This is a genomic window from Hymenobacter aranciens (assembly GCF_030580865.1).
GTDB lineage: Bacteria > Bacteroidota > Bacteroidia > Cytophagales > Hymenobacteraceae > Hymenobacter > Hymenobacter aranciens.
Genome location: NZ_JAUQSY010000013.1, coordinates 1 through 115,343 on the forward strand (window position 1 = coordinate 1; position 115,343 = coordinate 115,343).

Sequence of the window (115,343 nt, forward strand, 5' to 3'; positions counted from 1 at the left end):
TCATTTGTCAGTCGTCAGGTAGTGAAAGTTACGGCTTTCTCTACTTACAACTGGCTCATTCCTTAGGGAAGCGTACAAACCGACCAATCCTACAAGCATGGAATCTATTTGATAGGCTGGCATTACGGAGCCTATGATAAAAGGCCGCCTAGTAAAGAGGATTTGCCAGCATTACATAAACTATTGAGCAGTCAGACTCAATCAGTAGCTAGTAGTTATGACATTCGCACGGTTATCCTAGACATCCGATTACCAGCAGATGCTGCTAGAATTGCTGATGATAAAAGCCTCTTTGAGGTGATTTGAACTCTAAGTAACAAGCCTAGCCCCTAGTTTAAGTGAGTTGGTTTATTACGTATCATTCACCTCATCTGCCAGCTACACCAACTGCCGCATGGTTGACTTAATACTGGAGCAGGCGGAGCGACTGGCAGATGTTATTAGTAATACTGATACGGATGTGTAAAAAACAAGGGCCCGCGCCTCCCGGCCCGGACCCTTGCAACCGCTAACCCATCAAGTGGCGCACGGCAGCCGCCAGGGCTGCCCGTATTGCCTCTTGCATAAGCCAGAGCCGGCAACCCTTTTTCGGTTTCTGGAGGTTTACGAAACACGGATTTCCTCCGTAGCTTCACCGCACGAACCGTTCTCATCTTGGCAGGGAGTTAAGGTGTACGACCACCTACTTCCCGAAGCCCTTGGTATTCCTGTACCGAGGGCTTCACCTTTTCAGGGGCAGCCGTGTGGTGAGGTGGAATAACCGTGCGGTGAGACAAAAGTAGCTCACCGGGCTTTACTCTCTCATTCCACCCTCCACCTCCACCCACTGCCGAATGAGCCCCACCCGCTCCCGCACATAGCGCGGGCTGAAAAAGCTATTCGACCAGTCCTCGAAATGCTCGGCGGCGTAGGCCAGGAAGAACAGCCACCAGCGGAAGCCCAGCGCCGGGATGGCCGCCAGCTCGGCGTCCGTCAGTGGGCGGATTTCGCGGTAGGCGGCCACGAAGAGCTGGCGGGCCTGCGCGGCCTCGGCGGCGGGGATGCGCCGGGTGAGGGTGTGCAGGAAGTAGTGGGCGAAGAAGGTCATCACGTCGTAGGCCAGGTAGCCGGTACCCGCGAAATCGAAGTCGAAAAACGTGGGCTGGTCGTGGGTGTCGAAGTGGAAGTTCTTGGGCAGGAAATCGAAGTGGCAGTAGCCGGTGCTGAAGCTGGCGGGCGCCAGGGCGGCCAGCTGGGCTTCGGTGCGGGCGGCGGTTGCCACGAGCCAGGCGTGGCCCTCGGGGTAGCCCTGGGCCGCAAACACCGGGGCCAGCTGCTGCAGGGGCTGCTCGATGGTGCGGGCCGCATCGTAGACGGGGCGCGGGTGGGTGAGCGCGAGGCCGGCCGTGCGCTGGTGCAGGCGGGCCATCTCGTGGGCGGTGGCCCGGATTTGCGCGTCGCTCAGGTCAAACACGTTCTGGCCGGGGGCGAAGGCAAACAGCACGCCGAAGCGCGGGCCCTCGGCGGCCTCGAAGCGCTGGAGGTAGTGGCCGTGGCGGTCGGGCAGGGGCGGGGCCACCCGGCTGCCGCCGGCCTGCAGGTGCCGCAGCAGCTCCACTTCGCCGCGGATTTCGGCCTCCGAGCGGTGAGCGGCGCGGTACACTTTAAGGATGTAGGGCGTGGCGGGGCTGTCGAGGCGGTAGGTGTCGCTGACGCCGTGCAGCAGCAGGCGGCCGGTGGTCAGCGGCAAGGCGTAGTGCTCGGCGACGTGGGCAGTAAGGGCGGCGGCCGCGAGGACGGAGTATTGCGTGGGGAAGATGGGCATGGCAGTAGCGCGAACTTTGTAGTTCGCGTCCCCGCGCCGGTTCAACGATTCGAATGGCGCAGGGACGCGAATTACAAAGTTCGCGCTGCTGCGTGCTACCGTATTATTCCTGCGGATGCGCCCGATTCCCCTCGCGCTGGTCGTAGCCCTTCGCCGGGTTCACGAAGAAGAAGCCCCACACGATGAGCAGCACCACCACGGCCCCCGCCAGCACGGCCAGCGTGGTGCCGCTACGTAGCAGGGTAGGGAGGCTCACGGGCACGATGCCCCAGATGCGCAGCACCAGTAAGGTAGTAAGGGCCAGGCCCAGCAGCACGATGGCCGCTCCGAGTAGTTGTTTCATGGCGGCTTAGAGCTGGTCGAGCCAGGGCTTTTTCTTGGTGTCGAATTCTTCCTGCGTGATGATGCCCTCGGTGAGCAGCAGCTTGAGCTTCTGGAGCTGCTGCACGGGGTCGGCCCCGGCGGCGGGGGCGGCCAGCTGCTGGTCTTTCTCGCTGGCGAAGACGCGGCCCAGCTCGGCGCCGGCGCCCAGGGCCAGGCCCGCGCCCGCCAGGCCGCCCTCGTTGCGGGCGGCGTCGCGCAGGGCTTTGAGGCGCTCCAGCTCGGGATAGGCGAGGCCCCCGGCGGCGGCGGCCTGGGTGTCGGCTATCACGTCGGACACGCGGCCGATGCGCTGCTGGGTGGCCGCGTCGAACACGGTGCCGCTGATGCGGAAGTCGGTCAGCTCGATGCCCAGTTGGGCAAAATCGGGCGCCAGCAGCTCGCGCAATTCGGCCGAGAGCGAGCCGAGCTGGGCGTCAATCTGCTGGTAAGAGAACTGCGCCACGGCCAGCTGCGTGGCCAGCACCTGCGGCAGGCGGCTTTGCAGCAAGGCCTTGGCCTGCGGGGTGGTGTACTCGTCCTGCTGCCCGGCTATCTCGCGGAAAAACAGCCCGGCATCGGCCAGCCGGAACGAGAAGTTGCCGTTGGCCCCCAGCTCCACCGGAATCTGGTACACCGGGTCGAGGTACTTGATGGGCATGGGCGTGCCCCAGGCCTGGTTCACCACCTCGGCACGGCGGAAGAAGTACACCCGCACCTTGTGCTCGCTCTCGAAGCCCGTGCGCAGCTTCAGCAGCGTGGTGACGAAGGGAATGTTGGCGGTGTCGAGATTGTAGATTCCCTCCTCGGTCAGCTCGTCGGTCACGCGGCCCTCGTACACCAGGATGGCGCCCTGGCCGGGACCGATGATGAGCTTGCTGGCATCCTTGAGCTCGTCGTGCTCGGAGGGGAACTTGTGCAGCAGCACGCCCGGCTGCGGGTTGGCCCACTCGATGACGGAAGCCAGCTGGTTGCGAAAGAAGTTGAAAGGCATGGGATGGGGAGCTTAGGTTGTCGTTCTGGCGGGGGGTGAGGTTACCCGTTACACCGGCTTCGGATTCTTCGTCAGCTTGCCGTCCAGGCTGATGGTGTACGTCTCATCCCCATCGTGCAGCGCGAAGCCACCGGGGTAGCGCACGGCATCGTCGGGGCTGTTGCCTTCCTCCAGCGGCTGGGTGAAGACGATGGCGCCCGTATCGGCCCGCAGGCACTGCACCGCGGGCCGGGCGCTGGGCGCGGCTGTGGGCTTGAAGCTAATCAGCACGTACTCTTTATCCGAGTACAGCAGGTGGGGCTCGAAGTAGAGGCGGCCGGGCGTGAAGTCGGCGTACGACAGCAGGCGGGCACCTTTTTTCTCGTAGGGCGTGATGAGGCGCTTGACGTGCGGGTCGGCGTCGGTGAAGATGCCCGAGCCGCCATAGTCGTCGCTCCACTCGAAGTGGGGGAGGCTCTGGGCCCCGCCCAGGTTGTGGCGGTACTGGTACTTGATGAGCTGGATTTTATCTTCCGGGTACGAGGTGCTGCGGCGGCTGAAGATAAAGCCGGTGGCGGTGGGGCTGTTGGGCTGCAGGTTGTTGAAGCCGTAGCGGGCGTCGTAGAAATTGTCCTTGGAATAGACCTTGTTGATGAGCGGGAAGAACATCATGTTGCGCCCATCATTGGTGAACACGCTGAAGTAGTCGCCGTAGTCGTTGTCGCCGGCCTCCACGGTGGCCACGCCGCTGGCTAGCTCCGACTGCCCCTGGAACAGCGTTTTGGTGACATCCTTGAAGGAATAATTGGCCTTGTCGACCCGGTACACCGCCATTTTGTTGGCCACCAGGTACAGCTCGCCGTTGTAGAAGTGCTTGAGGTCGAAATCGGGGAAGGAGCTGGTGCCGGGGGGCACGTTGAGCGGCACGCTTTTCAGCACCGTGCCCGTCGTCGCATCCCGAAACACGGCGTAGGCGCTGTCCTTGGTCACGCGGTAGTAGTTGCGGGTGCCGATTTGCAGCAGCACGGGCTTTTGCGAGGGGGCCAGGTATAGCAGCGTCTCGCGCGAGGAGAAGTTGAATTTCTTCGTGTAATCCTCTTCCTCGTCGGCCGTGGTCACGGAGTAGCTGCCCGGCGTGGGCGAAGAGCTGGAGCTGAACAGCAGCCGCAACAGCACGAACCCGAACATGACTACCGCCGCCAGCCCGGCCACTATTACGGCCCGCTTGACAGGCGGCTGGCCGGGCGTGCCCAGGGGCTCCTGCCGCACGGTGTAGTTGACGTTGATGTCGTCGTTGTCGAGGAAGTACTCGGTGCCGCAGCCCTCGCAGCGGAAGACGTCGGGGCGCACTTCGGTTTTCTGCGTGCTGCCGCAGTGCGGGCACTTGATTGCCTTGATTGATTTGGCCATGATGAGAGAGCGGGCGACGGCGGCGAAAGAGGCCGGACCGGCTCCGTTTGTACGTACCGCTGGCTCAACCGTTGGCAGCGCCTGCGGGCGGATAAAATCACCTGCCCGCCCGCGCCGGCAACCACCTGACTGGAAGCCCGCCTACAGGCTCGGCCCGCCCGCCGCGACAGATAAATTCCCCCGGCCCGCAACCAAAACCCCGCCGGCGCCGCTATTTTGCGCAGCATGACTGAACCCTCTACCCGCCGCGCCGTCGTTATCGGGGCCGGCTTTGCCGGACTGGCGGCCGCCACCACGCTGGCCCAGGCCGGCTGGCGCGTCACGATTCTCGAAAAAAACGACGGCCCCGGCGGCCGGGCGCGGGTGTTCCGCGCCCAGGGCTTCACCTTCGACATGGGCCCGAGCTGGTACTGGATGCCCGACGTGTTCGACAAATACTTCGCCCGCTTCGGCAAGAAAGTCAGCGACTACTACGACCTTATCCGCCTCGACCCCTCGTACCAGGTCATCTTCAAAGGCCCCGAAGCGGTGGACATCCCCGCCAGCATGGCCGGCCTGCGGGCGCTGTTCGAGCGCTACGAGCCCGGCAGCGCCGCCCGGCTCGACGAGTTTCTGCGGCAGGCGGCCTATAAGTACGAAGTCGGCATCAACCGCCTGGTGTACGCCCCCAGCCGCTCGCTGCTGGAGTTTGCCGAGCCCAAATTATTGCTCGACATGCTGCGCATGGACGTGCTGCAAAGCATGCACAAGCATGTGCGCCGCTTTTTCAAGGATTCGCGCCTGCTGGAATTGGTGGAGTTTCCCATCCTATTTCTCGGTGCCACTTCCGAAAACACCCCCGCCCTCTACTCCCTGATGAACTACGCCGACCTGGCGCTGGGCACCTGGTACCCCCGGGGCGGCATGCACAAAATCGTGGAAGGCATGGTGAGCCTGGCCGAAGAGCTGGGCGTGGAAATCAAGTACAGCCAGGAAGTAACCGAGATTGTAGTCGAGCACGGCCGCAGCACCGGCGTGCGCACCGCCGCCGGCTTCTGGCCGGCCGCGGCCGTGGTGGCCGGGGCCGACTACCACCACATCGAGCAGCAGGTGCTCCAGCCCGAGCACCGCCACTACTCGCCCGCGTACTGGGATTCGCGCACCATGGCCCCGTCGTCGCTGCTATTTTACCTGGGCGTCAATAAAAAGCTCGACAAGCTGCGCCACCACAATCTGTTCTTCGACGAGGACTTCGCCCGCCACGCCCACGAGATTTACGAGCAGCCGCAGTGGCCCACGCGCCCGCTGTTCTATGCCTCCGTGCCGAGCAAAACCGACTCCAGCGTCGCCCCCGAAGGCCAGGAAAACCTCTTCCTGCTCATCCCGGTAGCCCCCGACCTCACGGACGACGAAGCCACCCGCGAGCGCTACTACAACATGCTGATGGACCGCCTCGAAAAGCACTGCGGCCACTCCATCCGCGACGCGGTGGTGTTCAAGCGCAGCTACGCCCACCGCGATTTCGTGGCCGACTACCACAGCTTCAAGGGCAACGCCTACGGCCTGGCCAACACCCTGCGCCAAACGGCCATCCTCAAGCCCACCCTGAAAAGCAAAAAGCTCAACAATTTGTACTTTACCGGCCAATTGACTGTGCCCGGCCCCGGCGTGCCGCCCTCACTCATCTCGGGGCAGGTGGTGGCAGGGGAGGTACTGAAAGAGTTATGAGTTTTGAGTTATGAATTATGAGTGGGCATTATTTGCGCCGCTCTACCCAATTCATAACTTAAAACCCATAATTCAAAACTCATAATTCACTCCGTGGACCACGAACAACTATTCACCGATACCAGCCTGGCCTGTAGCAAGCTCATCACCAGTCGCTACAGTACCTCGTTCACGCTCGGCATTCGCACGCTGGAGCCGCGGCTGCACCTGCCGGTGTACGCCGTGTATGGCTTCGTGCGCTGGGCCGATGAAATCGTGGACACCTTCCACCAGCACGACAAAGCCGCCCTGCTGGCCGATTTCCGTCGCCAGACCTACGAGGCCATCGACCTCGGCCTCAGCCTGAATCCTGTGCTGCACGCCTTCCAGCAGGTAGTGCGCGAATACGGTATCGACCGCGAATTCATCGATGCCTTCCTGCACAGCATGGAGCTGGACTTAGAAGACCATAACTACCACGCCGACTTATACAAAGAGTACATCTACGGCTCGGCCGAAGTAGTGGGCCTGATGTGCCTGCGCATCTTCTGCCACGGCGACGCAGCGCTGTTCGAGCGGCTGCGCGAGCCCGCCTGCCGGCTGGGCGCGGCCTTCCAGAAAGTGAATTTCCTGCGCGACATCCGCTCCGACTATGAGGAGCGGGGCCGGGTGTACTTCCCCGGCGTCGTTTACCAGCGCTTCAATGATGCCACGAAGCAGGAAATCGAAGCCGATATCAAGGCCGATTTTGAGGCGGCCTACGCGGGCATTCAGCAGCTGCCGCGCTCGGCGAAGCTCGGCGTGTACCTGGCCTATGTGTATTATCTGAAGCTGTTTTACAAGATTAAAAAGCTGTCGGCCAGCCGCATTCTGGGCGAGCGGGTGCGGGTGCCGAATAACACCAAGCTGCTGCTGCTGCTGGGTTCGTATTTCCGGTACCGGCTGGCGAGTATTTAGAACGTGTAGCCCGAATTGAAAATTCGGGCTACACGTTCTGTAGCTTTGTCCGTAATGGTTGGTATGAAGAGCCTGCTTTCGCTTTCCTTATTACTGTGTGCCGACGCGCTGCCGGAAGTATCCGAGAACCGCGCCCGCACCATTTCCCCCCTGCCCATCTCCGTGGATTCTCATTTCAACCCCGCCGCCCTGCGCCAGCAGTTCGCCAAAGCCTCCTCCGACAAAGCCGCCGCCGAAAAGCTCTACAAGCAGCTGGCCGACTACAAGGGCCACGATGCCGTGGTAATGGCCTACAAAGGTGCTGCCGAAGCCATTCGCGCCCGCGACGCGTCGATGTTTGACAAGCTGACGTTCATCCAGCAGGCCAACCGCTCCTTCGAGCAGGCCGTGAGCCTGGCGCCTGATAATGCGGAAGTTCGCTTCCTGCGCTTCTCGGTCGAGAGCAATCTGCCATCCTTCCTGGGCATGAGCAAGCACGTCGAAGAAGACAAGGCCCTGCTGCTGCGGGCGGCCCTGGAGCACCCCGCCTCGGGGCTCGATGCGGAGGCGTTCAACTTCGTGCGGCGCTACCTGGTGGAGCGCGGCCACGTGAGCGAGGCTGAGGCGCAGCAGCTCAACAAAGTGGCCGGCTAGGCCGCGAAGTCAAAATTATTTCCGATTTTACACGCCGTAAAGCGCCAGGCAGGTTCTACGCGTAACCTTCCTAGCTAAACTGTAGTTAATGTGGTCGTATGGCTTCCCTGGCACTCAGCGTTCGAATCGACCCTAACTCCGGCTTCTGCTTTGGCGTGATTTACGCCATCCAGATGGCCGAAGACCTGCTCGACGAGCAGGGCTACCTCTACTGCCTGGGCGATATCGTGCACAACGACGAGGAAGTGCAGCGCCTCGAAGCCCGGGGCTTGCGCATCATCTGCCACGAGCGGCTGGCCGAGCTGCGCGACGAGGCCGTACTCATCCGGGCCCACGGCGAGCCGCCCGCCACCTACCAGATGGCCCTGGCCAACAACCTAACCCTCATCGACGCCAGCTGCCCGGTGGTGCTCAAGCTGCAAAACCGCATCAAGGCCAGCTTCGACCGCAAGGATAAAATCTACATCTACGGCAAGCACGGCCACGCCGAAGTAGTGGGCCTGCTGGGCCAGACCGGCGGCGAGGCCGTCGTCTTCGAAAACCTCGATGAGCTGCTGCGCCACGAGCTGCCCGAAAACATCACCCTCTACAGCCAGACCACCAAGAGCACCGACAGCTTCTACAATATTAAGAATGAGCTGCAAACCCGCGGCCACCAGGTAAACGCCAACGACACCATCTGCCGCCAGGTGAGCAACCGCGACAAGGATTTGCGCCGCTTCGCCACCCAGTACGACCAGATACTGTTCGTGTCGGGCACCAAAAGCTCCAACGGCCGGGTGCTCTACCAGGTGTGCAAAGCCACCAACCCGCAAACGCACTTTGTTTCCAACGTAGATGAAATTCAGCGTGAGTGGTTTGCGCCCGGGCAGTCGGTGGGTATCTGCGGAGCCACCAGCACCCCCATGTGGCTGATGGAACAAGTGCGCGACCGGTTGTTGTCTTTTTAAAACTAGCGGTTAGCTAATAGCTGCCAGCCATTAGCTTTTGAGTGCTGAAATTTTGAACGTCGCTACTGCCAGCCCCCGCATAAAACCGCAGCCGCTCAACGGCAAAGGGGTAGCCGTTGCGCTGCTGGTGATTGGCGCCTGGGCGGGCCTGCTAACGTTTCTGCTGGCTTTCTACGAGCCCAACTGGCGCAGCCCCGCGCCCTACCTGCTGGCGCTGGGCCAGATGCATCTTTACACCGGCCTCTACATCACCGCCCACGACGCTATGCACGGCGTGGTGAGCCCCCATAAGCGCCTCAACAATGCCATCGGTACCGTGGCGGCGCTGTTGTTTGCCTACAACTGGTTTCCCGGGCAGGTGGCCAAGCACCACGCCCACCACCGCCACGTCGGCACCGCCGACGACCCCGATTTTCACGATGGGGAGCACCAGAGCTTCTTGCTGTGGTTTCTGCGCTTCGCCTGGCACTACGTGACGTGGTGGCAGGTGCTGCTGATGGCCGTGACCTACAATGTCCTCAAGCTGTGCTTTCCGCAGGCCAACGTCATTGCTTTCTGGATGATACCGGCCGTGCTGGCCACGCTGCAGCTGTTTTTCTTCGGCACTTACCTGCCGCACCGGGGCGAGCACGCGGCCGACAACCCGCACAAGTCGCGCAGCCAGCTGCGGCACCACGTGTGGGCCTTTGTGAGCTGCTATTTTTTTGGCTACCACTACGAACACCACGACCAGCCCTACCTGCCCTGGTGGCGGCTGTGGCAGACAAAGGCTTGACGAATGAAAAAGGCCACCCATCGGGTGGCCTTTTTCATTCGTCAAGCCTTTGCACTTAGTGCACTTTGTTGGTTTTCTTGCAGCACTCTGGTAGCCGGTCGTAAGCCTTGGCTTCGGCCGTGGCTTCGTCGGCGTCGTAGCCGGTCTTTTGCACGGCGGCGCGTAGGGCGGCCACATCAGTTTTAGCCGGCGAGTAATTGACGGTCAGCACCTGCGAGGCCACGTCGAGCGAGGAGCTTTGCACGCCTTTGGTATAGGCCATGCTTTTTTCAATGCGCGTCTTGCACATATCGCACACGGCCGAGGTTTTGAATTTCACCGTTTCGGTGCCGGGCTTGGTTTGGGCCTGGGCCACGAGCGCGAAGAAGGAGAGGAGGGAAGCGAGGAGGAATTTCATGGTTGAGGTTGATTTTGGAAGTGAATTAACAAAAATGTGGCCGGAAAAATTAGGTGTTAGGTATTTGTTTTGGTATTGGGGCTCGTATGTTACCTAACACCTAACACCTAACACCTAACACCTAACACCTAACACCTAACACCTACTCAATCCGATAGCGCAGCCCGGCATACGTCAGCCGGCCATACACCGGCCCCCACACCATGGCCGCATCGAAAGTCTGGCCGAACGGCGCGGCCGCTCCGTCAATGGGATTAGGCTGGCGGTAGTCGGTCAGATTCTCCACGCCCGCGTACACCTCCAGCCGTCGGAAGGCGCGGGTAGCCTGTAGGTTGAGCAGCGCGAAGCGGGGCGTGGTAGCCGGCACGTATTCCTGGCCGCTGCCGTGCTGGTGCGGATGGTCGATGTGCGCCACTGGCCGCTGCCCGAACCACTGCACCGTCAGGTCGCCCCGCCACTTGTCGAAAGCCGTGGCGTAGCCCAGGTTCAGGAAGGCGCGGTGGTTGGGGGTGAGGGGCCTGGGGAGCAGCTGGTTTTCGTAGGTCGTGCGCACGTCGAGGTATTTGTAGGCGGCTTTCACGTGCAGGCCTTTCAGCGGCTCGGCCTGCAGCTCGGTTTGCAGGCTGCGGGCAAAGGAGCGGCCGCCCGCCGGCAGGTTGTCAATCATGAGCGTGGTGGGCGCGGTGTACATGTCTACCACCACCTGGTTGTCGAACTCAGTGTGGTAGTAGTCAACCACGAACGTGGCCGAGTGCCCCAGCAGTGTAAAGTATTGCGTGGCGCTGCCGCCCAGGTTCCAGGCGCGCTCGGGCTGCAGGTTATTGCCAATGAGAAACTCCCGGGCACTCACCAGCAGCGAGGCGTTATCGGCAATCGGGTTGGCCACGCGGAAGCCGCGCCCGGCCGACACCCGCAATACCGTATTCTTGGCCGGGTCAAACTTCACGTTGAGCCGGGGCGTGTACTGCCAGCCGTAGAGGTTGTGGCGGTCGGCCCGGAAGCCGGCTACCACGGTCAGGTTGTGGCTGTTCTGGTAAGTATATTCGGCAAAAGCCCCGGGCACCCGCTCCTGGCGGTTGCGGTGCAGGCGGGCGGCCAAGTCGGTCGGACTTTCGGTAGTGTAGCGGCGGCCGTCGTCGAAAACCTCCCGGTAATCATCATACAGAAAGCTCAGCCCGGCGCGGTACACGTGCGCCGTATTGCCCAGCACGCTCTGAAAGAGCAACGTGCCGAGGCCGGTGCGCTGCGTGCCATCGTAGCGGCGCACGGTGCGCAGCCGGTCGGGCGTGCCGTAGGAATAGGCCGAGGTGAAGTCGTGGTCGGTGCCGCTCAGCAGCAAGCCCAGGCTCTGGAAGGGGCGGGTGGGCCAGGTGTAGGAAGTTTTGGCGTAACCGGTGTAGCGGGTGGTCGTCTGCGTAGTACCGTAGCTGGTGGCGAAGGCGTTGGCCTCGCTCTCGCGGAAATTCATTTGCCCGCCCTGCCGGGTTTCGCGCAGCGCTCCCAGGCCCACTTCGCTCACGATGCCGCGGGTGGATTTGTACTTCCACTTATTAAAGGCATTGTACTGCGTAGCGAGCGGCAAGTCGAGAAAGCCGTCCTGGTTGCGGTCCACCCGGCGGCCCAGGTGGTCGGTGTGCAGCAGCAGCACGGTGCTCCATTTCGGGCTGATGCGCGCCGAGCTGTTGAGGTTCACGTCGAATTTGCCGAGGTCGTTGCCGTAGGCGTTAAACAGCAGCTGGTCGGTATTCTCGGGTTCTTTCAGCTTCACGTTCACCTGGCCCGAAATGGCCTCGTAGCCATTCACCACCGAGCCCGTGCCCTTGATAATTTCGATGCCCTCAATCCAGGGCCCGGCCAGGTAGCCGAGGCGGTAGGGCGCGGCCAGCCCGCGCAGGGCCGGCTGGTTGTCCACGGTCAGCAGCGAGTAGGAGCCGTCGAGGCCCAGCAGCTGAATCTGCTTGGCACCCGACACGGCGTCGGAGGTCGTCACCTCTACGGCGGCGTTGGTTTCGAAGCTCTCGGCCAGGTTGCAGCAGGCCGATTTGGTGAGGTCGCGGGCCGTGATGAGCTGGGTATTGGTGGGCGTGAGCGAGGAATAAGCGGGCGCCCGGTCCGTCACCACCACTTCATTCAGCTCACTACCCGCACGCAAAGCCACCCGCAGGTAGGGTGCGCCGGAGGGAGCCACGGCCAGCGTATCGGCCCGGTAGCCCAGGGCCTGCACCACCAGCCGCGAGGCCGCCCGCGCCGGGCGCGGCAGCACGAAGCCGCCGCTGGCGTCGGTGGTGGCCACGGGGCCCGCGTTATCAGTGGCAGCATCGGGCAGCCAGCGCACGATGGCGCCGGGCAGGGGCGAGGTTTTGCCCGCCTCGGTCACGAGGCCCCGCACGGGCTCGATGAGGCTGCTCTGGGCTTGGCCCAGCAGCGGCAGGATGCTCAGCAGCAGTATAAAAGGCAGCGGGCGAGGCCCGCGCAAAAAGTCCATAGTATTGGTAAGTTAGGCATACTGTCAGAAATGCCAGCGGGCTACCCGCCCACTCGGCCCGGCAGCGCGTGCGGCTGCCTTCTCTGCCAGAAAAACCTAGACTACCAGGGTACAAGCCCAGGTGAGCAGGGCCCGTCCGCCCAGGGGCGGCGGCGACGAGTCGGCCGCAAACCAGCGCTCGGCCGCCACGCCGGGGAGCTTAGCAGCATTGGCCGGGCGCGGCCAGGCCAGCGCCGGCAGCCACGCGGCCAGCAGCGGCGGCGGCAGCACTTTGGCGCTTACTACGTCGTGCGCCGGGGCGCTCAGCTTGTGGTGGTGCTTGCTGAAGTCGCAGCAGTCACTCTTCACCCGCGTGGGCAGCTCGCCCGCGCAACCGGTCAGCGCCCGTGCTGCGCCCGGCAGCCCCACGCTCACCTTGCTGCGCCCGCTGATGCGGCAGGTGTGTCGCTGCACCGTGAGGCCCACCGAGGCGGCGAGCACCAGCGCGGCCAGGCACAAGCTGAGCAGACGGTGGGAGAGGGGGCGTTTCATCACTGCAAAGGTACGGACAAGGCCAGCAGCTGTGCGTACAGCAGCTGGCTTTAAACGTACAAAGTCCGGGCGGAGCGGGGCCGGCAGCAAGGCAACCGACCACCCAAAAGCAAAGTGCCGGGAGTGTTGTTTTTTGTGAATCAGCGGCGGTTTATTATTCAACAATGAGGCGCAACAGGCGGGAAACCTGCCCCGGATTCGTTACCCGAACGGTGTAAAAGCCGGCGGCCAAGCCCTGCACCGGCAGCCGCGCCTGCCGCTCGGGGGCGGCGGCGGCCGGCAGGGTTTGCTGGCTAACCACCTGCCCCAGCGAATTCAGAAGCTGCAGCGTAACCGGCTGGCCGACCGTGACCTGGCCGCGCCACGTCACGGCACTGCGAGCCGGGTTAGGGTACAGCACATCGGCTGGCGCGCCAGTGGCCGGCGCAGCGGTAGCCGTCGGCAGGCGGGCCTCATTCCGAGCGGTGATGAGGATATCGGCGGGCCAGCTCGCCATGGCGCTCAGGTCGAGGTCGGCATCGCCATCCAGGTCGGTGAGCTGCAGGGAAGAGAGGTCCAGGCCCGGGGCCAGGCGAAACAGCTGCTGCGAAAAGCCAGCGGCCCCGCCGTTGAGCAGCACCAGGCAGTTGGGCAGGCGCTGCGAGGAAGCCATCAGCACCACGATATCAAGCAGGCCGTCGGCATTGACGTCGCCCACCACGGCCGTGCTCGGTGCCACGGGCAAGGTTGAGCGGATGACAGTGAAGCTGCTGCGCTGGTTGCGCCACAGGGCCAGCTGGCCGGTTGCTGCGCCGAAGCTGGCCGTCCCCAACTGCACCACATCCAGCAGGCCGTCGTTGTCAAAATCGGCCAGCAGCGTTGTAATGAGCTGGCTGGGGCCGGCCAGCTGCTGGCCGGGGCTGAAATTGGCCGCGCCATCGTTCAGGTACAGGCGCGAGCCACCCGTGAAATCACTACCTACCAGGTCCAGGTCGCCGTCGTTGTCCAGGTCGCCCAGGGCCACTCCTTTCATGGAGCCCGGCACCGGCCGGAAGGCCAGCCGCGCTACCCGGCCCTGGCCGTTGGTGAAGCCAATGGCAATGGAATCGTTGTTCCAGCCGCCCACGAAGTCGAGGTAGCCGTCCGCGTTGAGGTCGCCTACTTGCAGCGTGCCCGGCCAGCTGCGGCACTCCAGGGTGTCGCGCTGCGCAAAGTTGCCCGTTCCATCGTTGTAGTTCAAACCGATAGCAGAGCGCTGCTGGCCGTAAACCGAGTAGGAGGGCTTCGATTTGGTGATAACATCCAGGTCGCCGTCGCCGTCCAGGTCGGCCGCCAGTATCTCACTCACCGTGCGGGGCTCCAGCGCCCGGGAGGCCGCGGCAGCCATGTCAAACCAGCCCGTGGGCGTACCGCGCCGCAGGCGCGCGCTGTTGCCGCTGCCCGTCACGGCCAGCAAATCGGGGTAAGAATCGTTGTCGAAGTCGGCCACCAGCGACGTGCCCAGCGTCGGGAGGTTGTTGGGTAGCATCAGGCTGTCGTGCGCCACGAAGAAGCCGCGGCCGGTGCCGCCGGTGGCCGTTCGAAACTGCTGCACCTGGCCCCGCACGGGGTCGCTGTTCTGGTCGAATAAGGGCGCGGGCGTGCTCACGTTTATCAGCTCGCCGGGGGCAAAGTCCAACGTGGGGTCGAAGCGCAGGGTGGTTGTGCCGGCGCCCGTCACCGTGCCCGTGCGCCGGCCCTGGCGGAGGGCGCTGAATACGCGGGGGCCATCGGGCAGCGTGGCTCCCAGGGCTGCCGAGAAGTTGAATTGCAGATTGGTCCCCACGGGCACCTGGTTGGCGTTGTAGCCCGGCTGGGCGCTGGTCACCATCGTCGAGGGCCGGACGTGGAAGCTGTCGACCGAGGTAGCCAACCCGCTGGGTGTTATCACCGTCAGGCGGCCGGTGGTGGCATTGCCGGGCACCACGGCCTGCACCTCGGTGGCCGAAACTACCGTGAAGCTGCTGGCCGCCACTCCGTTGAACTGCACCTGCGTGGCCCCGCCCAGGTAAGTGCCCTGAAGGGTGACCAGCCGGCCGGGCGCCCCCGCCGGCGGCGTGAAGCCCGCCAGGGTGGGGCCGGGCAGCTGCAGCTGACCCGGGGCCGTGGCACTGCCGCCCGGGGTGATTACCTGCACCGTGCCCGTGCTGGCCAGCGCGGGCACCACCACCGTCAGCTGCGTAGCCGATACCACCACGAACGTGGCCGCCACTCCGCCAATCAGCACGCTGCTGGTGCTGCCGAAGTTGGTGCCCGTCAGGGTAATGGTACTGCCCGCGACGGCCGTAGCCGGGCTGAAGGCGGTGAGCGTGGGCGCCGCGGGCCGGTTAAGTATCGTGAACAGCCCGGCCGTTACCTGGCTGTCGCCGTTGTAGCTGGCCAGCAGGTCGAGGCTGCCGTCGCCGTCGAAGTCGGCCGTGGCCAGGGCCCAGCCCTGCAGCGCGAACGTCAGGCTGTTTGCCGGCGAGATGATGCCGTTCGTATTCAGGTACCAGCGCATGGCGATGGGCAGCCCCGATGACCAGTTGTTGTGCGTCGTGAGGATGTCGAGGTCGCCATCGCCGTCCACGTCGCCCATTTTCAGGAGCTTTGTTTCCGGGGCCACCGTAAAGTTGGTGAGAGGCGTGCGGCCAAAATCGCCAGTGCCGTCGTTGTAAATGAGGGATATGGCGTTAAAAGAAGTTGTATCCCAATAGCCCAGCAGGTCGAGGTCGCCATCCTGGTCGAAGTCCGTCAGGGTCAGGTCCGTCAGGCTGCCCCCGCCCCTGAACACCCGGGCCGGGCTGAAATTAGCGGCACCATCGTTCAAGAACGTGTATATCCCCGCCAGATAAGGCTCGGCGGCGACGATATCTAGGTCGCCATCGCCGTCGATATCCCCGATTACCACGGTATTCAGGTAGAACGTACTGTTGCCTGGGTTCGGCAGCAGGCGCGCGTGGTTTTTGAAGTTGCCGTGGCCGTCGTTCAGGCGCACGTTCGTCGAGTCGCGCAGGTTCGTCGGCAGCACCATGTCGAGGTCGCCGTCATTGTCCAAATCGGCCAGGGCGACGCCGCCGATGCCGCCGAGCTGCTGCTGCAGGGAGCTGGCGGCCGTCAGCCGGCCATTGCCATCATTGGTATAGCTAAACATCCCCCCGTCGAAGCCACCGCCCGTGATGAAATCCCGGTAGGTAGAAATCACGTCCAAGTCAGAGTCATTGTCAATGTCGGCCAGCTGGATAGCGCTGGGCGTGTGCGTAAACGGCAGGGTTTGCACCAGCACCATGCCCGCCGCCCCGCGGTTTTCATACGTGCGCAACTCAGTGCTGCTCAGGCTCACAAAGTCCAGGTCGCCATCGCCGTCGAGGTCGCCCGGCGCGGCATACGGCGCCTGCCGGGAATTGCCGATGCGCGTGGGCGGCCCAAAGTTGGCCGCAGTGCCCGGGCCCGGGGCGGCTGCCCGAAAGCTGTTGCCCTGCGGCAGCACCTGGCCCGCCAGCGGCCCGCTCGGCGTGGCAATGCCGCTGCCCAGCGACACACTCACCTGCTCATTGGGCGCGAAAGGCTGCGTGGGGGTGAAGGTGAGCGTCGGGCTGCCGTTGCCGCTGAGCGTGCCGGTGCGCAGTCCCTGGCGCAGGTCGCCAAACACGCGGATGTCGGCGGCGGCTGCCGTCACCGGCTGGCTGAACGTCAGGCTGAGGCTGCTGCCGGTGGGGGCATTTACGGCCATCGCGGCAGGCGTCTGGCGCACAATGGTTACCGTAGGCGTCACGACGAAAGCCGTGGCCGAAGTGCCCCGGCCCATGGGCGTCGTAACGTCGACCAGCCCAGTAGTGGCGCCCACGGGCACCGTCACCCGCAGCAGCGAGTCGCTGACTACCTGAAACGACGGGGCGACCGTGCCGTTGAACCGCACTTCCGAGGCCTGGCTGAAATACCGCCCCGCTACCAGTATCAGGCGGCCCACCGGCGCCAAGGCCGGCATAAAGGCCGTGAAGAGCGGGCGGGGGCGGGGGCTGTTCCAGCACAGGTAATCCTGCCCGTTCGTGGCATCCGATACCAGCGCATCCAAGTCGAGGTCGCCGTCGAAGTCGGCCAGCAGCAGGTGGGGCGAGGTGCTGAGGGCTCCCACGGCATACGGCGTGTTGGGCGAAGGCTGAAACTGCCCCTGGCCATTATTCAGCAACACTGCAATGCCTCCTTTGCCCGCAACGCTCTGGCCAGTCAGCAAGTCGAGGTCGCCGTCGCCGTCCACATCGGCCACGCTTACGGTAGTAGGTGGCGAGGCTGCACTCATGCCCGAGGGCGGAATGGTGACGGTGCTGGTGCTGACACCGTTGCTATTCAGCGAGCCGCTACCGTCGTTGAGGACTACGGTCAGGCTACTTGCCGGGTCGGCAATGACGATGTCGAGGTCACCATCGTTGTCGAAGTCGCCCAACGCCAAGCTTTGGATGGCACCCAGGCGCAACAGCCCCTGGCCGAGAGAGTCAAACTGCCCCTGTCCGTCGCCAAGTAATATCCTCAGGTAACGATTCTGACTGAATGTATTGCCGAGCAGCACCACATCCAGCTTCCCATCATTGTTGCAGTCGCCGAGGGCAAACGACGGCGTGGTAGCCAGGCCGGTTGGGCCGGCATCGGTAGGCGTTGCCAAAGTGCCCGTGCCCAGGTTGCGGCACAGCTTCAGATAGTAGTAGCCGGCACTTCTGGCTAGCAGGTCCAGGTCGCCGTCGGCATCCACGTCGCCCAGTGCCATCGGGGCTACCTGCGTCAGGGTCTGGGTGAGGATTAGGGAGCCGTTGATGTTGATAAACAGATAGGTGTACGGATTGAGCGGGTCGCGGGCCCCCGCCACCACGTCGAGGTCAGCGTCTCCGTCGAGGTCGCCCACCAGTAGCGTGCCCGTGCCGCCCGCCAGGCTCACGCTCACACCCGGCCCAAAGCCGTTGGTGCCCTGGCCGGGGCGCACCGTCAGGCCCGTGGCGGTGCTGGTAATCAGGTCCAGGTTGTCATCGCCGTCAAGGTCGGCGGTAATGGTTTGACTCATGGTGGCTACGCCCGGCATACTGCGGGTGGTGGCGGGGCCAAAAAAGCCTTCGCCCGTGCCCCCGGTAGCCGTAATAAACTGCATCGTCTGCCCGTTCAGCACCGCGCCGCTGGTGCCGCGCAGGTTGGCGCGCGTGCTCACGCTCACCCATTCGCCCACCCCAAAGGGCTGAGTTGGCTGGAAGGCCAGCGTGGCGGTGCCCCCACCGGTGAGGGTGCCCGGGCGCCGGCCCTGCCGCAGCGCCGAAAACACGGCCAGCCCGCCCGTGGCAGTGGCCGAAGCCGCCTCAATGGGCGCGCTGCACGTCACCTGCACCGCGCTGGTGCGGTTCACGGTGGGGGCATTGCGGGCGGGCTGCCAGGCCGTCACCGTCAGCGGAGGCACCACCTGAAACGCGGTAGCCGAGGTGACGGACCCACCCTGGGTAGTCACCACCACCGGCCCGGAAGTGGCGCCAGCGGGCACCACGGCCGTCAGCTGCGTCGCCGATACCACCGTGAAGCTGGTGGCCGGTACGCCATTGAAACTCACGTTCAGGGTGGTCCCAAGATGGCTGCCCGTGATGGTGACAGTGGCCCCGATAACGCCTGCCGCGGGCGTGAAGCCCGCCAGTGTGGGCATGGCGGGCGTGGCGCCATTGCGCACCAGCACTACACTGTTGCTAAGATGATTGGCCGTTATCAGGTCGAGGTCGCCGTCGCCGTCCACGTCGCCCAGCGTCACGCCCATGGCTTCGGATGCCGTGGGCCAGCCGGGCGTTACCAGCTGCACCGAGCCTACCTGCGCGGTAAACGTGCCGGCTGCGTTGTTGAGGTAGGTCAGCACCTGGCCGCCGGTGCCTTGGGCAATTACTACATCAAGGTCGCCATCGGCATCTACGTCGGCGGCCGCCAGGCCGGTGGGCGTGCTGCCCGTGGGCAGGCTTACAGTGGTGCCAGTGCTGGAAAAAACGCCCGCCGCAATGTTGCGGCGGATACTCCACGACCCGCCGCTGCCGTTGGCCGTCAGCAGGTCGGGTAGCCGGTCGTTGTTGATGTCGGCCACCACCAGCTCGGTTGGGCCCGCTCCCACACTCACCGTGGAGCCCCCGCTAAACTGGCCGCTACCCGAGTTCAGCCGCACGGTTACGGAGTTGCTGCCTTCGTTCGACACGAGCAGGTCGAGGTCGCCGTCGCCGTCCACATCGCTCAGGGCCACTGCGCTGGGCCGGGTGCCCACTGCTACGTCCACGCTGGCTAGAAAATAGCCCGCTCCGTTGTTCAGGCGCACGCTGGCCGAGTTGCCGTCGCGGTTGGCCGTCACCACGTCGAGGTCGCCATCAGCATCCACGTCGCCCACGGTCACGCTCACCGGGCGCAGCCCCACGGGCAGAATCTGTCCGCCCAGGCCCAGCACCCCAAACCGTCCGGTTCCGTCGTTGAGGCAAATGGAGATGGCCGCATTGTCGGCATCGCCCGCCACAATGTCCAGGTAGCCGTCCTGGTTGAAATCGCCGACGGCCAGGCCGCCCGGCGCACTGCCTACCACCGAGTTAATGTAAAACGAAAACCGCCCGGTACCGTCGTTGCGGTACGTGACGGCCCCAAACAGGCCGCCGGTCGTCAGTAGGTCCAGGTCGCCATCGTTGTCGACATCAGCCAGTACCTGGTCGCGCGAATTGGTAACGCCCACCACCGTCGAATCGATGAAGAAGCCGCGGCCGGTGCCGCTGGCAGCCGTCCGAAACTGGTACACCTGCGGCCGGATACCCACGCCGCTGGCGTTCGTGAGCGTCGCCGGCAGGCTGACGCTCACCAGCTCACCGCTGCCAAAGCTCCGGGTGGGCGTAAAGGTCAACAGCGTCGAGCCGCCGCCCGTCAGACTGCCGGCCCGCACGCCCCCCAGCTGGTTGCCATACACGCGCAGCGTAGCGGCCGAAGCCGCCGTTATCGCCTGCGAAAAGCCGGGTCTGACCACACTGCTAACGGCTACGGCCGTTGAATTGCGCGGCGGAGTTACCGACGTCACAGTGGGAGCCTGCGCCCGGGCGGGAGCCGTTGCGCTCAGCAAAAGCCCGGCCAGCAGCCCGCGCACTGCCGCAGCCGTGCCGAAGATATTCCGGCCGCCGGCCAGTGGCAAAGAGAAAGGTACCGGTAAAGGCATAAAATCGTCAGTAATACAGTGCGCTCAGACGGAGTAAAGATGCTGCAAAAAAAACGATTGTACCTCGCTCACCCTTTCGTCTTTGCCTGCCAGCCAGCGGCCCGCTAGGTCGTGCCAACACCTGCAAAAAAGCCAATTTTAAGTTTGTGGTAGAAAATGGTAAATCGTGGTTGCTTTTCGAAAAGCAAGCTGTACTTTTGTTATAGCCCCTCGAAAATCCCCCTTCACCATGCACCTGCTCTCCGGCGAATACGAATGCAAGCTCGACCCGAAAGGGCGGCTCGTACTGCCGTCGAAGGTGAAGGGAAACCTGCCCGAAGAATCGGGTAATCAGCTGGTTTTGGTGCGGGGCTTCGAGCCCTGCCTGGTGCTCTACCCGCAGTCGGCCTGGCGCGTGATTCACGAGAAAGTGATGGCGCTGGACGAGTTTAACGAGGAATACCGGCAGTTTCAGCGCAACTTCTTCCGGGGCATGACCGAGGTGGAGCTCGACAGCATTGGGCGCTTCATGCTGCCGCGCACCATGCTGCGCTACGCCGGCATCGAAAAGGAAGCCATCATCGTGGGCCTTGGCAACCGCTGCGAAGTGTGGGACCCGGCCCGCTACGACGAGTTCCTCATCAAAGACCAGCAGAGCTTCTCGAAGCTGGCACAGAAGTTTTTATCCGTCGAAACGCCGCTCAGCGGCCTGGCCGCATGAGCGAGTACCTCAACGATACCGCCTACCACCGCCCGGTGATGCTGGCCGAATGCCTCGCCGCGCTCGACCTGAAGCCCGGTGGCCGCTACGTGGATGTCACCTTCGGCGGCGGCGGCCACTCGGCCCGCATCCTCGAAAAGCTGACCGATGGCCATCTCTACAGCTTCGACCAGGATGCTGATGCCGAGGCCGAAGCCGACAAGCTGGCCCGCCCGCAGTTCACCTTCATTCGGGCTAATTTTCGCGACTTAGTCGCTGAGCTACAGCAGCGCGCCGCCCTGCCCGTGGACGGCCTGCTGGCCGACCTCGGCGTGAGCTCGCACCAGTTCGACACGCCCGAGCGCGGCTTCAGCACCCGCTTCGACGGCCCGCTCGACATGCGCATGGACCCCGCTGGCGACCTCACCGCCGCCGACGTGCTCAACGACTACTCCGACAAAGACCTGCACCGCATCTTCGGCATGTACGGCGAAGTGACCAACGCCCGCACCCTGGCTCAAACCGTAGTAGCCGCCCGCCGGGGCCGCCCGCTGGCTACCATCGCCGAGCTCAAAAAAGCCATCGAGCCCTGCACCCCGCGCGGCAAAGAAAATAAATACCTGGCGCAAGTGTTTCAGGCGCTGCGTATTGAGGTAAACCAGGAAATGCAGGCCCTGCAGGAAATGCTGCTGCAAACGGCCGACGTGCTCCGCCCCGGCGGCCGCCTGGTGGTGATGAGCTACCACTCGCTCGAAGACCGGCTGGTGAAGAATTTCATTGGCAAGGGCAAGTTTTTCGGCGAGGTGGAAAAGGACTTTTTTGGCAATGAAACCAAGCCGTTTGAGGCCCTCAACCGCAAGCCGGAAGAGGCCTCGGCTGAGGAAATTGCCCTGAACAGCCGCGCCCGCAGTGCTAAATTGCGGGTTGCGGTGAGGAATTAAGCGAGTTAAAAGTGACAAGTTAAAGGTTGAAATAACTTCAGCATCGTTGGTTTTAACATCTTGTATCACAACCCCCCCCCCAACTTTACCACTCAAGCCGATAGTCAGGCCGCAGTCTTTTAACTCCCAACTTTTAACTTTTACCTGAAGAATGGCCGCTAACACTTTCCGTCCGAACGGTGCACCGCGCCGGGCCAACGTGCCCCGACCGGTGAGCGCGCCGGAGCCGGAGGTGGCGCCCGCGCCCATTGTCGTGCCCGAGCCGGAGCCGCTGGCTGTGAAGGAAAAGAAGCACAAAAAGGAGCGTCCGACCCCGGTAGAGGTTGAGGAACAGCCTGAACGCGCGCCTCGTAGCAGTTGGAGCATCTTCTCGCTGCTCGACCGGCTGACGAGCGTGGATGGCCTTTTCCGGGAGGGTTTGCCGGTGCATTACCTGCCACACCTGCTGTTCGTGATGCTGCTGACCCTGCTCTACATCGGCAACACGCACTATGGCAACCGCATGAACCGCAATATCATGCGCCTGAAGCAGGAAACGGAAGACCTGCGGGCCGACTACACGACGCTGAAATCGGACTACATGGAGGCCAGCAAGCAAAGCGAGGTAGCCCGCAAAGTAGCAGCCTTCGGGCTGGTCGAAAGCTCGTCGCCACCCTTCCGCATCACCGTGCCCGCTGGCCACCTCGATGCGGCCGAGCTGGAGCTCATGCCGGTGCTCACGGCTGATACGCTGTCGGCCCGCGCCGCTCGTGATTCCATCGCCGCGCACATTGCCGACTCGCTGGCGGGGCGACAACGCCGTTTGGCCGCTGGCGATGAGGATGATGGCCCGGAAATCATCGGCGCCCCGCCACAGGAGCTGGACGGCGACACCGCCGCCGTAGCAGCGCGCAGCAACGCGGTGCGGCGGGCCTTGGCTACGGGCCGGTCGAGCAAGGCGGTTGGCGACAAGGCTAAATCGACCAAAAAGAAAGCGGTAAGCAAGCCGAAAAACAGCGCGAAAGCCAGCAGCAAGAAAAAGCCCGACAGCAAGAAATCGGCACAAAAAGGTACAGTCGGGAGTACAAAACAGCACAAGGCTAAAAGTACTGACAGCCAGCGCAGTAAGCATACTACACGATGAAAGGCAGCGTCAAACAGTCAATTGTCACCCGGGTGCGACTGGCTTTTCTGGGAGTGGCCTTGTTTTCCTGCGCCATTTTCTGGAAAGCTACCCGCATTCAGTTTCAGGAGGGCGCCAAGTGGCGGGCCCTGGAGCAGGAACGGCGTATCACCTCGCAACCGGTACCGGCTACGCGGGGCAATATCTACTCCGACAACGAGAGCATCATGGCCACCTCGCTGCCCTTCTACCGGGTGGCTTGGGACCCGGGCGTGGTGGAAGCCGACAAGTTTCGGGCGGGCATCGACTCGCTGGCCTGGCACCTGTCAAACTTCTTTGGCGACCGGACGATGCAGGAGTATAAGCGCCGACTTACCAACGCCTACCGGGCCAAAGACCCGGTGGTGCGCTACATCCGCCTGAACTCGCGGCAGATTAACTTCCAGGAAAAGAAGATGCTGGCTAAATGGCCCATCTTCCGCGAGAAGCGTAACCGGGGCGGGGCCATTTTCGAGAAGGTGGACAAGCGGTTCCGGCCCTTTGGCGGGCTGGCGCAGCGCACCGTGGGCTTCATCAACGAAGACAAGAACGGCGCGGGCCTGGAGTACACCTTCCAAAAGGATTTGGCCGGCAAGGCGGGTGAGGCACTGTTTGAGCGCGTGCCGGGCGGCATGAAACCGGTGTACGACGGCACCGAGGTGAAGCCCCTGCCGGGCTACGACGTGAAAACGACGCTCGACATCAACCTGCAGGACGTGGCCGAGAATGCCCTGTACAAGTCATTGGTAAACAACAACGCTGAATACGGTTGCGTGATTCTGATGGAGGTAGCCACCGGCGAAATCAAGGCCGTGGCCAACCTGGGCAAGGCCGACGACGACACCTACAAGGAGGATTACAACTACGCCTTTGCCGACCAGGGCCGCACCGAGCCAGGCTCGACCTTCAAACTGGCCTCGATGATGGCGCTGTTTGAGGCCCGGCCCAACATCACGCTCGATGACGTGGTGGAAACCGGCAACGGCCGGATGCTGGTGGGCGGGGCCGTGAAGTCGGACTCGCACGGCTACGGGCGCATCACGGTGCAGCAGGTGTTCGAGAAGTCGTCGAATATCGGCGTGGCGCGGCTGATTCAGGAGAATTTTTCGGGCAACCCCAACGAATACACCAACTACCTGAAAAAATTTGGACTCGACAAGCCGCTGGGTTTCCAGATGACGGGCGAGGCCAAGCCCTACGTGAAAGACCCGCAGGACAAGAGCTGGAGCCGCACCTCGCTGTCGACAATGAGCATCGGCTACGAGCTGAAGCTGGCGCCGCTGCAAACGCTGGCCTTTTACAACGCCGTGGCAAATGGCGGGGTGAAAATCCAGCCCATCATCGTGAAGGAAATCAAGCAGGCCGACCAGGTTATTCAACGCAACGAGGCCAAGGTGCTGAACCCCAAAATCTGCTCGGAGGAAACGCTGCGCAAGGTGAAATCGATGATGGAAGGCGTGGTGATGGTGGGCACCGCCCGCAGCATCCGGCCGAAGGATTACACCATTGCGGGCAAAACCGGCACGGCCTGGAAATTCAAGAACGGGCAATACACTAAGACGTATTCCACCAGTTTCTGCGGCTATTTCCCGGCCGATAAGCCGAAGTATTCGTGCATCGTGGTGGTCGATTCGCCCAGCAAGGGCCGCATCTACGGGGCCGACGTGGCCGCGCCGGTGTTCCGCGAGGTAGCCGACAAGTGCATGGCCCGCGACCTGCTGAGCCAGCGCCCGCTGCTGGCCAAAGCCCGCCTCAACAAAAGCCACGTGCCGCTGGTGCGCGCCGGCATGCACGAGGAAATCGCGCTGGTGTGCGACAAGCTGGGCTTGTCGGGCAAAACCCTGGCTACCGGCGGCGAGGAATGGGTGCGCGGCGCTTCCGATACCGCTTTTCACGCCCGCACGGTGTCGCTGGTAGTGAACCCGGTGCGCGCCGGCCGGGTGCCCAACGTGCGCGGGCTGACGCTGCGCGATGCCCTGTTTCTGCTCGAAAACCGGGGGCTGAAGGTGCGCGCCATTGGTACGGGCCGGGTGCGTCAGCAGTCGCTGGCCGTGAATTCGCCTATTAATAAAGGTGAGGTCATTGGGCTGGTGCTGGCCGAGAGTGGTCCGCGCCTGGAAGCGCCCAAGGCCCTGCCGGAGCCGGAGCATACCGACCTGGAAGAGAATAAGCTGCTGGTGCCGATGGATGGCGAAGCCTTGCGGCGCTCGGCGACGAAAGCGGCGGCTGGCGGGGCGAAAGCTAGTTCGGCCACTAAGCCAGCAGCCTCGGCCGGCAAGCCTGATTCCAAAGCTAAAACGACGGCAAAGGCGAAATCGACGGAGAAGGCGAGTGCCGAAAAGCCTTCGGATAAAGCCAAAACGGACAAGCCGAAAACGGATAAAAAGAAAGCTAAAAAGCCCGCCGAGTCGGACAAGACTCCGGCGACGGAGAAGCCCCCGGTTCGCCGGGCTTAGTTTGCAAAAGATTAGCCTAAAATAGAACGTCATGCTGACGAAGGAAGCATCCTGTCACGTCAGCATAATCACGTAATCAAGTGTGACGTGCTTACCTGATAAGATGCTTCCTTCGTCAGCATGACGTTCTGGTAGAATAAAATATGATTTCCCTGCCTCTCTTTTCCTTACTTACCGACGTGGACGTGCTCACCCAGCACGGGCCGACCGACGTGGCCATCACCGGCCTCACGCTCGACTCGCGCGAGGCGGCGCCGGGCCTGGCCTTCTGCGCCCTGCGCGGCACGGCTACCGATGGGCACAAGTTCATCGCCAAAGCCGTGGAGCAGGGCGCGGCGGCCATCATCTGCGAAGAGCTGCCGGCCGAGCTGAACCCGGCCACGGCCTACGTGCAGGTGGCCGACAGTGCCGCCGCGCTGGCCCACATGGCAGCGGCCTTCCACGGCCATCCCTCGCGCCAGCTCACGCTCATCGGCGTGACCGGCACCAACGGCAAAACCACCTGCGCCACGCTGCTGCACAAGCTGCTGCGCGAGCTAGGCTACCACGCCGGCCTGCTCAGCACGGTGCAGAATCAGATTGACGAAGAGATAATTCCGAGCACGCACACCACGCCCGACGCCATCCGGCTGAATGCGCTGCTGGCCCGCATGGTGGCCGCCGGCTGCACCCACGCCTGCATGGAGGTGAGCAGCCACGCCGTGGCCCAGCACCGCATCACCGGGCTGCGCTTCGCGGGCGGCATCTTCACCAATCTCACCCACGACCACCTCGACTACCACGGCACCTTCGACAACTACCTGAAGGCCAAAAAAGGCTTCTTCGACGCGCTGCCCAAAACCGCCTTCGCCCTCACCAACGCCGACGACAAGCGCGGCCCGGTGATGCTGCAAAACACCGCCGCCCGCCGCGAAACCTACTCGCTGCGCGGGGCCGCCACCTTCCGCGCCCGCCTCATCGACAACGAAGTGCACGGCCTGCACCTCGACATCGATGGCCACGAGGTGCAGTTTCGCCTCATCGGCATCTTCAACGCCTACAATCTGTTGGCCGTGTACGGCGCAGCCGTGCTGCTGGGCGAGGAGCCGCTGGAAGTTCTCACTATCCTCTCGGGCCTCAACACCGCGCCCGGCCGCTTCGAGCCCGTGGTGGCCCCCGGTGCCGTACATCTCACCGGCATCGTAGACTACGCCCACACGCCCGACGCGCTGGAAAACGTGCTCCAGACCATCCACGACATCCGCCGGCCCGAGCAACAGCTCATCACCGTGGTAGGCTGCGGCGGCAACCGCGACGCCGCCAAGCGGCCCGTGATGGCCAACCTGGCCGCCCGCATGTCCGACGCCGTCATCCTGACGTCCGACAATCCGCGCTTCGAAGACCCACTGGAAATTCTGGCCCAAATGCAGGCCGGCGTGAGCGCTGCCGATAAGGGTAAGGTGCAGACTGTGACCGAGCGCCGCGCCGCCATCCGGGCCGCCGTAGCAATGGCCGAGCCCGATGCTATTATCCTGGTGGCAGGCAAGGGCCACGAAACCTACCAGGAAATTCAGGGCGTGAAAACTCCTTTCGACGACCGGCGCGTGCTGGCCGAAATTTTTGCTGAACCAGGCAAATAAGAACCTATCGAATGCTTTATTACCTCTTCCGTTACCTCCACGAACACTTTCATATCCCGGGCCTGGGCGTGTTTCAGTACACGACCTTTCGGGCGGCGCTGGCCATCGTGGTGTCGCTGCTCATCGCCCAGACGTTTGGGCACCGGCTCATCCGCATCCTGCAACGCAAGCAGGTAGGGGAGGACATCCGCGACCTCGGCCTGCAAGGGCAGCTTGATAAAAAAGGTACGCCCACGATGGGCGGGCTCATTATTCTGCTGGCCATTCTGGTGCCAGTGCTGCTGTTTGCCCGCCTGCGTAATATATACATCATTCTCATGATTTTGAGCACGGTGTGGCTGGGGCTGATTGGCTTCCTGGACGATTACATCAAGGTGTTCCGCAAGAACAAGGAAGGCCTGAGCGGGCGCTTCAAAATTCTGGGGCAGGTGGGCTTGGGCATCACGGTGGGCTGGGTACTGTTTTTTAGCAACGAAATCACCATCCGTCAATACCTGCTGCCCGATAATACCTGGTCGGAGATTGACGCCAGCAAAATATACCGCGATGTGCATCTGATGATTACGACAGTGCCGTTCATGAAAAACAACGAGTTGAACTACGGCGACCTCTTCGCCACGGCCGGCGACATGTTCAACGGCCTCTACAGCGTGCTCTACATTCCCATCGTCATTTTCCTCATCACAGCCATCTCCAATGGCGCCAACCTCACCGACGGCCTCGATGGGCTGGCGGCGGGCACCTCGGCCATTATCGGCGTCACGCTGGCCATTTTCGCCTTCGTGAGTGGCAATGCCTTGCTGGCTGATTATCTGGATGTCATGTTCATTCCCGACTCCGGCGAGCTGGTCATTTTCTGTACTGCGTTCGTAGGAGCCTGCATCGGGTTTCTGTGGTATAATTCCTTCCCGGCGCAGGTTTTCATGGGCGACACGGGCTCGCTGGCGTTGGGCGGCATTATCACGGTGCTGGCCCTCATCGTGCGCAAGGAACTGCTGATTCCGATTCTGTGCGGCGTGTTCATTATTGAAAACCTGTCGGTTGTGGTGCAGGTGACTTGGTTTAAGTACACCAAGCGCAAGTACGGCGAAGGGCGGCGCCTGCTGCGGATGTCGCCGCTGCACCACCACTACCAGAAGCTGGGCTACCACGAATCCAAAATCGTGTCGCGGTTTTGGATTGTAGGGATTATGCTGGCGGTTATTACTTTGGTTACCTTGAAGCTGCGTTAAATTTATTCACCGCAGAAGACGCAGAGGTTTTCGCAGAAGGGCCGCTGAGCTCTGCGCTTCTTCTGCGAAAACCTCTGCGTCCTCTGCGGTTACGGAATACTATGAACATTGTCATCTTAGGAGCAGCCGAAAGCGGCGTCGGAGCCGCGCTACTGGCACAAGCCAAAGGCCACGCCGTGTTCGTGTCCGACCGTGGCCCCATCCAGGACGCTTATAAGGAAAAGCTCACCCGCGCCGGCATCGAATTCGAAGAAAATCAGCACACGGCGGATAAAATCCTGCAAGCCGACGAGGTCGTCAAAAGCCCTGGCATCCCCGAAAAAGCGCCCATCATCCAGCAGCTGTGGGCACAAGGCACGCCAATTATATCCGAAATCGAGTTTGCCGGGCGTTACACGAAGGCTAAAAGCATCTGCATCACCGGCACCAACGGCAAGACGACCACCACGCTGCTCACTTACCACCTGCTGAAAAGCGCCGGCCTCAACGTGGGCCTGGCCGGCAACGTGGGCTACTCGCTGGCCGAGCAGGTAATCGAAGATAAGTTCGACTACTACGTGCTGGAGTTGAGTTCCTTCCAGCTCGATGACACCCACGACTTCCAGCCCTGGATAGCCGTGCTGCTCAACATCACCCCTGACCATCTCGACCGCTACGACTACTCGCTGGCGAAATACGCCGAAGCCAAGCTGCGCATCGCCCGCAACCTCGACAGCGACGGCCACTTCATCTACAACGCCGACGATGCCGTGACCGGCCGCTACTTCCAGTCGGCCTTCCTGGAAACCAACCAGCTGCCCTTCAGCCTGCATCGGCACGCCGACAGCTTCCGGGCTGCCTACTTCACCACCGAAACCCGCCTCTGCACCACGCTCGCCCCCGACCTGGAGCAGGACAATTCAGTGGAAATCGACACCGCACAATCACCGCTTATCGGCCAGCACAACAAGCAGAATACCCTGGCCGCCGTGCTCGCCGCCCGCCTTGCCGGCCTCAGCGCCCGGCAGATTGAAGCCGGCCTCGCCACTTTCCAAAACGCTGACCACCGCCTGCGGCTGGTGGCCGAAATCAACGGCGTCAAGTTCATCAACGATAGCAAGGCCACCAACGTGGAAGCCGCTTGGTTTGCCCTCGACGGCATCCGTCAGCCCATCGTCTGGATTGCCGGCGGCGCTGATAAAGGCAACGACTACAGCAGCTTGCTGCACCTGGCCGAGACGCGGGTGAAAGCCTTAGTGTGCCTGGGCGTCGACAACGAAAAGCTCAAAACTACCTTCAGCCCGCTCGTGCCTCAACTGGAAGAAACCCGTAGCATGGCCGCCGCCGTGCAGCGCGCCGCCGCCCTCGCCGCCCCCGGCGACGTGGTGCTGCTCTCGCCCTGCTGCGCCAGCTTCGACCTGTTCAAAAACTACGAAGACCGCGGCCGCCAATTTGCTGCCGAAGTCCAAGCATTACAACAGTAATTCCCGTCTCAAAAAAGCCAGCCCGCGTAGCGGTTGCATCTGTTAAATCTGTTTAAATCTGCGGTCTATGGAAAATGTAAAAATCTGGCTGCAACGCAACCTCAAAGGTGACCCCATCCTGTGGGCCATTGTGCTGCTGTTCTCATTTATCAGCATTGCGGTGGTGTATTCGGCCACGGGCACGCTAGCTTACAAGAAGATGAACGGCAATACGGAAGCGCTGCTGTTCAAGCACTCCGGGCTGATTTTCATGGGTTTGGTATGTATGTGGCTGGCCCACCGAATCGACTACCGGCAGTATTCACGGCTGTCGCTGTACGCCCTGCTGTTGTCGGTGCCGATGCTGTTATTCACTTTCTTCATGGGCGGCGACATTAACGGGGCCTCCCGCTGGATGACAATTCCCGTTATCAATCAGACCTTTCAACCCTCCGACCTGGCCAAGCTGGCCTTGATTTCGCACTTGGCCAGCATGCTCAGCCGCCGCCAGCAGTACCTGAACGATTTCAAGTCGACCCTGCTACCGGTAATGATTTGGGTGGGTGTTATTTGCGGATTAATTATTCTAAGTAACGCCTCCACGGCGCTGCTGCTGTTCGCCACCTGTATGCTGCTGATGTTCATTGGTCGGGTGCCGCTACGGCATATGCTGCTGATGGTGGGCATTTTCGTGGTGCTGGGTGGTGGGGCACTGGCCGCCGGGCAGCGCATGGGCACCTTCGTTTCTCGCATTACCAATTTCACTGACAAAACCAAGAAAACACCCTTTCAGCTGGAACACAGCTACATCGCCATTGCCACCGGCGGCGTGGCCGGCAAAGGCCCCGGCAAGAGCACCGAGCGCAACATTCTGCCTCACCCGTATTCCGACTTTATCTACGCCATTATCATTGAGGAATACGGTCTTATCGGCGGCCTCACGGTGCTGCTACTGTACCTAGCCTTTCTCTATCGCGGCCTGAAAACGGTGATGAACAGCCACGGGGCATTCGGCGGTTTGCTGTCGGCGGGGCTGAGTTTCAGCCTGGTCCTGCAGGCTTTGGTGAATATGGGCGTGTCCGTCGGGCTCGGGCCCATCACCGGTTTGCCGCTGCCGTTGCTGAGCATGGGCGGCACTTCACTCATTTTCACCGGTATCAGCATCGGTATTATCCTGGCCGTGAGTCGGGGCGAGCGGGAAGTGCGCCCCATGACGGGTGAGCCGGCCGATACGGCCCGCATCCCGAGCAAGCGCACGGCGTATGCTTAATAGCTGATTTTATGCAACCCAAACCTCTACGTTTCATCATCTCTGGCGGCGGCACGGGCGGGCACATCTTCCCGGCCGTGGCCATTGCCAACGAACTGCGCCGCCGCCTGCCCGACGCCGAAATCCTCTTCGTGGGGGCCAACGGCCGCATGGAAATGACCCGCGTGCCCGAGGCCGGCTACAAAATCGTGGGCCTCGACATCACCGGACTGCAACGTCGCCTGACGCCCAAAAACCTGCTCTTCCCGGTGCGGGTGTTTCGCTCGGTGCGCATGGCCGGCAAGCTCATCCAGGAATTCCGGCCCGATGCCGTGGTGGGTGTAGGCGGCTACGCCTCCGCCCCGGTGCTGCTGGCCGCCACTTCGCGCGCCATCCCTTCGCTCATTCAGGAACAAAATTCATACGCTGGCCTGGTAAACAAGTTGCTGGCAAAGCGCGTCAGCAAAATCTGCGTGGCCTACGATGGCATGGAGAAGTTCTTCCCCAAGGCCAAGCTCGTGCTTACCGGCAACCCCGTGCGCACCGAAATTGCCCACGGCAACCGCGCCGAGGCCCTGGCCTTCTTCGGCCTGAACCCGGATAAGCCGGTGCTGCTCGTCATCGGGGGCAGCCTGGGCGCCCGCACTCTCAACCAGGCCACCGCCGCCGCTCTGCCGCGCCTGCGCGAAGCCGGCGTGCAGCTGCTCTGGCAAACCGGCAAGCTCTACTTCCCCGAAGCCCGGCAGCAAACCGCCGCCTACGCCGCCGATGGCCTCCACGCCCTCGAATTCATCCAGCGCATGGACCTGGCCTACGCCGCCGCCGACGTAGTCGTGAGCCGCGCCGGCGCCCTCTCCGTGTCGGAGCTCTGCCTCACCGGCAAGGCCAGCATCCTGGTGCCCTCGCCCAACGTAGCCGAAGACCACCAAACCAAAAACGCCCTCGCCCTGGTCGGCAAAGGCGCCGCCGTGCTCATCACCGACGAACACGCGCCCACCCGCCTCTACGACGAAACTCTGCGCCTGCTGGCCGACCCACAGCGTCAGCAGCAGCTCAGCCAGCGCGTGCGCGAGCTGGCCAAACCGGATGCTACAACTACCATTGTGGACGAACTGTTGGGATTAATTAAAAATTAAATTAGAACGTCATACTGACGAAGGAAGCATCTTATCAGGTTAGCACTGCCCGACAGGTTCCGGCGTGATAAGATGCTTCCTTCGTCAGCATGACAGTTAGTTATGAACCAGTTCCCCTACGTTTTCTTTCTCGGCATCGGCGGCATCGGCATGTCGGCCCTGGCCCGCTGGTTTCAGGCCAACGGCCACCAGGTGAGCGGCTACGATAAAACCGAAACGCCCCTCACGCTGGCGCTGCAGGCCGAAGGTATCGCCGTGCACTACGCCGATGCCGTGGAGAACATCCCCACCGCCGTCCGCGAAAACCGCAGCCAAACGCTGGTCGTGCTCACGCCCGCCATCCCGGCCGAGAGCTTGGAGTGGGCCTGGCTGCGCGAGCAGGGCTACGACATTCGCAAGCGCAGCCAGGTGCTGGGGGTGCTCACGCAGGGCCGCTACACCATCGCCGTAGCCGGCACCCACGGTAAGACGACCACCAGCAGCATGGTAGCCCACCTGCTGCACCACGCGGGCCTTGACTGCGGCGCTTTCCTGGGCGGTATTGCCGTCAACCTGGGCAGCAACCTGCTGCTGCCAGCCACCCCCGAGGCCCCCATCGTCGTCGAAGCCGACGAATACGACCGCAGCTTCCTCACCCTGCACCCCGACATCGCCATCGTTACCAGTACCGACGCCGACCATCTCGACATCTACGGCGACCAATCGGCCCTGGTAGAGTCGTTCCGCCAGTTCGTAGCCCAAATCAAGCCCGGAGGCACCCTGTTGCTAAACCACACCGCCCACCCCAGCGTGGCCGCAGCCGTGCCCGTCGGCACGCGCGTCATTCGCTACGGCCTTAGCCCCGACCAGGGCCCTGAGCTGTACGCCGCCAACATCAGCGCCGAGGGCCACCGCTTTCACTTCGACCTGCACGGCCCGCAGGGCATCGTAGCCGATTTGCAACTGGCCGTGCCCGGCTACCACAACGTCGAAAACATGCTGGCCGCCGCCGCTGTGGCGCAGCTACAAGGTGTGGCGCCCGAAAAACTTAGTGCCGCCGTCGCCGCTTATCGGGGCGTAAAGCGTCGTTTCGAGTTCATCGTCACGGCTGACGACAAGGTGTATCTGGACGATTACGCCCACCATCCCCGCGAAATCGAAGCCTTCCTGCGCTCCGTGCGCAAGCTCTATCCAAACAAGCGGCTGCGCGTGGTGTTCCAGCCGCACCTCTTCACGCGTACCCGCGACTTTGCCGCCGGCTTTTCGGAGAGCTTAAGTATTGCGGATGAGGTAATTTTGTTGGATATTTACCCCGCCCGCGAAAAGCCCTTACCGGGTGTGACTTCCGACATGCTGCTGGCGGATATTACCGCACCTCATAAATCCATTCAAACTAAAGAACAGGTGCTGGCTGGCGCACAGAATGACGATTTCGACGTGCTGGCTACCGTTGGCGCGGGCGACATTGATACGCTGGTTCCGCAATTGAAACAGCTCCTCACTGCACGGTGGTCCTAACTGTCCGCACGACAGTTAAAAAAATCACTATTTCACCATCTCACTCATTCCCCGAATGGACCGTACCATCCGTAATCTTCTCGTCGCTTTCGTCTGCCTGCTCGTGCTGGGCAGCCTGGGCGTGTTTGCGGCCGTGCGGCAGGCCAGCCGGCCGGTAGGGGAGGTGACGGTGAACATTGCCAACGACATCGACAATTACTTCATCAGCGAGCGCGGCGTGACGGCCCTGCTCACCAAGGGCGGCAAGGAGCCCGTGCTCGGCACCCGCCCCGAAGGCCCGCGCCTGCGCGAGCTCGAAGCCCGGCTCAAGGCCCATCCCTTCGTGCGCGAAGCCCAGGTGTACCGCGACCTCGCCGGCAACCTCCACGCCGACGTGCGCCAGAACCGGCCCATCGCCCGCCTCGTACATCCCGATACCCGATTGGATAATTACGTCGATGCCGAAGGCCGCTCGCTGCCGCTTTCGCCGCTCTACACCGCTCGTGTAGCCACCGTTTCGCGGCCCGGCGGCGGCAGCCTGCCAAATGGATTTTTCCGGGATAGCCTCGGCCGGCGGTATCTTGATTTTCTGCGCTACGTAGATGAACATCCCTTCTGGCGGGCCCAGGTTTCGGAGGTGTTTATTGAGCCCAGCGGCAGGCTTTCCTTCACCCAGCAAGTGGGCGACCAACGGGTCGAATTTGGGCAGCCCGAAAATATTTCTGAGAAATTTGCCAAGCTTATGGTATTTTACCGTCAAATTCCGTCTGTCCTGGGTTGGGATACCTACCACCGCGTGAACGTGGAATACCAAAATCAAATAATTTGCGAGTAACAACTTGCTGGCTAATAACCAATTGGTTTTTTAGCAATATACTAAAAATTTACGCTTCCCCCTTTCGCTCGCCAGCACCGTCATCATGCAACAAGACAAAATCGTCGTCGGGCTCGACATCGGCACCACAAAAATTTGCGCCCTCGTGGGTCGCAAAAACGAATTCGGTAAATTGGAAATTCTCGGCATGGGCAAAGCCGTGTCGGAAGGCGTCTCCCGGGGCATCGTACTGAACATCGACAAGACTGTTGACGCCATCAAACGTGCCATCCGGCAGGCCGAGGAGCAGTCCGGTATCAGCATTGGCGTGGTGAACGTGGGCATTGCCGGCCAGCACATCAAGAGCCTGCAGCACAACGGCAGCATCACCCGCAACTCGGCCGATACCATCGGCCCGGACGACGTGAACCGCCTCACGCAGGATATGTACCGCCTTGTAACCCAGCCCGGTTCGCAGATTATTCACGTGATGCCGCAGGACTACAAAGTGGACTACGAGGGCGGCATTGTCGACCCCGTAGGCTACGAAGGCGTGCGCCTGGAAGGCAACTTCCATATCATCACGGCGCAGAGCACGGCCATCAACAACATCAACAAATGCGTGACCAAGGCCGGGCTCGAAATTGCCGACCTCATCCTGGAACCGCTGGCTAGCAGCATGTCTATCCTCTCCGACGAGGAGAAGGAGGCCGGCGTGGCGTTGATTGACATCGGCGGCGGTACCACCGATTTAGCAGTTTTCAAAGATGGCATCATCCGCCACGCGGCGGTGCTGCCCTTCGGCGGCAACATCATCACGCAGGACATCCGCCAGGGCTGCAACGTCGCGCCTGGCCAGGCCGAACAGCTCAAAGTGAAGTTCGGCAAGGCCATTGCCGAGGAAGCCAGCGACTACGAAATCGTGAGCATCCCCGGCCTGCCCAACCGTCCGCCCAAGGAGGTGTCGCTGAAAAACCTCGCCTATATCATTGAGGCCCGCATGTCGGAAATCATGGAGCTGGTGTACGCCGAAATCTACCGCATGGGCCTGCACGACAAGCTGTCGGCGGGCATTGTGCTCACCGGCGGCGGCTCGCAGCTCCAGAACCTGGAGCAGCTCACTGAGTACATCACCGGCCTCGACACGCGCATCGGCTACCCCAACCAGCACCTTGGCAAGAGCCGCATCGAAGCGGTGAAATCGCCGATGTACGCCACCACCGTAGGCCTCGTGCTGACGGGCTACCACTCGCTCGACGAGCGCACCGCCCGCCCCAGCTACGAGGAAGAGGTGTATCCGGCCTACCAGCCGGCCGCCGCTTACCAGCAGCCCGCCTACCAGGCGCCGGTGGCCCCCGCCATCCCCACGCCGGTAGCCGAAAGCCGTCCCGCTACCACGCCCGCTCCGGCCCCCGAGCCGGCCAAGCCCAAACAGCCGAGCAAAGCCGGTGAGTTTTTCAAGAATATCCTCAGCCGTACCAAGGGACTGCTGATTGACGATTACGACGATAAATCCTACTAGTGATTAGTTATGAATTATGAATTATGAGTTATGAGAAGCTGGCCTTAAATTTAGGTGCCGACTAAACTCACAACTCATAGTTCATAACTCATAATTCATAGCTCCCCTTTATGAATTACAAATTCGAAGTTCCAGCGCAGAATAAATCCATCATCAAGGTGATTGGCGTGGGCGGCGGCGGCTCCAATGCCGTGAAGCACATGTACAAGCAGGGTATCAAGGATGTAGAGTTTATTATCTGCAACACTGACCACCAGGCTCTGCAAAGCTCCACCGTACCCAACAAGCTCCAGATTGGGGTGGACCTGACGGAAGGCCTCGGCGCGGGCGCCAAGCCTGAGCGCGGTCGGCAGGCTGCCCTTGAGAGCAAGGAGCAAATTCGCGAGTTGCTCAACCAGGGCACCAAGATGCTGTTTATCACCGCCGGGATGGGCGGTGGTACCGGTACCGGTGCGGCCCCCGTTATTGCGCAAGTGGCTCAGGAATTGGGTATTCTGACGGTCGGCATTGTAACCGCCCCCTTCATGTTTGAAGGCAAGAAGAAGCGCGAGCAGGCCCAGACTGGCATCAAGGAACTGAGCGAGTATTGCGACACCATCCTGGTGATTCTCAATGATAAGCTGCCGCAGATTTACGGTAACCTGACGATGGGCGCGGCCTTCGCTAAGGCTGACACCGTGCTGACAACGGCGGCCAAGTCCATTGCCGAAATCATTACCGTGACCAGCGACGTGAACGTGGACTTTGAGGACGTGAAAACGACCATGAAAGACTCGGGCGCCGCCGTAATGGGCAGCAGCATCACTGATGGCGAAAACCGCGCCCGCCGCGCCGCCGAGGAAGCGCTGAATTCGCCGCTGCTCAACAACACCGACATCCACGGCGCCCAGCGCATTCTGCTGAGCATCATGTCGGGCACCGAGCATGAGCTGGAAATGGATGAGCTGACGGAAATTACCGAGTACATCCAGGAAAAAGCCGGGCAGGACGCCGAGATGATTTTCGGCCACGGCGTGGACGACTCGCTGGGCCAGAGCATCCGCGTGACGGTAATTGCCACCGGCTTCGCCCGCGACGCGCACTCCATTGCCACGCCTAAAGGCAGCACTGCTACCGAGCCCATTGTTACGGCCGCACCCGCCGCCACGGCCCCGGAAACCCAGGCTGCTCCAGCTTCCAATAACCCTAACGCTCCCTTCGTGCCCAGCTTCGGCACACCGGAACCCGCCCGCGTCACATTCAGCCTCGACGGCCCGGCTGCCAACACGGCTCCGCCGCTGGCCGGTATTCCCGCCGGGGCGCCCGGCGAGCCGGTGCTGGTGACCGGTAGCCCGGCCGCTACGCCTGAGCCTCGCCCTCGCCCGGGCCTCGATGCTCACGCGATGGAGCGCCGCCGCCGCTTGCAGGAGCTCAGTCACGGCCTGCCACCGGAGGCTGTTAGCCAGTATGACACGCCGGCTTACCTGCGCCGCCAGGTGAAGCTGGATACGGTGGTGCCCAGCTCGGCACAAAATATTTCCCGGTTTAACTTATCAGATGATAATGAGTTGCTGGGGGATAACCGGTTTCTGCATGACAATGTAGATTAAGTAAAATCCAACTGCCAATTAAAAGGGCGCTGCTGAAGTATTCAGCAGCGCCCTTTTAATTGATGTAGTGCTTATAATGTAGCTCTATGTTTTTCTTGAATAGACAAGTCGGGCTTTGTCTTTGGTAGGCGTAACCTGGAAATACCATCTATTTCCTTCGCCTCTAACCTTTTTAGGTTTGAACCTTTTTTCTGCAAGAATTTCTTTCCAGTTGTATTTCCAAATGCTTTCTATCGAGTACTTGGTGTCGAAGTGGATAAAAAGCAAAAAGTCTGGGCAATCTCCCCCCTCTATTTTGCTGATGGCACTTGTGATATTCCATCCCTTATTTTTCCCCTTTCTTGCTTTAACAGCATACTTTTCATCGCTGGTCGGTACAATAAAGTCATGCTCATGGCTTTCATCTACAAGTGTACCATTGAACAATATTTTTGCAAAGATTTCTCCGAGCCAGCCAGTTAATTCATCGCCTTTAAGATTTTTGCCATCAGAGAAATGCAACAGCGAATCCTTGATTTTGCACTGAGAATTCAGAAGAGCATCTAAATCGGTAGCAATGGAATTAGTTGCCTTTTCTATTTTAGTAATATCCAGTACCATTTTGCCGTTCGGTGAGTTGTTAATACTACGCTAAACTACGCATAATCTTTGAAAGGAACTTTGTATATCAGTTCCTAATGGTCTACAGAATGTGAAGGTAGCTTTGGCGGCCGCAGCCAGCGCCCCAGTGGCTCCTCCACCAGCCGGTACATCACCAGCGACACCACCTGCACCGCCAGCAGCCGCAGCGGCCAGGAATCCGGCAACCGCTCGTATACCCAGAACGACAGTGGCCCGGCGTGTAGCAGGTAAAAGGCGTAGGAATTGCGCCCTAAGTGCTGTATTATCCTGCTGCTGAGTAGCCGCCGCAGCGTAGTGTTTTCGCTGAGTAAGCCCGCAAAAAATAGACCGCCTGCCAGCGGGAGTGCCACCAGGTTCAGCAACAAAACCAGCGGCTGCTCAGAGGAGCGGGGCAGGAAAGCCTGCCCCGCTGCCAGGGCTACGGTGGTGGCTATCCAGGCCACCACACCGCCAATCGTGCGCCCAGAGCCGTTTTGTTCAGCTAAGCGCCCGGCACGATAACGGCTTGCCAGCCATACACCCACAAAGAATTCCAAGCTATGCCCCAGAAAGGTGTAAGACAGCATGAACGGCACCGAGCCGAACAAGCCGTGCCAACCTAGCGGGGCCAGCAATACCACCAGCCCCAGGCCCAATACCAGCAGTAGCAGCGGTTGCACCCACAGTGGTAGGCCTCGGGCGCGCAAACCCAGTAGAAGCGGGGCGACCAGATAGAAGCATTCGAGCAGCGTAAGCGACCAAGCCGGGCCAATGCCGATGAATAAAAAGTCGCTAAAAAAGCTACGCAACAAGCTCAAATTGAGGAGCAGCACGCCAGGCGTGGCGTAAGGCGAGTGCCAGTGCCGCAGCAGTACGAAAGTAGCCAGCGTCAGTAGCGCGAAGAGCGGGTAGATACGGGCGAAGCGGTTTTGCAAATAGTGCCGCCAGCCGCCTTGCGGCCGGAAGCTGCCGGTGCCGACATCGTAGCGCAGGGCAATGAGAAAGCCGCTGAGTAGCAGCAGCAGCGGCAGCCCATGAAACTCGCTTACGATGTAACGCAGGGCACGGGCCGGGCCGGCCGTGGGTAAGGCTCCGAAAGGGTAATGATGGAAAAACACCAGCCACGCCGCCAGCGCCCGCAGGCCGGTGAGGGCGGGGAAATATTGGCGCTGGAGTGGGGCTGGTGAAGAAGGAGACACGTGATACTTTCTACCAAGCGAGGAGAGCAGAACTGGCAACAAGGTTAAGCAACACCCTCAAACACAACGACCGGACGCAGGCAGCATCCGGTCGTTGTGTTGAAGAAGCAATTGGCAGCTTAGCCCATCGTGTGGTACACGGCCTGCACGTCTTCGTCTTCCTCGAATTTCTCGATGAGCTTTTCGACCTCCTCGGCCTGCTCGTCGGTAAGGGCGACGGTGGTATTTGGCACGCGCTGCAGGGTGGCGCTCACTACATTCAGGCCCTTGGCTTCGATGGCTTTCTGAAGCTGGCCGAAATCGGAGAAGCCGCCTTCGACCACGATGTATTTGTGCTCAGCACCGTGCTCGTCTTCTTCCTGGGTTTCGTACACGTCTTCGGCGCCGAAGTCGATGAGTTCCAGCTCCAGCTCGTCGCGGTCGAGGCCCTCGGCGGCGAGCTTGAACACGCCTTTGCGGGTGAAAGTGTAGTCGCTGCTGCCGGCGGTGCCCAGGGCGCCGTTGCCGCGGTTGAAGTACATGCGCACGTTCGAAACGGTGCGGGTGGGGTTGTCGGTGGCGGTTTCGACCACGATGGCGATGCCGTGGGGACCGTAGCCTTCGTAAACTACTTCGGCGTAGTCTTTTTCGTCTTTGCCGGTGGCGCGCTTGATGGCGGCTTCCACGCGGTCTTTGGGCATGTTTACGCCTTTGGCGTTTTGCATGGCCGTGCGCAGGCGGGAGTTGGCATCGGGGTTCGAGCCGCCTTCTTTCACGGCCATCACAATTTCTTTGCCGATGCGGGTGAAGTCTTTCGACATTCTATCCCAGCGCTTCATTTTGCGGCCTTTACGGAATTCAAACGCGCGTCCCATAGGGAATTCAATTAACAGTTAACAATTAGCAATGAGCCATTTCGGCGGCCGGGGTGGGAGAGTGACGCCGAAACGGGCTGCAAGTTAGCGAGCAGCGGCGGGGGCGGCAAAATATGCGCTACTGTCCTACTCCTTCGCTGGCTGCGTCGTCAACTCATACACACCCTTATTGCCCGCCGGATAGCCGGAAATGGTGATGGTAAGCATCTGCCGCTGCGGGTCGAACTGATAAGTGCCAAGCTGCACATCGGCGCCCTTTTTATCGGTAAAAGCGAAGCGGATGCTGTCGCCTTTGATGGTGAATTTGCCGTCCTGATTGAAGCTCATGCTGCCACTGGTGCGGCTGATGGTGAGACGCTTCTCGTAGCTACCATCGGGGCGGAAGGTGAGCGAGCCGCCCACACCCTGTACCTGGGTGGGCGGCTCGTCGGTGGTGAGGTCGTACACGGTGTAGGCTGTGTAGCGGTAGATGTTGTAGAAGGCTTTGAGCTGGTTGGCTTCGAAGTATTCCGGCTTGGCCGCTACGGTGGCGGGGCGCGTCTGAGCGGGCGTTGGGGCCGAAGCTGTAACGCAGGCTTGCAGACTGAATATGCCAGCCGTAGCGGCTAACAGGACGAAAAAGCGGGTTTTCACGAATAGCAAAGCGGCCGACAGAGCCGCCAGGCAAAGGTCGGAAAGTTCGCGCTACTAATCACCCACCCCGCGCCGTGTGTAATCTGGCACTTTCGGCGTCGTGCCGCGCGCAAACGACGGCTTACGCTTGCCGCCGAGCAGAAACCACGCCGCTCCGGCCACCAGCAGCCCCGCGCCAATGGCGGCCGCCTGCACCGGGAGCTTGTCGGGTGGCGGTGGGGGCAAAAACTCCACGCCGCTGGCGTCGGTACGGGCGGGCTCGGTCACGTAGCGGCCGTGCTCAGGGATGGGGTAATTATCGGCCAGTTGGCGCAACTGCTCGGTGGCAGCGGGGCCGCGCATTACTGGCCCATGCCCGCAGCCGATGTTTTCGGGCTGCAGGTCAGCCAGGCGGCGCACCGAGTCACGACTGGCTTCCCAGTCGTAATTAAAGGGCGTGCCGGCGCGGCTGATTTTCGGAATGGCCAGCAGAATGGCCGGCACCGAGTCGTGGTGGCAGGTGGCGAAGGCGTCGGCGCCGATGAGCGTTTTATCCGACTCGCGGAAGAAAGCCAGCTGGCCGGGTGCGTGGCCGGGCACGTGCAACCAGCGCCAGCCGGGCAGGTAGGGCACGCTGTCATCATCCGTCGAAATGGCCTGAGCAGCCTCGCGCAGATTGGGCAACTCCTTGGGAAAGAAGCGCGCCATAAACGCCAGCGAACCGCCCACGGTGGGGTCGCGGGGCGGATACTGCGCCTGCCCGGTCACGTAGGGCAGCTCCAGCGGATGCACCAGCACGGGCACCTGCCAGCGCAAAGCCAGTTCCTTAGCCGAGCCCACATGGTCGAGGTGGCCGTGGGTGAGGATAATGGCCTTGGGGCGGCTGTCGTCGCCAAACTTCTCGGCCGCCGCCGCGCCGATGGTGCGGGCGCTGCCGGGCAGGCCGGTGTCGATGAGTACCCATTCGCCGGGCTGGCCGGTTTCAATGAAATAGACGTTCACAAAGCGCTGAATGCGCAATTGGGTGACGCCGGGGGCTACTTGGTCCATAGTGGTGGGATTGGTGGTTTGTTTATCCTGTCATGCTGACGAAGGAAGCATTCTCTCACGCCGAAACGACGCAGTAAATCAATCGTTTCACCGAGGGAAATGCTTTGCTGTCTTTAGCATGACGTTCTTTTTGGCTTTGTAGACGTGATAGGATGCTTCCTTCGTCAGCATGACAGACGGGCGCAAGACGGGCGACTCAACACCCGCAGCTAAAGTCCGGGTACTCCTTATACTGCGGCGCAATCTTCTCATCCAGCCGCATAATGCGGTCCAGCCGCGCTTCCTCGCCGTTGCTGAGCTGCGCATACTCCGCCTTGTCACGGATTCCAAGGTCGCGGATAACTACCGACTCCACCCGCAATTCGTGCAAGTCGCTGAAATATTGCAGCAACACGTGCCGCCGCAGCGTCGCCGCCGCTTCCAGCTCGTCGTGAAAGCCGCAGTCGATGGGTTTATAATCAGTCGCCATAAAAGGGAAAGAAAAAGTCAGTCTATACCATACCGCCCCACCCCGCCCAAGGTTACCTTTCCCGGCTGTGCGCTAACTTGCCATCCCACCCAATCCTAACTATTTTTCATGTCCCTCCCGAACGAAATCGCCACTCCCGAACTCAACCTCGAAGCCACGTCCTTATCGTCAGGCTCCCCCTCCCCGCAGGAGAGGGGGCCGGGGGGTGAGGTTGAACGCCAGGCCGACGGCAAACGGCCCATGTACTACGAGTACAAGCCCGCCGAAACCGTGAAAGCCGCCCACGGCACCACCCTGCGCTGCAAAACCTGGGAGGCCGAAGCCGCCCTGCGCATGCTCGAAAACAACCTCGACCCCGCCGTGTCGCTGGTCTACGACGAGCTCATCGTGTACGGCGGCGCCGGCCGCGCCGCCCGCAACTGGAAGGAATTCCAAACCATCGTCAAAAGCCTCAAGGAGCTCGAAGCCGACGAAACCCTGCTCGTGCAATCGGGCAAGGCCGTGGGCGTGCTCCGCACCTGGCCCCACGCCCCGCGCGTACTCATCGCCAATTCCAACCTCGTGCCCGCCTGGAGCACCCAGGAATACTTTGACGAGCTCGACCGCAAAGGCCTGATGATGTACGGCCAGATGACCGCCGGCTCCTGGATTTACATCGCCACCCAGGGCATCCTGCAGGGCACCTACGAAACCTTCGGGGCCATGGCCACCCAGCACTTCGGCGGCACCCTGAAACACACCGTCACCGTCACGGCCGGCCTCGGCGGCATGAGCGGCGCCCAGCCCCTGGCCGTCACCATGAACGACGGCGTCTGCCTCGTCATCGAGCCCATCGACGAGCGCGTGAAGCAGAAAGTGCGCGAAGGCTACGTCGACGAGCAGGCCCGCGACCTCGACCACGCCCTGGAGCTCTGCGAGCAGGCCAAAGCCGAAGGCCGGGCCTGGTCCATCGGCCTCACCGGCAACGCCGCCACCGTGCTGCCCCAGTTGCTGGAACGCAATTTCAAAGCCGACATCGTGACCGACCAAACCTCGGCCCACGACCTGATGGACTACCTCCCCGAAGGCGACATCAATGAAGTATTAGCCCTGCGCGCCGCCAACCCCGAGGAGTTTAAAAAGCAGGCTCTGGCGTCCATCGTCAAGCACTGCCAGGCCATGCTCGACATGCAGGAGCGCGGCACCATCGCCGTCGACTACGGCAACAACCTGCGCGGCCAGGCCGAAAAAGGTGGCCTCCAGGTGCGCGACGAAAACGGCCAGTTCCTCTACCCCGGCTTCGTGCCCGGCTATATCCGCCCGCTGTTCTGCGAGGGCAAGGGCCCCTTCCGCTGGGCCGCCCTCAGCGGCGACCCCCAGGACATCCTGCGCATCGACCGCGCCCTGCTCGAAACTTTCCCCGAGGATAAGCTCCTGGCCCGCTGGATTGAAAAAGCCCAGGCCAAAGTTCCATTCATCGGCCTGCCCGCCCGCGTGTGCTGGCTCGGCTACGGCGAGCGCGAGAAGTTCAGCCTCGTCATCAACGACCTCGTGGCCCGCGGCGAAGTCTCGGCCCCCATCGTCATCGGCCGCGACCACCTCGACTGCGGCTCCGTGGCCAGCCCCAACCGCGAAACCGAAGGCATGAAGGACGGCTCCGATGCCGTGGCCGACTGGCCCCTGCTCAACGCCCTGGCCAACTGCGCCAGCGGTGCCGACTGGGTGAGCCTGCACAACGGCGGCGGCGTGGGCATCGGCAACTCCACCCACTCCGGCATGGTCATCGTCGCCACTGGCACCCCCGAAAAAGCCGAGCGCCTCCGCCGCGTCCTCACCACCGACCCCGGCATGGGCATCTTCCGCCACGCCGACGCAGGCTACGAGCTGGCCCAGGACGTGGCGCGGGAGCGCGGGGCGAATATTCCGAGCCTGAACGTCTAGAAACTTAATATGGCCAGAAGAACCGCACAAGTCTTTATACCATGTTTACATTTGGCAGAGAGCATGAGAAGGCTTGTGCAGTTCAGTATGTCATAGGGGAAAAAATGTCGCGCTGGCTGAAAAGCTAACGGATGCTATCCATGACCTGTTAGAACAGAGAATTGCATTGATAGAGTTGCGCGCGGTCATTTCAGAAGTGTTTGAAGCAGGCGGTTCAGGCGTGTGGGAGCAGGCGGCAAACTGGTTACGAAGGCTGAGCAAAGACCATCCGGATTTGCTCAGCCTTTGGCTTGAGTTCAGCCAGCATCGTTCCGCTAATGTGCGCTTTCGGACTGCCTGCTGCTTACCCGATATGGCAGGAGAAGTAGCGAAGCATGTTTCTTCCCGATTGTTGGTAGACCCAGCAAAAAAAGTGAAAGAAATGGCAAGCAGTAAAGTCCAACTCTGATTACTGTAAGCACTGTTTCGGCACCAATTCCGCTATCCCACCTGTTACTTGCCTATCTTAGAGTAATAAAACCACTACTATCATGTCGCCTATCCTCGTTGAACCCCTGAGTGAGCAAGCCTACGAGTTGTTGCGGCAACTAGAGGCCCTGCATATTCTGCGCGTCCTGTCGAATACTGAAATAGCCGCCCCGCGCAAAACTTCCATTGCCAGCCTAATCGGTACGCTCTCGCCCAAAACGAGCGAGCGGATGCTGAAGGAGGTAGCCGAAATGCGTAACGAATGGGAGCGGGAGTTTTAATTGACACGAATGCTGTCATCGATTTCCAACGGGGTTCATTACCTCCGTTGAGCTTACAATGGCTGGTGCATCTGGTTGATAGCGGCTATGGGTATTTATCCGTCATCAACCGCATCGAATTATTGATACGGCCGGGTAGCGCAACAGAAGCAGCCGCGCTACAGCAGTTTATCGACAGCTGCATAGAACTGCCACTAGCCGAGCCCGTCATCCAACAAACTATTCGCCTGCGTCAACAGCATCGCGTGAAGCTGCCAGATGCTATTATCGCCGCCACCGCGCTGGCGCACGGGTTGCCTCTGCTTACCCGCAACGTTGGAGACTTTCGAAGTGTAGCAGGATTGGTGGTGCTGGACCCATATGATGTGACACAACTGCCCTAATTAATTTATTGTCTCATGTTTTTCCTTTCCTCCATCGCAAAAGGCACCCCGCTTTAGGTACCAACCTAAAGCCCCATGAAACGAGTTAAACAACTTGAAAAAGCCTTTGGCCACGAAGCAAATGAAGCATTCGTGGCCTTTCCGCCTAAAGTCTCGAATGTCCAGCTGGCACGTACAGTTTCGTGCAAGAAGGAGTGTTCCTTCTGCTTCCCGCATGGCTTTGAAACCAGCAATTCCACTATCATGAATCGGCAGCGTAATTGGAAAAGATTCCGCGCCACCCAGTGGAAAAACTGAAAAATAAGATAAGGCCCCGCTGTACCCCGCAGCGGGGCCCTTCCTTTTACCAAAAAAACCAAACCCCCGCCCCCCACTGTTTACCTCCCCACGGCAGCACGTCGCCGCCGCACGGAACCAGTTAAACATGAAAATAGGAATCATCGGCGCCGGCCACATCGGCAGCGCCCTCGCCGGGCGGCTCACCCGCCTCGGCCACACGGTGTACATCGCCAACTCCCGCGGCCCCGAAACCCTCACCGACCTCGCCCAGAAAACCGGCGCCACCCCCGTGACGGCCGCCGAAGCCGCCCGCCACGGCGAGCTCATCGTCGTTACTATCCCCCTGAAAAACATCCCCGACCTACCCCGCGACCTGTTTGCCAACGTCGCCGCCGACGTGCCCGTCATCGACACCAGCAACTACTACCCGCTGCTGCGCGACGGCCAAATCCCCGAACTCGAAACCGGCGACCTCACCGAAAGCGAGTGGGTGCAGCAGCACCTGGGCCGCCCCGTGGTCAAAGCTTTCAACAACATCCTCGCCGACCACCTCGCCGCCCCCGGCCAGCCCGCCGGCACCCCCGGCCGCGTGGCCCTGCCCATCGCCGCCGACGATGCCGCCGCCAAGCAGCAAGTAAGCGTCCTCGTCGAAGCCCTCGGCTTCGACGCCGTCGACGGCGGCAGCCTGCGCGAGTCGTGGCGGCAGCAGCCCGGTGGCCCCATCTACTGCAACGACCTGCCCGCCGACCAGCTCCGCGCCCACCTCACCCGCCTGGGCACCACGCGCACCGAAGCCCAGCACGCCGAATACCTCGCCAACCAGGCCAAACAGGAGCAGGCAATGGCCGCCCAAGGCGTCAAGCTGTAGGGAATGTAGAGACGCAATATTTTGCGTCTCGTCGTCCGCGCCGAAATAATAATTCGCGCACCGATAATAATAAATAGAAACGGCCCCGCTGCAACTCGCAGCGAGGCCGTTTCTATTTATTTCCAGGAATTAATTAATCCAAGTAGCGGAACAGCCGCGAAGCGGCGACATGTTGGTAGCTCGAACCGGTTTTAGCAACCAGAGCCGCAAAGCGGCGGCACTTCCGTCCGTTGCAATGTGCCGCCGCTTTGCGGCTCTGGGTATAGCAGCTACCGATATAAACTACCAACGTGCCGCCGCTTTGCGGCTACTCCGCCACTTGGGCTAACTAATTATTCCTCCCCACCATCTCCGCCACCATTCCCCTGCTCGCGCCGAATCCGCTTCATCAGCGTGGCCAGTGTAAACGTGCGCGCCTTCTTCGGCTGGCTCTCCTTATACAGCAGCCGCCCGGTCTCCAGCACCTCCGCCACGTATTCCCACAGCGCATTACCCGCCTTGATGTTGTCCTCCGTCAGCTCCAGGGCCGAGTTTTGGTTGCTGTTCTGGGCCGTATTGAAGTCCCGCACCTGCTGGCGCGCATCAATAAACGCCTGCGTATCCGTGTCCGTGTGGCCTTGGGCCGTGAGCACCGTCAGGTTTTGCGGCGTTTGTAGCATTTGAATCAGATATTTCAGCGCCCCATCCAAGCCCTCCATGTCGGAAGTCGTGATTTCGTTCCGCACCTCCACCACGCCGAATTTATCCACTGCCACCGTCAGCGACTTATCCTTCGCCACCCGGTTTAGTCGGATGTTCAGGAAGTTCAGCGGTTCGCGCAGGCTCTTAGCCACCGTCGTCATGGCCGCCGTCACCTCCGTGTCGGTCGCCCGGCGGGCCGTCGTCGGCACCAGCTTCTCAAAAGCCTCCTGCTTCTCATCCCAACCCTTGAGAAAATCCGGGTCGGCATAATCGGGCGACGCCTTGGCATAATCCGCCTTGTTGGTCATAAACATGGCCCGCACCATCTGGTCCAGCGGCCCCAATTCCTCAATCCGGCACCGAAACTGGCGCACCGGCAACTTGGCAGTACTCATAATCCATTCATTACTACCCGCCGCACCATTGCAGACGGGTGCCAAATGTAGATAATAATCCGGCAACCTCAACCAGCACTCCGCGAAACAACCCCTGATACCCGCGCCGCCCCGCATGGGCCCCGCGAAGCGCTCCAGGGAAGGTGCGCAGCCCAAAAGGGAGGTGCGCAGCTCCGCATGGTACCCGCGCAGCCGCCCAGGGTACCCGCGCAGCGCAAAAGGGGGGTGCGCAGTCCCGCAAGGTACCCGCGCAGCCTCCAAGGGAGGTGCGCAGCGCCACATGGTACCCGCGAATCGCTCCAGGGAGGGTGCGCAGGCCAAAAGGGGGGTGCGCAGGCCAAAAGGGGGGTGCGCAGGCCAAAAGGGGGGTGCGCAGGCCAAAAGGGGGTGCGCACAGCTCGGGGCAGGTGCGCAGCCCCGCCCACCCGTCCCCCGTATAGCCCCCGCCATGCCCTACAAACTCCTCCTCATCCCCCTCGCTCCGTTCCTCTTCGTCGGCTTCTGGTGCCTTATCTGCCAGCTCATTGCCCGGCAGGCCTGGCGCCAGCTCGCCACCCATTATCTGGCCACCACGCACCCACCCGGCCAGTCGTTCGGGCTGGGGCAGGCCACTGTGGGCGGCGTGCGCTACAAAAATGCCGTGCGCGCCAGCGTGTCGCCGCAGGGGCTGGGGCTGGCGGTGCTGTTTTTCTTCCGGGCCGGGCATCCGCCGGTGCTCATTCCCTGGGCCGCTTTGGGCCCGCTCCGCGCCGAAACCTCCCTGTGGGCCACCTTCTACACCACCACCATCCAGCTGCCCACCGGCGAGCTGATACCCCTGCAATTCAGCGCCGACGCGCTGGCCGCCGCCCTGCGCCCCCAGCTGCCCCCGGCCTGAAAACAACCTCAACCACAGCCCGCCGCCGGTAAGTTTTTTCCGGCGAAATCACCTCCCGCCCCGTAAGCCCCGGTAGTTCTTCCTTTCCACTTCCCCATCCCAACCTATGGACCCCTACCAAACCTCCCGCGCCGCCGCCGACCACTACGCCCGCAACACCCAGCCCGCCCGCTACGCCCGCCGCTCCGGCACCCTCGGCGGCCTGCTCGGCGGCATCGGCAAAGCCAGCACCGTCCAGAAAGTAGTGGGCGGCGCCCTGCTCGCCTTCGGCGTCGGCCTGCTGCTCAGCCGCAAAGCCAAAACCCTGGGCACCGCCACCCCCAGCGCCCCCGCCGAAGCCCTGCACGAGCTCCTGCTCTTCGTCAACGACCGCGTGGCCGGCTACGAGCGCGCCGTCGAGCACAGCCAGGACGCCGAGCTGCGCGGCTACTACAAGCAGCTTGTCAGCCAGAGCCAGCAGTTTGCCGGCCAGCTCAATACCTACCTTACCCAGGCCGGCAGCGAGCGCGAAACCAGCACCACCGTCAAGGGCAAGCTCTACCGCGCCTTCATGGACGCCGGGGCCACCCTCACCGGCCACGACGATGCCGCCATCCTCGCCGCCAACATCCACGGCGAAACCTGGGCCTTCAAAGCCTACACCGAAGCCCTCGCCGACCCCACCCTCACCGGCGCCGCCCGCCTCGAAGTAGCCCGCCAGCACGGCCTCTCGCAGGAAACCCTCAAGCGCCTCGAAAAGCTGGCCGAGAAGGCCGAATAGCACGGGGTAGAGCCGCAGCATGTTGCGTCTCTACAACCTGAAAAGCCCCGCCAGATGCTCGCAAAGGAGCCTCCGGCGGGGCTTTTTTACTCCCTAAAGTCGCTACAGCTTCCGCGCCGCCACGCCCTCGTTGGTAATCTTCACCGGCCGAATCAGCCCCGCCTTGTCAAATTCCAGCCGGTCGATGCACGTCACCCGGTGGTCGCGGCCCTTGTTATCCAACGGCCGCCGGTGGTACACAATATACCAGTCCTCCGTGCCTGGCACCTGTATCACCGAGTGATGCCCCGCCCCGGTAGCCACCGCCGCGTCCTGCTGCAGCACCTTGCCCACCCGCCGGAACGGCCCCAGCGGCGAATCGGCCACGGCATACGCCACCGAGTAGTCCGGCTTGCCCCAGTCGCCCTCCGACCACATGAAGTAATACCGTCCCCCGCGCCGGAACATCGTCGGCCCCTCCACATAGTGCTCGGGCGTGATTTCCTTAAAAGTCGAGCCGTCCGGAAAGGGCAGCAGCCCCGTAAAATCCGGCTTCAGCCGCGCCACGTTGCAGTGCGACCACCCCCCATAAAACAGGTAGTACTGCCCGTCCTTATCCTGAAACACATACTGGTCAATCGGCTGCGCCCCGTTCTCAATCGTGCCCACCAGCGGCTTCCCCAGGTAGTCCTTGAAAGGCCCCTCCGGCCGCGCCGCCACCGCCACCCCGATGCCGCCCACCTCGCCCTTGTGCACATCATTGGCCCCGAAAAACAGGTAGTATTTCCCATCCTTCCGCACCACGGCCGGCGCCCACAGTGCCCGCCGCGCCCACTTCACGCTGGCCGTGTCCACAATGCGCGGGTGCTTCGTCCAGTGCACCAAGTCGGGCGACGAAAACGCATCGAAGTACACCTGCTCGTCAAACGCCGCCGAATAAGTCGGGTAAATCCAGTACGTCTTGTCGAAGATAACGGCCTCCGGGTCGGCATACCAGCCCGGGAAAACCGGGTTGCCCGCCCGGGCCGGGGCGGTTGGTTTAACCGAAGTCTTTTGCGCAAAAGCCGTCAGCGGCAGCGCCGCAGCCAGCAGGCCGGTCAGAAGCAGGTGTTTCATGCCTGCATAAATACAACTAAAAGTTATGAGTTAAGAATTATGAGTTTTGAGTCGGGTTCTAAAATGCAGCCCCAGCCGCTTTAACCCCAACTCAAAACTCATAATTCTTAATTCATAACTCATAACTCAAGCCAGTACCTCCCGCACCGTCGTCCATCGGATGCCCGGGTACCGGTCATTGTCCAGTGGCTCCCGCAGCTTGGCCTGCCCGCTCAGCATGTTGTGCAGGTATTGCATCCCCTGCCACGGCGGAAACACCTCGTCGTGGGCCGGCATCAGGGCCCGCGTCACCTTAATCATGCCGCCCAGCAGCCCCAGGCCGCCCACCCGCAGCAGCTTGTAGTCCTGTCCCGTAGCCTCGCTGGCCGCCCGCCGCAGGTCCCGAATGGTAGCCACCTCGCCCGCAATGCGCAGGGTGCGCGGCGTATCCGCATCCAGCGCCGCGGCCGCCGTGTACTCGGCCGTGTTGCGCATAGTCGTAAAGTCCAGCGGCTGGTCGGCGTCGCCCCAATACACCACGCGGCGCGGCCCACTCAGCACCACTGGCGCCTGCCCCGTCAGCAAGTCCGTAAACATGCCATTAAGAATCGAAGTCGCCCGAATCGGCGCCGCATCCAGCCGCTCCTGAAACTCCCGCCGCAAGTCAAAGTTCCGGTTCGCGCCCTCCGGCAAATCCGCAAACTCGGCCGAAAAATCCGACGGAATAAAGCGCGGTACGCCCGCCGCCACGGCCGCTTCCAGCAACCGCGTCTGCGCCTCCACGATAATCCCGCGCAGCCCCGACAAGGCCGACACCACGCAGCCAGCGCCCGCGCAGGCCCGCGTCAGCTCGCTCACGTTGTCCAAGTCAACCTCCACAATTTCCACCCCTTGCAGCCGCAGCGACTCGGCTTCGGCCCTGTGGGCGCTTTCGGGGCGTACCAAGGCGCGCACCGTGCCCCCGCGCTGGCGCAGGTAGTGGGCAATGAGCAAACCCAGGGCGCCGGTTGCGCCGGCCAGTGCGATAGGAGCGGGAGAGGAAATAGGGGAGGAGGGAGTCATCAGGAAAAAGAAATTGCCGGGTAATAGGCTGACGCGCCTGTTACCCGGCAATCGCCCGAAAGGTTATCCGGACAGACGCGCGGAATTGGTATTCCGCGCGTCCAAACGTCTTTACTCGCGGAATACCAATTCCGCACTACTACCCGCCAAACACCTTGCGCAGCAGCGCCGTCGTCCGCGCCACCGGATTCTCCCGAATGTTGGCCTCCTCCTGCGCCACCAGCACAAATAGTCCATCGATGGCCTTGCCGGTAGCGTATTTATTAAGGTCCGTTTCCACGGGCGTCACCAGCGGAATCATATTGTAGCGGGTGCTCAAATCGGAGTAGTAGCGCGTGGCGCCTACCTTATCAAGGCTCTGCTGGATGATGGGCTGGAAGGCCGTAGTAAGCTGCGCCGTAGTGGTGCGCTTGAGGTACTGCGTGGCGGCGTCCTTCTGTCCCGTCAGGATATTCCACACGTCCGAAAACGTCAGGCTCTTAACCGCCGACAGGAAAATCGGCTTCGCTTTCTGGGCCGCATCCTCGGCCCCGCGGTTCAGCGACAGCTCAAACTTATCGACTTGGCTGCCCAGCCCAATGCGGCGCAAAGTCGTGGCCACCTTCTGCGCATCGGGCGGAAAAGGAATGCGAATCAGGCTATTCAGATTAAAGCCGTCTACTTTCGACGCCTGGTCGGCGCCCTTGGTGATGCCCTGAATAAGCGCCTCCTTGAGCCCGCTGGCCGCCTCGGTACTGCTTACTTTCGAGGTCGTGGTCGTCGTGGTTTTCCTGGTGGTCTTGATGGTCGTGGGCAGTGAGAAGCCCCCGATTTTGGGCAGGCTAAACTGGGCCGAAGCACTCGAAACAGTGCCGAAAAACGCTATTGCAAGTAGGAGCAGGGAAGGAGTTTTCATCGGATAAAGGAGTAGAAAGTGAAGCAGCCGGCCCAGCCTGAATGCAAGTCCGGTGCCTGATAACTGCCCGGCCCCGCGCCGTATTCCCGGCGCTCTACCAAGAGCTGCCTTTCACCGACCAAGCCCCGCATTCAGCCGCCCGAAAGCCGGGGGCCTAACCTTGCCGTTTGCTCATCCGTTGAACCGCTACTTACCCATTTCCCCATGAAAAAACTTCTTCCCTTCGCTCTCACGGCCACCCTCGCGCTGGGTAGCGCCCCCGCCACCCAGGCCCAAAAAGCCCCCTCGCCTTACAAAACCAGCTTTGCCGTCGACGGCTCCATTATCCTCGGCGAGGGCCTACTCAGCGGTCTGGGCCTCTACCTAGTGCAGCAGAAGAGTGGCCTGAATGAGGCCGGGCAAGCCCTGCTCAACAAAAACGACGTGCCGAAAATCGACCGATGGTCGGCCGGCTGGTACAGCGACGACTGGCAGCTGGCCAGCGACCTGGGCTGCTATCCCACGCTGGTAATTGCCCCCGCCCTGCTGGCCCTCAACGATAACGTGCGCGGCCGCTACGGCCAGATGCTGGGCCTCTACGTGCAAACCGTGCTGGGCGCCGATGCCCTCTTCACGATGAGCGTGGGCACCACCACCCGCTACCGGCCTTACCTCTACGGCACGGAGGGCGGCAGTGGCCGCGGCGGCAAAATTGCCACCAACTCGTTCTTTGCCGGCCACACGGCCCACACCGCCGCCGCCACCTTCTTCGCCGCCAAGGCCATGCACGACTTCAACCCCGGCTACCAGGGCGAGGCCTTCGTGTGGACGGCCGCGGCCGCCGTGCCGGCCTTTGTGGCTTATTCGCGCATCAAGGCCGGCAAGCACTTCCTCACCGACAACCTCGTGGGCTACACCGTGGGTGCCGGCCTGGGCATCCTGGTGCCCCAGCTCCACAAAACCGGTGAGAAAATGGGCGCCTCGCTCGTGCCCATCCAGGGCGTCAACGCCAACGGCTACGCCTACAGCGGCCTGCTGCTGACGAAGAAACTGTAAAGAGTTATGAGTTACGAATTATGAGTTTTGAGTTGAGCGTTCAATCAACTCAAAACTCATAATTCGTAACTCATAACTCATTTTCACGCTTCCCGCACGAAGCGAATCAGCTCGCGCACCTGGTTAAGGAAGCGGGCATCTTCGGAGAGCTTGGCGATTTCGGTAGTGGTCTGACGGGTCAGGGCCTCGTGCTCGCGGGCGTTGCGGCGGGTAAGCTCGTCGAGTTGGTTGTCGAGTTGGGTAAGGCGGTTTTGCAGGGCGTTGAGCAGGCGCTGCCGGGCGGCGGCCTGCGAGTCCTCGTTGCTTTCGTCGAGCGCGTAGCATAGGGACTCCGTTTGGCTTTCGAGCTCCTGCACGCGGGTGCGCAGCTCCATCACATCTTCGCGGGGGTACTGAAACTGCTGGACCATGTTGCGCAAACGGCTGCTGAGGTGCTCGTAGGCCCGCTGGGCCGGGCGGGCGAAGGTGAGGGCCAGCGCCGCGATGGCCGCCGGGTAGCCCACCGCCACCAGCTGTAGCCGTGCCAGCACAAACAGCAGCAGCGCCGTACCCAGGTGCAGCGCAATGGCCAGCCACTTGAAGCGCGAGGCCAGCCGCCGGGCGTAGGCCACCGATTCTTCGGGCACGGCAATGCCGTTTTCGCGGGAGATGCGGGCCTCCTCCAGCACGTCGAGGGCGGCGAAGTGCGTGTTCCAGGGCAAAATGGTCACCACGGCTAGCCACCACACAATAGCCACGCCCACCAGCCAGTCAATCAAGCTGCCGACGCCAACGTGCAGCCACTGCAGGCCAAAAAACGTGAGAAGCACCAGCACCACCAAGGCCACCAGCGAAACGATAAAGCCACCAAACGACATAAGAGAGGAAGGAGTAAGGGTAAGAGAAAGTAGGGGCGCCAGCCGGCCCCGGTTGCCCAACCGAAAAAAAACCAGGGCCAGCTAACAATAAATGTACTGGCTGCCGCCGTTATGGCCGGGCCGTCGGGGCATTCGTCCCGCCGGCTTCTCGCATGAAACTCCTGTTTTCGCTCAGTTTGCTGCTGATGACCAGCCTGCGCGGTTGCCTCGCCCAGACACCGCCCGCCGAGGCCCCCGCCAACCCGCCGCTGACGCCCGCGCCGTACTCGGCCCCGGTGTACCGGGCCACGCTGCACCACTTTGAGGCGCGGCGGCAGCGGCTGGCGGCGCGCTACAAGCGGGCCACCACACCCGCCGCCCGGGCCGCCCGGCTGGCCGAGGCGCGCACGCTATTCCTGACGGCGCTGGACAGCACCATCTTCCCGGCCTGGGAGGGCACCGCCTGGGAGTTCTACGGCCAGACCTGGGAGCCGCGCCAGGGAAGCATTGCCTGCGGCTACTTCGTTACCACCACTTTGCACCACGCCGGCCTGCGCCTGCAGCGCACCCTGCTGGCCAAGCAAACCTCCGAAACCATCATCAAAAACCTGTGCACTGAAACCCACATCCACCGCTACCGGGGCCTGAGCCGGACGGACTTTGTGCAGCAGGTGCGGCAGCAGGGCCCGGGCCTCTACGTGGTGGGGCTCGATTTCCACGTGGCCTTCCTGCGGGTGCGCGAGGGCGGCGCCGTGCAGATGGTGCATTCCACTTACCTCGACCCCGGGACCGTGGTGCGCGAAGCGGCTGAGGGCAGCGAGGCGCTGGTATCGAACTACCGGGTGCTGGGCAAAATATCGGCCGACGATGCACTGCTGCGCAACTGGTTGCTGGGCCGGGCGCTGGTGGCACGCGGGGCCACGGTAAAAGCTGAGTGAGTTATGAGTTTTGAATTACGAGTTATGAGTTTTTAACAGGGCAACTCATAACTCATAATTCAAAACTCATAACTTATTTCACCGGCAGGCTCTGCACCATGCCGTTCACCTTATCCACCTCGAAGCGGGCGCGGTTGGGCATGCGCTTGGCCCAGTCGGTGCGGGGCACCAGCACCTGCCAGTGCGTGTCCACATCCACCACGCGGGCCGAGTCGACGACGTAGAGCTGGGCGTCGGGCTGGCCCTGGAGGTAGCGGGCCACGGCGGCGCGGGCTGCGGCGTGGTCGGTCACGGCTGTGGAGGGGGCGGCGGCTGGCGGCGCGGCTTCCGTGGTGGGGTTGTCGGTGGTGGTTTCGGTGGCGGCGGGCTGGCAGGCGGCAAACGTGGCGGCCAGCGCCAGCAGCGGCAGGAGGGAGGAGGTACGCATAAGTGCAAAGCTAGAAACAGTGGGCGTGTACGAGAAGACCAAACAGCCGTTTCTTTGTTTAGCCGCTTACCAATCTGTTTCTATGACTGCTGAACCCGTTTTGACGCCCGCCCGGCTGGCCGCGGCCTATTCCTACGCCACCTACCGCCAACTTATTGATAACCTGTTGGCCGAAGGCCGCACCACCGGCCCCAATCAGTCAGAGTCCCTCACGCACTACACCCAGCTGAACGTGCAGCGCATGGAGCGCCTCGACAAAACTACCAAGCTGCTGCCGGAGCTGGCCACGGCAGCGGCCCAGGTGCCCGGCCACTACGAGTGGCTCGTCATCACCGAGGGCTGGTGCGGTGATGCGGCCCAAATAGTGCCCGTGCTGGAGGCTGTGGCCCGGGCCAGCGGCGGCCGCATTCGCACGCACTACCTGCTGCGCGATGAGAACCCCGACCTCATGGACCGCTACCTTACGCGGGGCGGTCGGGCCATCCCGAAGCTGGTGGTGCTGGCGGCGGATACGTTGATTGAAGTTGCCGAATGGGGCCCCCGCCCGGTTATTGCCCAAACGCTGTATTGGGAGCTCAAAAACCAGCACCTGCCTTACGAAGACCTCGCCACGGCCCTGCACACCTGGTATGCCAAAGACAAAACCCGCAGCACCCAGCAGGAGCTGCTGGCGCTACTGCGCAGGCTCCATTCGCCAGCGGCGGCGTAACTTGAGGCACGTTTTACCACCCAATATTTCTTTAGTGAAACACTCCTACTTCCGGGGCTGGCTGCTGTTGCTGCTGGCCACTGCCTTCACCGCCCAGGCCCAGCTGGAGCCGGCGGCGCAGTACACCACCCTCACGCCCGCCCAGCTGATGGCCTGGACGAGCACCGGCGCCACCGCCCTGCCCGCTAACGTGAGCACCGTGCCCCTGGCCACCCGCCAGAACTCGCTCGCCGCCCAGCTCAACCCCAACCAGAGCTTCAGCGCGAAGGTGAACTGGTGCCCCGATGGAATGAACAACTTCGTGGGCTACCTCAACGAGCAGCCCCGCTTCAACCTCTACAACTTCACCCACTGGCAGTACATCGACGTATTGACGTGGTTTGCCAGCCCCGTCGGCATCCCGTGCCGGCCCTGGACCGAGGCCGCCCACCGCAACGGCGTCAAGATTATCGGTACCATCTTCACCGATGCGGCCGGCTTTAATACCCTGCTGCAGCGCGATGCCGCCGGCAACTACATCGGGGCGCAGAAGCTGGTGGACGTGGCCAACTACTACGGCTTCGACGGCTGGTTTTTCAACGAAGAATCGCAGCTGACCGCCACCCAGGCCACCGAGCTGATGAACCTGCTCAAGCGCCTGCAGGCCATTAAGCCGGCTGGCATGGAAATTCACTGGTACGACTCGATGCTGCCCAACGGCCGCATTGCGTACCAGAATACGCTGAACACTGCCAACGCCCCGCTGCTGCAGGACGGCACCGCCCGCGTGAGCGACGCCATTTTCACCAACTACTTCTGGCAGGGCGCTACTACGTTCAATACGGCCGTGGCTACTGCCAACAGCTTGGGCCGAAGCCCCTTCGACGTATACACCGGCGCCGATGTGTGGCCCGGCCGCAACCCTCAGCAGCTGTTTAACCAAACCACCTGGCTCGATAACTACTACACCAACGCCAACCCCGCCCAGCCCCGCACCTCGCTGGCCGTATTTGCGCCCAACATCACCTTCAACTCGGGCCTCACCAACTTCAACAACGACGCCGGCGACTACGTCAATTTCTACCGCGCCGAGCAGCGGCTGTTTGCGGGCAACGACTACGACGTGACCACCGCCGACGCCAGCGGCTGGAAGGGCTTCGGCCATTTCGTGCCCGTGCGCAGCGCCATCAATACGCTGCCCTTCGAAACCAACTTCTGCGTGGGCCAGGGCAAAATATTCGCCAACAATGGCGTGGTCGTGGCCCACGAGTGGACGAACATGGCCCAGCAGCGGCTGCTGCCCTCGTGGCAGTGGGCCAAAACCGGCGCCAGCACCGTGAGTGTGGGCTTCGATTTTAACCGCGCCTGGTACGGCGGCAACTCGGTGGCGCTGGCCGGCTCGCTGGCCGCCGGGGCCACGGCCACTGTAAAGCTCTACCAAACCAAGCTCACCTTGCAGAACTCGGTGAGCGTGGATGTAACGTACAAAGCTGCCACTGCCGGTCCCAGCAACGCCAAGCTGGCTTTGTATTTCAGCGACGACCTTAACAACCCGACACTGTTTGATTTGCCCGCCGTGACGGATACGCTCTGGACGACGACGAGCTACACGCTGACGGGCCTCGCCGCTGGGCGCGAGCTGGCCATTGTGGGGGTGCAGGCTACCTCGGCCACGGCCGTAGCCAGCTTCCGCACCAACCTGGGCAACCTGCGGATTTACAACGGCACCATCGCTCCGAGCCGCCCCACGGCCGCCTTCACCGCCAACAGCACTACCGTGCTGACCGGCCAGCCGGTGCAACTGGCCAACGCCTCCGTTGGCGCCACGTCCTTCACCTGGACCTTTGACGGCGGCACGCCCGCCAGCAGCACCGCCGTGCATCCCACCGTAACCTACGCCACGGCCGGCACCTATGCCGTGAAGCTGCGGGCCGAAAACGCCACCGGCCGCGACTCGCTCACCCGCACCAGCTACATCACCGTGACCACCGCGCCGCCGGCCGGCCGCAACACCTCGTTGCGCCTCGACGGCAGCAGCAAGTATGCCGAGGCGGGTACCATCGACCTGGGCAATGGCTCGGGGCTGAGCCTGGAGTGCTGGGTGAAAGCCAACACGTTTAAGGTTACCAACCCCTACATCTCCAGCCTGCTGGGCATGGAGGATGGCGGCAGCAACACCGCGCTGCTGCGCCTGGGCGATGCCGGAATCGACGCCAACCAGGTGCAGTTTGTGCTGCAGGTGGCCAATGCCACGCGCAAGGTGACTTCGGCAACGCGCCTCACGGCCGGTACCTGGTACCATATCGCGGCCACCTACGATGGCCGCACGATGCGCCTCTACATCAATGGCGTGCAGGATGCCTCGTTCGGGGCCATTGGCTTTCCGGTGGCTAATGCGCCGTTCTCGCTGGGCCGCAACAACTCCAGCCCCCGCATCCTGGACGGCTGGCTCGACGAGATGCGCGCCTGGACCCGCGCCCTGACGCCGGCCGAAATAGCCGCCAACGCCTGCAACGTGCCCCCGGCCTCGATGGCCGGCCTGGCCGGCTACTGGCGCTGCAACGACTCGCCCGCCCTGGCGGCCATCGACGGCTCGGGCAACGGCCACACCGCCCGCTTCGTGGGCCTCACGGCGGCCGACTGGTCGCTGGACGTGCCCACCGTCTGCGGCACCATCGCGGGTGTGCGCAACGGGCAGTCGGCCACCGGCCCGCGGCTGGCCATCCTCGGCAATCCGGCTACCGGCACCGAGGTGGAAGTAGAGGTGAGCCGCGCCGCTGGCCAGCCCGCCACCCTGCGCCTGCTCAACAGCCTGGGCGCCGTGGTGCTCACCCGCGAAGTGAAACCCGGCTCCGACGCCGCCCGCTACACGCTGCCGCTGCACGTGGCCCCCGGCATTTATCTGCTGGAACTGCGCACGGCCCTCGGCACCACGAGTGCCAAGCTGCTGAAAGAATAAGGCTTTAAGTTAAACGTAAAAACCCTGACTTCTGCTAGAGGTCAGGGTTTTTACGTTTAACTTAAACGTTCCCCGCACTGCCAGCAAAACGCCGCCTCGGGCCGGTGGCCGGTGGCCTGGCAGTGTGCGCAGGCGGCCTGCTTATACGCCGGGGCCGCCCCCGCCCCGTTGGGCAGCACCATCTGGGCCGACACGATGCCGGTGGGTACGGCAATGATGGCGTAGCCCATAATCATGAGCAGGGAGGCCAGGGTCTGACCCGCTATCGAGACGGGCGAAATGTCGCCGTAGCCCACCGTGGTCACCGTCACGATGGCCCAATAGATGCTTTTCGGAATGCTGGTGAAGCCGTGCTGGCCGCCTTCTACCACGTACATCAGAGCCCCAACCACCGTGGCCAGCGTGAACACGGCCGTGAGAAAAACGAAGATTTTGAAGCGGCTGGCCTTGAGCGCGGCCACGATAAACTCGCCCTCGCCCATGAAGCGGCCCAGCTTGAAAATGCGGAATACCCGCAGCAGCCGCAGGATGCGAATGACCAGCAGATACCGGCTGCTGGCCAGCGCCAGCGCCGCCACCGTGGGCACAATGGCCAGAAAATCAATAATGCCCAGCAAGCTGAAGGCGTAGGCCAGCGGCCGCCGCACCACCAGCAGCCGCAGCCCGTACTCGACGATAAACAGCAGGGTGAAAAACCACTCCACCGCCCGCAGGTAGGGCCCGTACTGCGCCGTGATGCTGCGCACGCTGTCGAGCATCACCGTGAGCACGCTCAGCACGATGGCTACCAGCAGGGCCGCGTCGAAGAGCCGCCCGGCCCGGGTGTCCGACTCGAAAATGACGCGGTAGAAGCTGAGCTGCCAGCCGGGCGTGGTGCTGCGGGGTTCGATTTTCATAAGGTAGGCCAACGGCTGCCCGTGCTTACGGCCCGCGCCGGGCAGGCGTTTCCGACGCCCCCGGCGCGCTCGTCAACGGCCCCGGAAACCCCGCCAATCGTTCCGGAACTGCCTCCAACGCTTCCGGGACGCCCGCCAATCGTTCCGGAAGCTCGCCAATCGTTCCGGAAACGCGTCCAACGCCTCCGGAAGCCCGCCAACGGTTCCGGAAACTCAGCCAACGCCTCCGGAAAGCCCGCCAATGCCTCCGGAAGCTTGCCAATCGTCCCGGGAACGCCGCCAACGCCTCCGGAAGTCCGCCAACGCCTCCGGAAGCTTGCCAATCGTCCCGGAAGCTCGTCCAACGCATCCGGAAGCTTGCCAATCGTTCCGGAAGCTTGCCAACGCTTCCGGAAGGGTATTCAACGGGTGCGGGGGCCGGTTCGGCGGAAGTGCTGAAACCGGCTTACTGCCCGGAAAGGCGGCCGATGCACTCGGCGGCCGTGCAAAGATGCCCGCCTTTAGCCCGCAAATCGGCCTGGGCGGCGGCAAAGCCCTCGGCGCTGATGGCCCGGGTGGCATCGGTGATGACGGTGGTGGCAAAGCCTTCGGCCAGCGCATCGAGGGCCGAGAAGTACACGCAGTAGTCGGCAGCCAGGCCGGCCAGGTACACCTGCGTCACGCCGCGGCCGCGCAGGTAGTCGGCCAGGCCGGTGCTTTTGCGGTGGCCGTTGTCGAAAAAGGCGCTGTAGCTGTCGATGTCCACGCTGGTGCCCTTGCGGAAAATAGCCTCCACGGCCTCCAGGTGCAGGGCGGGGGCCAGCTCGGCGCCGGGGCGGCCCTGCTCGCAGTGGTCGGGCCAGAGGGTCTGGGGCAGGCCGTGCAGCTCGATTTGCTCGAACACCTGCCGGCCGGGGTGGCTGCTGGCAAAGCTGTGGTGGCCCGGCGGGTGCCAGTCCTGGGTGGCCACCACGAGGTCGAAGTGCGGCTGCAAGGCGTTGACCAGCGGCAGAATGGCGTCGCCGTCGGGCACGGCCAACCGGCCGCCGGGCAGAAAATCAGTTTGAATGTCAATCAACAGTAGCGCTTTCATACGTAGGTAGGGGATGGGGGCGAGCAAGGCCCCGGGTAAAGCATTTTGGGAGGTATTACGTTTAACCGGCTGCTATCGTCTTTTCTTATGAGTGATTATTCTGCGCCCATCGCCCTGATTACCGGGGCCACGTCCGGCATCGGCCGCGTCACGGCTATCGAGCTGGCCCGGCGCGGCTACTGCGTGGTGCTGCTGGCCCGCAGCGCCGACAAAGCCGCTGCCGTGCAGGCCGAAATTGCCGCCCTGCCCGGCGCCGCGCCCGCCGAGGTGCTGCTGGCCGACCTCGCCGACCTGGGGCAGGTGCGCTACGCCGCCGCCCAGTTCAACGCCCGCTACCCGCGCCTCGACGTGCTGCTAAACAACGCCGGCCTCATCCTCGACGCCCGGCGCCAGACCTCACCCGACGGCTACGAGCTGGGGCTGGCTACCAACTACCTCGGCCCGTTTCTGCTTACGGCCCTGCTCCTCGACAAACTGCGCCAGAGCCCCGCCGCCCGCATCGTCAACGTGGCTTCCGAAGCCTACCACCTGGCCCGCCCGCAGCTCGACGACTTGCAGGCCGAACGCCACTACGGCGCCGCCCGGGTGTATGCTAATACCAAGCTCTTCAACATCCTCTTCACCCAGGAGCTGGCCCGGCGGCTGCGCGCCCACGGCATCGCCAACGTCACTACCAATGCGCTGCATCCGGGCGTCATTGCCAGCGGGTTCGGCGGGCAGTCGGGCAACTGGCTGGCGCGGCTCATTCAGCTGGCCCGGCCCTTCCTGCGCACCGCCGAGGAGGGCGCCCAAACCAGCATTTACCTGGCGACCGATGCCCGCGTGGCCGACGTCAGCGGCGGGTATTTCTCGGATAAAAAGCCGGTGGCCGTGCGGCACTCTTTCAACACCCCCGCCAACGTACGGCAACTGTGGGAAGCCACCGAGGAGTTAGTAGGAGTGGGGCTGCTGGCTTGAGCGGGGCTATTCTATCTGCTTGGCAAAGACGCGGTGGATGTTATTTGGGCGTGCGCGGCTGCTTTTCTGCGCTCCGCATGCCGCATATGGGCCCGGGGCCGCGCATCTTTGCGTTTCTACCCCCTTCCCTATGCAGTCTGCCCGTACCGTTTTGCTGGTCCGGCCCGCCCGCTTTGCCTTCAATGCAGAGACGGCGGCCTCCAATCATTTTCAGCGTTTACTAGCCGGCCTGAGTGCCGATGAAATTCACCGGCGAGCCTGCACCGAGTTCGATAACGTGGTGCACCAGCTGCGCGCCCGCCAGGTAAACGTGCTGGTGGTGGAGGATACGCCCGCGCCGCCCAAGCCCGACGCCATCTTCCCCAACAACTGGCTGAGCACCCACGCCGATGGCCGGGCGCTGCTCTACCCACTGCATGCCCCCAACCGCCGCCCCGAGCGGCGCGCCGATGTGCTGGAAACGTTATCCCAGCAGTTTCAGCTGCGCGAAATCGTTGATTTCTCGGGCCACGAAGCCGAAAACCACTTCCTGGAAGGCACCGGCAGCATCATTTTCGACCATCGGCACTGCATTGCCTACGCCTGCCTCTCGCCCCGCACCGATGCCGGCCTGCTGGGCGAAGTGGCCGGGCTGCTCGACTACCGGCCGCTGGTGTTTCACGCCACCGATGCCCAGGGCCAGGCCATCTACCACACCAATGTGATGCTCTGCATCGGGGCCGAATTCGCCGTTGTGTGCCTGGAAAGCATTCGCAACGAAGCCGAACAGCAGGCCGTGGCGGAGTCGTTGCGCCGCACCGGCCACGAGCTTATCCCCATCACGCTAGCCCAGGTGGCGCGCTTCGTGGGCAACATGCTCACCCTGCAGCCCGCCACCGGCCGCGAGCTGCTGGCCATGTCGCAAAGTGCCTTCGAGGCCCTGGCGCCGGAGCAGCGCACCCTGCTCGAACGCTACTGCGAGATGCTGCCGCTGCCCATCCCCACCATCGAAACCATCGGCGGTGGCAGCGTGCGCTGCATGCTGGCGGAGGTATTTTTGCCAGCGAAGAATTTATAAACCTGACCAGCCGCTTTGCGGCGGTTAGCCGACTGTAGTAGGGCCATCCAGGCGCGTGCGGGGCAGGGCCGTGGGGTAGTGCCGCTGAATGAAACCGACCAGGTGCTCGCGCACGGCGCAGCGCAAATCGAAGGCCCGGCCGGCGTCGGCCGCACTCACGAGCAGGCGCAGCTCCATCGTTTTCTCCTTCGAATCGGTGACTTGCAGGGCGCACACGCGCTGGTCCCACAGCGGCTGCTGGGCCACGAAGTGCTGCAGCTCCTGGCGCACGGCCTCCACGGGCAGCGTGTAATCGACGTACAGAAACACCGTGCCGATAAGCTGCGAGGTAGTGCGCGACCAGTTCTGAAAGGGCTTTTCGATGAAGTAGTTGAGCGGCAGCACCAGCCGCCGCTCGTCCCAGATGCGCACCACCACATAGGTGAAGGTGATTTCCTCCACGCGGCCCCACTCGCCCTCCACCACCAGCACATCGTCGATGCGGATGGGCTGGGTGAAGGCAATCTGGAAGCCCGCCAAGAAGTTGCTGATGGAGCGCTGCGCCGCCAGGCCCACAATTACGCTCAGAATGCCGGCCGAGGTGAGCAGCCCGGCCCCGAGTTTACGCACCGTAGCAAAGCTCATCAAAATAAGGCCGATGGCAAACAGAATGATGAGCGACAGCACCACCTTTTGCACGAACTGCAGCTGCGTGAGCAGCTTGCGCACCCGGAGGTTATCGGCCTGCTCAATCTGGTAGTGGTGCCGCACCACGTCCTGCGCCACGCGCAGGGACCGCGCCAGCACCCAGGCAAAGGTGCTGATAAGGCTGATTTCCAGAATGCGGCGCATCACCTCGCGGGCCGCCGGCCCCAGCGGAGCCAGCGGCAGCACCAGCGACAGCACCAGCACCGGCAGAAAAAACGCCGTAGCCCGCCCCAGGTGCCGGGCCACCGACGGCGCCAGCACCGCCCCCGGCTTGCGGCGGCAGTACGCCCGCAGCAGGGCAAACAGGATGACTTTCACCAAAAAGCCGCCCAACAGGCCCCCTGCCAGCACGCCCAGCGTGGTCAGAACCTCCGGGAAATTCTCAAAAAGCTGGTGTAGCAGTTCGCTCACTTTCTTCATACGCAATGGGTTGTTTCTACTTTGCCTCCTCCGGCCCAGACTGGTCGCTCACGGTTTCTACGGGGCGGCCAAGCCGGCGGTCGAGCCAGGTCATGACGGGTGTGGCAAGCACCCCGTGCAGCACTATCGAAACCAGCACCACGAACCCCGTGATGGCCCACAGCTGCCGGGCCTGCGGAAAATGAGCGTGTTGCAGCGCAAATGCGATGTAAAACAGCGAACCGATACCGCGGATGCCGAAACCCGAAATCACCCAGCGCTCGGTTATCGACAGGCGCGAGCCCAGTAGCGTGAGCATGCCCAGGGCCGGCCGCACCACCAGCACCAGCAGCAGGCCCAGCGCTGCCCCCTGCCAGGTGAGGGCGCGCAGCAAACCGCCGGCAATGGCGGCGCCGAGACAAGTCAGAATCACCACGATAAACAGGCGCTCGAGCTGGTCCGAAAACGTATGCATCTGCTTGTGATACTCGTGCTTCCGTTCCTTGCTGCGCACCGTGATGGCGGCAATGAACACGGCCAGGAAGCCATAGCCGTGCAGCAGCTCGGTGCCCGCATAGCTGATGAGCGTGATAGCCAGCGCCACAAAGCCGTAGCCGGCCGGCTTGAGCTGCATCTTGGCGGGCAGCTTGAAAATGAGGTAGGCCAGCAGCTGCCCCGACAGCCAGCCGGCCGCCAGCCCCACCACCAGGCGGTACAGCAAATCCTTCCACAGCCAGTGCAGCAGCACTTCGCCCAGCGACAGAGACCCGGGCAGCAAGGCAATAGCCAGCAGCACAAACGGAAACGCCAGGCCATCATTAAGCCCTGCCTCGCCGGTGAGGGCGAAGCGCACGGGGTCTTCGTGGCCCTCGTCGGGCTTGCCGAGTTTTATCTGCACGTCGCCGGCCAGTACGGGGTCGGTAGGGGCGAGGCTGGAAGCCAGCAGCAGAGCCGAAGCCGGGGCCAGCGCCACCAGCCACCAGCCTAATACCGCCAGCACCGCAATCGAGAGCACCATCAGGATGCCCACCAGTCGCAACGGCGTAGCCCAGGTGCGCCACGAAAACCGGTGGTCGATTTTAAGACCCGTGCCGGTGAGCGCCACAATCACGCACAGCTCAGTGAGATGCGTGGCGATGGCCTGGTGCTGGCTGGGGTCGGTGTTGGGGAAAGGGAAGGGCAGGATAAAGGCTAACATCCCCAGCCCGATGTACAGAATGGGGTACGACAGCGGGTACTTTTCCAGCAGCGAGGGCAGCCAGGCCACTCCCAGGATGGCTACGCCAATCAACAGTAATAAAATGGCATAAAGCGTCATGTAGCACCACAATAGTTCGTGGGCTATACGCAACTCCGGCGAAAGCAACGACTAGGCCGGATAGAATAGCCAAAACCAACTGCTAAAAAAAGGCAGTGCGCTAGGATTATGGCCGAAACGCTGGCTAGCTTTGAGCCGATTATGCGCCTGCCCCTGCCTTTTTGCTGCCCGTCTGGGTTTACTCTTGCGTTGCGCCTGTTGTTCGTGCTGTTGCTGGGCACTGGCAGCGTGTTCCGGGCTGCCGCTCAGGCGCCCGACTACCTGCCGTACTACTCGAAGGATACGTTGCGCGTGGCGCAGCTGGCTGCAACCCAGCGTGCGGCCGTGAAAACCTACTTCGCGCTGCCCAAAGAAGGCAACAGCGCCTACCGCGACCACTACCGCCAGGTGGTGCAGGAGGCCGCCCGCGACGTGTACAACTCCATTCGCTACTCGGCCCTGCTCGACCCTGTGATAGAGCCCTTTGTGCAGCAGGTATTTGCCCGTATTCTAAAGGCCAATCCGCAACTGCCTGCCGGCACCCGGCTGGTGCTCACCCGTAACCCCGAGCCCAACGCCCACGCCGTGGGCAACGGCATCGTGATGCTCAACGTGGGTTTGCTGCCGCGCCTCGAAAATGAAAGCCAGCTCGCCTTCATCCTGTGCCACGAACTGGCACACGTGGCCTGCCACCACATGGAAAATGGCTTGCACGAACACCTCACCACGCTGCACAGCAAGGACATGAAGCGCGAAATCCGGCGCATCATCGACTCGGAGTACAACATCAGCTCCCAGATAAAGGCCCTCGCCCTGGGCTTTTCCCTGAACACCAACTATCACCGCCGCCGCCACGAAAAGCAGGCCGATTCGCTGGGCTACGTGCTGCTGGCCCGCACCACCTACGACGCCCCGCAGGCCTACCGCGCCCTGCAGCTGCTCGATACCATCGACGAGCCCGAAACCACGGCCTCGCTGCCGCTGGCCAGTTACTTCAGCTGCGCCGATTTCCCCAAAACCTTCGCGCCGGTGCCGGACAAGCCTACGTCCATCTTCACGGTGCAAAAGACGGCTACGGCCTTGGAAACTACCGACACGCTCAAATCGCACCCCGACTGCGCCAAGCGCATGCGCTTCCTGCACACGCTGGCGCAGGGCCGGGTGGCCGAGGGTCCGCAGCCAGCCAGCTCGCCTGAGTTTGCGCGCATCCGATACGTCAGCCGGCTGGAGGTCATTCAAAGCTGGTTTGACTATGATTGCTACGACCACGCCCTGTTTGAGGCGCTGCTGCTGCTGCCTCAGCAGCCCGGCAACGCCTACCTGCACTCGGTAGTGCAGTTGAGCTTGTACGAGTTGCGCCAGCACCTGCAGGACCACACCTACAGCGAAGTAGTATCGAATAAATCAACCCGCAACCCGAAAAATTTCAACGAGTTGATTCACGTGCTGCACGGCCTGAGCTACGACGATTTCCGGGGCCTCAGCACCTGCTTTGCCCAGGCAACGGGCGCCGCCCCCGCCGCGCCCGCCGACGAATACGCCCTGGCCGCCCGCTACGCCAGCACCTCGCTGACCAGTGAAGCTACCGCCGCCGTCGTGCTCAAAGAGCAGTACCAGAAACAATATTCCGGCGGCAAATTCGATAAGCTATTGTTCCCGGCGCCTGCTAAGGCAGTGCGCCGCTAGCGAAAAGCTGTCACAACTCCCCACTCCACCAATTTATCATTCCACCAATCCACCCATTTATCTTTCAAACCTTTACTTCATGTTTTTTACCAAGCATTCGGCCCTGACGGCCGTCTTCGCCCTTGCCGTCGCCGCGGCATCGGCCCAAACCAAAACCGTGGACGGCATCCAGAACATGCGCCATTCGGCCTTGTCGCCCATTTATGCTGGCAATGAGGTCAAAGGCTACCTCATGTTTGGCCGCGGCGACAAAGCCGACCGCAAAAACGACAACTACCTGCTCGACTTCTACGACCAGGACCTGGCGAAAGTCTCCAACGTGACGGTGCAGAAGCCATCCGGCCGCTTCACGCTGCTCGACAACAGCTTCAACGGCTCGGCTTTCGCCTTTTACTTCTTCAACTCGAAGGACGAAACCCTGGAGCTCGAAACCTACGACACCAGCCTGAAAAAGCTGGGCACCAAGGTAATCGGCGAACTGACGAAGGGCGACAAAATGATGATTGCCAATCAGCAGAAGCTCGAAGACCCTTCCGCTGGCGGCATGATGGGCAGCGGTATGAGTTTGTTTCCGGTGCCCGGCCAGGGCTTCGTGCGCAACGGCTACACCGGCCTGATGAAAGGCTACACGCTGGCGATGTACGACGACAAGCTGCAAATGAAATGGCGCGTGACCTCGCCCGAAAACTCGAAGCAGTACGAAACCGTGGGCATCACCGAAGCCAGCGATAAGTACCTGTTGGGCATGATGATGCGCCGAGACGGCCTGATGTCGCGCACAATCAATGCGTCGATGGTAGCGTTCGACGTCGCCACGGGCAAAAAGGTGCTCGACCAGCCCGTTGAAACCAGCAAAACCGAGCAGCTGTCACTCAGCTCGTTTTCCTTCGACCCCGAGAAACGCGAGTTCGTGGCCGTGGGCGAATACTACAAGCCCGACGATAAGCCCTTCGTAAACAAAAGCCTGGGCTTCTACATCAAGCGCTTCAACGAGCAGGGCAAGGTGGTGAGCACCAAAAATTACGGCTGGCAGCGCGAAGTGGCATCCCTGATGCCGGCCGAGGCCAAGCCCAGCCTCGAAGACAACTACGTGAACTACACGCACTCCATCACGAAGGGCGCCGACGGCAAGGTTTATATCGTTTCGGAGCAGTACAAAGTGGTGGGCGACGGCCTGGGCATCGCCATGACCGCCCTGGGCGGCCGCGGCGCCAACGTCACCAAAGGCAAAATCGGCAACCTCTTCGTGTATGAGATTGACCCCCAGGGCAAGCTGACCGGCGTGAAATTCTACGCCAAAGACCCCTCGACGGCCACGCTGCCCGCCGGGTCCAGCTACATGAGCGCCGGCATCATTGGCCACATCATGAAGATGCAGGGTGATTTCGACTACCAGTTCCTGCAGAAAAACGACGCCAATACGCAGTTCAACGCCGTGTATATCAACTTCGACAAGGAGAAAGGCGCCGCCACGAAGCGCGTCATCGGCGACATTGCCTTTGGCAACAACGGCAAGTATGCCGTCGATAAAATCGACATGACCAGCGATGCCAACTACTCCTACCTGTACCCCGCCAAACCGGGCTACGTGATGATTGCCGACTACTACAAAAAGAAAAACCAGCTCGGCATGAAGCTGGTGAAGCTCAACATCTGAGTTAACCTTCAGGTATAGAAAAGCCCGGCCACTGGCCGGGCTTTTTTGTGTTTAATTATTGCAGTTTCCGCTAACAGCAGGTCGTCTCGCTGGGCGCGCTGGGCGCTTGCATGGCCCGCCACTCGTCTTCCAGAATACCCATTTCCACTAGGCTCCAGTATTCGTCGCCGTGCCGGGCCACGTCGCGCATAATGCCCTCCTGCTGAAAGCCCGCCTTGAGGTAGCAGCGAATGGCGGCCTCATTAAACGTATAGACTCCCAGGCTGATACGGTGCAGCTTCAATTCCTCGAAGCCCACCCGGAGCAGCGCCTTTATCATCTTGGCGCAGATGCCCCGGCCGCGCTCGGCCTGGCTGCCCACTAGCACCCTCGTGATGCGCCCGGAGTTGTCGCGCTGGCTGATGCTGCCCAGCGAAATGTGGCCCACCACGGTTTCGGTTTTGCTATCAATGGCCTTATACACAAACACCTCGGGCCGGGTGAAGTCGTTAGCGCCTTCCAGGTACCACACCAGCGATTCCTCCGTTAGTGGAAACGAGAACAGTGAGCCCGACCATTCTTTCATCAGCCGCTCGTCGTTAATCCACTCGATGAGCTGGTTGAAATCGTCGGGGGTGAAGGGCTCGAGGCGAATCATTGGCGGGGAAAAAGGAGGGGCCGGCCGCCTTGCTACCGCGCAAGGCCACCGGCCCGAAAAATTCGGATTGCAAACCTAAGCCCAACCGCAGCTATTTGTTCGCTACCGGCGCCACATTCAGCCCCAACACCTCGTGCGTGAAGCTGCGAACCTCGGCCAGCAAGGCCGGGTTGTCGTTGAGCGACTGGCCGAACGAGGGAATCATGCGCCGCCATTTCTCCTGCCACTCGGGCCAGGCTGCCTGCTCCGGAAAGCAGCGCTGAATAAGGCTAATCATAATGCTGACGGCCGTAGATGCGCCCGGCGAGGCCCCCAGCAACGCCGCCAGCGAACCATCGGCTGCACTCACCACCTCGGTGCCGAATTCGAGTACGCCGCCTTCCTTGTCGTCCTTTTTGATAACCTGCACGCGCTGTCCGGCCATGGCCAGCTCCCAGTCTTCGGGGTGAGCGTTAGGCATATACTCGCGCAGGGCGGCCAGCCGGTCGGCGTCCGTCTGCCGCACCTGGTTGATGAGGTAACGGGTGAGCGGGATGTTTTTCCAACCCGCAATGAGCATCGGTCGCATGTTGCCCAGCCGGATGGACAGCGGCAAATCCAGAAACGAGCCCTGCTTCAGAAACTTGGTGCTAAAGCCCGCGTAGGGCCCAAACAGCAGCTCGCGCTGCCCGTTTATCATGCGCGTATCGAGGTGGGGTACCGACATGGGCGGCGAGCCCACGGCCGCCTTGCCGTACACTTTGGCGTCGTGGCGCTCAATTACTTCGCGATTGGTGCAGCGCAGCCACTGCCCGCTCACCGGGAAGCCCCCGAAGCCCTCGGCTTCGGGAATATCGGATTTTTCGAGCAGCGGCAGCGAGCCGCCGCCCGCGCCGATAAACACGAATTTACCGTCGATTTTTAGCTCCTCGTCGTTCACGCGTTGCTTAGCCTTCACGCGCCAGCCGCCGTTTTTGCGCTTCAGGCTTTCCACCTCGTGGTTGAAGTAAAAAGTGACGCCCGGCATGTCCTGCAGCAGCGTAAACATGCCCCGCGTGAGCGAGCCAAAGTTTACATCGGTACCCAGCGCCATGCGCGTGGCGGCCACCGTCTGGCCGGGCGGGCGGCCTTCCATCACCAGCGGCACCCAGCCGCGAATCTGCTGCGAATCAGTGGAATGCTCCATACCCGCGAACAGCGGCGACTGCGTGAGCGCGGCGTGGCGCTTACGCAGATATTCCACGTTGTCATCGCCCCACACGAAGCTCATGTGGTCGATGTGGTTGATGAAGCGGCCCAACTCCTTCACCTGGTACTGCTGCGCCAGGTAAGCCCAGAACTGCTTCGATACCTCAAACGACTCGGCAATGCCGATGGCCTTGCTGATATCGATGGAGCCGTCGGGCCGTTCGGGGGTGTAATTCAGCTCGCAAAAGGCAGAGTGGCCGGTGCCGGCGTTGTTCCAGGCGTCGGAGCTTTCGGCGGCCGCCACGTCGAGGCGCTCGATGATGGTGATGCGCAAATCGGGCTGTAGTTCTTTCAGCATCATGCCGAGCGTGGCGCTCATGATGCCGGCACCAATGAGGATAATATCGGTGGGGGCCGGGGTAGGGGAGAAATCGGGATTCATCGCAAACAAAGAGGCGGAAAATTCAAAAGCAGTACGAAAAAACACACGGGGAGTGAGGTTTTTGGGGAGAAAGTAATTATTTTATCCCCCACAATCGTTACCGGTAACGATTGTGGAAATAAATATTTTGCCGGGCGTTTTTTTTCTCCGATTATCTACCTATCATTGTCATAATCAAAGGCCGATGAAAAGCTCGCTTTTCTGTGCCTCGCTCCCGAAAAGGGTTGCGGAAACGTATGTGAAAATGGAAATAGAAATGGAAAATGGACGCAAAGGTGCCGGGCCCTGCCCGGCATTTTTGTTTGGGGTCGGCAAGGCATAAGGCGCGGCGGCGCTACCTTGCGGCATGTCTCCCGAAGCCGACAATCTGCCCCTGCTGAGCCTGCCCACCCGCGCCGACGCGGCCGACCCCGCCACCCTGCGCCTGCTTATCCTCTATACCGGCGGCACCATCGGCATGACCGTGAACCACGCCGGCGAGCTGGTACCCATGCAGTTCGAGCGCATCGAGCACAAGATGCCCGACCTGCAGCGCTTCCCCCACCACCTCACGCTGCTCTCGCTGCCCGAGCCCTTCGACAGCAGCAACGTCACGCCCGCCGACTGGCTGTTCCTGGCCCAGCTCATCGGCCGGCACTACGCCGATTTTGACGGCTTCGTCATTCTGCACGGCACCGATACGATGGCCTATTCGGCCGCCGCGCTCAGCTATTTGCTTGAAAATCTGGGCAAGCCCGTGGTGTTTACCGGCGCCCAGGTGCCGGCTGGCCGCTCCCGCTCCGATGCCCAGCGCAACCTTATTTCGGCGCTCGAAATTGCCGCCGCCCGCCACCCGCGCGCCGGCACGGTGCGGGTGCCCGAGGTGTGCGTGTTTTTCAACGACGTGCTTATTCGCGGCACGCGGGCCAAGAAGGTCGAGAGCCAGCAGTTTGCGGCCTTCAAAAGCGAGAACTACCCGCCGCTGGCCCGCGCCGGCATCGGCCTCGATTTCGCCGACAAAAGCATTCGTCTGCTGCCCGCCGCCCGCCTGCGCATCCACGAAACGCTGGAAACCGGCGTGGCCGTGCTGCCCCTGTTTCCGGGCATCACGGAGGCCGTAGTGCGGGCCGTGCTGGGTGTGCCCAACCTACGCGGCTGCGTGGTAGAAACCTATGGCTCAGGCAACGCGCCTACCACGCCGTGGTTTATCGCGGCGCTGGCCGAAGCCCGGCAGCGCGGCGTGTGGCTGCTCAACGTGAGCCAGTGCGAGGAGGGCCGCGTGGTGCAGGGCCTCTACGAAACCAGCGCCCATTTCCGCGACCTCGGCATCATCGGCGGCGACGATATCACCACCGAGGCGGCCGTGACGAAGCTCATGTTTGTGCTGGGCCTGGGCCGCAATGCGGCCGACACGCGCCGCCTGCTGATGCAGGATTTGCGCGGCGAAATCACGCCCTGAGTGGTGACTTTGAGGCGTTGAGGCTTCCGGCAAGCGTAATAAGCCAAAAATCACCACTTCACCATTTCACCATCTCACCGCCACGGCGTATCTTTGCCCCACAAACCACGACCCAGAGGGGTGTCCGAGTGGTCGAAGGAGCACGCCTGGAAAGTGTGTATAGGTCTCAAGCTTATCGAGGGTTCGAATCCCTTCCCCTCTGCTAAAAGCCACGTTTCTAATTAGAAACGTGGCTTTTTTTCTTTTGGGGCTGCTAGTCCTGCGGGTGTCGTTCCGGGGCAGGCATATCTGCTGCTCACTTAGCGCGGCGCTCGGGTGTGGTGGCGTTGCCTGGCTTGCGATTATCACCCGCAGGCGGCCCGAGGTAGCTGGTTGGAAGCGGTCCCTGACTCACCACCAGCTTTTCGAGCACCACGCCGGGGTCTACGCGCCAGAATTTGAGGATGTGCGAACCGGCTGCTACAGCCGGGTGCTGCGTGGTTTTGAGAAAGATATTCTCTGCCACCGCCTTATTCCAGAGCTGGTTGACGTAATCCACGGCCAGCCCCGTGTGCAGGTTCACCACCTGCGGCGCTTCGTCGTCGACAGACACCGCATAGCGCAGGCCGCCGCTGTTGGTGAAGTCCAGCGTGGGCGCGAGGTAGGCGCTGACTGTCACCGGGCCGCTCTGAGCCAGCGTAATGCGATACTCCAGGTGCGGGCTGCTGCCGCCCGGCGCAGTTGTGGGCGCGGCCGTGACCGGAAAAGTCGTCATGGCCCCCAGGGTGCGGCCCAAGTCGGGCAGGTGCTGCCAGACGATAGGGCCGGCGGTGACGGCCCGGCTGTAGTGCTCGGCTTCCAGCGCAATATAATTTGCTGACAGCGTAGCTGATGGTGGAGCAACTGGAGTGCCGGTCGGCTGCAGAAAGACTTCCGGCATCTTATCCTCATCGGGCTGCTGCCAGCTGGTGTAGCCAATGTGCGTTTGGTCCATCATGTGGTCCCACTTTCCGCCCAGTAGGCTGTGATAGTGGTTTTTAATTTCGGCGTCCTTTGCATACAGCGCTTTGGCGCGGGCAGCCAGTGCGGCGGTGTTGGCCTGCCCGTTTTTGGCGGCGGCGTGGTTCAGAGCCACAGTATAGTACAGCTCGTTGAGGTTGGCGCAAGCCTGCACCGGGTGGAGTACCAGCTCGAAATAGGCGTCGCGGGCAGCGGCAGGTAACTGCTGGTTAATGGCCTCAGCGCGGCTTAACAGCGCGTTGTAATCGGCAGCCACGGTGGCCCACTCGTTGAAATTGAGCAGGCTGTAGGTGTCAGCCGTGAGCAGTTCCGGCTTGCGGCGGGCGTTGTACTTGGCGTATTTAGCCAAAATGTCGGCAATGTCGGCTGCGTGTTGCGGGCCGAATTGCCGGGCGGTCCAGCGCCGGGTGTAGGCCGCCACGCCTTCGGCCGGGATGGCCGCCGGGTTCCAGGCGTAGTCGAGAAAGAAGCTGATGGGCAGCTCCATCGGCTTGAGGTCGCCCACGTTCACAATCCAAATCTGCTTGGCGCCGTACTCGTGGGCCAGGTGCATCTGCTCCCAGATGCGGGGCAGCGGATTGGTGTTAAGCCATTTGTAGTTGCGCGGGGCGCCCACGTAGTCGAAGTGGTAATAGATGCCGTAACCGCCGCGCCGAGGTTGGTCGTCGAGCTTGGGCAGGCGGCGCAGGTTGCCCCAGTTGTCGTCGCAGAGCAGCAGGGTCACGTCGTCGGGCACGCGCATGCCGCGGTCGTAGTAGTCTTGCACCTCCTTGTAGAGCGTCCAGAGCTGGGGCGTCTGGTCGGCGGACCGGTGGGTTTCTTCGGCCAGAATCTGGCGCTGGTCGTTGACAATTTTCTCGAGCAGGGCAATGTTGTTTTCCTCGCTCATGGGCTCGTCGCCGTCGCCGCGCATGGCCAGCGTCACGATGCTCTCGCGGGTGCCCATGTTGCTGATTCCCTGGCGCCAGAAGCGGCGCAGGGTGGTGTCGTTGGTCTGGTAGTTCCAGGGGCCGTGGCCGTAGCGTTTCCACTCCTGCTGGGCGCGCTGCATGGGCTCGTGGTGGGATGTGCCCATCACGATGCCGTATTCGTCGGCCAGCGCGGGGCTGCGCCGGTCGTCGTCGTTGAAGGCGTTGCCCCACATGGCGGGCCACAGATAATTGCCCTTCAGGCGCAGAATCAGCTCAAATACATGGCCGTACATCTGCGAGTTGATGCCGCCGAATTTCTCCTTTGCCCAGCCGCTCAGCGCCGGGGCTTCGTCGTTCAGAAAAATGCCCCGGTACTTCACCGCCGGCTCGCCCAGCGAGTGGCGGGTAGGGGAGATGAGCAGCGTACTTTGCGGCTGCACCGGCACATCGGCCCACCAGTACCACGGCGACACGCCAATCTGCTGCGAGAGGTCGTAGATGCCGTAAATCGTGCCGCGCTTGTCGCTGCCGGCAATCACCAGCGCCCGCGCCACACCGGGCATGGGCTGCTCCACCACTTGGCGCACAAAGGTTTCCCACTTGCCGGCTATGCCCGTTACATCCAGCTTCTGCTGTTGCACCAGCTGGTCGATGAGCAGACTTTTGCCTAATGTACCGATGATTACAATTTCGATTCCGGCCGGTTTTTCGATACTGAATACCGGTTGAATTTTGGTCACGCGCTGCACGTCGGCCTGCAGGTCGTGGGCGGCGCGGAGCACGCCCGGCCAGTCGCTGGCGCTGGCGTAGATAGTGGCTGCTTTGCCTTTGGCTGCTAGGATAAAATCCCCCGGTTTTTTCGTCAATGATTTACTTTGAGCCAAGCTCATGCCGCTTGCTAGCAGCACCAGTATCAGCAATAGCGAATAGGCTTTCAGCGTTTTCATGGCGTGTAACCAAATTGATAAGAGCTAGAATTTTACCACTTCCCAGTAAGCCTTTTTAGGCTTCTGCTGCTGGTCAAACAGCAGCGGGTAATTCTTGCGGCCCGGCACCGGGTAGGTATCCAGCCAGGTGTATTTGTCGGAGATGTTCCAGAAGGTGATGCCTGTCAGCACGTCTTTGTAATCCCGGAACACTTTGAAAAACATTTTGTACTGCGCCGCCTGCCGCTGCTCCGCTTCGGCCGAGTAAGCGTCCGATTCGCCCGGGCGCTTTTCGCGCTTGTTCTTTTCCCAGGGGTATATCGACACGTCCAGCTCCGTAATCTGCACCTTCAAGCCCAGCGAGGCAAAGCGTTCAATGGCCGTGCGCAGTTCCTTTTCCGTGGGTTCCTGCAGCGACCAGTGGCCCTGCAGTCCGACGCCATGAATGGGTACGTTGTCGTCTTTCAGCTGTTTGAGCAGCTTATAGATACGTTCCCGCTTCTCGGGCCGCTCGGTGTTGTAGTCGTTGTAAAAAAGAACGGCCTGCGGGTCGGCCGCGTGGGCGTAGCGGAAGGCCTCGGCAATGAACTCCGGACCGCAGATTTGCAGCCATTCCGAGTTGCGCAGCAGCTGCGTGCTGTCGTCGGCAATGGCTTCGTTTACCACGTCCCAAGCGTAGATTTTGCCCTTGTAGCGCTTCACTACGGCGTCGATATGGTCGTGCAGGTGTTTGAGCAACAGTGCTTTGTTTGCCGGATTGCTCGCCGTGTCCTTAAACAGCCACGGTGGCGTCTGCTCGTGCCAGCAGAGGGCGTGGCCGCGCACGCGCAGCTGATGGGTTTGGGCATAGCTTACGATGGCGTCGGCCGGGCCCCAGTTGTAGCGGTTTTCCTCGGGATGGATGGGGCCCATCTTCATGTCATTTTCCGGCGTCAAGCTGTTGAACTGCTGGCGGATGAGGGCTGATTCTGCCGGGTCTTGCAAGGCCTGCGGCGACACGGCTACGCCGATAGGAAAGTAGGCTTGGTAGTAGTCTTTCAGGCCTTTATCAACTGCCACTGGCTGGCTGCCGCCTACAATCAGGGCCGCAAACAGCAGCCCAACCATTTTCAATGGGAGGTTATTCATCGAAGGAAATGCGTGAGTTATCCGCTGCCAGCAGCTTGCGCTACCGGGTGCTAAGCGCTACCAGTACAGCGTGTACAACGTAGTAAGGATGACAAGGATGGCTATGGAGCCAATCACGAAGCTGCGCTGCGGGCGGAACATGCTGGCATCGACTTCCAGACCGTTGGTTTTCACGCCGCGGCTGGTTTGTAGCAGGCTGATAATGACCATCACGATGATGCAGAGCACGAACACGAAGCCCATGCGGTCGAGGAAGGGAATTTCGTAAACGCCGGCCTCATTGGGCACTGCGAAGCCGAGGGGGGCCAGGAAGGAAAGGTCGGTCAGGCCGGGCAGGAACTTAAAGAAAACCGAGAGCATAAACCCGCCAATGGTGGCAAACATAGCCGCCGCAGAGGTCGTCTTTTTCCAGAAGAAACCCAGGATGAACATGGCAAAAATGCCCGGCGATACGAAGCCCGTGTACTCCTGAATGAACTCAAAACCACCCTTTTTGTCGATGCCCAGGTGCGGCGCAATGACCACGCCCAGCAGCATGGCCACCACCACGGCAATTTTGCCCACCCGCACGAGCTGCTTTTCCGAGGCCTCGCGGTTGAAGATTTTCTGGTACACGTCGAGGGTGAAAATCGTGGCGATGCTGTTGGCCTTGCCGGCCAGCGAGGCTACCACAGCCGCCGTGAGCGCGGCGAAGGACAAGCCCTTCAAACCCACGGGCAGAATGTTGAGCAGCACCGGGTAGGCGCGGTCGGGGTTCAGGTTGGCGCCTTCGCCGAACTCGGTGGCGCCGAACACGTCCTGCTTGTAGAGCACGTAGGCGGCAATGCCGGGCAACACCACAATCACGGGCATGAGCAGCTTGAGGAAAGCGGCGAAAAGCAGGCCCGAGCGGGCGGTGGGCAGGTCGGCGCCAAGGGCGCGCTGGGTGATGTATTGATTGCAGCCCCAGTAGTTTAGGTTCACAATCCACATCCCACCGAGCAGCACCGTGAGGCCCGGCAGGGCGTTGTAGCTGGGATTTTCGCGGGCCAGAATCATGTGGAAGTGGTCGTTGGCCTGGCTGGTCATCAGCGAGAGGCCGTTGAGCACGCCCGACTGGCCGTTGTGCTCGGCTACCAGGTTAAGGGCCAGATAAGTAGTAGCCAAACCGCCCAGAATCAGGAAGAACACTTGGATAACGTCGGTGAAACCGATAACCTTCATGCCGCCCAGGGTGATGATGACGGCGAAGGCCGCCAGCGCGTAGAGGCAGAAGTTGAGGTCGAGCCCGGCGATGCTGCTCACGGCGATGGCGCCGAGGTAGAGAATCGAGGTCAGGTTGACCACCACGTAGAGGGCCAACCAGAAGATGGCCATTATCATAGCCACCGTACCGTTGTAGCGCTGGTGCAGAAACTGCGGCATGGTGGCAATGCGGTTTTTCAGGTAAACCGGGATGAAAAACACTGCCACGATAATGAGCGTGAGGGCGGCCATCCACTCGTAGGTGGCGATGGCCAGGCCCATTTTGAAGCCCGAGCCCGACATGCCCACGAACTGCTCAGCCGAGATGTTGGAGGCAATGAGCGACGAGCCGATGGCCCACCACGTCAGGGAGCCCTCGGCCAGGAAATAGTCCTTTGAGTCGCCTTCCATCGTGCCGTCGTGCCCGGTTTTGCGGCGGTAAATCCATATACCGTAGCCCGATACGATGAGGAAGTAGATAAAAAAGACGACGTAGTCGAGGGTCGCTAACTGGTGCTGCATAAATCGATTGGGGCCACGCCTGTGAATGGCTGACGCGAAGAACGGAATTAAAAGCTACCGCTCAACGCGAGCGGCAAAACATTCCCGGCCAGCCGATTTCTTGTTCCCACCATTCGGCGGCCGGCCGGGTCTGTTTTAGAATATTAAATGTATTGGTTGATAAGGCTTTCCAGCCACTCCTGCTTGCCGCTGCGCTGCACGGGCTCGCCGCTGGCGTGGGCAATGCGGCGCAAATCTTCCAGCGTGAGCTGGCCCTTGGCGAAGGCCGCGCCCTCGCCCGAGTCGAAGGAGGCGTAGCGCTCCTGGCGGAATTTGCGGTAGGCCGATTTTTCGAGGATGGCGTCGGCCGTGACGAGGGCGCGGGCGAAGGTGTCCATGCCGGCGATGTGGGCAATGAAAATGTCCTCCAAATCGGTTGAATTGCGGCGGGTTTTGGCGTCGAAGTTGATGCCGCCCTGGGTGATGCCGCCGTGCTCGAGGATGATGAGCATCGACTCGGTTATCTCGTTTAAATTGTTGGGAAACTGGTCGGTATCCCAGCCGTTCTGGTAGTCGCCGCGGTTGGCGTCGATGCTGCCGAGCAGACCCGCATCGGCCGCCACCTGCAGCTCGTGCTGGAAGGTGTGGCCGGCCAGCGTGGCGTGGTTTACTTCGAGGTTCAGCATGAAGTCGTTTTCGAGGCCGTGGGCCTTCAGGAAACCGATGACGGTGGCGGCGTCGAAATCATACTGGTGCTTGGTGGGCTCGGCGGGCTTGGGCTCGATGAAGAACTTGCCGGTGAAGCCCTGGCGGCGGGCGTAGTCGCGGGCCATGGTCAGGAAGCGGGCCATGTGCTCCTGCTCACGCTTCATGTTGGTGTTTAGCAGTGTCATGTAGCCCTCGCGGCCACCCCAGAACACGTAGTTTTCGCCATCCAGGGCAATGGTGGCGTCGATGGCATTGAGCACCTGAGTGCCAGCGTGGGCCAGCACTTGGAAGTCGGGGTTGGTGCTGGCGCCGTTCATGTAGCGCGGGTTCGAAAATACGTTGGCCGTGCCCCAGAGCAGCTTGATGCCGCTGGCATTCTGGTGCTCGCGGGCGTATTCGACGATGGCGCGCAGGTTGCGCTCGTACTCGGCCAGCGAATTGCCTTCGTCCACCAGGTCAACGTCGTGGAAGCAGTAGTAGGGCGTGCCGAGCTTGGTAAAAAACTCGAACGCAGCGTCCATTTTGTCCCTGGCGCGGCCGATGGCCTCGTGGTGGGCGTCCCAGGCAAACTGCTTGGTGCCGGGGCCGAAAGGGTCGCCGCCGTTGCCCACGAAGGTGTGCCAGTAAGCCGTGGCGAAGCGCAGGTGCTCCTTCATGGTTTTGCCAGCCACGAGGCGGTCGGCGTTGTACCATTTAAACGCCAGTGGGTTATCGGATTCGCGGCCTTCGAATTGAATAACGTCGATGCCGGTGAAGAATTCGGTTTTGGAGAGCGTGCTCGTTGACATAAGTCGGGGAAGATGAAATGGATGTTATTGATTTTTGAGACGTTAGATGTTAGACATGAGACAGTAGACTTTTCGCCGGAACAGCGTCTACAGCCTCATGCCTATTGTATAGGGTCTTACTAAAGGCCTGTTTCCAGTGCTGATAGGCCACCTGGTACTGCGCCTGCAATTCCGGCTCGGGCGCCAGCGTGAGGATGCGCTCCAGCCCACCGAAGGCCTCGGCCGGGCTGGCAAACACGCCCGCCCCGACGCCCGCGCCGCGCGCCGCGCCCTGGGCGGCGTCGGTGTCGTAGAGCTCCAGGGTCACGTTGCCGGTGTTCACGAAGGCCTCGCGGAAGACCGGGCTCAGGAACATGTTGGCGCGGCCGGCGCGCACGGTAGTCACCTGCACGCCCATTTGGCGCATGATTTCCAGGCCGTAGATGAGGGCGAAAACGATGCCTTCCTGCCCGGCGCGCAGCAGGTGGGCGCGGCTGTGAATGTTGAAGTTTAGGCCCAGCAGCTCGGCGTCGGTGGGGCGGTTTTCGAGGATGCGCTCGGCGCCATTGCCGAAGGGCAGGAACAGCAGGCCCCCGGCGCCGATGGGTGCCTCAGCGGCCAGGCGGTTCATCTCGTCGTAGGGCAGCTCGCCCACCATCCGGCGCAACCAGCTGTTGAGGATGCCGGTGCCGTTCATGCACATCAGCACGCCGTTGCGCGGCGCGGCGGCGGTGTGGTTGACGTGCACGAAGGCATTCACCCGCGAGTGCGGGTCGGAAGTAGGGGCCTCGGTGATACCGTACACCACGCCCGAAGTGCCGGCGGTGGCGGCGATTTCGCCTGGCTGCAGCACATTGAGGGAGAAGGCATTGTTGGGCTGGTCGCCGGCGCGGTAGCTCACGGGCGTGCCTTCGGCGAGGCCCAGCTCGTGGGCGGCGGTGGCGCTCAGGCGGGCCTGCACGGCGAAAGTATCCACCACTTCGGGCAGCAGCGCGGGGCTGATACCGTAGTAGTCAAGTAATTCCTGGGCAATGGCCTGCTCCTTAAAATTCCAGAACACGCCCTCCGAGAGGCCCGACACGGTGGTTTGAAGCTGGCCGGTGAGGCGGAAGGCGATGTAGTCGCCGGGCAGCTGGATTTTGTGGATTTGGGCGTACACCTCGGGCTCGTTTTCCTGCACCCACATCAGCTTGGAGGCGGTGAAATTGCCGGGCGAATTCAGGAAATTTTCGAGGCAATGCGCTTCGCCCAGGGCCTCGAAGGCCTGATTGCCAAGGCCTACGGCCCGGCTGTCGCACCAGATGATAGCGGGGCGCAGCACCTGGCCGTCGTGGCCGATGAGCACCAGCCCATGCATCTGGTAAGTTATGCCGATGCCGGCCAGCTGGGCGGGGTCGAAGTCGTGGGCGGCGCGGAGCTCGGCGGTGGCATTCACCACTTCCTGCCACCAACGCTCGGGGTCTTGCTCGGCCCAGCCGGGCTGGGGTACCTGCATGGCCATTTCCTGGCGCGGTGAGGTGGCGGCGGCCACGCAGCGGCCGGTGTCGGCATCCAGCAGCGCGGCTTTGATGGAGGAGCTACCGATGTCGTAGCCAAGGAGGTATTTCATGGTGGTAGAGAGGTTTATTAGACGAGAACGGAAATGGCTTGGGGTTGCGGGGCGGTTGGCACCGGCTGCAGCCGGGGCGACAGCCAGTGCATCAGGGCCCAGGCCAGCAGGTAGGAGAAGCCGCAGAAACTGAAAATCAGATTGTAGCCGCCCAGCAGGTCGCCCTGGCTTTTGTAGAGGTCGAGCAAATAGCCCACCAGCAGCGGAAACAACAGGCTGCCAATGGAGCCCGCCATGCCGCCCAGCCCAATCACCGAGCTCACCGACTGCTTCGGAAACATGTCGGAGGCCAGCGTGAACATATTGGCGCTCCAGGCCTGGTGGGCCGCTGCCGCGAGGCTGATGAGCGCCACCGCCGGCCAGATACCAGTGGCGTAACGCGCCGCCACGATGGGCACTACCAGCAGCGCGAAGCTCAGCATGGCGGCCTTGCGCGCCCGCGCCACCGGCCAGCCGCGCTTGATGAGGTACGACGACAAGTAGCCGCCGCCGATGCTACCCACTGTGGTGGCCGTGTACACGATAACCAATGGCAGGTTCGGCTTTTTCAAATCGAGGTTGAACGTGGTGGCGAAGTAGGAGGGTAGCCAGAAGAGGAAAAACCACCAGATTGGGTCGGTCAGAAACTTGCCAGTGATGTACACCCAGGTTTGCCGCAGGCGCAACAGCGCGGCCCAGCTAAAGGATTTTCCCTGAGATTCTTCGACTTCGTTGTCACTGTGAATGTAAGCGAACTCGGCGGCCGAAAGCCGTGCCTGCCGGCTGGGAATTTCGTAGTAAATCAGCCAGAAAACCAGCCACACGAAGCCAATGGCCCCGGTGATAATAAAGGCTTCCTCCCAGCCGTAAGCGCCCAGCAGCCAGGGCACCATAATGGGCGCCACCACGGCGCCCACGTTGGCGCCCGAGTTGAAAATGCCGGTGGCCAGGGCCCGCTCTTTCTTCGGAAACCACTCGGCCACGGCCGTGATGGCGGCCGGGAAATTGCCGGCCTCGCCCAGGCCCAGCAGCGCCCGCACCGCCCCAAAGCCGAAAGTGCTGCCCACGGCGGCGTGCGCCACCGCCGCCACACTCCATACTACCAGCGAGATAGTGTAGCCATGCTTCGTGCCGAGACGGCTGATGATTTTGCCAAACAGCAGCAAGCCCACCGCGTAGGCCACCGAAAACGCCACCACGATGTGGCTGTAGTCGGTTTCGGTCCAGGCAAAGCGCTGCTCCAGCACGGGCTTGATGAGCCCGATAACCTGCCGGTCGAGGTAGTTGATGGTGGTGGCGAAGAAGAGCAGCGCCACCACCACCCAGCGGTAACGGCCGATTGGGTTGGGGTTCATGGGTTTATAATTTGATTATCGTGCTTGCGTTCAACCCCACCCCCGGCCCCTCCCCTTCGGGAGAGGGTAGCCGGTCATGCGCGGTTAGGCTTTTCTAAAAAATCGTCAGGCTCCCCTCTCCCGAAGGATTCCGCGCATCAAGCGGCGTGGGCCGGGGGGTGGGGTTATTTAACTACCAGCGTAGCCGAAGCCATCGGGCTGACCCCCAGAGCCGTGCTACGGGCGCTGGGCAGCGAACCGCCCACCCATACCTTCACCGGGCCGGTGGGGGCCACGTTCTTGCCTTGGGCATCAATCAGCGCCAGCTGCTCGGGCGTGAGGGTGAACTTGACGGTGGTGCTGGCGCCCGGCGCGAGGCTCACGCGGCGGAAGCCTTTGAGGGCGAAAAGCGGAGCTTCGATGCCCTTGGTGGCCGAGTGCTGGAGGTAGAGTTGCACTACTTCGTCGCCGGCCACGGGGCCGGAGTTAGTGATGGTGGCGGTGACTTCTACTGGCTTGTTCTTAGCCACTTTCGGAGCCGAGAGCCTGAGGTTGCTGTAAGCGAATTTGGTGTAGCTCAAGCCGAAGCCGAAAGGGTACATCGGTTCCGATTCCTGGTAGCGGTAGGTGCGGCCTTTCATGCCGTAGCTTTCGTAGGCGGGCAGCTGGGCGAGGCTCATGGGGAAGGTGAGGGGCAGGCGGCCCGAGGGCGAAACTTTGCCGAACACCAAGTCAGCCACGGCGTTGCCGCCTTCCTCGCCGGGGTACCAGGCCAGCAGCACGGCGTCGGACAACTCGTGTACTTCGCTGAGGTTCATGGGCGAGCCGCCGGTGATGATAGTCACGATTTTCTTGGTATTGTCCTTGCGCAGCTTTTTGAGGTAGTCGAGCTGGTTCTGGGGCAGGTTGTAATCGATGCGGTCGCCGTAGGTGGTGGAAGAAATCGACTCGCCCTCTTCACCCTCAATCAAACCGTTGATGCCCAGCACCACGAAGGTTACATCGGCCTCGTGCGCCACGTCGGTGGCCCAGTCGATGGGGTTCTGGTTGGCGCGGTCGAGCAGGGTGCCCTGGCGGTACTGGATTTGGCTGCCGGGGGCTACGCCGCCCACCAGCCCCTCCAGGATGGTGCTCATGCTGGAATTGACGCCGTAGTAGTTGCCAATCAGGGCCTCCAGGTTGCCGGCGTTGGGGCCGGTCACGAAATACATTGGCAGGTTATTGCGCAGGGGCAGCACGCCGTTGTTTTTCAGCAGCACCATTGATTTTTGGGCGGCCTCGCGGGCCAAGGCGCGGTGTTCGGGGCTATTCACCGTGGAGGCTGGGATGTTGTCGTAGGGCGAACTGCCCTGCGGGTCGAAGAGGCCCAGGCGGAAGCGGGTGCGCAGCAGCACCGTGAGGGCGCTATCGAGCTGACTTTCTTTCACCAGGCCCTGTTTCACGGCCTCGGGCAGGTGGGGGTATTCGTTGCCGCAATCGAGGCTGACGCCGCTTTTCAGGGCGAGGGCGGCGGCCTGGGCGGGCGTTTTCACCACCTTGTGGCCCTGGTAGAAGTCGGTGATGGCCCAGCAATCGCTCACGACGTGGCCCTGGAAGCCCCACTCGGTGCGCAACACGTCGCGCAGCAGGTACTTATTGGCGCAGCAGGGCTCGCCGTTGGTGCTGTTGTAGGCGCACATTACGGCCTCCACCTTGGCCTCCTGCACCAGCGCCTGGAAGGCGGGCAGGTAGGTTTCGCGCAGGTCGTGGGGCGTGGCCTGGGCGTTGAACTCGTGGCGCAGGCGCTCGGGGCCGCTGTGCACGGCGAAGTGCTTGGCGCAGGCTGCCACTTTTAGGTGCTGCGGGTCAGGGCCTTGCAGGCCGCGCACGAAGGCCACGCCCAGGCGCGAGGTCAGGTAGGGGTCTTCGCCGTAGGTTTCCTGGCCCCGGCCCCAGCGCGGGTCGCGGAAGATGTTGATGTTGGGCGTCCAGAAGGTGAGGCCGCCGTAGCGCAGGCGGTGATTCTGGGCGGCGGCCACGTTGTACATGGCCCGGGCCTCGTCCGAAATGGCCGTTGACACACGCAGGGCCAGGCCGTCGTCGAAGCTGGCACCCAGGCCGATGGCCTGTGGAAACACCGTGGCCTGCCCGGCCCGGCCCACGCCGTGCAGGGCCTCATTCCACCAGTTGTAGGCCGGCACGCCCAGGCGCTCGATGGCGTGGGTATCGTGCATCAGTTGGTCGGCCTTTTCAGCCAGCGTCAGCTTCGAAATCAGGTCTTTGACGCGGGCATCGAGCGGCTGGCGCGGGTCGCGGAACACGGGCGTGGTCTGGGCCTGGGCGGCGGGCGTAAGGCTCAGCGCGAGCAGGGCCAACGCGGGGAGGAGCTTGCGGGAATTAAAAGTCATCGGTGCGGAATGGCGAGGCGGGTAGTCCCTCGCGGTTAGTGAGATTGGAGTCGGTGGGATTGTCGGCCCAGGCGTAGCGCACGGCTACGGGCGTGGGCACTTGGTCGCTCCAGACCAGGATTTTATCTTTTTCAATGCGGGCCTGGGCGGGCACGAAGCGGCGGTCGGCCCCGGCGATGGTGAAGCCGGCTAGTGGGGCGTTGCCTTTGGTCAGCAGACCATTGGCGGGATTAGAAAATTGCAGAACGATTTTATTGCCAGTGGTTTGGGTCGAATGGTAGAGCGGTCCGGCGGCTACCACCTGCTGGTCGCCATACGCCACCTGGCGGGCGGCCAGGGCCAGGCGGTGGCCCACAGTCTGCTTGTCGAGGGGGTGAATGTCGTTCCACTCGCCTGTGTCGGTGATGACGGCCATGCCGGTGTGCGGCAGGGCCAGCAGGCGGCGCTGGGCGTCGCGCACGGCGGCCCAGCTGCTTTCGCCGGGCTCCTTTTTGGCGGCCATGAAGTTGGCCAGCTGCACGTAGAGGAAGGGCAGCTTGGGCTGCTGAAACTGCGTCCGCCAGTCGGCAATGAGGCTGGTCATCAGTGCCTGGTAGTCGGCCGGGTTCTTGGTATTCGACTCGCCCTGATACCACAGCACGCCTTTCAGCGCGTAGGGCAGCAGCGGCGCAATCAGGCCGTTGTAAAGCCCGCCGGGCTGGTAATGGAACGTGGTGGTAGCGGGCGTGAGCGGCAACGTGGCGCCCAACCGGTATTGCCAAGCACCGCGCAAGTCCAGCGTCTGGCCGCCAGCCGTGAGCTGGTAATTCTTGTCAAGCGTAAAGCCGCCGCGTCCCGAGTTGCTGATGAGGCGCACCGTGATGATGTTCTTCCCCGCTTTGAGCACGCCCGGCCCGAAGTCGTACTTGCGCGGCGGGTATTGATATCCGGTTGTGCCCACCAGCTGGCCGTTGAAGTAAGTCGAGTCCGCATCCACCAGCGTGCCCAACTCCAGGCGGCCGGGCTGGCCCGCTAGGGTGGCCGGCAGGTCAATTTCCTTGCGAAACCAGACCACGCCGTTCACCGCGCCCAGGGGCGTTTGGTCGGCCCAGTAGCCGGGCACGTTCATCGTGGCCCAGCCGCTGGCGTCGTAGCCGGGGGACGACCATCTCGTTTGGCCGGGCGCTTCGCCCAGGTCGGCGCGGTGCAGCTGCTTATACCAGTCGGTTACGGCGGCGTTTTCGCGCTGCTTAATGCTGGCAACCAAAGCGCTGTCCTGGTAAGGCGCGCTTTGCTGCTCGTATTTTGGAAACTGTTTCAACGCCCCGGCGCTCAGCCAGGCTTCGGCGGGGGAGCCACCTACGGCATTGCGTATTAGGCCGACGGGCACCTGGTATTGGGCGCTGATTTCCCGGGCGAAGAAGTAGCCGACGGCGGTGAAATCGAGCACCGTTTGCGGGTCGGCGGCCAGCCAGCGGCCCCCGCTAACGTCGGTCAGTGGGCGACGGAATTCGTAGCGCAAGGGCACCGCAAACTGCCGGATGCGCGGGTTGGCGGCCTGGGCAATGACTTCGGGGTACTTGTCGCGCACGCGGCGCATGGGCAGTTCCATGTTCGACTGGCCCGAGCACAGCCATACGTCGCCCACCAGAATGTCTTTTACCGTCAGCTCGTTGCTGGCCTTAATGCTCAGCTCAAACGGCCCGCCGGCCGACTGCCGGGCCAGCGGGATGCTCCAGCGGCCGGCCGCATCGGCGGTGGCGCGGTAGGTTTTGCCCCGGAAGCGCAGCGTCAGGCTTTCGCCGGGCGTGGCCCAGCCCCACACGTTTACCTCGGCATCGCGTTGCAGCACCATGCCGTCACTCACCAGGCGGGGGAGGCGCACCGTCGCGGCAGCTTCCGGGGCCAGCAGCAACAGGCAGGCCAGCGCCGCCAGCCCGGGGATGCCCCCGAGCGGCCGACGCAGTCGCTCCATATTGTTGTCGCTGAAAATCATGATTTAGTAAGTGTAGAGCTTGATGTGCTGAATGCTGTACTCGCCGCCGGCCACGCGCACGTGGCGGCCCTGGTGGTCCTGGTCGCCGTTCAGGCGGCGGCCGGGCACCCATTTTTCGCTTTCGAAATGACCTTCGTCCACGCTGATATAGCCGGCGCGCTTGCCCTTGGCGAGCGGCTCGCAAGTGACTACCAGACCGGTGCCCACGAGGTAAAACTCGTCGGGCGCCACGGCGATGAGCAGGCCGCCGCCGGGGCTCCAGTCGGCCTTTTTGGCGCCCAATGACCAGCCCAGTGTGTACTCGTGCCGGGCGGTGAAGCGGTAGTCGCCGAGCGTGGTGGTGCGGGCGGCCGAGTCCTTTTGCAGCAGGAAGCCGCGCACCTGCCCGGCGGGTTGGTACTTGCCCAGCAACGGCGTTATCTGTTGCAGCAGCTCGTAGGCTTTGCCGATGGGGGCGCCTTTCAGGGTGTCGCTGCCTTCGATAGCGAAAGGCGAGAAGGCGAGGCAGTTGTAGTGGCCGAAGGCGAAGAAAGCCTTGGCATCCACACCGTCCTCAAAACGATGCTCGGGGATAAAGAGCGGGTTGCCGCCGCGGGTGTAGAGGTCGCTCCAATGCTCGAAATTGGGGTTGTAGAAGTCAGGGGCCAGCATGTCGAGGGCCGGGGCGCCGGCCAGCCACACGTCCATGAGGTGGGGGAGGGGGCCGGCGCTGGGGTACTTGCCGGGCGGCACGCCGGGCCGGTTCAGGGCCGCGTTCACGTACATCGGTAGGGGGTAGGCAGCCTTGCCGGCCACGGTCAGGGCGTTAGTGAACGTGGCGTAGTGCCAGGCCATAAAAACCTCGTCGGCAGCCAGGCTTTTGCCGAAAACTTCTTCCCAGCTGCCCTTGGTTTTGGCGCCCTGCTTCTGCCAGACGGCGGCAAACTCGGGTTTCAGGTTCTTCTTTTCGCGCTGCAGGTAGCTCAGCAGTTGCGCCGGAACTTGTTGTTTGAAAGCCGCATTGGCTAGCGGGTCGTAGCTGCGGGCGGTGGGCAGCATGCCGATTTCATTCTCCACCTGCACCGTGATAACGGTGTGCTGGCCATCCACTTCCTTGAGGTGCTGCATCAGCCGCACAAAAGCTTTCTGGTCGATTTCGAGGTTGCGCGGCTCGAAGGGCGTCATGATTTCCTGCGGCACGCCGTGGTCATCTTCCACCCGGGGAAAGCGCTTTAAGTCAGTCTTTACCCAGGCCGGGGCGTAGCACGACATACTGTTTTTCCAGGCGCCGAACCACAACAGTACCAGCTTCATCTGGTGCTTGCGGGCGTCGCGCAGCAGGTCGTCCACCAGCGTGAAATCGAACTTGCCCTCCGTTGGCTCCATAAGCTCCCAGTACACCGGCGCGATGACCGTGTTCAGGTGCATGGCCTTCAGCTTGGGCCACACGGACTGCATGTAGACGGTGCTGGAGGCGGTGGAATTGCCCAGCTCGCCGCCCAATATGAAGAAGGGTTTACCATCGACCAGCAGCTGCGTGCTGTTACCGGTTTTGACGAGGCGGGGCAGGCTGCTTTGGGCGCGGGTGCCCACAGCAGTCAGCCCAAGCAGGCCGGTTAGCAAAATACTGCTTAGTAGATGGATAAGCTTCAAGGCGAAAGGGGGAATAGCAGGTTGAAAAATGGCCCGATACGGGCAATGGAGCAGTCCGCCGGACTACCGGAGCATGTCCGGCGGACGTCCATTCATAGCTTAGTTGTAGCCCATATTCTGCGTGATTTTGCCGCTGCTGCGGTCAACTTCCTGCTGCGGGATGGGTCGGAGAGTGTGGAAGTCCTGGATATTAGCCGCGGCGGCCGAGCCATACACGCCGTAGGTGCGCGAGGCCACGGCGGGCGACAGGCTGCGCACGCGCGACACCAGCGTGCCGGTGCGTTTCAGGTCGAACCAGCGCACCATTTCGCCGGTCAGCTCGCGGGTGCGCTCTTCGAGGAAGAACGTGGGCGTGAGGGCGGCGGCGGTGATGCGCATGTCGGCAGCTTTGCCGGGGGCGGCGGCGCGCTCGCGGATGACGTTGATGTAATCGCGGGCCTGGTCGGTGTTGCCGAGGTAGTAAAATGCCTCAGCGGCAATGAGGTAGGTTTCGGCCAGACGGTACACAATGAACGGGCGGGTCGAGGGCGAGTTCACGGCGCTGCGGTTCAGGCAGTCGTACTTTTTCATGCGCGGGTAAAACTCGCGGGTGTACTGGCTGGGCGGGATGGCGCGGAACGGCGCCGGGCGGCGGGCCGCAATCTGGGCCAGGCGGGCGGCCGACAGTTCGTAGCCCGGGTACCATACCGAGGTGTCGCCCACCACGGCGGCGGTCGAGCCACCGTTGTTGCCCGGGCGGTTCACGAAGTACGTCGTGGTCCACCAGGTGCCGAAGCGCGCGTCGGTCGAGCGCAGCGTGGGGCCGCTTTCGCCGGGCATGACAAAGGAGTTGAGCAGGTACTCGGTGGGGCAGAACCGGGCGTAGGGGCGCATGTTGGGAATGTCGCGTACCATGTTGGGCAACAGGTCGTAGCGGCTGCCCCACATCCAGCCAAACAGATTGGTGCCGGTGTAGTTGAAAGGGTCGGTCTGGGTGAAGGTGGCGTCGCCGTTAAACTGCACGTTCATCAGCACTTCCTTGCCGTTTTCGTTGCCCTCGCGGTGCACGGCGCTCAGCGCGTCGAGGCCCACGCTGTAGCGCGTCTGGTTGTCAATCAGCTCCTTGGCAAACTTAGCTGCATCGGCATAGTCGGTGGCCTGCTTGGCGGGGTGGGTGGCGCGGGTCAGGTGCACCTTGGCCAGCAGGTGCAGGGCCGTGGCGCGGGTCACGCGGCCGGGCTGGGCTGGCTTGTCGGCGATGGCGCCCAAGGCGTCGGTCAGGTCCTGAATAATAGCCTGATACACTTCGGCCTGCGGCGCCCGGACTACGTCCTTGGTGGGCGCGTCCACAAACTTCAGCATCAGCGGCACGTCGCCGTAGGTTTGCACCAGCAGGAAGTAATACTGCGCCCGCAGCACTTTCGCTTCGGCCTTAATTTGCTCAATTCGGGCCGTGCTGAGGCCCTGCACGCTGGCCGCGTACTGAATGACCCCGTTCACGTTATTCACGTAACGGTAGAGGTTGCCCCACACGTTGGTGGGGGCGGCGGCCGTCGGAATCAGCAGGCCGGTGGCGTAGTCGTCGAGCCCGCTCGGCGAGAAGATGCCGGTCGTGAACTCGTCGGTGCCCGCCACGCACATAAAAATGGTTTCCTCGCTGCTGCCGTAGTAGGTGCGCAGGCCGGCGTAGGAACCGGTGAGGCCGGCCTCCAGGCCCTGCGGCGTACTCAGAAACGAGGGCACCAGCACCGATTCGGGCTGCTCGTCCAGAATGTCCTTTTCGCAGCCCGTCAGGGTCAGCATCGCCGACAGGCCCAGGGTTAGTAAGAATAACTTTTTCATCTCGAAAGAGCTGTTTTTGAATGGGGTGAGCGGCGGACTGGCCGAATGGCGGGAGCTAATTCAGAATTGCTGCAACCACTCATCCGGCCAGTCACAAAGGCCGCATTTAAGTTAAAAAGCCAGGTTCACGCCCACGATGTAGGAGCGGGTGACGGGGTAGTTCACCCCGCGCGAGGTGGCGCCCGGATTCAGCGTATTCGGGTCGCCATCAGTGAATTCGACGTTGCCCACGCTGCTCGAGTTAAAGCGCGTGGAGTACGACAGCGCGTCCGGGTCGATGGCCTGGTTGTTCTGGTAGAACTTCACCGACGACCAAATCCAGGGGTTCTGCACCTGCAGGTAGATGCGGGCCGAACTCAGGAAGGCCTTCTTGGCCCAGCCCGTGGGCAGGGTGTAGCCCAGGTCGATGCTACGGATTTTGACGAACGTACCGCTCTGGTAAGCAAGCGTCTGGTAGTTGGCGGGCAGGTCGGCGCCCTGGCGGGGCTGCGGAAATTCGTTGGTCGGGTTCTGGGGCGTCCAGTAGTCCAGGTTCACCTGGTTGCGGCGCGAGTCGAAGGTGGTGAAGTAGGTGCCGGCGTACAGCAGCGGGTCGACGATGGTGGCGCCCACGCGGGTCATGCCCACGGCGGTCAGGTCGAAGCCTTTGAAGCGGAAGCGCTGGGTCATCCCGGCCTCGAACTTGGGCTGGCGCGAGCCAATAATCTGGCGGTCGGCGGCCGTGATTTTGCCGTCGTTATTGAGGTCTTCAATCTTAATCTGGCCCACGCGGCTGCCGGCCGCCGCCGCGGCAGTTTCCTCGCCGGTCTGCCAGATGCCGACTTTCTTGTAGCCGTAGAACACGTACAGCGGCTGGCCGATGAAACGCTGGTTGCCAATGTCATCCAGCTCCTTGCCGTTCTCGTCCTGGAGGTCCAGCGACAGCACCTTCTCGCGGTTCATGGTGAAGTTCCAGTCGGTGCTCCACTCGAAGCCGCTGGCGCTTTTGGCGCGGATGTTGGCCGTGGTCAAGGTTACTTCGAGGCCGCGGTTCTGGGTCTGGCCGCCGTTGCGGGTGAACGAGTTATAGCCGGTAGCGGTGGGTAGGGCGTCGGGCAGCAGCAGGTCGCTGGTGCGCTGCTGGTACACTTCCACGCTACCCGTGATGCGGTTTTTGAAGAAGCCGAAATCCAAGCCGAAGTTGGTGGTGGTGGTGTATTCCCAGCCCAGGTTGGGGTTGGGGATGGTGTTGGCTACCACGCCGGCCGCGCCGGTACTGCCGTAGTTATAGTAGCCATTGCCCAGGCTCGATTGCAGCGAGCCCAGGGTCTGGTAGGGGTTCACGGCGGTGCTGCCCACGCGGCCCAGGCTGGCGCGCAGCTTCAGGTTGTCGAGCCACTCCGCATCGCGGATAAACGACTCATTGGCAATGTTCCAGGCCACGGCGGCTGAGGGAAAAGCCTTGTACTTGTTGCCCGGCGCCAGGCGCGACGAGCCATCGACGCGCACCGTAACGGTGGCCGAGTAGCGGTTGTCGAATGAGTAGTTGGCGCGGCCCATGTAGGAGAGGATGGTCCACTTCACCGGCTGGGTCGGGTTGTTCACGCCAATCGGCGTGCCGGTGCCCAGGTTATTGTCGAACTGGTTATTAGCCAAGGTGTTTTGCACCGCGCCGCCGAAGCCGTCTACGCGGTACTGCTGGGCGCTGTAGAGGCCGGTCAGGTTCAACTCGTGCTTCTCGGCAAAGGTGCGGTTGTAGGTCAGGATGTTCTCGGCCAGCAGGTTGAAGGCCAGGTTGGTCGACTGGCCGGCCTGGTTGAAGCCGCCGCCGCGCTGGGGCGTCTGCGAGGCGTAGAAGTAGCCGTAGTTCTCGTTGCGGGCGTCGAGGCCCACGTTGAGGCGGTAGTCGAGGCCCGGCAGGATGTTTACCTGACCGTAGAGGCTGTTGAAGGTGCGCAGGCGGCGGCGCTGCTCCTTGTGCGCATTAGGAGCGTAGAGGCCCAGCGCGTTAGGCTGCGATTGGTCGGTGTTCGGATACAGAATCGGAATGCCGCTGGCATCGTATGGCGAAGCCAGCGGGCTCACCACCAGTATCGAGTTCATGATGTTGATGGTCGGGTCGTCGTGGTTCGTGAACGAGTTCAGCGTATTGAATCCCACCTTGATGCGCTTGCTAATCTGCTGGTCGAGGGTGCCGCGCAAGGTATAGCGCCGGATGCGCTGCACCGGCACAATGCCCGTCTCGTCGTAGTAGCCCAGCGAGGCCGAGTACTGCGTCTGCTCGGTGCCGCCGCTGAGGCCCAGCGAGTGGTTCTGGATGTGGCCTTTCTGGTAGAAAGCATCCTGGTAGTCAAAGCTCTTGCCGGCGGCGTAGTTGGCGCGCTCGTCGGCAGTCAGGAAGGAGGTGCCGGTGTTGTTGGGGTCGAAGCTGGGGTTGGCGGCCAGGTAGGCCTGCTTGCGGTACTCGTAGTACTCGGCGCCGTTCATCAGGTCGTAGCGGCCGTAGGCTTCCTTCTGGCCGTAGTAGCCGTTGTAGGTCACGCGGGCCGCGCCGGTTTTGCCGCGCTTGGTCGAAACCAGGATGACGCCGTTGGCGCCCCGGGCCCCGTAAATAGCGGTGGATGAGGCGTCTTTCAGCACTTCCACACCGCTGATGTCGTCGGGGTTCAGGTCGTTGAGGCTGCCGTCGTAGGGCACGCCGTCCACCACCAGCAGCGGGTCGTTGGAACCGGAAAACGAGCGGTTGCCGCGGATGCGGATAACCGGCGTCTGGCCCGGTGAGGAAGTGGCGCTCGAAATCGTGACGCCGGCCGCGCGGCCCTGCAGGGCCTGGCCCACGTTGGCTACCGGCACATCGCGCAGGGCTTTTTCATCGACTGATGAAATGGCGCCCGTCACCTGGCTTTTTTTCTGGCTGCCGTAACCCACCACCTGCACTTCGTCCAGGGCCTGGGTTTCGGCGGTCAGCTGGGCATCCACGCGGCCGGAAGTGCCGATGGCAACTTCCTTTTTCTGAAAGCCCACCGAGCTAAACACCAGCGTGTTTTGCCCGTCGGGCACGCTCAGGGTGTAGTTGCCGGTAGCGTCGGTGCCGGTGCCCACGGTCGTGCCCTTCACGATAACTGTGACGCCGGGCACGCCCTCGCCCTTGGCATCGGTGACGGTGCCCGCCACGCTGCGGCTCTGCGCCCAGGCCGTGCCCGGCCGCAGACTGCCCGCCAGCAGCAGCACCGCTGCCAGTAGTTGCGCCCATTGCCGAACCCGGCGGAGCGCGAGATTAGATAAACGTTTTTGCATGGTGTTGAGTGGGTTTTGGAGGTTTGTGTAGTGGGAAAAAATGCGGGAAAGCGGCCCTAAAAGCCGATGGAGTTGCCGCCGTCCACGGGCAGCGAGGCCCCGGTGATATAGCCGGCGGCCTCCGAGGCGAGGAACACGGCGGCCAGGCCAATATCCTGGGGCTGACCGAATTTGCCCATCGGGGTGCGGCGCATGGCGCGGTCGCGGCGGTCGGGGTCCGAGTTCATGGCCGTGCGGCTCATCTCGGTTTCGATAAAGCCCGGCGCGATGGCATTCACCCGCACGTTATCTTTCGAAAACTCCGAGGCCAGCACTTTCACCATGCCCTCCACTGCCGACTTGGAGGCCGCGTAGGCCACCACGCGGTCGATGCCGTAGTAGGCCGCCATCGACGAAATCATCAGGATGACCCCACGCTTGCGGGCCACCATCCGTTTGGCGCACACCCGGGTGAGGGCAAATACGGCACTCAGGTTGGTGTGAATGATGCGGTTAAACTCCTCATCGGTCACGTCGAGGGCGGGCTTTTTCATATTCACCCCGGCGTTGTTTACCAGGATGTCGAGCGGGCCGTAAGTCGTCTCAATCTCCGCCACCAGCCCTTCGAGCGACTCCAGGTCGCCCACGTCGTTGGCGAGGTAGTGCGCCATCGGACCGAGCTCGGCCACGGCCTCCCGCAGCACCTCCTCACGCCGCCCGGTGATGATGACCGTAGCGCCGGCCGTGGCCATGCAGCGGGCTATTTCCAGGCCGATGCCGGTGCCGCCCCCGGTGATGAGCGCCAGTTGGCCCTCCAGCGAAAACGGGTTGGCGGCCTGGCCGTCGGGTTGCAGGATGGTGGCGGTGAGTCGTTCAGCAGAAGTCATGATAAAGGTTTGTTAGCGTAGTTGGTAGATGGCAACCTGCTCCTTGATTTCGGCCAGCGAGCGGATTGGCTTGGGGAACGGGGCGGGGATGGGCCGCCGCGAAAAAGTCTGGAAGTAGAGCACGCAGGCGTCGCGCCACCAGAGGGCTTCGCGGTGCTGCACCTGCAGGCGGGCCGCCACGTCGGCGTGCAGCTCGGCATCCACGGCGGGCTGCACGGCGGCCCACTGCCGCTGCATCCAGAGCACCGAATCGGCGCCGGTGTAGTAGCGGGTGCAGAGCTCATCCCAGAGCGGGCGGCCGGTGCTCAGCTTCTGGCCCCAGGGCAGGTGGTGAAACCAGAGCAGGAAATCGGGCGGGCAGGTGGCCGGGCTACCCCAGCGCTGTCGCAGGGCGGGGGCGTAGAGGGCCAGCGCGTTGGAGCCCATAGCGGTGCGGTCGAAACCCAGGCCCACGGAGTCGGCCCGGTGGTAATAAATGGCGGTCCAGTCGGGCCGGGCGCTTTTGGTCAGCCAGGGCTCGGGACCGTAGTGCAGATTCTGGCCCATGATGTGGTGCAAACCCAGCGGCGTGGTGTAGCGCACGTAGATGCTGCGCGACTCGTTGAGCACCTGCGTGATGCTGCGCACGGCGGCGGGCTCCTGGGTCAGCGTCATGCGGGTCCATTCCTCAGCGATGGCGGCGGGGCTGAGCGTATGGTCCCAGGCCAGGCGGCCGAAGGCGTACCAGTTGGCCTGGCCCACCGGGTGGCCGGTCCAGTTGCGGTCGGCGCCGATGTTGGCCACGCCCGCGATGCCGCTCACGGCGTGGTTTTCGAGGCTGCCGTCCACCACTTTGGCCACCGTCGAGCCGGGACCTTTGGCGTAAGTATCAGCCATCAGGCACTCCTTGATGAGCGGGCCCAGATACACGAGGTGCGTAGCAAAGCCCAGGTACTCCTGCGTCAGCTGCACCTCCAGCATCAGCGGGGTGCGCGGCATAGCGCCGAACAGCGGGTGAAACGGCTCGCGGGCTTGAAAATCAATTGGTCCGTTCTTCACCTGCACCAGCACTTTGGGGGCAAATTTGCCGTCGAGCGGCTGGAATTCCTCGTAGGCCTGCTTGAACCGGTCGCCGCTACCGGCCTGGTACACAAAGGCCCGCCACATCACCGCGCCGTCGTGCTGGCCGAGGGCACGGGCCAGCATGTTGGCGCCGTCGGCGTGGTTGCGGCCGTAGTCCTGCGGGCCTGGCTCACCCTCCGAGTTGGCCTTCACCAGGAAGCCGCCGAAGTCGGGAATGGTCTTGTAAATCTCGTCCGTGCGGTGGGCCCACCACTGCTGCACCTGCGGGTTGAGCGGGTCAGAAGTCGTCAGGCCGCCAATGACTTTCGGCGCGGCCCACAGCACAGACAAATACACCCGAATGCCATACGGCCGTAGCACGCCCGCCACGGCGGCCACCTTGCGCAGATACTCCGGCGTGAGGTAGCGGGCGCTGGCATTCACGTTGTTAAGCACCACGCCGTTGATGCCGATGGAGGCATTGGCGCGGGCGTAATCCTCGTAGCGCGGGTCGATACGCTCGGGCAGCTCCTGCCATTTCCAGATGGACGAGCCGGCGTAGCCGCGCTCCACGGTGCCATTAGGATTATCCCAATGGTTTAATAGCCGATACTGAATGCGTGGGCTGCTCGTCAGCGCCAGATTGGCCAGCGGCTGCCGCGTCTGCAACTGCCGCAGCAGCGCAAACACGCCGTACAGCAACGCCGCCCCGCTACGCCCCGAAACCACCAGATTGCCGCCCTGCGTTGCGATTTGGAAGCCCTCGGGGCTGCCTTTTGCTGCGGAAGCTGAGTTGGTTTTCTTCTTTCCCGAAACGTTTGCGGTATTCGTTTGCGCCGAAACGTTTGCAGTCGGGTCAATGCGAAGAATTATCCCGCGTTTTGTGCTATTTTTCTCCGCCTGGTTCAGTACCGGTACCGACTGGTCCAGCAGGCCCTGCAGGCCGCGCTGCAATTCGGCGGCGGCCGTGCGCAACACCACGTCCTGACCCTCGGCCACAATGAACTGGGCCGAAGCCTGATACTGCGCCCGCAGGCTCGCATCGGCCACCCGGTCATACTTCAGCCACAGGCGGTAGCCGTCGTCGGCCACGCTGGGCTGCATGGCGGCGGCGAGTAGTAGCAGGAAGAAGAAGGTGAAACGGAGTAGCATTGAGGTGGGAATCGGAGTAGAAGGCCTTAGGCGGGTTCGGTTAGTACAAACGGTTGATTTACTGATGCTGCGCTGGCTGTCAGTTCGCGTCGGATGGCATATTCCAGCCCGCGCAGCTCTGCCAGCCCGCGCAGGCGGCCGATGGCGGAGTAGCCGGGGTAGGATTTCTTGTGCAGGTCGTCGAGCATCTGGTGGCCGTGGTCGGGGCGCATGGGAATGGCGCTGGCGCCCTGGCCACTAGCGGCGCGGCGCTGCTCTTCCAGCAGCAGCTCGCGCACCACGGCGTACATGTCCACGTCGCCCGCGAGGTGGTCGGCTTCGTGGAAATTGCGCGGGTTTTCCTCGCGCTTCGTGGCTCGCAGGTGGATAAAGTGGATGCGTGAGCCGAAGCGGCGGGCAATGGCTGCCAGGTTGTTATCCGCCCGTACGCCCAAAGAACCGGTGCAGAACGTGAGGCCGTTAGCCGGCACGTCGCAGGCGGCTAACAGGGCGGCAACATCGTCCGCCGTGCTCAGCACGCGGGGCAAACCCAGCAGCGGAAAGGGCGGGTCGTCGGGGTGAATGCAAAGATTAATGCCGACCTCGGCAGCCACCGGGGCCACTTGCTGAATGAAGTAGTGCAGGTTGGCCCGGAGCGTCGTCTCGTCGATGGTAGCGTACTCGTTCAGTAAGCTCTGAAAACCAGTCAGCTCAAAGGCTTCTTCGGAGCCGGGCAGGCCCAGCAGGATGGTATTAGTGAGGCCGGCAATTTCCTCGGCGCTCATGGCGGCGTGCTGCTGCCGGGCGGCTTCGGCCACGGCGGGCTCGTAGTCGGCCTCGGCGCCGGGGCGCTGCAGAATGCAGAGGTCGAAGACAGCAAAGTCCTGCCACACAAATCGTAGCGCACGGGAACCGTCCGGCATTTCGTAGCTCAGGTTGGTGCGCGACCAGTCCAGCACGGGCATGAAATTGTAGCACACCGTGCGCAGGCCGCAAGCCGCCAGGTTGCGTAGTGATTCTTGATAAGTAGCAATGTAGCCTTCGCGGCTGGGCAAGCCTTTCTTGATGGCCTCGTGCACGGGCAGGCTTTCTACCACGGCCCAGTGCAAGGGCGTGTGCGTGGCATTATCGGCCTCAATCTGCTGCTGGCGGGCCCGGATTTCCGCTACCGGCCACACGGCGCCCACGGGCAGCTGGTGTAGCGCGCTTACCACGCCTGTGCAGCCGGCCTGCCGGATGTCGAACAGCGAAACCGGGTCGTGGGGCCCAAACCAGCGCATCGTATGTAGCATGAACGCGACAATAAAAAGTGCAATTTTTCAAGTGCTGCTGCCGGTGCTTGTGCCGACCGACTGCAAACGTGCCCGGAGAATGATTCAGCGGACTTGGTGTCGAAAGTAGAACATGATTTGGTAATCGCAACTGAAAAAAACGGCCCATTTTCAGCGGATTAGCAGAATAACTATCGGCAACGTTTCCGAAAACGTTGCCGATAGTTATTTTTCCGATAAATTCCCCAAAAAAAGTTTTGGCCCCGGTGCAAGTCCAATTGCCTGGACGTTCTTTCACTCTCCACTACTCCTGGCTCATGGTCTGCTTTAAATACAATTTATCGTGATAAGCTGCGTCAAATGCCAGCTCACCGAGCCGGTGCTGAAGGCGGGGTTCGTGCGCGGGCGGCAGCGGTATTTCTGCAAGGCCTGCAGCTACCATTTCACGGCCGAAAGAACCGAGCCCACACCCAAGCGCCGGGCCCAGACCACCATCGGCGACATTGCCAAGGCGGTGGGCGTGGCGCCATCCACGGTATCGCGGGCGCTGAACGGGCACGTCGATATCAGTCCCGTCACCCGGCAGGCCATTGTAGACGCCGCCCGGCAGCTCGACTACCATCCTAACCTGCTGGCTCAAAGTCTTAAGAATCGTGAAACGCATACCATTGGCGTTATTATCCCCGACATTGAGCGGCCGTTTTTTGCCACCGTGGTCAGTGGTATCCAGTCGGTAGCCACCGAGGCGGGCTACCGGGTAATGATTTGCCAGTCGAAGGAATCGTACCAGACCGAGGTGAGCAACGTGCAGGCCTTGGTAGCCAGCCAGGTAGATGGCCTTCTCATCTGCCACTCGCGCGAAACCAAGAACTTCGACCACGTGAAGCCGCCGGCTTGCCGGGGCATTCCGGTCATTCACTTCGACCGCGTGAGCAACGAGGTGGACAGCGCCAAAGTCATTCTGGATGACTGGAATGGCGCGTTCACCGTCACCGAGCACCTCATTCAGCAGGGGGCGCGGCGGGTGGCCATCCTGGCCGGGCCGGCCGAGCTGCTCATCAGCCGCAACCGCCTGGCCGGCTACCAGCACGCGCTGAAGCGCTACCAGCTGCCGTTGCGGCCCGAATACGAGGCGCACATTGAGTTCCAAACCGAGGAAGCGGTGGCAACGCTGGATACCTGGCTGGCGCTGCCGGAGCCGCCCGACGCCATTTTTGCCGTCAACTATACAAATGCCTTCGACCTGCTGGTGGCGCTGAAGAAGCGCGGCGTGCGCGTGCCCCAGGATGTGGCGGTGGCCGGCTTCGGCGATGAGTTTATGGCCGCCATGATTGAGCCGGGGCTGACGACCGTTGATTTACACCCGTACCGCATTGGGCAGCAGACGGCCCGGCTGTTTCTGGAGCAGGTGCAGCAGCAGGAGAATTTCCAGCCGCGCACCTTCGTGATTTCCGGCGACTTGATTATCCGGCAGTCGTCGCTGAAGGGGAAGGGCGAGACGTTTGCGCTGGGGATTTAGGCGGCGGGCGCTGCCATAAAACAACCTCCGCCCGTTCGGGTTGACTTGCTACGCCGCCGCCCGGTCAACGCCAGCGGGCCCAACTACGTATTTCCTGCTTCCTTCACTCCCTAAACTAATACGTTCATGCTCAAACGTGATTTCCTGCGCAATACCTTCGCCCTGGCCCTCGGCACTCTGGTAAGCCCCGCCCTGCTGGCCCGCGCCAAGGACGAGCGGTTTCTGCGCGAGGCCCGCGCCACGCCCATTGCCGACGGCCCGTTTACGCTGCCGCCGCTGCCCTACGCCTTCGACGCGCTGGAACCGCACATCGATGCCCGCACCATGGAAATCCACCACGACGCGCATCACAAAACCTACGTATCGAAGCTCAACGACGCGGTGGTGGGCAAACCCCAGGAAAAGATGACGTTGGAGCAGCTGGTGGGCAGCGCCAGCAAGCAGCCCGACGCCGTGCGCAACAACGCCGGCGGGCACTGGAATCACTCGTTCTTCTGGCCGCTGCTGTCGAAATCCGGCGGCGGGCAGCCCACGGGCGCGCTGGCGGCGGCCATCACCAAGGACTTCGGCTCGTTTGAGAAGTTCAAGGAGGAATTCGGTAAGGCCGCCGCTGGGCGCTTCGGCTCCGGCTGGGCCTGGCTCAGCCTTAATAAAGCAGGCAAGCTCTTTATTTCTTCGACGCCCAACCAGGACAGCCCGCTGATGGATGTGCCGGGTATTGAGCGCGGCACCCCGGTGCTGGGCCTCGACGTGTGGGAGCACGCCTACTACCTCAAATACCAGAACAAGCGGCCGGACTATGTGGCCGCTTTCTGGAACGTGGTGAACTGGAATCAGGCCAACACGAACTTCGACAAGGCCCGCAAAGGCTAGGCTCGTTTCCCAGAACTTAATGGGCAAAGGCCGTGCTTCCATTCCGGAAAGCGCGGCTTTTTGCTGCGGTAGTACGCATGAAAACAGGGTTAAAGCAGCATGAAAAGGGTATTAAAAGCTTGCCTTTTGGGCGTTTAAGGTGGTAACTTCACCAAAAAATCACTTTCGCAAAGCTTCACAATCCCTGGGATTGGGTTTGACTGGATGGCGCAAAAGCTTGCGGGTCTTTTGGTTCGGGTAACTATGCAACTGCTGCGCCGGGTATTGGTACCTGGCGGCATTTTCGCTATGGTCGAGCTTTTATCCCGCACCGCTCGTAAGCGCAACCATTCGGCTCACGATTTCTCTTTATTGGCACCTGCATGGCCTCAAAAACTAAATTAGCCTTACCCCCGCCCACGCCCTGGCAGCGCCTCACGCGCATGCTTGACACGGAGCGGGAAACGATTCGCTACATCTTTTACTACGCCATCGTCACGGGGCTTATCAGCCTGTCGCTGCCGCTGGGCACGCAGGCCGTATTCAATATGGTGTCGACCGGCGCCGTGTTCAGCAACACCTACATTCTCATTGGGGTAGTGGTGCTGGGCGTGCTGCTGGGCGGCATCCTGCTGGTGGGCCAGATGACGCTGGTCGAGGCCGTCGAGCAGCGCCTCTTCGCCAAAGCGGCCATTGAGTTTGCCTACCGCCTGCCGCGCATCAAGCCCGAAATGCTGGAGGACGAAAACCCACCCGAGCTGGTGAACCGCTTTTTCGACATTCTGACCGTGCAGAAGGGCCTGACCAAGCTGCTCATTGACCTGGTGTTTGCGGGGTTTCAGATTGTGTTCGGGGTGCTGGTGCTGTCGTTCTACCACCCGGTTTTTATTGGGCTGGGGCTGTTTATCATCCTGATGATGATAGTGGTGTACGTGATGAGCTACCGCCGCGCCCTGCGCACGAGCATCGACGAATCGGCGCACAAGTATGAGGTGGTGGACTGGCTGGAACAGGTGGCGGGCCAGCTGCCGAACTTTCGTGGGAGCGCGCTGGAGCGCAAGCGCGCGCTGGTGCGCACCGACGAGCTGACGGCCGAGTACCTGCACGCCCGCAACGCCCACTTCCGGGTGCTGAAGCAGTACTACTGGTGGTCGGTGGCCGTGCGCACGCTCATCACCGGCGGGCTGCTGATTGCTGGCACGCTGTTCGTGGTGTCGCGGCAGATGACGCTGGGGCAATTCGTGGCCGCCGAGGTGCTTATCGTGCAAATCAGCGCCTCGATTGAGAAGCTGGTGGCGGGCATCAGCACCGTGTTTGATGTGCTGACGGGCGTGGAGAAGCTGGGGGCCGTGACCGACCTGCCGATGGAAGAAACCGAAAAGACCGACGTGTATCATGCTTAACATATCCAACCAGAGCGTAGCCCCGGAGGTATGGGAAAACGAGCCGCAGCAGTCGTGCAAGGAGCTGATTGACCACCGCGGGGGCCGGCGGCTGGCCCGCGTGACCATCGCCATTGCGCTGGTGTTCATTGTGATACTTTTCCTGCCCTGGCGGCAGACCATTCAGGGCAGCGGTAGCCTGACCACGCTGCGCCCGCAGGACCGCCCTCAGACGGTGCAAAACCAGATTGCGGGCCGCATCGAGCACTGGCACGTGCGCGAGGGCCAGTTGGTGCAGGCGGGCGATACCGTCCTGACTATCTCCGAAATAAAGGACGAGTACTTCGACCCCAACCTGCCCGAGCGCCTGCGCGAGCAGCTGGCGGCCAAGGAAGGCAACGTGCGGGCCTACGACGCCAAAATAGAAGCCACCGACCACCAGATGCGGGCCCTGAGCACCACGCTGCAGGTGCAGCTCGACGCGGCCCGCAACCGCGTGACCCAGGCCCGCAACACGGTGCGCATCGACAGCGCCGACCTGGTGGCGGTGACCAACTTTTTCCAGATTGCTCAGAACCGGCTGGCGCGCTACGAGGAGGGCTACAAGAACGGCCTGTTCTCGCTGACGGACATTGAAACCCGCCGCCTCAAGCTGCAGGAGGACCGGGCCAAGGTGACGGCCCAGCGCAACAAGCTGCTCAACTCGCAGCAGTCGCTGGCCAACGCCGTTATCGAGCTGGCCAACCTGCGGGCCAAGTACCAGCAGGACCTGGCCAAGGCCGAGTCGGACCGCAGCTCGGCGGTGTCGAGCAAGGCCAGCTCGGAGGGCGAGGTAGCCATCACGCGTAATAAAATTGCCAACGTGGGCGTGCGCCGGGGGCTGTACGTGGTGCGCGCGCCCCAGACGGGCTACGTGGTGCGGACGCTGAAAGCCGGTATCGGCGAGACGATTAAGGAGGGCGAATCCATTGCCACGCTGCAGCCGGAGGCGCCGGTGCTGGCGGCCGAGCTCTACGTGCGGCCGATGGACGTGCCGCTGATTCAGCGGGGGCGGCAGGTGCGGCTGCAGTTCGACGGCTGGCCGGCGCTGCAGTTTTCGGGCTGGCCCTCGGTGGCGGTGGGCACCTTTGGCGGCACCGTGACGGTGATTGACGTGGTGAACAGCCCCAACGGCAAGTACCGCCTGCTGGTGCGCCCCAACGACCACCACGAGAGCGAGCACGGCTGGCCTGCCCAGCTGCGTCTGGGCTCGGGCGTGTACGGCTGGGTGATTCTCGACTCGGTGCCGGTGTGGTATGAAATCTGGCGGCAGCTCAACGGCTTCCCGCCCAGCCTGCAGGAGGCGCCGGAGGAGGGCTCGCCGGTGAAAGCGGATAAGAAATAGAGACGTATGAGGAGTATTCAAGCCTTTGCCGTGCAACCCAGGGCGCGCCGTCTGCTGACGGCCGGGCTATTGCTGCTGCTCAGCATCGGAAGCGCCCGCGCTCAGGACCCCCGCCTGCCCACCCAGAAGCCGGGCCTGGAGCCCGCGCCGGTGCAGACGCAGCAGCTGGCCCAGGACCGCCCGCCGGCTGATACCGCCCACGTCTTCGCCCTGCTGGATTTGGCCGAGCTGGTCTTTACCAGCCACCCCATCGTGAAGCAGGCCCAGCTGCTCAGCGACGTGGGCCGGGCGCAGGTGCTGGAGGCCCGCGGCGGCTTCGACCCTAAGCTGGGCTCAGGGTTTGACCGCAAGCTCTTCGGCGGGACGGACTACTATAACAACTGGGCCAACGAGCTCAAGGTGCCCATCTGGCCGGGCGGCATCGACCTCAAGGTGGGTTACGACCGGATGGTGGGCACCTACGTGAACCCCGAGCACCGCACGCCGCAGGGGGGGCTGGCCATAGCGGGCCTGTCGGTGCCGCTGGGGCAGGGGCTGCTGATTGATGCCCGCCGCAACGACCTGCGGCAGGCCCGCTGGATGCAGACCGCCGCCGAGGCCGACCGCGTGAAGCTGATTAACGAGGTGTGGCTCGATGCCCAGAAGGCCTACTGGAACTGGTACTTTGCCTACCAGCAAACGCTGCTCATCGAGGAGGGCGTGGCCCTGGCCCAGACGCGCTTCCAGGGCATCAGCCGGCGGGCGCTGCTTGGCGACCAGGCGCCCATCGACTCGGTGGAGGCCCAGATAACCGTGCAGGACCGCATCGTGCAGATGCAGCAGCAAGTGGTAGAGCAGCAGAACAACTTCCTGCTGCTCTCCAACTACCTCTGGAACAAGGATAGCCAGCCGGTGGAGCTGCCGGCCTACGCGGTGCCCCAGCGCCCGCCCATGCCCGTGGTCGACTCGGTGGAGTTTGCCCGCCTGCGCGATTTGGCCAGCAACCAGCACCCCACGCTCATCAAGCTCGACGCCAAGGTGCGGCAGCTGCGCATTGAGGAGAGCTACCGGCGCGAGCTGCTGAAGCCCACGCTCAACGTGAGCGGCTACCTGCTCAGCCGGGGCGACTTTTACCGCTCGGAGGTGCCTTCGTACTACGCCTTTGGGCGCGACAACTACAAGCTGGGGGTGGACTTTGCCTTCCCGCTCTTCCTGCGCAAGGAGCGCGGCAAGCTGCAGCAGGCCCGCCTCAAGGTGCTCGACGCGGCCCTGGAGCAGCAGCAGCAGCGCCGCACCATCACCAACCAGGTGAACGCCATTTACAACACGTTGAAGGCTTACGAGCGCCAGCTGGAGGTGCAGGCCCAGACCATTGCCAACCAGCGCCTGCTGCTGCGCGCCGAGCTCCAGAAGTTTGAGCTGGGCGAGAGCACCATCTTCCTCATCAATACCCGCGAGAGCAAGCTCATCGACCTGCGCCTCAAGCAGGAGAGCATGCGGGCCAGCTACGAGAAGGCCCGGGCCGAACTGTATTACTACGCCGGCAGCCGCACGCTGCGCCCGGAGTAGTCCGGCGGGGCAGCGTAGCTGCTGCTGCCTTTCTTCAGAAGGGATAATCCCGTACCGACCACGGCTGCCCAGTTTATGGGCAGCCGTTATCATGTGCTGCCCACCCGTTATCACGTGCTGCCCACCCGTGCCCACGTGCTGCCCACCCGTGCCCACGTGCTGCCCACCCGTGCCCACGTGGTTCGCACCCGTGCCCACGTGCTGCCCACCCGTGCCCACGTGGTTCGCACCCGTGCCCACGAGGTTCGCACCCGTACCCACGTGGTTTGCACCCGTGCCCACGTGGTTTGCAACCGTACCCACGTGCTGCCCACCCGTGCCCACGTGCTGCCCACCCGTGCCCGGCACGTGGGCACGGGTGGGCAGCAGCCGCACAGCACTGTGGTGATGCCGAACGGCCGGTAGCAAAAAAGGACGGCCCGTGCGGACCGTCCTTCTGCAATTGTTCGAGGTGGGGGAAGCCTACTTCACCACTTCGAGCCAGCCGGTCCAGCTGTCGTTGGGGGTATACAGGTGGTAGTAGTAAAGGCCGGGGGCTACTCCGTCGCTGGTGCCCCAGCCGCGCGTGTAGCCCTTCTCCTCATACACCTTGCGGCCCCAGCGGTTGTAGATTTCCAGGTTGGCGGCATCGGGCCGGCGGCTGTCACGCTGTGGGAAGAAGTCGTCGTTGAGGCCGTCGTGGTTGGGGGTGATGATGTTCGGAATCTTGGTGGGCACAACGGGCAGGATGAGGAAGCTGGCAGTCGTGTCGGCGGTGCACCCCAGCTCGTAGATGCTGGTGAGGCGCACGGTGTAGGAGCCGGGGGCGGCGTAGATGTGCGTGGGGGCGACGTCGGTGCTGGTCTGGCCGTCGCCGAAGTCCCAGCGCAGGCTTTGCAGCCCCGGCGCCGTGCCTGGAACGGTGGAGAAGGTCACCAGCCCCACCGTGGTGGGGTCGATGATGGCCTGGGGGAACAGTGCCACGGCCTGCTGCACCGCTACGGTGGTAGTGGCCGTGCCGGTGCAGCCGCCGGGCGTGGCCACGGTCACGGTGTAGGTGGTGGTGGCGGTGGGGGTGGCCGTCACGCTGCGGGTGTTGGTGGCGCTGAGGCCGGTGGCCGGGCTCCAGAGGTAGGTGGCGCCGGGGCCGGCATCGGGCACGGTGAGGGTGGTGCTGCTGCCGGCGCAGATGGGGGCAGGGGTGGGCACACTCACGTTGAGCTGGTTGCTCACGTTCACGGTCACAGTATCCTTGCTTTCGCAGCCGTTGGTGCCCAGCTCGGTCAGGGTTACGATGTAGGTGGTGGTGGCGGCGGGCGTGGCCGTCACCTGGAAGCCGGTGGTGCTGCTCAGGCCGGTAGCGGGCGTCCAGTTGATGACGTAGTTGGCCGAAACCGGGGCATTAGCTACCGTGAGCGTGGCGCTGCTGCCGGGGCAAAGGGTGCGGTCGGGGCCGACGCTGATTTTGGCCAGCCCGCGCACGACGATGGTGGCGGTGGTGCTCACGCTGGGCGTGCAGGCGGTAGAGTCGTAGGCGGTGAGGCGCACGGTGTAGGTGCCGGGCGTGGTGTACACGGTGCTCACGTTGTTAGCCTGGGTGCTGGTCTGGCCGTTGCCGAAGTCCCAGGTGGTGCCGTTGGCATTGGCGTTGGGGCGGCTAAAGTTCACCGTGAGCGGAGCGCAGCCGGTGCGCACGTTGGGCGCGCCGTTGGCGGCCGGGGTGAAGTCGGCGTTCAGGCGCAGGATGTCCATCTTGAAGGCCGCGCTGGTGGTCTGGCGGGTGGTGCCGGTCTGGGTGCGGGCGAAGGCGTTGGGGGTGGTGGTGATGGCCGGGGCCAGGTTGCCGTTGCTTTGGAAGCGCACGCAGATGGCCTGGTAGATAATACCTTTCTTATCAAAGCGCGAGGTGCCGCCATCCACGTGCGTGGTGCCGGAGCCGAAGTAGCTGCCGTACACCAGGCGCCGGGCGCCGGGCGAGAGCTGCATCAGGTAGAGGTAGCCGTAAGTATTGTTGACGTTGTCGTTGGGGCTGCCGGAAGTGCTGTTGGGCACCTGCACCCGAATGGCGTCGGGCGTGGTGGGCAGGCCGGCGATGTTGGCCGCCCCCCAGCCCGAGAGCAGAATCTGGCCGCAGTTGTCGACCAGAAACGCCGTGGGCGAGATGTTGGGCACCTGGCTACCGCCCCCGTTGCCGATGACGGTGGAGAAAGCCGTCGCATTGAGCCCGTAACTCAGCTTATGGATGAACTGCCGGCTGTTGGCGTTGCGGTAGATGCCGGCCGTCACGGGGTAGGCGCCCTTGGTCTGGCCCAGCACGTACACCGCGCCCTGGCGGTCGAGCTGCACAAAGAAGGCCTGGTCGTAGGCATTGGTGCCGAGGTAGGTGGCCTGCACTACCTGGCTGCCATCGGGGCTGATGTGGGCCACGAAGCCATCGGCCGCGCCGCCGCGGCTGGTGGCATTGAGGCCGCCGGTGGTGCGGGGGAAGTTGGTGCTGGTGGTGCCGCCGGCCACAAACACGCCGTTGAGGCTGTCGAGCTGGATGCTGTAGCCCGACTCGTTGCCGGTGCCGCCCAGGTAGCTGCTCCACACCAGGGCCGTGAGGCCCGGGTTGAGCTTGGTGACCACGGCATCGGAAGCGCCGCCGCGGGCCGTCTGGAAGCCGCCGGTGCTGGGGTAGTTGGTCGAGCGGCTCACCGAGGTGAAGTACACGTTGCCGGCGCGGTCCAGAATCACGTCGCCGCGCAGGTCGTCGCCGAAGTTCTCGTAGAGGGCCAAGCTCTGGTCCATGCGCCCGTCGATGCCGGTGCCGCCCACGTAGGTGGAGGCCAGCAGCTGGTTGCCGCCCGCGCTCAGGCGCGACACCACCAGGTCGGTAGTGCCGCCCAGGGCGCGGTCGTAGGCGCCGGTGGTGGTGGGGTAGTTGCTGGCATCGGTGCTACCCAGGATAACCAGCTCGCCCGCGTCGTTGGTCACGAGGCTGTGCGGGTACTCGTCGGCCGAGTTGCTGCCGCCGCCGCCCAGGTAGGTGGCGTACACGAGGCTGCTGGCGCCGGTGGTAGCGTTGGGGTTGTATTTGCTGATGACAATGTCGGTGTTGCCGCCGTTGAAGCTGGCGTCGTAGGCGCCCGTGGTGGTGGGGTAGCCGGCCGAGAAGTTAACGCTGGCGGCGTAGAGGTTGCCGGCCGTGTCGGGGCAGGCGGTGTAGCCCCAGTTCAGCGCGGCCGTGGCGCCGGAATAGGTGGAGTACACCAGCACCGGGTCGATGACGAGGGGCAAGGCCTTGTTGTAGCCTTTGGGCAGGCCGAAGCTCACCACGTTGCCTTTGCCCAGCACGTAGTGGCAGGGCACGGCCACGCGGCGGCCGTGCACGAGCTGGTAGGCAAAGGGCTGCTGCTCGGTCACGCGGCCCACGCTGGTTTCAATCTGCAGGGCGCCATCCACCACGCGCAGGCTTTGCTGGCCCTCATACTTCAGCTGAATGCGGCGGGCGTCGGCCCCGGCGGCCAGCTCGAAGTCGTACTCCATCACCGGGCCGCGTGAGTAAAAGCGCAAATCGGTGCCGGGGTAGAGCTGCTGGTAGCGCACGTCGGTGAAGGCCGGCACGTCGGTGGCCCAGCGGCGGCGGTCGTTGCCCAGGAAGTAGTTGAGGTGCTCGCCGGTGGGCTGCTCGCCGCGCACGGCAGGCTTGGCGTTGGCCCCCACAAAGTTCACGGCGTAGGCGTGGGCCGGCACGGCCAGCTTGGCGCCGCGGCCCCGGTGGTGGTGGCGCTCGTCGGCGGCGCGGACGTCGTAGCGGGCCACCAGCAGGCGGTTTTTCTCCAGAAACAGCCGCCCGGCCGGAATGTCCGCCGCAAACAGCACCGGCGCCTCCCACTGCTGCCGGTTGGGCACGAAGCGCAGCGGGTGCGGGTCGGCGGGAAGGGGAGCGGTGGCGGGCGGGCCAGCCAGCGCCGTAGTCAGGGTAAACAAGCTGCTGCCGAGGCACAGCCAACGCGTAAGCATTGCGCGCATAAAGGAGAATGGATGGGGGATAAGAGCACCGGCCCAAACCCGAACTCTAAAAGCCGGGTTCACGCACGAACTACAAAGGTCCGGCGCGCAAATGGATTTCGCGTTGCGCGCCGGTTAAGAAATCCCCCTGCGGCGGCCAATGGCGGCGTTTTGCCGATGGAGTGCGAGGGGCTGGCGCGCGTCGGAGACGCGCGCCAGCCCCTCGCACCCATCCCATTACTCCACCACCAGCCGGCTGCGCCACTGCCGCCCATCGGGGGCCAGGGCCTGCACGATGTACACGCCCGGCGCGCCGGGCACTGCCAGCCGTGGGCCCTGCCACACCTGCCGCCCCAGCGCGTCGCTCACCACCACCTGCGTGCCGGCCGGCAGCGGCGGCAGCTGCAGCGCCGCCCCCCGCGCCACGGGGTTGGGGTACACCGCCAGCGGCGCGGCCGCCTGCCCCGGGCGGGTGGTGGTGGGCAATTGCCCCAGCCGGGCCAGGAAGGGATTGGTGAGGTAGGCCACCGGGTTCTGGGCCGAGGTGGGGTTGCTGCTGACGGTGTGGGCACCGAAGCGGCCGGTGCCGTTGAGGTCGCCGGCCAGCAGCAGCTCGCCGTTGGGCAGCCAGGCCAGGTGGCCGGGCAGCTCGTCGCCGGGGCCGTCGGCCTGCTGGCCCCAGCGCAGGCGGCCCTGCGGCGTGAAGCTCAGCACCAGGCCGTCGCGCGAGCTGCTGCCGCCCGGCAGGAAGCTCACGCCGTCCACCAGGGCATCGCCGATGAGGATGGCGGCCACGTAGCTGTTGCCGGCCGCGTCTACCGTCAGGCCGCTGGTGGCGGGGCCGTAGAGCGTGGCGGTGGAGGCCAGCTCCCGGGCCCAGTTCACGCGGCCGGTGGCTTCGTCGAGGGCCAGCAGCAGGCCGCCCCGGTCGGTCGAGCTCAGGGTAGCGGGGCCGAAGCTGGCCAGGCCCTCGTAGCTGCCCGTCACCAGCAGCTGGCCGGTGCCGTCGAGCACGGCGCGGTTGGCAAGGTCGTTGCCGGCCCCGCCTTCCGAGAACACCCAGGCGGGCGTGCCCTGGGCGTCGTATTTCACTACCACGGCGTCGTTCTCGCCGGGCGTGGCGGGCAGGGGCAGGCTGCCGAAGCCGCCCGCGCCGGGCGTGCTGGTCCAGGTGAGGTAGCAGGCGCCGGCCGGGCTCACCAGGAGGTGCGGGGCGTATTGGTAGTAGTTGCCGACGCCCGAGGGCGTTTCGTGCCCGCCCTGCCGGGCCCAAGCCAGCTGCCCCTGCGCATCAAACCTGGCCAGAAACACATCCGAGGCCACCGCGCCCGGCGGGCCGGCCACCACCAGCGTGGTGCTGCCCAGCACCATGCTGCCGCTGAAGGTGCCCGTGAAGTAGGCATTGCCCGCCGCATCGAGCCCCATGCCCGAGCTGATGACGCCATTGCCGCCGCCCAGCTGCCGCAGCCACTGCGGCTGCCCCTGGGCGTTGATTTTGGCCAGAAACAGGAAGGTGTCGCCCTGCGGGTTGTTGAGCGACAAGCCGCCCAGGCTCATGCGCTGGGTGAAGGAGCCGCCCACGTACACGTTGCCCTGGGCGTCGCTCACCACGTCGTGCGCCACGGTGTAGGCGGCCCCGGCCAGGTGCAGGCCCCACAGCAGCCCGCCGCCGGGGGCGTACTTGGCCAGGTAGCTGTCCTGCAGCCCAGTGGCGGCGAAAGTGGTGCCGGGCCCCAGCGCCAGCGTCTGGTTGAAGATGCCGGTGAGGTAGGCGTTGCCACTGGCATCGGTGAGCAGGCCGGTGGCGGTGGCGCTGCCGGGGCAGTCGAGCACCTGGGCGCGCAGCCAGTCGGGCGCGGTGGTAGATTGGGCCCGGGCGGTGGCACTGCCCAGCAGCAACAGGAAAAACAGATAACGAAGACGCATGGAACAGAGTAAGCTTAAGGGCGGGCAGTAGCGCGAGCTTTGTAGTTCGCGTTCCCGCGCCGTTAAAGTCGTTGAACTGGCGCGTGGCGCGGGGACGCGAACTACAAAGTTCGCGCTACTGCCCTGACGCCGTAGCTCCCCCGCCGGGTTGCCTGCCCCGTACCTTCGCCCTCCCTATGGAACCCATCGAATCATCTACCCTCGCCCTCCTGGCCCTGCGCTGCCCGCGCTGCCACCAGGCCCCGCTGTTCACGCACCCGGCTGCCAGCCTGCATTTCAGCGACATGCTCAAGCAGTGCCCCGTCTGCGGCCAGAGCTACGAGCCCGAGCCGGGCTTCTACTTCGGGGCCATGTACATCAGCTCGGGCTTTGCCGTGGCGGTGGTCGTCATCGTGGGCTTGCTGCTCTATTTCCTAGCCGGCGACCCCGATACCTGGGTGTACATCGCCGTCGTGACGGGCGTGATGCTGCTGGCCACGCCGCTCGTCTTCCGCTACTCGCGGGCGCTGATGCTTTACCTGTTCGGCGGGGCAAGGTATGATGCTGACTGGGCGCGCCGTAAACGCTAAGAAAAAAGAAACGGAATAAAGCGAAAGAGTTAAAAATAAGTCCTACATTTCGGGCTCACTTTTAACTGTTTTCACTGATGCCCATTGAGTATTCCCTGGCTGAGCGCGGCAACCCCGGCAAGCCCACCGACCCCAAAAAGTTTTACGCCGTGGCCCGCTCCACCGGCGACACTACCACGCGCGGCCTCGCCGGCCGCATTAATGAGATGAGCACCGTGAGCACCGTCGACGTGATGGCCGTGCTCGAAGCCCTGTTTCAGACCGTGCCCCGCGAGCTGGCCGAGGGCCGCATCGTGCGCTGCGGCGACTTCGGCTCCTTTGCCGTGAGCCTGCAAAGTGATGGAGCCGCTAGCGAAAAAGAGTTTGTTGTGGGCCTCATCAACAATGTGAAAGTGGTGTTCCGCCCCGGCAAGCTCTTCGCCCAGGCCATGCAACAGGCCGACTTTAAGCGCGTCGGACCGTCGGAAGAGTCGAAAGCCCGCGCCACCCGCAAGCGCGGCTAAGCGGACATAGGCGCGTCCGCAGGCGGACGTACCTATGTCCGGGGGCGGACGCTACTATGTCCGCTTGTTGTCATTGGCAGGCCCGCCCTATTGGGGCGGGCCTGTTTGGTTTAACGGCGCGGCCGGTCCATTTCTGCCGGGCACAGGAACTCAATTCGCACCCCCTGCTGGGCCAAGGCTTCGCGGTGATGATGCCAGTCCGAGTCGGTGGCATTCACTACCGGCGGCCGGGCCGGGTGGGTGAGGGCAGCGGCTACAAACTTGCGGTCTGACAAATCGAATGCCGCCAACTCCGGCCTGGTAGGAAACGCCGCAAAGCCGCCATCTTCGGCCATTTCCAGCGTCACCAGCTCGCAATGGCGTGAGTTGCTGCGGTTGCGCAGAGCCCACAAGTAAAAGGCATCGCCCACTCCCGGCTGCCCACTCGGGCTAAGCTTGTTCTGATATTCCTTTAGAATCAGAAACCCGTCGTCCAGCACCAGAATTTCGGAAAGTTGCAGTTGCCGCAACCGTGCTGCTGCGGCCCGCATACAAGCCGGTTCGGCGCTCGACTTGCCGTTGGCCGCCAGCGGCACGTTGGTATCGATGAGGTAGTACATCGGCTACGGCTGCTGCGCCTGCATCCGGCGCTTCATTTCGGCCTCCATCATGGCCGCCGCCTCGCCCAGCGTGTCGCCAAAAAAGCCTTCCGGCCAGTTCCGGATGTTGCCGTACTCGTCCAGGTCCAGCGCCGTCAGCTCCGAGCGCCCTTCCTTGATGGCCGTGAAATAGAGCTTCACGGCCTCGGTGTCAATGACCTCTTCGGCCATGCGCCGCTGCAGCCGCTGCAACAGGTGCTCGCTGTGGCTTTCGAGTACAATCTGCAGCCGCCGCCGCTTGATGGCGTCGATAAACACGTCGGCCAGCCCCGCCTGCACCGCCGGGTGCAGGTGTATCTCGGGCTGCTCCAGTATCACGGTGCTGCCCTCGGGCACGTAAAACAGCAGCACCAGCACCGGCAGTATCTGCGACACCCCGAAGCCCACATCGGTCAGAAACACGCTCGCCGACTCGGCCGTGCGCTGAATGCGCACCTCGTACTCCTTGCGGTTCGGCGCAATGGGCTGCACTTTGAAGGAGTAAATCAGGCCTAGCTCTTTCAGCCAGTGCGCCACGTGTTCTTCGACGGTGCGCTTGGGCTGGCCGGGGCCCATGTCAATAGTTGAGTGCATTTGGCGTGAAGCCAACATTGCTGCTACTGCTCGTTCACCACGATTACCTACCCCATTAGGCTTGCCACCACCCCATATGTATAACCGACTTGGATACTCCCGAAGAGGCCCTAAATAGAAGAAGGTGGAAAAGAGATTTTCAATCTCGAACAACAACCTATAAACTAAATCAGTCGAACCTAAATCCTGATAGAAGTCCCCGGGAAATCCATAAAATTTGGTGGTACGGGAAAAGATGTGTTGCCTTTTAGCGGTCTTCTTACCGAGGCCTTTCAATATCAATTTGTACTGCGGTACAAAGCTTTTTGGAGTAGGAACCGCTCTTATTCCTACTTCGACCGGTCCAACTTGGTAGGTAAAGCTAATCAACTGCGTATTGTCAGCAGTTTGCTTAATTGTTGATGCAAAAGATATGTAATTTGAAGTTACAATTGGTTTACCGTTAAGCTTATTGTAATCTACCGCTTCAAAAGTACGGATAGGTCGCCAATTAATTAAAAACGATAATTCTTCTGGAATCTTGTGCTTGTGTAGGATATCATGTATCGTCCCTAATTCTACATAAGATGTATTATCACCCAAATCTAAAATCTGCTCCCTATCCGACGACTCCACCGTCTGCTTGAGCATGAGCAGGAATTGCAGCAGGCTGGATTTGCCCGACGAGTTGGTGCCGAAGAAGCCGGTGAGGCTGCCAAAGGCAATATCCCCCGTGTCTTGCCACGACTTGAAGTTCTGAATGCGCAGGGTTTCTAGCATACCGCGAAGGTAACGCGCCTACCGCACCCGGTACCCGCTCAGCGCATAATACAGCAGGTACAGATAGCACAGCGCCGGCACCCCAAACGCCACCCGCAGCCCGCCGCCGTGCGTGGCCAGCCAGCCCATCAGCGGCGGAATCAGCGCCCCGCCCACGATGGCCATAATCAGGTACGACGAGCCCTGCTTCGTGAACGGCCCCAGCCCCGTGATGGCCAGCGGGAAGATAACCGGCCACATGATGGAGTTCATCAGCCCGCAGAGCACGATGAGCCACAGCGCCGTTTCGCCCTGGCTGCCGATGCTGGCGCCCACCAGCGCTACGCCCGCCGCGCACACCGCCACCAGCAGCGCCCGGTTGTGAAAGCGCAGCAGCAGTGGGATGCCCAGCACCCGGCCCACCAGCGAGCCAAACCAGTACGAGGCCACCAGCACTGCCCCCACGGCCTTCGTGAAGCCCGCCGTGGTGTCGATGGGCGCCGGCGTCTGGCCGAAGAGCACGCCCACGTAGTTGGTGGCCACGTTCAGCCCCCGCACCAGGCTCTGGGTGAAGGCCGAGAGCTGGGTAATCCCCTGCGCCTCGCCGTAGCGGATGAGGAACGAGCCCAAACCCACCTCCACACCCACGTACACGAAAATGGCCCCCACGCCCAGCACCAGGTGCGGAAAATCGAGGGCCGAGCGGCGGCTGGCCGCCACCGGGCGGTGCTCCAGCGTCTGCTCCTCCGGGATGCTCTCGATGTCGGGCAGCTTCACGAGGAAGAAGAACACGCCCGCCAGCAGCACCAGGAAGATGGCCAGCCCCAGGTAGGGCGCCTTCACCAGCTGGCTTTCCTCGCTCAGGCGCTGGGCCAGGGGCAGGGCCGCCAGCCGCGCCTTCAGCGCCACCGAGCCGCCGAAGAGCACCAACCCACCCACCAGCGGCGAGAGGCTGCCACCGAAGTTGTTAGCCACGCCCACCACGCTCACCCGCGCCGCCGCACCCCGGGCCGGGCCCAGCACGCTCACGTAGGGGTTGGCCGCCACCTGCAGCAGCGTCACGCCCGCCCCCAGCACCGCCAGCGCCGTCAGAAACAGCCCGAAGGCCCGCGTATCGGCCGCCGGGATGAACAGCAGCGCCCCGCCCGCCATCACCAGCAGCCCCACCACGATGCCACGCTGGTAGCCCAGCTTCTCCAGGATGCGCCCGGCGGGCAATGACATCAGAAAGTACGCCCCGAAGAAGGCCGACTGCACCGCCGACGACTGCAAATCCGTCAGCTGGCACACGTCCTTGAGGTAGGGCATAAGCACGTCGTTGAAATTGGTGACCGCGCCGAAGAGGAAGAACAGCGTCGTCATCAGCAGCATGGGGCCGGCGTAGGAGCGGGCCGGCGCAGCAGCAGGGGAGGCCGCCGAAGCAGCAGAAACAGGAGTAGCCATACGAGGGCGGAAGGTACAAAAAAGCCGGCCATTGCGGGGCCGGCGGGGAATGAGCGCAGAAAAATCAGTCCCGATACCCTACTCCTTTGCGCCTGATTTCATAATCCGAACAGCAGTAAATCTCCTGAACTGCGCCGCGCGGCGGAGCCAAGTCCATATAACCTGCTTTGTCACTCGTTGCACGGTACTCCTGCTTTTGGTTTGCAAAGCAAAGCATGGTACCAAAACTGTCATTCCCGTACACGCTGTAATCACCGTATATGCAGCCGTAGCAGTTTTTAAACCGATACTTGCCCGCGAATTGATTATGAATCTGGTCAAAGGCAGTTTCAATCCAGCCGCCACGTCCTGTATAAACT

89 protein-coding genes, 1 tRNA gene and 1 pseudogene (1 of these 91 running past the window's edge) are annotated in these 115,343 nt (G+C 62.5%); 44 read left to right on the forward strand and 47 right to left on the reverse strand.

Annotated elements, in window-relative coordinates; all coding sequences use genetic code 11:
- Nucleotides 1-793: 793 nt before the first annotated feature.
- The 4 genes from Q5H93_RS18025 to Q5H93_RS18040 all read right to left on the reverse strand — a co-directional run bounded on the left by Q5H93_RS18025 (nucleotide 794) and on the right by Q5H93_RS18040 (nucleotide 4,547).
- On the reverse strand, nucleotides 794-1,804 hold the full coding sequence (locus tag Q5H93_RS18025; RefSeq protein WP_305008029.1) for a phosphotransferase enzyme family protein: 1,011 nt from the start codon (nucleotides 1,802-1,804) through the stop codon (nucleotides 794-796).
- A 103-nt stretch (nucleotides 1,805-1,907) separates the two neighbouring features.
- Nucleotides 1,908-2,147 carry a hypothetical protein gene (locus tag Q5H93_RS18030; protein ID WP_305008030.1) on the reverse strand — a complete coding sequence of 80 codons (240 nt, stop codon included), beginning with the start codon at nucleotides 2,145-2,147 and terminating at the stop codon, nucleotides 1,908-1,910.
- A gap of 6 nt (nucleotides 2,148-2,153) precedes the next feature.
- Nucleotides 2,154-3,158, reverse strand: a complete 1,005-nt coding sequence (locus Q5H93_RS18035) for an SPFH domain-containing protein (RefSeq protein WP_305008031.1) — start codon at nucleotides 3,156-3,158, stop codon at nucleotides 2,154-2,156.
- 48 nt (nucleotides 3,159-3,206) lie between these two features.
- Nucleotides 3,207-4,547 (reverse strand): hypothetical protein, encoded by a 1,341-nt coding sequence (locus tag Q5H93_RS18040; RefSeq protein ID WP_305008032.1) that lies wholly within the window; start codon nucleotides 4,545-4,547, stop codon nucleotides 3,207-3,209.
- Nucleotides 4,548-4,772: 225 nt separating this feature from the next.
- On the opposite strand from Q5H93_RS18040, the gene crtID reads away from it, so the two are divergent.
- The 5 genes from crtID (at nucleotide 4,773) to Q5H93_RS18065 (ending at nucleotide 9,548) form a co-directional block, all read left to right on the forward strand.
- Complete coding sequence (gene crtID, locus Q5H93_RS18045; protein WP_305008033.1) at nucleotides 4,773-6,254, forward strand: bifunctional phytoene desaturase/3,4-desaturase; 1,482 nt, start codon at nucleotides 4,773-4,775, stop codon at nucleotides 6,252-6,254.
- A 93-nt stretch (nucleotides 6,255-6,347) separates the two neighbouring features.
- Nucleotides 6,348-7,190 carry a phytoene/squalene synthase family protein gene (locus tag Q5H93_RS18050; RefSeq protein ID WP_305008034.1) on the forward strand — a complete coding sequence of 281 codons (843 nt, stop codon included), beginning with the start codon at nucleotides 6,348-6,350 and terminating at the stop codon, nucleotides 7,188-7,190.
- 63 nt (nucleotides 7,191-7,253) lie between these two features.
- Entirely contained in the window at nucleotides 7,254-7,823 is a 570-nt protein-coding gene (locus Q5H93_RS18055) for a hypothetical protein (RefSeq protein ID WP_305008035.1), read from the forward strand.
- 98 nt (nucleotides 7,824-7,921) lie between these two features.
- A complete protein-coding gene (locus tag Q5H93_RS18060) occupies nucleotides 7,922-8,773 on the forward strand; it encodes a 4-hydroxy-3-methylbut-2-enyl diphosphate reductase (protein WP_305008036.1) in 852 nt (283 codons plus the stop codon).
- A 52-nt stretch (nucleotides 8,774-8,825) separates the two neighbouring features.
- The gene (locus Q5H93_RS18065; protein ID WP_305008037.1) at nucleotides 8,826-9,548 is read left to right on the forward strand and encodes a fatty acid desaturase; all 723 of its coding nucleotides are present in this window, start codon (nucleotides 8,826-8,828) and stop codon (nucleotides 9,546-9,548) included.
- 55 nt (nucleotides 9,549-9,603) lie between these two features.
- On the opposite strand, the gene Q5H93_RS18070 is transcribed toward Q5H93_RS18065, so the two are convergent.
- The 4 genes from Q5H93_RS18070 to Q5H93_RS18085 form a co-directional block, all read right to left on the reverse strand.
- Nucleotides 9,604-9,945: a heavy-metal-associated domain-containing protein gene (locus Q5H93_RS18070; protein ID WP_305008038.1), complete on the reverse strand. Its 342-nt coding sequence runs from the start codon at nucleotides 9,943-9,945 to the stop codon at nucleotides 9,604-9,606.
- A gap of 142 nt (nucleotides 9,946-10,087) precedes the next feature.
- Nucleotides 10,088-12,430 (reverse strand): TonB-dependent receptor, encoded by a 2,343-nt coding sequence (locus Q5H93_RS18075; RefSeq protein WP_305008039.1) that lies wholly within the window; start codon nucleotides 12,428-12,430, stop codon nucleotides 10,088-10,090.
- A 96-nt stretch (nucleotides 12,431-12,526) separates the two neighbouring features.
- The gene (locus Q5H93_RS18080; RefSeq protein ID WP_305008040.1) at nucleotides 12,527-12,961 is read right to left on the reverse strand and encodes an HYC_CC_PP family protein; all 435 of its coding nucleotides are present in this window, start codon (nucleotides 12,959-12,961) and stop codon (nucleotides 12,527-12,529) included.
- A 154-nt stretch (nucleotides 12,962-13,115) separates the two neighbouring features.
- Nucleotides 13,116-20,153: an FG-GAP-like repeat-containing protein gene (locus Q5H93_RS18085; protein ID WP_305008041.1), complete on the reverse strand. Its 7,038-nt coding sequence runs from the start codon at nucleotides 20,151-20,153 to the stop codon at nucleotides 13,116-13,118.
- 229 nt (nucleotides 20,154-20,382) lie between these two features.
- Here Q5H93_RS18085 and mraZ point away from each other — a divergent pair, with 229 nt between their 5' ends.
- The 13 genes from mraZ to ftsZ all read left to right on the forward strand — a co-directional run bounded on the left by mraZ (nucleotide 20,383) and on the right by ftsZ (nucleotide 37,449).
- On the forward strand, nucleotides 20,383-20,853 hold the full coding sequence (gene mraZ, locus Q5H93_RS18090; protein ID WP_305008042.1) for a division/cell wall cluster transcriptional repressor MraZ: 471 nt from the start codon (nucleotides 20,383-20,385) through the stop codon (nucleotides 20,851-20,853).
- Entirely contained in the window at nucleotides 20,850-21,773 is a 924-nt protein-coding gene (rsmH, locus tag Q5H93_RS18095) for a 16S rRNA (cytosine(1402)-N(4))-methyltransferase RsmH (RefSeq protein WP_305008043.1), read from the forward strand. The genes mraZ and rsmH overlap by 4 nt, the downstream gene beginning before the upstream one ends.
- A gap of 151 nt (nucleotides 21,774-21,924) precedes the next feature.
- Nucleotides 21,925-22,896, forward strand: coding sequence for an FtsL-like putative cell division protein (locus Q5H93_RS18100; RefSeq protein ID WP_305008044.1), 972 nt, complete (start codon nucleotides 21,925-21,927; stop codon nucleotides 22,894-22,896).
- On the forward strand, nucleotides 22,893-25,370 hold the full coding sequence (locus tag Q5H93_RS18105; RefSeq protein WP_369811059.1) for a PASTA domain-containing penicillin-binding protein: 2,478 nt from the start codon (nucleotides 22,893-22,895) through the stop codon (nucleotides 25,368-25,370). The genes Q5H93_RS18100 and Q5H93_RS18105 overlap by 4 nt, the downstream gene beginning before the upstream one ends.
- A gap of 143 nt (nucleotides 25,371-25,513) precedes the next feature.
- Nucleotides 25,514-26,989, forward strand: coding sequence for a UDP-N-acetylmuramoyl-L-alanyl-D-glutamate--2,6-diaminopimelate ligase (locus tag Q5H93_RS18110; protein ID WP_305008045.1), 1,476 nt, complete (start codon nucleotides 25,514-25,516; stop codon nucleotides 26,987-26,989).
- 11 nt (nucleotides 26,990-27,000) lie between these two features.
- The gene (gene mraY, locus Q5H93_RS18115) at nucleotides 27,001-28,221 is read left to right on the forward strand and encodes a phospho-N-acetylmuramoyl-pentapeptide-transferase (RefSeq protein WP_305008047.1); all 1,221 of its coding nucleotides are present in this window, start codon (nucleotides 27,001-27,003) and stop codon (nucleotides 28,219-28,221) included.
- 101 nt (nucleotides 28,222-28,322) lie between these two features.
- Nucleotides 28,323-29,684, forward strand: a complete 1,362-nt coding sequence (murD, locus tag Q5H93_RS18120; protein WP_305008048.1) for a UDP-N-acetylmuramoyl-L-alanine--D-glutamate ligase — start codon at nucleotides 28,323-28,325, stop codon at nucleotides 29,682-29,684.
- 67 nt (nucleotides 29,685-29,751) lie between these two features.
- Complete coding sequence (locus tag Q5H93_RS18125) at nucleotides 29,752-30,933, forward strand: FtsW/RodA/SpoVE family cell cycle protein (protein WP_305008049.1); 1,182 nt, start codon at nucleotides 29,752-29,754, stop codon at nucleotides 30,931-30,933.
- Nucleotides 30,934-30,944: 11 nt separating this feature from the next.
- Complete coding sequence (gene murG / locus Q5H93_RS18130) at nucleotides 30,945-32,048, forward strand: undecaprenyldiphospho-muramoylpentapeptide beta-N-acetylglucosaminyltransferase (RefSeq protein WP_305008050.1); 1,104 nt, start codon at nucleotides 30,945-30,947, stop codon at nucleotides 32,046-32,048.
- Between the two features lie 102 nt (nucleotides 32,049-32,150).
- Entirely contained in the window at nucleotides 32,151-33,545 is a 1,395-nt protein-coding gene (murC, locus tag Q5H93_RS18135) for a UDP-N-acetylmuramate--L-alanine ligase (RefSeq protein ID WP_305008051.1), read from the forward strand.
- Between the two features lie 55 nt (nucleotides 33,546-33,600).
- Entirely contained in the window at nucleotides 33,601-34,359 is a 759-nt protein-coding gene (locus Q5H93_RS18140; RefSeq protein ID WP_305008052.1) for a cell division protein FtsQ/DivIB, read from the forward strand.
- 85 nt (nucleotides 34,360-34,444) lie between these two features.
- Nucleotides 34,445-35,860, forward strand: a complete 1,416-nt coding sequence (gene ftsA, locus Q5H93_RS18145; protein ID WP_305008054.1) for a cell division protein FtsA — start codon at nucleotides 34,445-34,447, stop codon at nucleotides 35,858-35,860.
- A gap of 110 nt (nucleotides 35,861-35,970) precedes the next feature.
- Nucleotides 35,971-37,449, forward strand: coding sequence for a cell division protein FtsZ (ftsZ, locus tag Q5H93_RS18150; RefSeq protein WP_305008055.1), 1,479 nt, complete (start codon nucleotides 35,971-35,973; stop codon nucleotides 37,447-37,449).
- Nucleotides 37,450-37,533: 84 nt separating this feature from the next.
- On the opposite strand, the gene Q5H93_RS18155 is transcribed toward ftsZ, so the two are convergent.
- From Q5H93_RS18155 to Q5H93_RS18180, 6 genes are all read right to left on the reverse strand, one after another.
- The gene (locus tag Q5H93_RS18155; RefSeq protein WP_305008056.1) at nucleotides 37,534-38,049 is read right to left on the reverse strand and encodes a hypothetical protein; all 516 of its coding nucleotides are present in this window, start codon (nucleotides 38,047-38,049) and stop codon (nucleotides 37,534-37,536) included.
- A 74-nt stretch (nucleotides 38,050-38,123) separates the two neighbouring features.
- On the reverse strand, nucleotides 38,124-39,248 hold the full coding sequence (locus tag Q5H93_RS18160) for an acyltransferase family protein (protein ID WP_305008057.1): 1,125 nt from the start codon (nucleotides 39,246-39,248) through the stop codon (nucleotides 38,124-38,126).
- A gap of 119 nt (nucleotides 39,249-39,367) precedes the next feature.
- Complete coding sequence (locus tag Q5H93_RS18165; protein WP_305008058.1) at nucleotides 39,368-40,102, reverse strand: YebC/PmpR family DNA-binding transcriptional regulator; 735 nt, start codon at nucleotides 40,100-40,102, stop codon at nucleotides 39,368-39,370.
- Between the two features lie 126 nt (nucleotides 40,103-40,228).
- Complete coding sequence (locus tag Q5H93_RS18170; RefSeq protein ID WP_305008060.1) at nucleotides 40,229-40,735, reverse strand: hypothetical protein; 507 nt, start codon at nucleotides 40,733-40,735, stop codon at nucleotides 40,229-40,231.
- A 54-nt stretch (nucleotides 40,736-40,789) separates the two neighbouring features.
- Nucleotides 40,790-41,764, reverse strand: a complete 975-nt coding sequence (locus Q5H93_RS18175; RefSeq protein WP_305008062.1) for an MBL fold metallo-hydrolase — start codon at nucleotides 41,762-41,764, stop codon at nucleotides 40,790-40,792.
- A 196-nt stretch (nucleotides 41,765-41,960) separates the two neighbouring features.
- Complete coding sequence (locus Q5H93_RS18180; protein ID WP_305008063.1) at nucleotides 41,961-42,233, reverse strand: hypothetical protein; 273 nt, start codon at nucleotides 42,231-42,233, stop codon at nucleotides 41,961-41,963.
- Nucleotides 42,234-42,341: 108 nt separating this feature from the next.
- Here Q5H93_RS18180 and hutU point away from each other — a divergent pair, with 108 nt between their 5' ends.
- From hutU to Q5H93_RS18210, 6 genes are all read left to right on the forward strand, one after another.
- Nucleotides 42,342-44,153 (forward strand): urocanate hydratase, encoded by a 1,812-nt coding sequence (gene hutU, locus Q5H93_RS18185; protein WP_305008064.1) that lies wholly within the window; start codon nucleotides 42,342-42,344, stop codon nucleotides 44,151-44,153.
- A gap of 166 nt (nucleotides 44,154-44,319) precedes the next feature.
- Nucleotides 44,320-44,601, forward strand: coding sequence for a hypothetical protein (locus tag Q5H93_RS18190; protein ID WP_305008065.1), 282 nt, complete (start codon nucleotides 44,320-44,322; stop codon nucleotides 44,599-44,601).
- 82 nt (nucleotides 44,602-44,683) lie between these two features.
- On the forward strand, nucleotides 44,684-44,902 hold the full coding sequence (locus Q5H93_RS18195; RefSeq protein ID WP_305008066.1) for a hypothetical protein: 219 nt from the start codon (nucleotides 44,684-44,686) through the stop codon (nucleotides 44,900-44,902).
- Nucleotides 44,903-44,949: 47 nt separating this feature from the next.
- A complete protein-coding gene (locus Q5H93_RS18200) occupies nucleotides 44,950-45,285 on the forward strand; it encodes a type II toxin-antitoxin system VapC family toxin (RefSeq protein WP_305008067.1) in 336 nt (111 codons plus the stop codon).
- Nucleotides 45,286-45,360: 75 nt separating this feature from the next.
- Nucleotides 45,361-45,582 carry a hypothetical protein gene (locus tag Q5H93_RS18205; protein WP_305008068.1) on the forward strand — a complete coding sequence of 74 codons (222 nt, stop codon included), beginning with the start codon at nucleotides 45,361-45,363 and terminating at the stop codon, nucleotides 45,580-45,582.
- Nucleotides 45,583-45,709: 127 nt separating this feature from the next.
- Complete coding sequence (locus Q5H93_RS18210) at nucleotides 45,710-46,432, forward strand: NADPH-dependent F420 reductase (RefSeq protein ID WP_305008069.1); 723 nt, start codon at nucleotides 45,710-45,712, stop codon at nucleotides 46,430-46,432.
- Between the two features lie 332 nt (nucleotides 46,433-46,764).
- Here the strand turns inward: Q5H93_RS18210 and Q5H93_RS18215 are convergent, their stop codons facing one another.
- Nucleotides 46,765-47,508 (reverse strand): hypothetical protein, encoded by a 744-nt coding sequence (locus Q5H93_RS18215; RefSeq protein ID WP_305008070.1) that lies wholly within the window; start codon nucleotides 47,506-47,508, stop codon nucleotides 46,765-46,767.
- A 448-nt stretch (nucleotides 47,509-47,956) separates the two neighbouring features.
- Between Q5H93_RS18215 and Q5H93_RS18220 the strand changes: the two genes are divergently transcribed.
- Nucleotides 47,957-48,385: a hypothetical protein gene (locus tag Q5H93_RS18220; protein WP_305008072.1), complete on the forward strand. Its 429-nt coding sequence runs from the start codon at nucleotides 47,957-47,959 to the stop codon at nucleotides 48,383-48,385.
- Nucleotides 48,386-48,491: 106 nt separating this feature from the next.
- Nucleotides 48,492-49,145, forward strand: a complete 654-nt coding sequence (locus Q5H93_RS18225; protein ID WP_305008073.1) for a PA2169 family four-helix-bundle protein — start codon at nucleotides 48,492-48,494, stop codon at nucleotides 49,143-49,145.
- Between the two features lie 102 nt (nucleotides 49,146-49,247).
- On the opposite strand, the gene Q5H93_RS18230 is transcribed toward Q5H93_RS18225, so the two are convergent.
- The 3 genes from Q5H93_RS18230 to Q5H93_RS18240 all read right to left on the reverse strand — a co-directional run bounded on the left by Q5H93_RS18230 (nucleotide 49,248) and on the right by Q5H93_RS18240 (nucleotide 52,176).
- Nucleotides 49,248-50,240 carry a glycoside hydrolase family 43 protein gene (locus tag Q5H93_RS18230; protein ID WP_305008074.1) on the reverse strand — a complete coding sequence of 331 codons (993 nt, stop codon included), beginning with the start codon at nucleotides 50,238-50,240 and terminating at the stop codon, nucleotides 49,248-49,250.
- Nucleotides 50,241-50,366: 126 nt separating this feature from the next.
- The gene (locus Q5H93_RS18235) at nucleotides 50,367-51,281 is read right to left on the reverse strand and encodes an NmrA family NAD(P)-binding protein (RefSeq protein WP_305008075.1); all 915 of its coding nucleotides are present in this window, start codon (nucleotides 51,279-51,281) and stop codon (nucleotides 50,367-50,369) included.
- Nucleotides 51,282-51,420: 139 nt separating this feature from the next.
- Nucleotides 51,421-52,176 carry a DUF4197 domain-containing protein gene (locus Q5H93_RS18240; protein WP_305008076.1) on the reverse strand — a complete coding sequence of 252 codons (756 nt, stop codon included), beginning with the start codon at nucleotides 52,174-52,176 and terminating at the stop codon, nucleotides 51,421-51,423.
- 204 nt (nucleotides 52,177-52,380) lie between these two features.
- On the opposite strand from Q5H93_RS18240, the gene Q5H93_RS18245 reads away from it, so the two are divergent.
- Complete coding sequence (locus tag Q5H93_RS18245; protein ID WP_305008077.1) at nucleotides 52,381-53,211, forward strand: phosphatase PAP2 family protein; 831 nt, start codon at nucleotides 52,381-52,383, stop codon at nucleotides 53,209-53,211.
- 83 nt (nucleotides 53,212-53,294) lie between these two features.
- Here the strand turns inward: Q5H93_RS18245 and Q5H93_RS18250 are convergent, their stop codons facing one another.
- Nucleotides 53,295-54,068 carry a hypothetical protein gene (locus tag Q5H93_RS18250; RefSeq protein ID WP_305008078.1) on the reverse strand — a complete coding sequence of 258 codons (774 nt, stop codon included), beginning with the start codon at nucleotides 54,066-54,068 and terminating at the stop codon, nucleotides 53,295-53,297.
- Between the two features lie 152 nt (nucleotides 54,069-54,220).
- Between Q5H93_RS18250 and Q5H93_RS18255 the strand changes: the two genes are divergently transcribed.
- On the forward strand, nucleotides 54,221-54,985 hold the full coding sequence (locus Q5H93_RS18255; RefSeq protein ID WP_305008079.1) for a hypothetical protein: 765 nt from the start codon (nucleotides 54,221-54,223) through the stop codon (nucleotides 54,983-54,985).
- A gap of 73 nt (nucleotides 54,986-55,058) precedes the next feature.
- On the opposite strand, the gene Q5H93_RS18260 is transcribed toward Q5H93_RS18255, so the two are convergent.
- Nucleotides 55,059-55,412, reverse strand: a complete 354-nt coding sequence (locus tag Q5H93_RS18260; protein ID WP_305008080.1) for a hypothetical protein — start codon at nucleotides 55,410-55,412, stop codon at nucleotides 55,059-55,061.
- An 82-nt stretch (nucleotides 55,413-55,494) separates the two neighbouring features.
- Here Q5H93_RS18260 and Q5H93_RS18265 point away from each other — a divergent pair, with 82 nt between their 5' ends.
- Together Q5H93_RS18265 and Q5H93_RS18270 are read left to right on the forward strand one after the other, a co-directional pair.
- Complete coding sequence (locus Q5H93_RS18265) at nucleotides 55,495-56,121, forward strand: thioredoxin family protein (protein ID WP_305008081.1); 627 nt, start codon at nucleotides 55,495-55,497, stop codon at nucleotides 56,119-56,121.
- 34 nt (nucleotides 56,122-56,155) lie between these two features.
- Nucleotides 56,156-59,059 carry an endo-beta-N-acetylglucosaminidase gene (locus Q5H93_RS18270; protein ID WP_305008082.1) on the forward strand — a complete coding sequence of 968 codons (2,904 nt, stop codon included), beginning with the start codon at nucleotides 56,156-56,158 and terminating at the stop codon, nucleotides 59,057-59,059.
- A 56-nt stretch (nucleotides 59,060-59,115) separates the two neighbouring features.
- On the opposite strand, the gene Q5H93_RS18275 is transcribed toward Q5H93_RS18270, so the two are convergent.
- Nucleotides 59,116-59,955, reverse strand: coding sequence for an ion transporter (locus Q5H93_RS18275; protein WP_305008083.1), 840 nt, complete (start codon nucleotides 59,953-59,955; stop codon nucleotides 59,116-59,118).
- A gap of 445 nt (nucleotides 59,956-60,400) precedes the next feature.
- Entirely contained in the window at nucleotides 60,401-61,027 is a 627-nt protein-coding gene (gene pncA / locus Q5H93_RS18280) for a bifunctional nicotinamidase/pyrazinamidase (protein WP_305008084.1), read from the reverse strand.
- A gap of 87 nt (nucleotides 61,028-61,114) precedes the next feature.
- Between pncA and Q5H93_RS18285 the strand changes: the two genes are divergently transcribed.
- Nucleotides 61,115-61,984 carry an SDR family NAD(P)-dependent oxidoreductase gene (locus tag Q5H93_RS18285; protein ID WP_305008085.1) on the forward strand — a complete coding sequence of 290 codons (870 nt, stop codon included), beginning with the start codon at nucleotides 61,115-61,117 and terminating at the stop codon, nucleotides 61,982-61,984.
- A gap of 130 nt (nucleotides 61,985-62,114) precedes the next feature.
- Nucleotides 62,115-63,041, forward strand: a complete 927-nt coding sequence (ctlX, locus tag Q5H93_RS18290) for a citrulline utilization hydrolase CtlX (protein ID WP_305008086.1) — start codon at nucleotides 62,115-62,117, stop codon at nucleotides 63,039-63,041.
- Nucleotides 63,042-63,065: 24 nt separating this feature from the next.
- Here the strand turns inward: ctlX and Q5H93_RS18295 are convergent, their stop codons facing one another.
- Nucleotides 63,066-64,148 (reverse strand): mechanosensitive ion channel family protein, encoded by a 1,083-nt coding sequence (locus Q5H93_RS18295; protein WP_305008087.1) that lies wholly within the window; start codon nucleotides 64,146-64,148, stop codon nucleotides 63,066-63,068.
- A gap of 16 nt (nucleotides 64,149-64,164) precedes the next feature.
- Nucleotides 64,165-65,445 (reverse strand): cation:proton antiporter, encoded by a 1,281-nt coding sequence (locus Q5H93_RS18300; protein WP_305008088.1) that lies wholly within the window; start codon nucleotides 65,443-65,445, stop codon nucleotides 64,165-64,167.
- Between the two features lie 189 nt (nucleotides 65,446-65,634).
- Here Q5H93_RS18300 and Q5H93_RS18305 point away from each other — a divergent pair, with 189 nt between their 5' ends.
- Together Q5H93_RS18305 and Q5H93_RS18310 are read left to right on the forward strand one after the other, a co-directional pair.
- The gene (locus Q5H93_RS18305) at nucleotides 65,635-67,110 is read left to right on the forward strand and encodes a M48 family metallopeptidase (protein WP_305008089.1); all 1,476 of its coding nucleotides are present in this window, start codon (nucleotides 65,635-65,637) and stop codon (nucleotides 67,108-67,110) included.
- Between the two features lie 79 nt (nucleotides 67,111-67,189).
- Nucleotides 67,190-68,767: a DUF6770 family protein gene (locus Q5H93_RS18310; RefSeq protein WP_305008090.1), complete on the forward strand. Its 1,578-nt coding sequence runs from the start codon at nucleotides 67,190-67,192 to the stop codon at nucleotides 68,765-68,767.
- 70 nt (nucleotides 68,768-68,837) lie between these two features.
- Here the strand turns inward: Q5H93_RS18310 and Q5H93_RS18315 are convergent, their stop codons facing one another.
- Both Q5H93_RS18315 and Q5H93_RS18320 read right to left on the reverse strand, forming a co-directional pair.
- Nucleotides 68,838-69,404, reverse strand: coding sequence for a GNAT family N-acetyltransferase (locus tag Q5H93_RS18315; protein ID WP_305008091.1), 567 nt, complete (start codon nucleotides 69,402-69,404; stop codon nucleotides 68,838-68,840).
- Between the two features lie 91 nt (nucleotides 69,405-69,495).
- Entirely contained in the window at nucleotides 69,496-71,013 is a 1,518-nt protein-coding gene (locus Q5H93_RS18320; protein ID WP_305008093.1) for a malate:quinone oxidoreductase, read from the reverse strand.
- A gap of 346 nt (nucleotides 71,014-71,359) precedes the next feature.
- Here Q5H93_RS18320 and Q5H93_RS18325 point away from each other — a divergent pair, with 346 nt between their 5' ends.
- On the forward strand, nucleotides 71,360-72,451 hold the full coding sequence (locus tag Q5H93_RS18325; protein WP_305008094.1) for an asparaginase: 1,092 nt from the start codon (nucleotides 71,360-71,362) through the stop codon (nucleotides 72,449-72,451).
- Between the two features lie 114 nt (nucleotides 72,452-72,565).
- Nucleotides 72,566-72,653 (forward strand) — tRNA-Ser (locus tag Q5H93_RS18330).
- Between the two features lie 93 nt (nucleotides 72,654-72,746).
- On the opposite strand, the gene Q5H93_RS18335 is transcribed toward Q5H93_RS18330, so the two are convergent.
- The 14 genes from Q5H93_RS18335 to uxuA all read right to left on the reverse strand — a co-directional run bounded on the left by Q5H93_RS18335 (nucleotide 72,747) and on the right by uxuA (nucleotide 97,958).
- Nucleotides 72,747-75,308: a glycosyl hydrolase 115 family protein gene (locus Q5H93_RS18335; RefSeq protein ID WP_305008095.1), complete on the reverse strand. Its 2,562-nt coding sequence runs from the start codon at nucleotides 75,306-75,308 to the stop codon at nucleotides 72,747-72,749.
- A 24-nt stretch (nucleotides 75,309-75,332) separates the two neighbouring features.
- Nucleotides 75,333-76,415 (reverse strand): endo-1,4-beta-xylanase, encoded by a 1,083-nt coding sequence (locus Q5H93_RS18340; protein WP_305008096.1) that lies wholly within the window; start codon nucleotides 76,413-76,415, stop codon nucleotides 75,333-75,335.
- Nucleotides 76,416-76,472: 57 nt separating this feature from the next.
- Nucleotides 76,473-78,161, reverse strand: coding sequence for a sodium/sugar symporter (locus tag Q5H93_RS18345; RefSeq protein ID WP_305008097.1), 1,689 nt, complete (start codon nucleotides 78,159-78,161; stop codon nucleotides 76,473-76,475).
- Nucleotides 78,162-78,304: 143 nt separating this feature from the next.
- Nucleotides 78,305-79,636, reverse strand: a complete 1,332-nt coding sequence (xylA, locus tag Q5H93_RS18350) for a xylose isomerase (RefSeq protein ID WP_305008098.1) — start codon at nucleotides 79,634-79,636, stop codon at nucleotides 78,305-78,307.
- A gap of 49 nt (nucleotides 79,637-79,685) precedes the next feature.
- Nucleotides 79,686-81,224 carry a xylulokinase gene (locus Q5H93_RS18355; RefSeq protein WP_305008099.1) on the reverse strand — a complete coding sequence of 513 codons (1,539 nt, stop codon included), beginning with the start codon at nucleotides 81,222-81,224 and terminating at the stop codon, nucleotides 79,686-79,688.
- A gap of 17 nt (nucleotides 81,225-81,241) precedes the next feature.
- Nucleotides 81,242-82,558 carry an MFS transporter gene (locus Q5H93_RS18360; RefSeq protein ID WP_305008100.1) on the reverse strand — a complete coding sequence of 439 codons (1,317 nt, stop codon included), beginning with the start codon at nucleotides 82,556-82,558 and terminating at the stop codon, nucleotides 81,242-81,244.
- 164 nt (nucleotides 82,559-82,722) lie between these two features.
- Nucleotides 82,723-84,924: a glycoside hydrolase family 3 N-terminal domain-containing protein gene (locus Q5H93_RS18365; protein ID WP_305008101.1), complete on the reverse strand. Its 2,202-nt coding sequence runs from the start codon at nucleotides 84,922-84,924 to the stop codon at nucleotides 82,723-82,725.
- On the reverse strand, nucleotides 84,914-86,899 hold the full coding sequence (locus Q5H93_RS18370) for a sialate O-acetylesterase (RefSeq protein WP_305008102.1): 1,986 nt from the start codon (nucleotides 86,897-86,899) through the stop codon (nucleotides 84,914-84,916). Before Q5H93_RS18370 ends, Q5H93_RS18365 begins: the two co-directional genes overlap by 11 nt.
- A gap of 3 nt (nucleotides 86,900-86,902) precedes the next feature.
- Nucleotides 86,903-88,531, reverse strand: coding sequence for a GH35 family beta-galactosidase (locus Q5H93_RS18375; RefSeq protein ID WP_305008103.1), 1,629 nt, complete (start codon nucleotides 88,529-88,531; stop codon nucleotides 86,903-86,905).
- A gap of 99 nt (nucleotides 88,532-88,630) precedes the next feature.
- Nucleotides 88,631-90,352, reverse strand: a complete 1,722-nt coding sequence (locus Q5H93_RS18380) for a RagB/SusD family nutrient uptake outer membrane protein (protein ID WP_305008104.1) — start codon at nucleotides 90,350-90,352, stop codon at nucleotides 88,631-88,633.
- Between the two features lie 111 nt (nucleotides 90,353-90,463).
- On the reverse strand, nucleotides 90,464-93,628 hold the full coding sequence (locus Q5H93_RS18385; RefSeq protein ID WP_305008105.1) for a SusC/RagA family TonB-linked outer membrane protein: 3,165 nt from the start codon (nucleotides 93,626-93,628) through the stop codon (nucleotides 90,464-90,466).
- Nucleotides 93,629-93,684: 56 nt separating this feature from the next.
- Nucleotides 93,685-94,494 (reverse strand): SDR family NAD(P)-dependent oxidoreductase, encoded by an 810-nt coding sequence (locus Q5H93_RS18390; RefSeq protein ID WP_305008106.1) that lies wholly within the window; start codon nucleotides 94,492-94,494, stop codon nucleotides 93,685-93,687.
- A gap of 12 nt (nucleotides 94,495-94,506) precedes the next feature.
- Complete coding sequence (locus Q5H93_RS18395; RefSeq protein ID WP_305008107.1) at nucleotides 94,507-96,687, reverse strand: alpha-glucuronidase family glycosyl hydrolase; 2,181 nt, start codon at nucleotides 96,685-96,687, stop codon at nucleotides 94,507-94,509.
- Between the two features lie 26 nt (nucleotides 96,688-96,713).
- A complete protein-coding gene (gene uxuA / locus Q5H93_RS18400; RefSeq protein ID WP_305008108.1) occupies nucleotides 96,714-97,958 on the reverse strand; it encodes a mannonate dehydratase in 1,245 nt (414 codons plus the stop codon).
- A gap of 322 nt (nucleotides 97,959-98,280) precedes the next feature.
- Here uxuA and Q5H93_RS18405 point away from each other — a divergent pair, with 322 nt between their 5' ends.
- The 6 genes from Q5H93_RS18405 to Q5H93_RS18430 all read left to right on the forward strand — a co-directional run bounded on the left by Q5H93_RS18405 (nucleotide 98,281) and on the right by Q5H93_RS18430 (nucleotide 105,027).
- Complete coding sequence (locus Q5H93_RS18405) at nucleotides 98,281-99,456, forward strand: LacI family DNA-binding transcriptional regulator (RefSeq protein WP_305008109.1); 1,176 nt, start codon at nucleotides 98,281-98,283, stop codon at nucleotides 99,454-99,456.
- A gap of 126 nt (nucleotides 99,457-99,582) precedes the next feature.
- Nucleotides 99,583-100,329, forward strand: coding sequence for a superoxide dismutase (locus tag Q5H93_RS18410; RefSeq protein ID WP_305008110.1), 747 nt, complete (start codon nucleotides 99,583-99,585; stop codon nucleotides 100,327-100,329).
- Between the two features lie 362 nt (nucleotides 100,330-100,691).
- Entirely contained in the window at nucleotides 100,692-101,711 is a 1,020-nt protein-coding gene (locus tag Q5H93_RS18415; protein WP_305008111.1) for an ABC transporter transmembrane domain-containing protein, read from the forward strand.
- Entirely contained in the window at nucleotides 101,704-103,074 is a 1,371-nt protein-coding gene (locus Q5H93_RS18420; protein WP_305008112.1) for an HlyD family secretion protein, read from the forward strand. The genes Q5H93_RS18415 and Q5H93_RS18420 overlap by 8 nt, the downstream gene beginning before the upstream one ends.
- Nucleotides 103,075-103,104: 30 nt before the next feature.
- Nucleotides 103,105-104,622, forward strand: coding sequence for a TolC family protein (locus Q5H93_RS18425; protein WP_305008113.1), 1,518 nt, complete (start codon nucleotides 103,105-103,107; stop codon nucleotides 104,620-104,622).
- Nucleotides 104,623-104,697: 75 nt separating this feature from the next.
- A complete protein-coding gene (locus Q5H93_RS18430; protein WP_305008114.1) occupies nucleotides 104,698-105,027 on the forward strand; it encodes a hypothetical protein in 330 nt (109 codons plus the stop codon).
- Nucleotides 105,028-105,084: 57 nt separating this feature from the next.
- Here Q5H93_RS18430 and Q5H93_RS18435 read toward each other — a convergent pair whose 3' ends face one another.
- Entirely contained in the window at nucleotides 105,085-108,615 is a 3,531-nt protein-coding gene (locus Q5H93_RS18435; RefSeq protein WP_305008115.1) for a DUF7948 domain-containing protein, read from the reverse strand.
- 216 nt (nucleotides 108,616-108,831) lie between these two features.
- Nucleotides 108,832-110,520: a hypothetical protein gene (locus tag Q5H93_RS18440; RefSeq protein ID WP_305008116.1), complete on the reverse strand. Its 1,689-nt coding sequence runs from the start codon at nucleotides 110,518-110,520 to the stop codon at nucleotides 108,832-108,834.
- Nucleotides 110,521-110,696: 176 nt separating this feature from the next.
- Here Q5H93_RS18440 and Q5H93_RS18445 point away from each other — a divergent pair, with 176 nt between their 5' ends.
- Together Q5H93_RS18445 and Q5H93_RS18450 are read left to right on the forward strand one after the other, a co-directional pair.
- The gene (locus Q5H93_RS18445) at nucleotides 110,697-111,089 is read left to right on the forward strand and encodes a DUF983 domain-containing protein (protein WP_305008117.1); all 393 of its coding nucleotides are present in this window, start codon (nucleotides 110,697-110,699) and stop codon (nucleotides 111,087-111,089) included.
- Nucleotides 111,090-111,166: 77 nt separating this feature from the next.
- On the forward strand, nucleotides 111,167-111,592 hold the full coding sequence (locus tag Q5H93_RS18450; protein WP_305008118.1) for an HU family DNA-binding protein: 426 nt from the start codon (nucleotides 111,167-111,169) through the stop codon (nucleotides 111,590-111,592).
- A 110-nt stretch (nucleotides 111,593-111,702) separates the two neighbouring features.
- Here the strand turns inward: Q5H93_RS18450 and Q5H93_RS18455 are convergent, their stop codons facing one another.
- From Q5H93_RS18455 to Q5H93_RS18470, 5 genes and pseudogenes are all read right to left on the reverse strand, one after another.
- A complete protein-coding gene (locus tag Q5H93_RS18455; protein ID WP_305008119.1) occupies nucleotides 111,703-112,191 on the reverse strand; it encodes a hypothetical protein in 489 nt (162 codons plus the stop codon).
- 3 nt (nucleotides 112,192-112,194) lie between these two features.
- Complete coding sequence (locus tag Q5H93_RS18460; RefSeq protein WP_305008120.1) at nucleotides 112,195-112,803, reverse strand: AAA family ATPase; 609 nt, start codon at nucleotides 112,801-112,803, stop codon at nucleotides 112,195-112,197.
- A 618-nt stretch (nucleotides 112,804-113,421) separates the two neighbouring features.
- Nucleotides 113,422-113,562, reverse strand: a pseudogene (locus Q5H93_RS24250) (AAA family ATPase); the annotation flags it as partial.
- An 18-nt stretch (nucleotides 113,563-113,580) separates the two neighbouring features.
- Complete coding sequence (locus Q5H93_RS18465; protein ID WP_305008121.1) at nucleotides 113,581-114,984, reverse strand: sugar MFS transporter; 1,404 nt, start codon at nucleotides 114,982-114,984, stop codon at nucleotides 113,581-113,583.
- A 64-nt stretch (nucleotides 114,985-115,048) separates the two neighbouring features.
- A protein-coding gene (locus Q5H93_RS18470; protein ID WP_305008122.1) for a DUF6304 family protein crosses the window boundary here: on the reverse strand, nucleotides 115,049-115,343 show its 3' end. 395 nt of this gene lie beyond the right edge of the window; 295 of the gene's 690 nt are visible here — the last part of the coding sequence; its start codon lies off the right edge, out of view; its stop codon occupies nucleotides 115,049-115,051.

Bases quoted from the DNA above. Each gene is read 5' to 3' on its own strand.
- hutU (WP_305008064.1), top strand. From the start codon at position 42,342: ATGTCCCTCCCGAACGAAATCGCCACTCCCGAACTCAACCTCGAAGCC.
- uxuA (WP_305008108.1), bottom strand. From the start codon at position 97,958: ATGCTACATACGATGCGCTGGTTTGGGCCCCACGACCCGGTTTCGCTG.
- Q5H93_RS18340 (WP_305008096.1), bottom strand. From the start codon at position 76,415: ATGAATAACCTCCCATTGAAAATGGTTGGGCTGCTGTTTGCGGCCCTG.
- Q5H93_RS18300 (WP_305008088.1), bottom strand. From the start codon at position 65,445: ATGACGCTTTATGCCATTTTATTACTGTTGATTGGCGTAGCCATCCTG.
- Q5H93_RS18315 (WP_305008091.1), bottom strand. From the start codon at position 69,404: ATGATTCGCCTCGAGCCCTTCACCCCCGACGATTTCAACCAGCTCATC.
- Q5H93_RS18295 (WP_305008087.1), bottom strand. From the start codon at position 64,148: ATGAAGAAAGTGAGCGAACTGCTACACCAGCTTTTTGAGAATTTCCCG.
- Q5H93_RS18175 (WP_305008062.1), bottom strand. From the start codon at position 41,764: ATGGACCAAGTAGCCCCCGGCGTCACCCAATTGCGCATTCAGCGCTTT.
- Q5H93_RS18420 (WP_305008112.1), top strand. From the start codon at position 101,704: ATGCTTAACATATCCAACCAGAGCGTAGCCCCGGAGGTATGGGAAAAC.
- Q5H93_RS18100 (WP_305008044.1), top strand. From the start codon at position 21,925: ATGGCCGCTAACACTTTCCGTCCGAACGGTGCACCGCGCCGGGCCAAC.
- Q5H93_RS18285 (WP_305008085.1), top strand. From the start codon at position 61,115: ATGAGTGATTATTCTGCGCCCATCGCCCTGATTACCGGGGCCACGTCC.
- Q5H93_RS18060 (WP_305008036.1), top strand. From the start codon at position 7,922: ATGGCTTCCCTGGCACTCAGCGTTCGAATCGACCCTAACTCCGGCTTC.
- Q5H93_RS18210 (WP_305008069.1), top strand. From the start codon at position 45,710: ATGAAAATAGGAATCATCGGCGCCGGCCACATCGGCAGCGCCCTCGCC.
- Q5H93_RS18215 (WP_305008070.1), bottom strand. From the start codon at position 47,508: ATGAGTACTGCCAAGTTGCCGGTGCGCCAGTTTCGGTGCCGGATTGAG.
- Q5H93_RS18255 (WP_305008079.1), top strand. From the start codon at position 54,221: ATGAAACTCCTGTTTTCGCTCAGTTTGCTGCTGATGACCAGCCTGCGC.
- Q5H93_RS18085 (WP_305008041.1), bottom strand. From the start codon at position 20,153: ATGCCTTTACCGGTACCTTTCTCTTTGCCACTGGCCGGCGGCCGGAAT.
- Q5H93_RS18155 (WP_305008056.1), bottom strand. From the start codon at position 38,049: ATGGTACTGGATATTACTAAAATAGAAAAGGCAACTAATTCCATTGCT.
- Q5H93_RS18075 (WP_305008039.1), bottom strand. From the start codon at position 12,430: ATGGACTTTTTGCGCGGGCCTCGCCCGCTGCCTTTTATACTGCTGCTG.
- Q5H93_RS18335 (WP_305008095.1), bottom strand. From the start codon at position 75,308: ATGAAAACGCTGAAAGCCTATTCGCTATTGCTGATACTGGTGCTGCTA.
- xylA (WP_305008098.1), bottom strand. From the start codon at position 79,636: ATGTCAACGAGCACGCTCTCCAAAACCGAATTCTTCACCGGCATCGAC.
- crtID (WP_305008033.1), top strand. From the start codon at position 4,773: ATGACTGAACCCTCTACCCGCCGCGCCGTCGTTATCGGGGCCGGCTTT.
- Q5H93_RS18125 (WP_305008049.1), top strand. From the start codon at position 29,752: ATGGAAAATGTAAAAATCTGGCTGCAACGCAACCTCAAAGGTGACCCC.
- Q5H93_RS18310 (WP_305008090.1), top strand. From the start codon at position 67,190: ATGTTTTTTACCAAGCATTCGGCCCTGACGGCCGTCTTCGCCCTTGCC.
- Q5H93_RS18320 (WP_305008093.1), bottom strand. From the start codon at position 71,013: ATGAATCCCGATTTCTCCCCTACCCCGGCCCCCACCGATATTATCCTC.
- Q5H93_RS18395 (WP_305008107.1), bottom strand. From the start codon at position 96,687: ATGCTACTCCGTTTCACCTTCTTCTTCCTGCTACTACTCGCCGCCGCC.
- Q5H93_RS18235 (WP_305008075.1), bottom strand. From the start codon at position 51,281: ATGACTCCCTCCTCCCCTATTTCCTCTCCCGCTCCTATCGCACTGGCC.
- Q5H93_RS18245 (WP_305008077.1), top strand. From the start codon at position 52,381: ATGAAAAAACTTCTTCCCTTCGCTCTCACGGCCACCCTCGCGCTGGGT.
- Q5H93_RS18360 (WP_305008100.1), bottom strand. From the start codon at position 82,558: ATGAACCCCAACCCAATCGGCCGTTACCGCTGGGTGGTGGTGGCGCTG.
- Q5H93_RS18445 (WP_305008117.1), top strand. From the start codon at position 110,697: ATGGAACCCATCGAATCATCTACCCTCGCCCTCCTGGCCCTGCGCTGC.
- Q5H93_RS18035 (WP_305008031.1), bottom strand. From the start codon at position 3,158: ATGCCTTTCAACTTCTTTCGCAACCAGCTGGCTTCCGTCATCGAGTGG.
- Q5H93_RS18435 (WP_305008115.1), bottom strand. From the start codon at position 108,615: ATGCGCGCAATGCTTACGCGTTGGCTGTGCCTCGGCAGCAGCTTGTTT.
- Q5H93_RS18080 (WP_305008040.1), bottom strand. From the start codon at position 12,961: ATGAAACGCCCCCTCTCCCACCGTCTGCTCAGCTTGTGCCTGGCCGCG.
- Q5H93_RS18105 (WP_369811059.1), top strand. From the start codon at position 22,893: ATGAAAGGCAGCGTCAAACAGTCAATTGTCACCCGGGTGCGACTGGCT.
- Q5H93_RS18370 (WP_305008102.1), bottom strand. From the start codon at position 86,899: ATGATTTTCAGCGACAACAATATGGAGCGACTGCGTCGGCCGCTCGGG.
- Q5H93_RS18250 (WP_305008078.1), bottom strand. From the start codon at position 54,068: ATGTCGTTTGGTGGCTTTATCGTTTCGCTGGTGGCCTTGGTGGTGCTG.
- rsmH (WP_305008043.1), top strand. From the start codon at position 20,850: ATGAGCGAGTACCTCAACGATACCGCCTACCACCGCCCGGTGATGCTG.
- Q5H93_RS18110 (WP_305008045.1), top strand. From the start codon at position 25,514: ATGATTTCCCTGCCTCTCTTTTCCTTACTTACCGACGTGGACGTGCTC.
- Q5H93_RS18440 (WP_305008116.1), bottom strand. From the start codon at position 110,520: ATGCGTCTTCGTTATCTGTTTTTCCTGTTGCTGCTGGGCAGTGCCACC.
- Q5H93_RS18380 (WP_305008104.1), bottom strand. From the start codon at position 90,352: ATGAAAAAGTTATTCTTACTAACCCTGGGCCTGTCGGCGATGCTGACC.
- Q5H93_RS18465 (WP_305008121.1), bottom strand. From the start codon at position 114,984: ATGGCTACTCCTGTTTCTGCTGCTTCGGCGGCCTCCCCTGCTGCTGCG.
- mraZ (WP_305008042.1), top strand. From the start codon at position 20,383: ATGCACCTGCTCTCCGGCGAATACGAATGCAAGCTCGACCCGAAAGGG.
- Q5H93_RS18040 (WP_305008032.1), bottom strand. From the start codon at position 4,547: ATGGCCAAATCAATCAAGGCAATCAAGTGCCCGCACTGCGGCAGCACG.
- Q5H93_RS18230 (WP_305008074.1), bottom strand. From the start codon at position 50,240: ATGAAACACCTGCTTCTGACCGGCCTGCTGGCTGCGGCGCTGCCGCTG.
- Q5H93_RS18180 (WP_305008063.1), bottom strand. From the start codon at position 42,233: ATGGCGACTGATTATAAACCCATCGACTGCGGCTTTCACGACGAGCTG.
- Q5H93_RS18460 (WP_305008120.1), bottom strand. From the start codon at position 112,803: ATGCACTCAACTATTGACATGGGCCCCGGCCAGCCCAAGCGCACCGTC.
- Q5H93_RS18265 (WP_305008081.1), top strand. From the start codon at position 55,495: ATGACTGCTGAACCCGTTTTGACGCCCGCCCGGCTGGCCGCGGCCTAT.
- Q5H93_RS18240 (WP_305008076.1), bottom strand. From the start codon at position 52,176: ATGAAAACTCCTTCCCTGCTCCTACTTGCAATAGCGTTTTTCGGCACT.
- Q5H93_RS18430 (WP_305008114.1), top strand. From the start codon at position 104,698: ATGGGCAGCCGTTATCATGTGCTGCCCACCCGTTATCACGTGCTGCCC.
- Q5H93_RS18345 (WP_305008097.1), bottom strand. From the start codon at position 78,161: ATGCAGCACCAGTTAGCGACCCTCGACTACGTCGTCTTTTTTATCTAC.
- Q5H93_RS18455 (WP_305008119.1), bottom strand. From the start codon at position 112,191: ATGTACTACCTCATCGATACCAACGTGCCGCTGGCGGCCAACGGCAAG.
- Q5H93_RS18225 (WP_305008073.1), top strand. From the start codon at position 48,492: ATGGACCCCTACCAAACCTCCCGCGCCGCCGCCGACCACTACGCCCGC.
- Q5H93_RS18195 (WP_305008066.1), top strand. From the start codon at position 44,684: ATGTCGCCTATCCTCGTTGAACCCCTGAGTGAGCAAGCCTACGAGTTG.
- Q5H93_RS18025 (WP_305008029.1), bottom strand. From the start codon at position 1,804: ATGCCCATCTTCCCCACGCAATACTCCGTCCTCGCGGCCGCCGCCCTT.
- murC (WP_305008051.1), top strand. From the start codon at position 32,151: ATGAACCAGTTCCCCTACGTTTTCTTTCTCGGCATCGGCGGCATCGGC.
- murD (WP_305008048.1), top strand. From the start codon at position 28,323: ATGAACATTGTCATCTTAGGAGCAGCCGAAAGCGGCGTCGGAGCCGCG.
- Q5H93_RS18390 (WP_305008106.1), bottom strand. From the start codon at position 94,494: ATGACTTCTGCTGAACGACTCACCGCCACCATCCTGCAACCCGACGGC.
- Q5H93_RS18325 (WP_305008094.1), top strand. From the start codon at position 71,360: ATGTCTCCCGAAGCCGACAATCTGCCCCTGCTGAGCCTGCCCACCCGC.
- Q5H93_RS18415 (WP_305008111.1), top strand. From the start codon at position 100,692: ATGGCCTCAAAAACTAAATTAGCCTTACCCCCGCCCACGCCCTGGCAG.
- Q5H93_RS18355 (WP_305008099.1), bottom strand. From the start codon at position 81,224: ATGAAATACCTCCTTGGCTACGACATCGGTAGCTCCTCCATCAAAGCC.
- Q5H93_RS18140 (WP_305008052.1), top strand. From the start codon at position 33,601: ATGGACCGTACCATCCGTAATCTTCTCGTCGCTTTCGTCTGCCTGCTC.
- Q5H93_RS18365 (WP_305008101.1), bottom strand. From the start codon at position 84,924: ATGACTTTTAATTCCCGCAAGCTCCTCCCCGCGTTGGCCCTGCTCGCG.
- Q5H93_RS18275 (WP_305008083.1), bottom strand. From the start codon at position 59,955: ATGAAAATCGAACCCCGCAGCACCACGCCCGGCTGGCAGCTCAGCTTC.
- Q5H93_RS18055 (WP_305008035.1), top strand. From the start codon at position 7,254: ATGAAGAGCCTGCTTTCGCTTTCCTTATTACTGTGTGCCGACGCGCTG.
- mraY (WP_305008047.1), top strand. From the start codon at position 27,001: ATGCTTTATTACCTCTTCCGTTACCTCCACGAACACTTTCATATCCCG.
- ftsZ (WP_305008055.1), top strand. From the start codon at position 35,971: ATGAATTACAAATTCGAAGTTCCAGCGCAGAATAAATCCATCATCAAG.
- pncA (WP_305008084.1), bottom strand. From the start codon at position 61,027: ATGAAAGCGCTACTGTTGATTGACATTCAAACTGATTTTCTGCCCGGC.
- Q5H93_RS18385 (WP_305008105.1), bottom strand. From the start codon at position 93,628: ATGCAAAAACGTTTATCTAATCTCGCGCTCCGCCGGGTTCGGCAATGG.
- Q5H93_RS18205 (WP_305008068.1), top strand. From the start codon at position 45,361: ATGAAACGAGTTAAACAACTTGAAAAAGCCTTTGGCCACGAAGCAAAT.
- Q5H93_RS18030 (WP_305008030.1), bottom strand. From the start codon at position 2,147: ATGAAACAACTACTCGGAGCGGCCATCGTGCTGCTGGGCCTGGCCCTT.
- murG (WP_305008050.1), top strand. From the start codon at position 30,945: ATGCAACCCAAACCTCTACGTTTCATCATCTCTGGCGGCGGCACGGGC.
- Q5H93_RS18410 (WP_305008110.1), top strand. From the start codon at position 99,583: ATGCTCAAACGTGATTTCCTGCGCAATACCTTCGCCCTGGCCCTCGGC.
- ftsA (WP_305008054.1), top strand. From the start codon at position 34,445: ATGCAACAAGACAAAATCGTCGTCGGGCTCGACATCGGCACCACAAAA.
- Q5H93_RS18070 (WP_305008038.1), bottom strand. From the start codon at position 9,945: ATGAAATTCCTCCTCGCTTCCCTCCTCTCCTTCTTCGCGCTCGTGGCC.
- ctlX (WP_305008086.1), top strand. From the start codon at position 62,115: ATGCAGTCTGCCCGTACCGTTTTGCTGGTCCGGCCCGCCCGCTTTGCC.
- Q5H93_RS18165 (WP_305008058.1), bottom strand. From the start codon at position 40,102: ATGGGACGCGCGTTTGAATTCCGTAAAGGCCGCAAAATGAAGCGCTGG.
- Q5H93_RS18260 (WP_305008080.1), bottom strand. From the start codon at position 55,412: ATGCGTACCTCCTCCCTCCTGCCGCTGCTGGCGCTGGCCGCCACGTTT.
- Q5H93_RS18450 (WP_305008118.1), top strand. From the start codon at position 111,167: ATGCCCATTGAGTATTCCCTGGCTGAGCGCGGCAACCCCGGCAAGCCC.
- Q5H93_RS18220 (WP_305008072.1), top strand. From the start codon at position 47,957: ATGCCCTACAAACTCCTCCTCATCCCCCTCGCTCCGTTCCTCTTCGTC.